The organism is Phytopseudomonas straminea (genome assembly GCF_900112645.1).
In the GTDB taxonomy this organism is placed as follows: Bacteria; Pseudomonadota; Gammaproteobacteria; order Pseudomonadales; family Pseudomonadaceae; genus Aquipseudomonas; species Aquipseudomonas straminea.
This window is the reverse complement of record NZ_FOMO01000015.1, coordinates 1-81,647: the sequence shown is the minus strand read 5'-3', so window position 1 is coordinate 81,647 and position 81,647 is coordinate 1. Positions and strand designations below refer to the sequence as shown.

At 63.3% G+C, this 81,647-nt stretch carries 68 protein-coding genes and 1 tRNA gene; 33 read left to right on the top strand and 36 right to left on the bottom strand.

The features are described 5' to 3' along the window. Window positions 1–389: 389 nt before the first annotated feature. Window positions 390–1,220, bottom strand: a complete 831-nt coding sequence (locus BM279_RS22690; protein ID WP_093507625.1) for a DUF1206 domain-containing protein — start codon at window positions 1,218–1,220, stop codon at window positions 390–392. A gap of 387 nt (window positions 1,221–1,607) precedes the next feature. After that, a tRNA-Arg gene (locus BM279_RS22685) sits at window positions 1,608–1,684 on the bottom strand. 346 nt (window positions 1,685–2,030) lie between these two features. Here BM279_RS22685 and gabD point away from each other — a divergent pair. The 7 genes from gabD to BM279_RS22650 all read left to right on the top strand — a co-directional run bounded on the left by gabD (window position 2,031) and on the right by BM279_RS22650 (window position 12,475). Then, on the top strand, window positions 2,031–3,479 hold the full coding sequence (gabD, locus tag BM279_RS22680) for an NADP-dependent succinate-semialdehyde dehydrogenase (RefSeq protein ID WP_027909036.1): 1,449 nt from the start codon (window positions 2,031–2,033) through the stop codon (window positions 3,477–3,479). A gap of 151 nt (window positions 3,480–3,630) precedes the next feature. Then, entirely contained in the window at window positions 3,631–4,911 is a 1,281-nt protein-coding gene (gene gabT / locus BM279_RS22675) for a 4-aminobutyrate--2-oxoglutarate transaminase (RefSeq protein WP_027909035.1), read from the top strand. A 168-nt stretch (window positions 4,912–5,079) separates the two neighbouring features. Then, entirely contained in the window at window positions 5,080–6,297 is a 1,218-nt protein-coding gene (locus BM279_RS22670; protein ID WP_093507623.1) for an HDOD domain-containing protein, read from the top strand. Window positions 6,298–6,499: 202 nt separating this feature from the next. Further along, window positions 6,500–7,576, top strand: coding sequence for an FAD-dependent oxidoreductase (locus BM279_RS22665; protein ID WP_093507621.1), 1,077 nt, complete (start codon window positions 6,500–6,502; stop codon window positions 7,574–7,576). A 173-nt stretch (window positions 7,577–7,749) separates the two neighbouring features. Beyond that, on the top strand, window positions 7,750–9,315 hold the full coding sequence (locus tag BM279_RS22660; RefSeq protein ID WP_167363191.1) for a methyl-accepting chemotaxis protein: 1,566 nt from the start codon (window positions 7,750–7,752) through the stop codon (window positions 9,313–9,315). A gap of 364 nt (window positions 9,316–9,679) precedes the next feature. Continuing rightward, entirely contained in the window at window positions 9,680–11,047 is a 1,368-nt protein-coding gene (locus BM279_RS22655; protein ID WP_093507619.1) for a glutamine synthetase family protein, read from the top strand. A 114-nt stretch (window positions 11,048–11,161) separates the two neighbouring features. Continuing rightward, window positions 11,162–12,475: an NAD(P)/FAD-dependent oxidoreductase gene (locus BM279_RS22650; RefSeq protein WP_093507617.1), complete on the top strand. Its 1,314-nt coding sequence runs from the start codon at window positions 11,162–11,164 to the stop codon at window positions 12,473–12,475. 42 nt (window positions 12,476–12,517) lie between these two features. Here BM279_RS22650 and BM279_RS22645 read toward each other — a convergent pair whose 3' ends face one another. Both BM279_RS22645 and BM279_RS22640 read right to left on the bottom strand, forming a co-directional pair. Continuing rightward, window positions 12,518–14,473, bottom strand: coding sequence for a metallophosphoesterase family protein (locus BM279_RS22645; RefSeq protein ID WP_244154206.1), 1,956 nt, complete (start codon window positions 14,471–14,473; stop codon window positions 12,518–12,520). 106 nt (window positions 14,474–14,579) lie between these two features. Then, window positions 14,580–15,257 (bottom strand): Crp/Fnr family transcriptional regulator, encoded by a 678-nt coding sequence (locus tag BM279_RS22640; protein ID WP_093507613.1) that lies wholly within the window; start codon window positions 15,255–15,257, stop codon window positions 14,580–14,582. A gap of 88 nt (window positions 15,258–15,345) precedes the next feature. Between BM279_RS22640 and BM279_RS22635 the strand changes: the two genes are divergently transcribed. Beyond that, window positions 15,346–15,867, top strand: a complete 522-nt coding sequence (locus BM279_RS22635) for an Mpo1 family 2-hydroxy fatty acid dioxygenase (protein ID WP_093507611.1) — start codon at window positions 15,346–15,348, stop codon at window positions 15,865–15,867. A 192-nt stretch (window positions 15,868–16,059) separates the two neighbouring features. On the opposite strand, the gene BM279_RS22630 is transcribed toward BM279_RS22635, so the two are convergent. The 5 genes from BM279_RS22630 to oscA form a co-directional block, all read right to left on the bottom strand. Continuing rightward, the gene (locus BM279_RS22630) at window positions 16,060–17,052 is read right to left on the bottom strand and encodes a sulfate/molybdate ABC transporter ATP-binding protein (RefSeq protein WP_093507609.1); all 993 of its coding nucleotides are present in this window, start codon (window positions 17,050–17,052) and stop codon (window positions 16,060–16,062) included. Window positions 17,053–17,113: 61 nt separating this feature from the next. Next, entirely contained in the window at window positions 17,114–17,974 is an 861-nt protein-coding gene (gene cysW / locus BM279_RS22625) for a sulfate ABC transporter permease subunit CysW (protein WP_093507606.1), read from the bottom strand. 10 nt (window positions 17,975–17,984) lie between these two features. After that, a complete protein-coding gene (gene cysT / locus BM279_RS22620; protein ID WP_093507604.1) occupies window positions 17,985–18,797 on the bottom strand; it encodes a sulfate ABC transporter permease subunit CysT in 813 nt (270 codons plus the stop codon). A gap of 78 nt (window positions 18,798–18,875) precedes the next feature. Continuing rightward, window positions 18,876–19,877, bottom strand: coding sequence for a sulfate ABC transporter substrate-binding protein (locus tag BM279_RS22615; protein WP_093507602.1), 1,002 nt, complete (start codon window positions 19,875–19,877; stop codon window positions 18,876–18,878). A gap of 142 nt (window positions 19,878–20,019) precedes the next feature. After that, window positions 20,020–20,202 carry a sulfur starvation response protein OscA gene (gene oscA, locus BM279_RS22610; RefSeq protein ID WP_093507600.1) on the bottom strand — a complete coding sequence of 61 codons (183 nt, stop codon included), beginning with the start codon at window positions 20,200–20,202 and terminating at the stop codon, window positions 20,020–20,022. Between the two features lie 253 nt (window positions 20,203–20,455). On the opposite strand from oscA, the gene BM279_RS22605 reads away from it, so the two are divergent. Together BM279_RS22605 and BM279_RS22600 are read left to right on the top strand one after the other, a co-directional pair. Then, window positions 20,456–21,037, top strand: a complete 582-nt coding sequence (locus tag BM279_RS22605) for an alpha/beta hydrolase (RefSeq protein ID WP_093507598.1) — start codon at window positions 20,456–20,458, stop codon at window positions 21,035–21,037. 52 nt (window positions 21,038–21,089) lie between these two features. Beyond that, a complete protein-coding gene (locus BM279_RS22600; RefSeq protein WP_093507596.1) occupies window positions 21,090–22,037 on the top strand; it encodes a sigma 54-interacting transcriptional regulator in 948 nt (315 codons plus the stop codon). 231 nt (window positions 22,038–22,268) lie between these two features. Here BM279_RS22600 and modC read toward each other — a convergent pair whose 3' ends face one another. From modC to BM279_RS22565, 7 genes are all read right to left on the bottom strand, one after another. Next, window positions 22,269–23,363 carry a molybdenum ABC transporter ATP-binding protein gene (gene modC / locus BM279_RS22595; RefSeq protein ID WP_093507594.1) on the bottom strand — a complete coding sequence of 365 codons (1,095 nt, stop codon included), beginning with the start codon at window positions 23,361–23,363 and terminating at the stop codon, window positions 22,269–22,271. Next, window positions 23,360–24,043: a molybdate ABC transporter permease subunit gene (gene modB, locus BM279_RS22590; RefSeq protein ID WP_093507592.1), complete on the bottom strand. Its 684-nt coding sequence runs from the start codon at window positions 24,041–24,043 to the stop codon at window positions 23,360–23,362. Before modB ends, modC begins: the two co-directional genes overlap by 4 nt. Before the next feature lie 336 nt (window positions 24,044–24,379). Continuing rightward, window positions 24,380–25,138 (bottom strand): molybdate ABC transporter substrate-binding protein, encoded by a 759-nt coding sequence (gene modA, locus BM279_RS22585; protein ID WP_093507590.1) that lies wholly within the window; start codon window positions 25,136–25,138, stop codon window positions 24,380–24,382. A gap of 182 nt (window positions 25,139–25,320) precedes the next feature. Continuing rightward, window positions 25,321–26,181, bottom strand: coding sequence for a glycine betaine ABC transporter substrate-binding protein (locus BM279_RS22580; protein ID WP_093507588.1), 861 nt, complete (start codon window positions 26,179–26,181; stop codon window positions 25,321–25,323). A 207-nt stretch (window positions 26,182–26,388) separates the two neighbouring features. Then, window positions 26,389–27,333, bottom strand: coding sequence for a choline ABC transporter substrate-binding protein (locus tag BM279_RS22575; RefSeq protein ID WP_093507586.1), 945 nt, complete (start codon window positions 27,331–27,333; stop codon window positions 26,389–26,391). Window positions 27,334–27,376: 43 nt separating this feature from the next. Continuing rightward, the gene (locus BM279_RS22570; protein ID WP_093507584.1) at window positions 27,377–28,258 is read right to left on the bottom strand and encodes an ABC transporter permease; all 882 of its coding nucleotides are present in this window, start codon (window positions 28,256–28,258) and stop codon (window positions 27,377–27,379) included. A gap of 1 nt (window position 28,259) precedes the next feature. After that, the gene (locus tag BM279_RS22565; protein ID WP_093507582.1) at window positions 28,260–29,456 is read right to left on the bottom strand and encodes a quaternary amine ABC transporter ATP-binding protein; all 1,197 of its coding nucleotides are present in this window, start codon (window positions 29,454–29,456) and stop codon (window positions 28,260–28,262) included. A gap of 1,250 nt (window positions 29,457–30,706) precedes the next feature. On the opposite strand from BM279_RS22565, the gene gbdR reads away from it, so the two are divergent. Then, a complete protein-coding gene (gene gbdR / locus BM279_RS22560; protein ID WP_093507580.1) occupies window positions 30,707–31,807 on the top strand; it encodes a choline metabolism transcriptional regulator GbdR in 1,101 nt (366 codons plus the stop codon). Window positions 31,808–32,158: 351 nt separating this feature from the next. On the opposite strand, the gene BM279_RS22555 is transcribed toward gbdR, so the two are convergent. The 8 genes from BM279_RS22555 to BM279_RS22520 form a co-directional block, all read right to left on the bottom strand. After that, window positions 32,159–32,407: a hypothetical protein gene (locus BM279_RS22555; protein ID WP_093507578.1), complete on the bottom strand. Its 249-nt coding sequence runs from the start codon at window positions 32,405–32,407 to the stop codon at window positions 32,159–32,161. Between the two features lie 39 nt (window positions 32,408–32,446). Beyond that, window positions 32,447–33,220, bottom strand: coding sequence for an electron transfer flavoprotein subunit beta (gene etfB / locus BM279_RS22550; RefSeq protein ID WP_075933541.1), 774 nt, complete (start codon window positions 33,218–33,220; stop codon window positions 32,447–32,449). 68 nt (window positions 33,221–33,288) lie between these two features. After that, window positions 33,289–34,518 (bottom strand): electron transfer flavoprotein subunit alpha, encoded by a 1,230-nt coding sequence (gene etfA / locus BM279_RS22545; RefSeq protein ID WP_093507576.1) that lies wholly within the window; start codon window positions 34,516–34,518, stop codon window positions 33,289–33,291. A gap of 108 nt (window positions 34,519–34,626) precedes the next feature. Further along, window positions 34,627–36,585, bottom strand: a complete 1,959-nt coding sequence (gene dgcB, locus BM279_RS22540) for a dimethylglycine demethylation protein DgcB (protein WP_093507574.1) — start codon at window positions 36,583–36,585, stop codon at window positions 34,627–34,629. Window positions 36,586–36,736: 151 nt separating this feature from the next. Continuing rightward, on the bottom strand, window positions 36,737–38,797 hold the full coding sequence (gene dgcA / locus BM279_RS22535; protein WP_027908570.1) for a dimethylglycine demethylation protein DgcA: 2,061 nt from the start codon (window positions 38,795–38,797) through the stop codon (window positions 36,737–36,739). An 84-nt stretch (window positions 38,798–38,881) separates the two neighbouring features. Beyond that, window positions 38,882–39,412, bottom strand: coding sequence for a DUF5943 domain-containing protein (locus BM279_RS22530; RefSeq protein WP_027904325.1), 531 nt, complete (start codon window positions 39,410–39,412; stop codon window positions 38,882–38,884). A 119-nt stretch (window positions 39,413–39,531) separates the two neighbouring features. Continuing rightward, a complete protein-coding gene (locus tag BM279_RS22525) occupies window positions 39,532–40,509 on the bottom strand; it encodes a dipeptidase (protein ID WP_093507572.1) in 978 nt (325 codons plus the stop codon). 390 nt (window positions 40,510–40,899) lie between these two features. Next, window positions 40,900–41,850, bottom strand: coding sequence for a GlxA family transcriptional regulator (locus tag BM279_RS22520; RefSeq protein WP_093507570.1), 951 nt, complete (start codon window positions 41,848–41,850; stop codon window positions 40,900–40,902). A gap of 190 nt (window positions 41,851–42,040) precedes the next feature. Between BM279_RS22520 and choX the strand changes: the two genes are divergently transcribed. The 4 genes from choX to BM279_RS22500 all read left to right on the top strand — a co-directional run bounded on the left by choX (window position 42,041) and on the right by BM279_RS22500 (window position 45,381). Next, window positions 42,041–42,976, top strand: a complete 936-nt coding sequence (gene choX / locus BM279_RS22515) for a choline ABC transporter substrate-binding protein (RefSeq protein WP_093507568.1) — start codon at window positions 42,041–42,043, stop codon at window positions 42,974–42,976. Between the two features lie 67 nt (window positions 42,977–43,043). Next, entirely contained in the window at window positions 43,044–43,928 is an 885-nt protein-coding gene (cdhC, locus tag BM279_RS22510) for a 3-dehydrocarnitine:acetyl-CoA trimethylamine transferase CdhC (protein ID WP_093507566.1), read from the top strand. 20 nt (window positions 43,929–43,948) lie between these two features. Continuing rightward, window positions 43,949–44,914 carry an L-carnitine dehydrogenase gene (locus BM279_RS22505; protein ID WP_093507564.1) on the top strand — a complete coding sequence of 322 codons (966 nt, stop codon included), beginning with the start codon at window positions 43,949–43,951 and terminating at the stop codon, window positions 44,912–44,914. A gap of 2 nt (window positions 44,915–44,916) precedes the next feature. Next, window positions 44,917–45,381, top strand: coding sequence for a thioesterase family protein (locus BM279_RS22500; RefSeq protein WP_093507562.1), 465 nt, complete (start codon window positions 44,917–44,919; stop codon window positions 45,379–45,381). A gap of 63 nt (window positions 45,382–45,444) precedes the next feature. Here BM279_RS22500 and gbcA read toward each other — a convergent pair whose 3' ends face one another. Continuing rightward, entirely contained in the window at window positions 45,445–46,737 is a 1,293-nt protein-coding gene (gene gbcA / locus BM279_RS22495) for a glycine-betaine demethylase subunit GbcA (protein WP_093507560.1), read from the bottom strand. A gap of 356 nt (window positions 46,738–47,093) precedes the next feature. On the opposite strand from gbcA, the gene gbcB reads away from it, so the two are divergent. Next, window positions 47,094–48,194: a glycine-betaine demethylase subunit GbcB gene (gene gbcB, locus BM279_RS22490; protein ID WP_093507558.1), complete on the top strand. Its 1,101-nt coding sequence runs from the start codon at window positions 47,094–47,096 to the stop codon at window positions 48,192–48,194. A gap of 1,179 nt (window positions 48,195–49,373) precedes the next feature. On the opposite strand, the gene BM279_RS22485 is transcribed toward gbcB, so the two are convergent. After that, a complete protein-coding gene (locus tag BM279_RS22485) occupies window positions 49,374–50,414 on the bottom strand; it encodes a threonine aldolase family protein (protein ID WP_027908578.1) in 1,041 nt (346 codons plus the stop codon). 201 nt (window positions 50,415–50,615) lie between these two features. Here BM279_RS22485 and BM279_RS22480 point away from each other — a divergent pair, with 201 nt between their 5' ends. The 10 genes from BM279_RS22480 to BM279_RS22435 all read left to right on the top strand — a co-directional run bounded on the left by BM279_RS22480 (window position 50,616) and on the right by BM279_RS22435 (window position 61,820). Continuing rightward, window positions 50,616–50,915 carry a hypothetical protein gene (locus BM279_RS22480; protein ID WP_013793305.1) on the top strand — a complete coding sequence of 100 codons (300 nt, stop codon included), beginning with the start codon at window positions 50,616–50,618 and terminating at the stop codon, window positions 50,913–50,915. A gap of 100 nt (window positions 50,916–51,015) precedes the next feature. Continuing rightward, window positions 51,016–51,750, top strand: coding sequence for a TraX family protein (locus tag BM279_RS22475; protein ID WP_093507556.1), 735 nt, complete (start codon window positions 51,016–51,018; stop codon window positions 51,748–51,750). Window positions 51,751–51,976: 226 nt separating this feature from the next. After that, window positions 51,977–53,230, top strand: a complete 1,254-nt coding sequence (gene glyA, locus BM279_RS22470) for a serine hydroxymethyltransferase (protein WP_027904335.1) — start codon at window positions 51,977–51,979, stop codon at window positions 53,228–53,230. Window positions 53,231–53,361: 131 nt separating this feature from the next. Beyond that, window positions 53,362–54,612 carry a sarcosine oxidase subunit beta family protein gene (locus tag BM279_RS22465; RefSeq protein ID WP_013793302.1) on the top strand — a complete coding sequence of 417 codons (1,251 nt, stop codon included), beginning with the start codon at window positions 53,362–53,364 and terminating at the stop codon, window positions 54,610–54,612. Between the two features lie 55 nt (window positions 54,613–54,667). Beyond that, window positions 54,668–54,994: a sarcosine oxidase subunit delta gene (locus BM279_RS22460; RefSeq protein WP_013793301.1), complete on the top strand. Its 327-nt coding sequence runs from the start codon at window positions 54,668–54,670 to the stop codon at window positions 54,992–54,994. Beyond that, entirely contained in the window at window positions 54,991–58,008 is a 3,018-nt protein-coding gene (locus BM279_RS22455) for a sarcosine oxidase subunit alpha (protein ID WP_093507554.1), read from the top strand. The genes BM279_RS22460 and BM279_RS22455 overlap by 4 nt, the downstream gene beginning before the upstream one ends. After that, window positions 58,001–58,630, top strand: coding sequence for a sarcosine oxidase subunit gamma (locus BM279_RS22450; RefSeq protein ID WP_027904338.1), 630 nt, complete (start codon window positions 58,001–58,003; stop codon window positions 58,628–58,630). The genes BM279_RS22455 and BM279_RS22450 overlap by 8 nt, the downstream gene beginning before the upstream one ends. A gap of 260 nt (window positions 58,631–58,890) precedes the next feature. Beyond that, on the top strand, window positions 58,891–59,748 hold the full coding sequence (gene purU / locus BM279_RS22445) for a formyltetrahydrofolate deformylase (RefSeq protein WP_093507552.1): 858 nt from the start codon (window positions 58,891–58,893) through the stop codon (window positions 59,746–59,748). Window positions 59,749–59,966: 218 nt separating this feature from the next. Next, entirely contained in the window at window positions 59,967–61,166 is a 1,200-nt protein-coding gene (gene fdhA / locus BM279_RS22440) for a formaldehyde dehydrogenase, glutathione-independent (RefSeq protein ID WP_093507550.1), read from the top strand. Between the two features lie 219 nt (window positions 61,167–61,385). Continuing rightward, window positions 61,386–61,820, top strand: a complete 435-nt coding sequence (locus BM279_RS22435; protein WP_093507548.1) for a VOC family protein — start codon at window positions 61,386–61,388, stop codon at window positions 61,818–61,820. 201 nt (window positions 61,821–62,021) lie between these two features. Here BM279_RS22435 and BM279_RS22430 read toward each other — a convergent pair whose 3' ends face one another. From BM279_RS22430 to ubiE, 10 genes are all read right to left on the bottom strand, one after another. Next, window positions 62,022–62,915 carry an acyltransferase gene (locus tag BM279_RS22430; RefSeq protein ID WP_093507546.1) on the bottom strand — a complete coding sequence of 298 codons (894 nt, stop codon included), beginning with the start codon at window positions 62,913–62,915 and terminating at the stop codon, window positions 62,022–62,024. A gap of 264 nt (window positions 62,916–63,179) precedes the next feature. After that, window positions 63,180–63,887, bottom strand: coding sequence for a 16S rRNA (uracil(1498)-N(3))-methyltransferase (locus tag BM279_RS22425; protein ID WP_093507544.1), 708 nt, complete (start codon window positions 63,885–63,887; stop codon window positions 63,180–63,182). After that, complete coding sequence (gene tatC / locus BM279_RS22420; protein WP_093507542.1) at window positions 63,884–64,678, bottom strand: twin-arginine translocase subunit TatC; 795 nt, start codon at window positions 64,676–64,678, stop codon at window positions 63,884–63,886. Before tatC ends, BM279_RS22425 begins: the two co-directional genes overlap by 4 nt. Further along, complete coding sequence (tatB, locus tag BM279_RS22415; RefSeq protein WP_093507540.1) at window positions 64,675–65,064, bottom strand: Sec-independent protein translocase protein TatB; 390 nt, start codon at window positions 65,062–65,064, stop codon at window positions 64,675–64,677. The genes tatC and tatB overlap by 4 nt, the downstream gene beginning before the upstream one ends. Before the next feature lie 8 nt (window positions 65,065–65,072). Next, entirely contained in the window at window positions 65,073–65,348 is a 276-nt protein-coding gene (locus BM279_RS22410) for a twin-arginine translocase TatA/TatE family subunit (RefSeq protein WP_093507538.1), read from the bottom strand. 24 nt (window positions 65,349–65,372) lie between these two features. Beyond that, window positions 65,373–65,714: a phosphoribosyl-ATP diphosphatase gene (locus tag BM279_RS22405; RefSeq protein ID WP_075929721.1), complete on the bottom strand. Its 342-nt coding sequence runs from the start codon at window positions 65,712–65,714 to the stop codon at window positions 65,373–65,375. Further along, complete coding sequence (gene hisI, locus BM279_RS22400) at window positions 65,707–66,108, bottom strand: phosphoribosyl-AMP cyclohydrolase (RefSeq protein ID WP_093507536.1); 402 nt, start codon at window positions 66,106–66,108, stop codon at window positions 65,707–65,709. The genes BM279_RS22405 and hisI overlap by 8 nt, the downstream gene beginning before the upstream one ends. Before the next feature lie 52 nt (window positions 66,109–66,160). Further along, window positions 66,161–67,768 (bottom strand): ubiquinone biosynthesis regulatory protein kinase UbiB, encoded by a 1,608-nt coding sequence (gene ubiB, locus BM279_RS22395; RefSeq protein ID WP_093507534.1) that lies wholly within the window; start codon window positions 67,766–67,768, stop codon window positions 66,161–66,163. Beyond that, entirely contained in the window at window positions 67,765–68,382 is a 618-nt protein-coding gene (locus tag BM279_RS22390) for a ubiquinone biosynthesis accessory factor UbiJ (RefSeq protein ID WP_093507532.1), read from the bottom strand. Before BM279_RS22390 ends, ubiB begins: the two co-directional genes overlap by 4 nt. Beyond that, window positions 68,382–69,152 (bottom strand): bifunctional demethylmenaquinone methyltransferase/2-methoxy-6-polyprenyl-1,4-benzoquinol methylase UbiE, encoded by a 771-nt coding sequence (gene ubiE / locus BM279_RS22385; RefSeq protein ID WP_093507530.1) that lies wholly within the window; start codon window positions 69,150–69,152, stop codon window positions 68,382–68,384. Before ubiE ends, BM279_RS22390 begins: the two co-directional genes overlap by 1 nt. Window positions 69,153–69,468: 316 nt before the next feature. Here ubiE and BM279_RS22380 point away from each other — a divergent pair, with 316 nt between their 5' ends. The 7 genes from BM279_RS22380 to BM279_RS22355 all read left to right on the top strand — a co-directional run bounded on the left by BM279_RS22380 (window position 69,469) and on the right by BM279_RS22355 (window position 81,647). After that, entirely contained in the window at window positions 69,469–69,747 is a 279-nt protein-coding gene (locus BM279_RS22380; protein ID WP_093507528.1) for a polyhydroxyalkanoic acid system family protein, read from the top strand. A gap of 184 nt (window positions 69,748–69,931) precedes the next feature. Continuing rightward, the gene (locus tag BM279_RS22375) at window positions 69,932–71,644 is read left to right on the top strand and encodes a ShlB/FhaC/HecB family hemolysin secretion/activation protein (RefSeq protein ID WP_093507526.1); all 1,713 of its coding nucleotides are present in this window, start codon (window positions 69,932–69,934) and stop codon (window positions 71,642–71,644) included. 41 nt (window positions 71,645–71,685) lie between these two features. Beyond that, window positions 71,686–78,618 carry a two-partner secretion domain-containing protein gene (locus BM279_RS22370; protein WP_093507524.1) on the top strand — a complete coding sequence of 2,311 codons (6,933 nt, stop codon included), beginning with the start codon at window positions 71,686–71,688 and terminating at the stop codon, window positions 78,616–78,618. 92 nt (window positions 78,619–78,710) lie between these two features. Further along, window positions 78,711–79,118 carry a hypothetical protein gene (locus BM279_RS22365; protein WP_244154205.1) on the top strand — a complete coding sequence of 136 codons (408 nt, stop codon included), beginning with the start codon at window positions 78,711–78,713 and terminating at the stop codon, window positions 79,116–79,118. A gap of 243 nt (window positions 79,119–79,361) precedes the next feature. Continuing rightward, the gene (locus BM279_RS22360; RefSeq protein ID WP_093507520.1) at window positions 79,362–80,063 is read left to right on the top strand and encodes a transposase; all 702 of its coding nucleotides are present in this window, start codon (window positions 79,362–79,364) and stop codon (window positions 80,061–80,063) included. Window positions 80,064–80,163: 100 nt separating this feature from the next. Next, window positions 80,164–80,763, top strand: coding sequence for a hypothetical protein (locus BM279_RS23295; protein WP_143103632.1), 600 nt, complete (start codon window positions 80,164–80,166; stop codon window positions 80,761–80,763). A 30-nt stretch (window positions 80,764–80,793) separates the two neighbouring features. Beyond that, window positions 80,794–81,647, top strand: a protein-coding gene (locus BM279_RS22355; RefSeq protein ID WP_093506787.1) for an IS5 family transposase whose coding sequence is annotated in 2 segments (ribosomal slippage) — window positions 80,794–81,136 and window positions 81,136–81,647 — 855 coding nt in all. Because the reading frame shifts where the segments join, the coding sequence is not laid out codon by codon here.

The window sequence follows — 81,647 nt, the reverse complement described above, 5'->3', positions numbered from 1 at the left end:
GACAGAGGTCTGGGGTTTCGTCTTTTCGGGCCGGGAAATTCGAAGGCTAATGCACAGTGCGCCAGCCAGGCGGCCAGAGCGCACGCTGACCTGGGTATCGCTTCGCTCTACCGCAGACTACGTAAGAGGCAGCCGTAAAAGCCGTACCGTAGCGATAAGTTGCTAGAGGTAAGTAGCCTGGGTTAGCCGAAGGCGTAACCCGGGGAGCTGGTGCGAGTTTGTCGCGATGCCCAAATGACCTACCTGGCATGGACCACGCCTGCCGAGCATATCAATGCCCAGGATGATCTTGGCTCAGAAACAACAAAGCCCGCATAGCGCGGGCTTTGTTGTTTCTAACTCTGCTGTTTCATCCGCATTTCCAATAGAGATGGTGTCGAGCGTACAGCTCAGTCAAAGACTGCCGCCGTATCGATACGCCGCCAGATCGCTTCGGCAAAGCTATAGAGCGCGAATGCGATCAGTCCTGCACCAATCAACCCCAGCCAGAAGGTGCCATAGGGCAATGACTGCAGGGCGTTCAGTGCGTCTTCCAAGCCTGGTGGCTTGGTCGGCTCATAGCGCGCACCGCCGCTGAAGAGCATGCCGGCCACCACGAGAAAAGAAACGCCTCGGGCAATGAGGCCTACCTTGGAGATGGGTGTTACCCAGCGCATGACGTCATCGGAGGCGCCGAAGTACTTTTCGAACTTGGCTTTCCAGCCCTTGATGATATGTGCGATGCCGACCCCTAGCGGCACCAGGGCCACAAGGTAAACCAGATAGTTCGAGTACTTCCAGCCCAGCATGCCAGAGAGAAAGTCTTCGCCGCCCCCACTGCCCCCCGAAGACTCGCCGAGCGAACTACCCAGCAGACCCAGCGTGAACAAGGTCAGCAGGCCATAGCTGATAGCGCCGCCCACCAGGCCTGCACGCGCGGCGAGCCCCTTGGCGTCGGTGCCGTGATCTTCCGGATCGGTAATGGCCTGAGTCATTCGCCAGACGGCATAGGCGAAAAGTCCCGCCACCATTATCCAGAGCAGGGCCTCGCCAAAAGGTTGCTCCAGCAATGTCGAGATAGCACCTTTGGTGCCGACAGTTTCACCGCTGCCCTTGGCGGCGAAGAGCGCGAAAGCGCCGATGATCAGATACACCACGCCGCGCGCCGCATAGCCTGTCCGAGCAAGCCAGACGATGCCTTGCGAGAGTTCGCCCTTGGCGTGTATGGCTGGGTTGTACATAGCGAGAGTCCTGAATGGCTGAGGTCGATAGCAATGCAGTGGACACTCACCGAAGGATCGCGGTTTAGGTTGATTGGTCAACGATTTGAGGGGCCGAGGCCAAAGCGCCGAGAGAATTTTCTGAGCTGCACTATCGGCTTGAATGAACCGTCTCGAGCATATGTCACCCGACGCATCTTTTTATAAAGAAGAGGCGCTGCTATATCAGAAAAAACGGCGAGGCTTATGAAGTGCAGGTGTTGAATGCGGGATGCCGGCGAGACAAGTCCGCATCTGATGGACCGTTCAGCACAGAATTGAGCGAGCGCTAGAAACGACAAAGCCCGCAGATGGCGGGCTTCGTGTTGCGTTTCCCCGTCACCTGAAGAGTGAAGGAAAGCTGCGAGATGGCGCACTCGGCGGGATTCGAACCCACGACCCCTGCCTTCGGAGGGCAGTACTCTATCCAGCTGAGCTACGAGTGCGTTGCGGGGCGCAATCATACGCATGTCGCTGGCGTGCGTCCATGCTGCGCGAGGTGCTCGTTTGGCCAGTGATCGCCACAAGCTTGGGCTATAAACAAAGACGTCCCTGCTCCCGCTCATCTGCAGCTGTTAATTTTCTCGAACGGCCTATTGCCCTTTGGTCGAGCTGATCTTACGATTTGTTTGATATTTCAAACGATGGTGTTGGCCAGCTGAACTCACGGCGGCGCACTCCGTTCGAATTTGCAGGCCGCAGCTAGCCTGTCGCTCCAACCCATGCCTGGGTTCGCTCCCAGCTTCTTTCGTCATCTCCTGGCGCCGTGGTGCCGGGATAGAGGAGATCGCCATGCAATTGAAAGACGCGCAACTGTTCCGCCAGCAGGCTTTCGTCAACGGCGCCTGGGCTGATGCCGACAGCGGCCAGACCATCAAGGTGACCAACCCGGCCACTGGCGAAGTGATCGGCAGCGTGCCGAAGATGGGCGCTGCCGAAACCCGCCGCGCCATTGAAGCCGCCGACAAGGCCCTGCCGGCCTGGCGTGCTCTGACCGCCAAGGAGCGCTCCGCCAAGCTGCGTCGCTGGTACGAGCTGATGCTGGAGAACCAGGAAGACCTGGCGCGCCTGATGACCATCGAACAGGGCAAGCCACTGGCCGAAGCCAAGGGCGAGATCGCCTACGCCGCCTCGTTCATCGAGTGGTTCGCTGAAGAAGCCAAGCGCGTGTATGGCGACACCATTCCGGGCCACCAGGCCGACAAGCGCCTGATCGTCATCAAGCAGCCGATCGGCGTCACCGCGGCCATCACTCCGTGGAACTTCCCGGCGGCGATGATCACCCGCAAGGCCGGCCCGGCCCTGGCCGCTGGCTGCACCATGGTGCTCAAGCCGGCTTCGCAGACGCCGTACTCCGCCCTGGCCCTGGCCGAGCTGGCGACCCGTGCCGGCATCCCGGCTGGCGTGTTCAGCGTAGTGACCGGCAGCGCCGGTGAAGTGGGCGGCGAGCTGACCGGCAACCCGATCGTGCGCAAACTGTCGTTCACCGGCTCGACCGAGATCGGTCGCCAGCTGATGGCCGAATGCGCTCAGGACATCAAGAAGGTATCCCTGGAGCTGGGCGGCAACGCGCCCTTCATCGTGTTCGACGACGCTGACCTGGACAAGGCCATCGAAGGCGCGATCATCTCCAAGTACCGCAACAACGGCCAGACCTGCGTGTGCGCCAACCGCATCTACGTGCAGGACGGCGTCTATGATGCCTTCGCCGAGAAGCTCAAGGTCGCGGTCGAGAAGCTGAAGATCGGCAATGGCCTGGAAGACGGCACCACCACCGGCCCGCTGATCGACGAGAAGGCCGTGGCCAAGGTCAAGGAGCACATTGAGGACGCCGTTTCCAAAGGCGCCAAGATCCTCTCCGGTGGCAAGACCCACGCCCTGGGCGGCACCTTCTTCGAGCCGACCATTCTGGCCGACGTGCCGAAGAACGCGCTGGTCTCCAAGGACGAAACCTTCGGCCCGCTGGCGCCGCTGTTCCGTTTCAAGGACGAAGCCGAAGTGATCGCCATGGCCAACGACACCGAGTTCGGCCTGGCCTCCTACTTCTATGCCCGTGACCTCTCCCGCGTGTTCCGCGTGGCCGAGGCGCTGGAATACGGTATGGTCGGTATCAACACCGGCCTGATCTCCAACGAGGTGGCGCCATTCGGCGGCATCAAGGCCTCGGGCCTGGGTCGTGAAGGCTCCAAATACGGCATCGAGGATTACCTGGAAATCAAGTACCTCTGCCTGAGCATTTAAGACTGATCGACCTGCGCCGCTGCGGCGGCGCAACACACGTTTCTCCCTGTATCCCGCAAGGCCCGGCAGTCGATCATCGCATGCTGTCGTGGCTGCAGCGGGATGCGTCATCCTTGAACCACACCGACGATGAGCGGTGAATGAGGAAGCCATGAGCAAGACCAACGAATCCCTGCTGCAACGCCGCCAGGCCGCCGTACCGCGCGGTGTCGGCCAGATCCACCCGATCGTCGCCGAGCGCGCCGAGAACGCCACCGTGTGGGACGTCGAAGGCCGCGAGTACATCGACTTCGCCGGCGGTATCGCCGTACTGAACACCGGTCACCTGCACCCGAAAGTGGTTGCCGCCGTTCAGGAACAGCTGACCAAGCTGACCCACACCTGCTTCCAGGTGCTGGCTTACGAGCCCTACATCGAGCTGTGCGAAGAAATCGCCAAGCGCGTACCGGGCGACTTCGCCAAGAAGACTCTGCTGGTCACCTCCGGCTCTGAAGCCGTCGAGAACGCCGTGAAGATTGCCCGTGCCGCTACCGGCCGTGCTGGCGTGATCGCCTTCACGGGTGCCTACCACGGCCGTACCATGATGACCCTGTCGCTGACCGGCAAGGTCGTGCCGTACTCCGCCGGCATGGGCCTGATGCCTGCTGGCGTGTACCGCGCCGTTGCGCCGTGCGAACTGCATGGCGTGAGCGAAGACGAATCCATCGCCAGCATCGAGCGCATCTTCAAGAACGATGCCCAGCCCCAGGACATCGCTGCGATCATCATCGAGCCGGTACAGGGTGAAGGCGGTTTCTACGTCAACTCGCCAGCTTTCATGCAGCGCCTGCGCGCCCTGTGCGACCAGCACGGCATCCTGCTGATCGCTGACGAAGTGCAGACCGGCGCTGGCCGTACCGGCACCTTCTTCGCCACCGAGCAACTGGGCGTGGTGCCGGACCTGACCACCTTCGCCAAGTCCGTCGGCGGCGGCTTCCCGATCTCCGGCGTCAGCGGCAAGGCCGAGATCATGGACAAGATCGCCCCCGGCGGCCTGGGCGGCACCTATGCCGGCAGCCCGATCGCCTGCGCCGCGGCCCTGGCCGTACTCAAGGTGTTCGACGAAGAGAAGCTGCTGGATCGCTCCAACGCCGTTGGCGAGAAGCTCAAGGCTGGCCTGCGTGACATCGCCGCCAAGCACAAGGTGATCGGTGACGTGCGCGGCCTGGGTTCGATGGTCGCCATCGAGCTGTTCGAAGGCGGCGACCACAGCAAGCCGGCTGCCGAACTGACCGGCAAGATCGTCGCCAAGGCGCGCGAGAAGGGCCTGATCCTGCTGTCGTGCGGCACCTACTACAACGTGGTGCGCTTCCTGATGCCGGTCACCATTCCGGACGCCCAGCTGGAAAAAGGCATCGCCATCGTGGCCGAGTGCTTCGACGAACTGGCGTAAGCCACGCCGTTGAAAAAGGACCCGCTTCGGCGGGTCTTTTTTTGTCTGCTGTTTCGTCGCGTTATATGGCGTGGCCGGTAGCTACATCATTGATCCCGGTGCGTTAGGGCTGCCGCGGTCTTGTCTATACTGCGGCGTTTTCCTGTGTTGATGTTCCGAGGTTTTCTGATGGCTGAAGCGGTACCCGCTCCAGAAGTATTGATCGCCGATACCGACCCCTGGACGGCGGATCTGCTTGAACAGCTGGTGCTCGACGTGCGGTGCGACGCCGTGGTGATTCGCGTCGCCGACGGCCAGGCGGCCATGGCGCGCTGCAAGCGCCGCCTGCCTGAACTGGTGATCGCCGACAGCGAACTGCCGGGCGTCGATGGCCTCGAGCTGCTACGCCAGCTACGTCGTCACCCGCGTACACCGGCGCTGCCATTCATCCTGATCAGCGGGCGTCTGGATGCCAGCAGCGTGCGCGCCGCCAAGCCGCTGGCACCTAGCGCCTACCTGGCCAAACCCTTCAATGCCGAGGCGCTGCGCAAGCGCTTGGCCAGCCTGCTGCTCGCCGACGGGGAAGAATTGCTGTGCCCGATTCGCCCGCTGCTGGTGAACCGGCTGGAGGATTACCTGGACGCCATGCGTGAAGAAGGCCAGGGCGCGCCGCTGCTGGCCTCGGTGCGCGACTCGGTCAGCCAGTACCTGAACAGCAGCGAGCCGAGCCTGCGCGAGCTGGAGCAGGTGTTCGCCCGCGACCCGCAGATCACCGCCTGCCTGATCGCCGCGGCCAACAGCGCTGCCCATCACAACGGCTCGCCCTGTCAGACCCTGGCCCAGGCATTGCCGCGCCTGGGCGTGGCACGCACCCTGAACTTGGTACTGGGGCTTTCCGTGCAGCGCAATGCGCGGCTCAGCGACCCGCGTCTGGCCGAGCGCGGCGTGCGTACCTGGGTGGCGGCTCAGCGCAGCGCCGAGGTTGCCCATTGGCTGGCCAGCGAGCTGTCGCTGGATGCCGAGCTCTGCTACACCGCCGGCCTGCTGCACAACATAGGTGAGCTGGCCTTGCTGCGCTGCATGCAGGACTGGCAGGACGCCGGCGGCAGCCTGAGCGACGCGCAGATCGACCAGGCCATCGGCCAGCGTGCTGCCGGTTTCGGTTCGGCCTTGCGCATCCGCTGGCGCCTGCCGTTCGGCCTGCGTGAGTTGGTGGCCGCCTATTACAGCCTGAACAGCGGCGTGTTTTCCCGTGAGGCGCTAGTGCTCAATCTGGCCGGGCAGGTGCTGACGCTGGAGCAGACGCAACGGCCTAGCGAGCAGCTTCGCGATGCCCGCTGCGTACGCTTGCTGCGCATCGATCCGGGTTTGCTCGATCGGTTGCCGGTGCAGGCCTCGGCGGCCTGACAGGCAGGTAATAACCGCAGCAAAAATGTGTCGAAAACCCGCCGCAAGCGTCTCTTCACTTGCTCGAAGCGGCCTGCTGCCGCCATGCTCCGCCAACCCCATCGGCGGCGGGATCATTGCGCGGCTATTTCGGTCAAAGCTCGCTGTGCATGTCCGCAAACGGCTGCAAAGCGCTCCCAGGTTCTCAAGGATATCGGTGTAGATGACTGACTACGATCTGTTGCTGGTAGGCGCAGGCCCGGCCCATCTCGGGGTTCTGCGACGCTGGGCGCTGATCGAGCGGCCGGCGGGCCGTATCGCCCTGCTGGCCAGTGCCGAGCACACCTGGCACGCCGGCATGTTGCCGGGGCTGGTTGGTGGCCGCTATTCGCCAGAGGATTGCCAGATCGGTTTGGGCGCGCTGTGCAAGGCCGCGCAGGTCGAGTTGATCGTCGCCCCCGTTGCCGCGCTGGACGCTGCGACACGTCAGCTGACGCTGGCCGATGACGGGGTGCTGCAGGGCAACTGGCTGTCGCTCAACGTCGGTGACCGGGTCGCCTGTCCACCACGCGAGGGCGAGGGAATGGACGTGCTGGCGGTGAAACCCGTGGATCACTTCATCACCGGCTGGCAGGCCTGGCAGCGCGACCCACAGCCGTTGGCAATCCTCGGCGGCGGCGTGGCGGGTGTGGAGATGGCCCTGGCGCTCGCCGACCAGGTACCGCAGCTGGCGCTGTTCTGCGGTGAGCCGCTGTTGGCCGGGCACTGCGCCGGCTTGCGCATGCGCGCCTGGGGCCATCTGCGCATGCGCCGCGTGCAGGTGCGCGAGCATTGCCCGATCAGTCGCATCGACGGCAATTGCCTGATCAGCGGTGAGGCATCCGTGTGGCATGGCAGCCGCCTGTTGCTGGCCAGCGGCGCCCAGGCGCTGCCGTGGATCGCCGCCAGCGGCCTGAGCTGCGATGGCGACGGTTTCGTGCACACCGCCCTGACGCTGCAAAGTCATTCCCACCCGCAGGTCTTCGCCGTGGGCGATTGCGCCAACCTGCCCGGCGTGCGCAAGAGCGGTTTGTATTCGATGCGCCAGGTACCGGTGCTCGCCGCCAACCTGGCGGCGGCCCTGCGCGGCGGCGCGCTGCGTGATTACAAGGCCCGTGGCCAACGCCCCCTGCTGTTGGCCAGCGGTGACGGCGGCGCGCTGCTCGGCTGGCAGCAGTGGAGCGCGGGCGGCCAGCTGTACGGGCGCTGCAAGGACTACTTCGACCGCTCCTTCGTCAAGCGCCACCGCCTCGAACGCTGAGCGCCCCAGTCGCTTTGCTACCAAAGTGCCATGGCGCGGCGCATCATGGGGTGGTCAACTGACCGGATTGGTTTTTCGGCCTACGGATTTGTCCCGTGCGGTCGATCTACTGAACACGGGCCGCTAGAGCCTATCGCTCGCATCACCCCACAATAAGAAAGACGAGGTTCGCCATGGACGCTGGAATTACTCGTGACCGGCTCGCGCTGGCCCTGCATGTGGTCGGCCTGCTAGCGCTGCTGCTGGTGTGGCAGCAGGTGCAGATGCCGGTCTATGTCGGCGTGATCGCCTTGCTGGCCTTGGCGCTTTGGCCGTGGTTCGGCCCCTGGCGGCGCCCGGCCCCGGCGACGGCTGCAGCCGCCCCGGCGGTTTCTCTCGATGCGTTGAGCCAGAGCCTGTCGCAGCACACTTGCCATAACGCGCTGTCCGCGGCCCAGGTGGCGTTCACCGTGCAGCAACTGGCCGGTCGGTTGCAGTCGCAACTGGTGGCGGTCGAGCAGATCAGCGAAGGTGCCCACGCCGTGACCCGCACCGAGCAGAGCAATGCCGAGCGCGCTGGGCAGACCCTCGGTGCCGCGCAGACGGTGCGCGCCAGCAGCGCCAGCGGCCAGACCGAGCTGCAGCAGGCCGTCGGTCGCATGCAGCAGCTCAGCGCCCAGGCTGCCGCCAGCCGCGAATTGATCGACGGCCTTGGCGCGCGGACCGAGCAGATAGAACAGGTCACCCAGGTCATCCAGTCTATCGCCAGCCAGACCAATCTGCTGGCGCTCAATGCCGCCATCGAAGCCGCGCGCGCCGGTGAGCAGGGGCGCGGCTTCGCGGTGGTCGCCGACGAAGTGCGCAGCCTGGCCGGGCGTACCGCCAGTGCTACCGGTGAAGTGGGGCAGATGGTCGCCGACATCCGCCAGCAGAGTGCGGCGGTGGTCAGCCATATCCAGCAGCAGGCCGAGGAGCTGGAAGCGGCCGCCCGGCAGATCGAGTTCACTGGCGAGCAATTGCGCGGCATCGCCGACCTGGCCGCCGATGTCGATGCTCAGGTCGAGCAGATCAGCGCCGGTACGGCGAGCAACCACGATCACCTGGCCGAGCTGCTGGTGGCGGTCGAGCAACTGCGCGGCGACGTGCGCAGCAGCGAAGACCAGACCCGTCAGTTGGGCAAGGCCGCCGAGCAACTGGTCGGCCAGGCGGAAAGCGTCAGCGAGCAGCTGGCCAGCGTCGGCCTCGACGACTACCACCAACGCATCTACGACCTGGCACTGGAGGGTGCCGCCGCGATAGGCCGGCAGTTCGAGGCCGACATTCAGGCGGGGCGTATCAGCCTCGCGGATCTGTTCGACCGCCAGTACCAGCCGATCCCGGACAGCTTCCCGGCCAAATTCCGCACGCGCTTCGACAGCTACGCCGATGGTGTGCTGCCGGCTATTCTGGAGCCGCTGCTCAAGCGCCATGAAGGCCTGGTATTCGCCATCGCCACCACGCCGGAAGGCTACGTGCCGACCCACAATCAGGCCTTCAACCATCCGCCCACTGGCGATCGCGCCGTGGACACCGTGAAAAGCCGCAGCAAGCGGCTGTTCAACGACCGCACCGGCATTCGCTGCGGCAGTCACCAACAGCGCGTGCTGCTGCAGACCTACATGCGCGACACCGGCGAACTGATGCACGACTTGTCGGTGCCGATTCATGTGCAGGGTAAGCATTGGGGCGGCTTGCGGCTGGGTTACAAACCGGAGCCGTGAGCGCGATTGTTTAGCCGCTGGCTACCTGAAAGTGTGCCAATAACGATTTAACCTGACTGTCGCGGCGTGCGAGCCTCGCGGGCATGTCTATTCCGGTCTGCAGCCTTGCCCACGCTCTTGCCCTGCCAGCCTTGCGCTCGCGGGGGCGGGCGCCCGAACCCACGGCGCTGCCGCAGATCCTCGCCTTCTGGGCGCTCTGGCATTGCCGCCACGCTCGCCCGCCGGACGCTCTCTCCGCCCGCTGAGTCCGATGGCTGCGCCATGTCCGCAGCCGCTGATACCCATTTGTCTGCCTGTGCGCCGGTTCGAACAGCGAGCCGGCCGTGCGGACATCGAGCGCCTGACTGGCGCAAGCGAGTGCGCGATGACGACTTTCGCAGTTGTGCAGGAAGCCCAGGGTTTCCTGGCCGCTAACCCCGATATCGAATTGATCGAACTGTTCATCCTTGATGCCAATGGCGTGCCGCGCGGCAAGCTGTTGCACCGTGAGGAACTGCTGGCGCTGTACCAGAGCGGGCGGCCGCTGCCGAGCACGATGCTCGGTTTGTCCATCCAGGGCGAGGACGTCGAGGACACCGGCCTGGTCTGGGAGGTCGGCGATATCGACTGCCGTGCCTACCCGTTGCCCGGCAGCCTGGTGCGCCTGCCCTGGCGGCAGATTCCCACCGCCGCCGTGCAGGTGTCGATGCACCCCAGCGAAGGCCTGCCGGCCACTCCCGCCGACCCGCGGCAGTTGCTGGTCCGCGTGATTGAGCAGCTCGAAGCCGAGGGTTATCATCCGGTGATGGCCTGCGAGCTGGAGTTCTACCTGCTCGACCAGAAACGCGACGCCCAGGGTCGCCCGCAGCCGGCCCTGGACGCCGACGGTAGTCGTCCGCGGCAGACCCAGGTCTATGGCCTACGCGAGCTGGAGCAGATCGAGCCGTTTCTCAAGGACCTCTACGCGGCCTGCAAGGCCCAGGGAATCCCGGCACGCACGGCGATTTCCGAGTACGCCCCCGGCCAGGTGGAGATCACCCTGGAGCACGGCCCGGCACTCGCGGCCATGGACCAGGCGGTGCGCTACAAGCGTCTGGTCAAGGGCGTGGCTCACGCCCATGGCATGCAGGCCTGCTTCATGGCCAAGCCGTTCGCCGATATCGCCGGCACCGGCATGCACATGCATGTGAGCCTGGCCGACGGGCAGGGCGAGAATCTGTTTGCCAGCGAGGATCCGGCCGGCACGCCGCTGTTGCGTCAGGCGGTCGGCGGCATGCTCGCCAGTCTGCTCGACTCGCTGCTGCTGTTCTGCCCCAACGCCAATTCCTACCGACGCTTCCAGGCCAACAGCTATGCGCCGCTGGCGCCCACCTGGGGTGTGGATAACCGCACCGTCAGCTTGCGCGTGCCCGGTGGCCCTGCGAATACCCGGCACATCGAGCACCGTATCTGCGGCGCCGATGCCAACCCCTATCTTGCCGCCGCGGCGATTCTGGCCGGGATTCACCGAGGCATCCGCGAGGCGCTGGACCCCGGAGCGCCGGTCGAGGGCAACGGCTACGCCCAGGCCACCGAGCACCTGCCTACCCAATGGTCGGCGGCGATCCAAGCGCTGGAGCACTCCGAGTGGGCTCGCGAGGCTTTTGGCGAGGCGTTTCTCAAGGTGTATCTGGCGATCAAGCGCGCCGAATACCGCCAGTTCATGGGCGAGGTCGGCGAGCAGGATTGGCGCTGGTACCTGAGTAACGCCTGATGGCTTTTGTTTAAAAGGCTCGGGGCTGAAGCCCCTCCTACGCAAGCGCTCTGTGGGAGTGGTCTAGCCGCGATGACCGATTTCATCGGTGCAAACGCACCCCAAGGACATGCAATGAACGCGATAAAACAACCCGTCAAACCCGCCGCCGAGCGCGCGCCGTCCTATTACTCGGCCTCGCTCAATTTCGAGAGCGACTACCCGACCCTGCAAGGCAGCGTGACCGTTGACGTGGCCATCATCGGCGGCGGTTTCACCGGCATCGCCACGGCAGTGGAGCTGGCCGAGCGCGGCCTCAAGGTGGCCGTGGTGGAAACCCACAAGGTCGGCTGGGGCGCCAGCGGGCGCAACGGCGGCCAGGTCACCGGCAGCCTCTCCGGCGACGAAGCCATGCGCAAGCAGATGCGCAATACCCTGGGCGAGGCCGTGGACGATTTCATCTGGCAGCTGCGCTGGCGCGGCCACGCGATCATCGAGCGTCGAGTGGCCAGGTACGGCATCGCCTGCGACCTCAAATACGGCCATCTGCATACCGCGATGAAAGCCAGCCATCTGGACGAGCTCAAGGCCACCCATGACGAAGCGCTACGCCGCGGTATGGCGGGCGATGTCAGCCTGCTCGACGCCGCTGGCGTGCGGGCGCAATTGGGCAGCGACCTGTACTGCGGCGCGCTGAAGAACACCCGCAACATGCACCTGCACCCGCTCAACCTGTGTCTCGGCGAGGCCAGGGCTGCCGAAAGCCTGGGCGCGCTGATCTTCGAGCATTCCGAGGTGCTGGAGATCGTTCACGGCCCACGCCCGGCGGTGGTCACCACGGGCGGGCGCATCGAGGCCAAGCAGGTGCTGCTGGCCGGCGACGTCTACCACAAGCTGGAGCGTCGCCAGCTCAAGGGCCTGATCTTTCCGGCCATGGGCGGCATCGTCACCACCGCGCCGCTGGGCGAGCTGGCCCGCGAGATCAACCCGCAGGATCTGGCGGTGTACGACTGCCGCTTCGTGCTCGACTACTACCGCCTGACCGGCGATGGCCGGTTGCTGTTCGGCGGCGGCGCCAATTACTCGGGACGTGATTCACGGGATATCGCCGGCGAGCTGCGGCCGTGCATCGAGCGCACCTTCCCGCAGCTCAAGGACGTGCCGATCGACTTCCAGTGGAGTTGCGCCATGGGCATCGTAATGAACCGCATCCCGCAGCTGGGCAAGCTGTCCGGCAACGTCTGGTACTGCCAGGGCTATTCCGGCCACGGCGTGGCGACCAGTCACATCATGGGCGAGATCATGGCCAGGGCGATCACCGGCGACCTGGAACAGTTCGACACCTTCGCCGCCTGCAAGCACATCAAGGTGCCCCTGGGCGACCAGCTCGGCAACCCGATGCTGGCGGCGGGCATGTGGTACTACCAGATGCTGGAGAGGCTACGCTGACGTGCGTCGCCGAGAGCGAAGCTGGTCGCTTAGCGACTGTCCTTAAATGCGCTTCGGCGCCTTGCTGGGCTCTGTCATTTTATCGCGGTCGTCGATGAATTCGGTTCGCGGCGAGCCATCGGCGTTGAGCTGAAACACCCGACTGGGCTGGCCCTTGGCATTGAAGAACACCTGACCGAGACCGGCGGAATTCCACAGTCGCTCGCCCGACCTGCTGTGTTTGGGAATGTGCGGGAAAACCTGCATGCGGCGGCGCTTGGTCAGCCAGTTGAGTGGCGACCAGGGCGCGTACAGCCAGCGATTGAGCCGGTCGAAGATGTTCAGCAGACGGCGTGGGAATTCGTTCTTCACGCCGCTGCTGGTGATCTGCCAGATGGTCGGGCCGCGCAACCGGTGCCGCACCTTGACCTCGTAGAAGAACGAGTAGTGCACGTCGCCGGACAGCACCACGTAGTCTCGGGGGGTGCGCGAGTGGCGGAAGATGTTCATCATCACGCTGGCGGCACCGCGGTGGGCCATCCAGTTTTCCGCATCGACCATCAGCGGGTGGCCGGCCCAGCTGAATACCCGCTGCACGGCTTCGATCAGCTTGACCCCGAATATCGGCGCCGGCGAGACGATGATGGCGCTCGGGTGATCGAGCAGGTTCTGCTGCAGTTCGCTGAGCGCTTCCCAGTCCAGCAGCCCGGATGGATGCTTGAGGTTGCGCTCGCTGCGCCAGCGGCGGGTGCGGGTATCGAGCACCAGCAGCGCCGGGCTGCTGGGCAGCACGTAATGCCAGTGCTGGAAACTCATCAATTCGTCGATCAGGCGGTCCTGGGCCGGGCTGTCCAGCCCGTTGTCTCGCGCTCGCTCGCACAGCTCACGGGCATTGGCCAGCGGTTCGGCGAAAGCGTCCGGGTCATTGCCCCAACCCTGGCACAGCAGGTAGCCGATCAGCGCGTTGCCGATGATGCGCTTGGAGAAAGGATGGCCGTAAGCGGTTTCCTCCCACTGGGCCGACAGGTTCCAGTCGTCGGTGATGTCGTGGTCATCGAAGATCATCAGGTTCGGCAAGTGCGCCAGCACCCGCGCCACGTCACCCAGGTTGTCGACGAAGGCCGCGATGCAGGCCCGCTCGCTGTCGTAGCGCTGTGCGTCTTCGGCGCTCAGCTCGGGCGCCGCGTTATCGAGCAGTTGCCAGGGCGTGGGTGACCACACCAGCAGATACATGGCCAGCACTTCGGCCAGGGTGACCAGGTGGTTGTCGGCATTGCTGCTGGTGAAGATGGGCTTTTCCGTGCCACCGAAGAAGCGCTCGCGTAGGGTTTCGTTGCTCTTCAGCGCCGGCAACAGGTCGGCGCGGTGGTAGTAGCTGGCCGGGTGGCGGTAGAGCTCTGTGCTGTCGTCGATGACGGCGCCTTCGAGCCATTCGTGGTACAGGCCCAGGCGCTCGATCAATTGATGAATGGCGTACAGCATCGGGCCGGCGACATCGTCGACGTACACCTGGTCGCCGCTGTGCATCAGCAGCGCAGGCCGTTCGTGGGGCGCATGGGGGGCGGCCAGCAGGCGGTCGGCACACAGCAGCCCGTCATTGGCGGCATGGTGCGGCTTGCGGCAGGAGCCATGCAGCAACTGATCGATGCGCGCGCGCAGCACGAAGTTGGGGCAGGTCGCGCCGTCGTACAGCAGGTGCGCGGCCCACTCGGCGATGCCCTGGGTGCCGTCTATCAGCAGGTCGTAGTCGATCCGGGTGTCCTGGGGCAGCGGCGTGTCGAGGTGCAGGTCGATCAGGTGGATGACTGCGTGCTCACCGACCATCAGGCGCTGGCAGGCATCGTCGCCCAGCGCCTGATCGCTGGCGGGCTGCTCGCCGTGTGCCAGGCGCAGCGTCAGTTGCAGCGGGCGGCTGGCGACCAGCCAGAGTACCAGGCGGCCCGGCTCCAGCCGGCGCAGTAGCGGGCCGGCGAGTACGTCGGGCAGGTCGGTAACGAGGGTAGAGTCTGGCAACGGCATCCTGGATCGTTCGCGGCCGCTGTTCATTCAGCGGGCCTGGGGTCTGGAGAATCAATAAGGACATGGCGCTTGGCCATTGGTTCTGCTGTCACAAAAGCTTCATGGTTCACTGCGCGGCCTTGCGCAGTTCATCCAGGTCGAGAATCTCGATTTCGCCGTAGGTCAGCCTGACGATACCGCGGGCCTGCAGGTCCTTCAGCACACCATTGGCGGTCTGCCGGGAAATGGCCAGCATCGCCGCCAGTTGCTCCTGTGACAGGTGGATGATGCGCCGCGGGCCCTGGGTTTCGCCGTAGTCCTCGGCGATCAGCAGCAGGCGCCGCGCCAGGCGCTGCGCGGCGGGCAGCAGGCTGATCTCCTCGAGTGCGATGAAGGCCAGGCGCACCTTGTGAGCCATCAGCAGGGCAAGGTCGCGCCAGTAGGCAGGATGCGTGTCGAGCAGGGCCAGCAGGCCTGCCTGGGATACGTGGAGCAGGGTGCTGGCGCCTTCGGCGACGGCGTCATGGGTGCGTGGCTGGCCGTCGAACAGAGCGATCTCACCGAACCAGTGTGGCGCTTCCACCAGCACCAGCAGCGCTTCCCGGCCGTCGGCTCCCACGCTGCCGACGCGCATGGCGCCCTTCAATACGGCATACAGCCCGCTGGGCGCATCGCCGCGGCTGAACAGGCGCTGCCCGGCCTCCAGGCTCAACAGCTTGCCTTGCGTCAGCAACGCCTGTTGCAAGGCAGGCGGCAATGCGGCGAACCATTGGCCTTGACGCAAGGTGTCGCGCAGATCGTTCATGGAAATTCCGCTTTGTCGGCTAGCTGACAGTGCTGGCGCACGAGCCGCGCCATGATGAGGCGGCACGCACCCCGAGAGGATAACAACAATGAAAGCCCTGGTGGATCACCTCGCCCAATACGCGGCCTATCACCGCGATCGGCGCAATATCGTCACCCACTTCGTCGGCATTCCGATGATCGTGCTGGCCGTTACCGTGCTGCTGTCGCGACCGGGCCTTTTGATGGGCGGTCTGTGGCTCTCGCCGGCCACCCTGGCCGCGCTGCTCAGCATCCTGTTCTATTTACGCCTGGACGTCCGCTTCGGTGTGGTGATGGGCGCATTGCTGGGCTTGTGCCTGTGGTTCAGCGCCGGGCTGGCGATGGCCAGTACGGCGCTGTGGCTGAGCATGGGGCTGGGTCTGTTCGTGGTCGGCTGGATCATCCAGTTCATCGGCCATTTCTACGAAGGCCGCAAGCCGGCATTCGTCGACGACCTGATGGGGCTGATCATCGGGCCGCTGTTCGTGGTCGCCGAGGCGGCCTTTCTGCTTGGCCTGCGCCAGGACGTCGAGCATCAGGTGGTCGAGCGGGCCGGGCCGACCTGCATACGTGAGCGCAAGGTGGCCTGAGGCAAGGTAGCGTTTGCGGGCTATCTGTGGGAGCGGGCCGTGCCCGCGAATCGCGCGCATGGCGCGCTCCCACAAGAACGGGGTTTATACACTGAGTTAGAGGCCGCCCGCGATCCCTGTGGGTACGGCCCATGGCCGTGATTTTGCGGGCATAAACTGGGCGTCCGCCCGCTCCCGCAGTCCTAGATGCCGTCAGGCCCCGGTGCTTACCGGCTTGCCACCCTTGGGCTTGAAGTACAGCACGGTGCCACGGCCCAGGTCGTTGAGGCTGACGTGATCCTTGGCCACTTCGGCTTCGATCAGCTCGTCCTGGCCTTCGACCTTCAGGGTGATGCGAGTGATGGCGCCGAGCAGGCGGATATCGCGTACCTCGCCGGCCTGATGGCCTTCCAGCGCTTCGGTGGAGAGACTCACTTCGTGGGGGCGGAACAGCACGTGATGATCGTCACCGACATACAGGCGGTTGGCGTCCCCGAGGAAGTGGTAGACGAAGTCGCTGGCCGGTTTCTCGTAGACCTCGGCCGGCGAACCGATCTGCTCGACCACGCCCTTGTTCATCACCACGATGCGGTCGGCCACTTCCATGGCTTCTTCCTGGTCGTGGGTCACGAACACGCTGGTCAGATGCACCTCTTCGTGCAGGCGCGCCAGCCAGCGGCGCAGCTCCTTGCGCACCTTGGCGTCGAGGGCGCCGAAGGGTTCGTCGAGCAGCAGCACCTTGGGCTCGACCGCCAGGGCGCGGGCCAGGGCGATACGCTGGCGCTGACCACCGGAGAGCTGCTCCGGGTAACGGTCGGCCAGCCAGTCGAGCTGCACCAGGCCGAGCAGGTCGTGGACCTTTTTCTTGATGGTGCTTTCGTTGGGGCGCTCGCCCTTGGGCTTCATGCGCAGGCCGAAGGCGACGTTGTCGAACACCGTCATGTGGCGGAACAGGGCGTAGTGCTGGAACACGAAGCCGACCTTGCGATCGCGCACGTCATGCTCGGAAACGTCTTCGCCGTGGAACACGATGTTGCCGCTATCCGGAGTTTCCAGGCCGGCGATGATGCGCAGCAGGGTGGTCTTGCCGCAGCCGGACGGGCCGAGCAGGGCGACCAGCTCGCCGCTCTGGATGTTGAGGTTGATGTCGTTGAGCGCCTTGAACTGGCCAAAGTGCTTGTTGATGCCGCTGACTTCGATACTCATGGGATACACCTGTGTCGGTCTGGCCGGTTCGCGCAGGGGCGCGGCGCCGGCGAAAAGGGTTTCAGTCGTCGTTGGCCTTGAGCTGGCGGCTCAGGCGCGCTTCGCTCCACTGGCGCAGCAGCAGCACGATCAGGGCCATCACCAGCAGCAGGATGGCGACGCTGAACGCAGCGACGATGTTGTATTCGTTGTAGAGAATCTCGATATGCAGCGGCAGGGTGTTGGTGTAGCCGCGGATGTGGCCGGAGACCACAGACACCGCCCCGAACTCGCCCATCGCCCGGGCGGTACACAGCACCACGCCGTAAATCAGCGCCCATTTTACGTTAGGCAGCGTGACATGCCAGAACATCTGCCAGCCATTGGCGCCGAGCAGGCGCGCGGCTTCCTCTTCGGTGGTGCCCTGTTCCTCCATCAGCGGGATCAGCTCGCGGGCCACGAAGGGAAAGGTCACGAAGATGGTCGCCAGCACGATGCCCGGCACGGCATAAACGATCTGCAGGTTGTGGTCCTGCAGGTAGGGCGCCAGCACGCTTTGCGAGCCGAACAGCAGCACATAGATAAGGCCGGCGACTACTGGCGACACCGAGAAGGGCATGTCGATCAGGGTGATCAGGATGCTCTTGCCGCGGAATTCGAACTTGGTCACCGCCCAGGCAGCGGCCACACCGAACACCAGGTTCAGCGGCACCGAGATAGCGGTGGCCAGCAGGGTCAGCTTGAGTGCGGAAATGGCGTCCGGCTCGCTGATCGCCTCCCAGAAGAATGCCAGGCCGCGGCTCAGGCCCTGGCTCAGTACGATGTATAGCGGCAGCAGCAGGATCACTGCGAACACCGCCCAAGCCACGGCGATCAGGGCGATGGCGCCGGGGGAGCGGCTCGCCGGGCGCGCCGCATTCTTGCCAAGGGTTGCAAGGCTCATGACGGGCTCCTCAGAGTTGCGGCTGGATGCGGCGCTGCAGGATGTTGATCAGCAGCAGCAGGATGAACGAGACCACCAGCATGATCACGCCGATGGCGGTGGCGCCCGGGTAGTCGTACTGGTCCAGCTTGGAGACGATCAGCAGCGGCAGGATCTCGGTTTTCAGCGGAATGTTGCCGGCGATGAAGACCACCGAGCCGTACTCGCCCACGCCGCGGGCGAAGGCCAGGGCGAAGCCCGTCAGCCAGGCGGGCAACAGGCTGGGTAGCAGCACATGGCGGAACACCTGGAACGGTTTGGCGCCCAGGCAGGTAGCGGCTTCCTCGACTTCCTTGGGGATGTCGGCCAGCACCGGCTGCAGGGTGCGCACCACGAAGGGCAGGGTGACGAACACCAGGGCCAGGGTGATGCCCAGCGGCGTATAGGCGATCTTGAACGGGAACAGCGAGCCGATCAGGCCGTTGGGCGCGTATAGCGCGGTCAGCGCGATGCCGGCCACGGCGGTGGGCAGGGCGAACGGCATGTCGACCATGGCGTCGATCAGGCGGCGGCCCGGAAAGGTGTAGCGCACCAACACCCAGGCGATGATGGTGCCGAGAATGCCGTTGAGCAGCGCAGCCGCCAGGGCGGTGCCGAACGACAGCTTCAGGGAGAACTGCAGCTGGCGGTTACCCAACAGGCTCCACCACTGTTCGGCGGACAGCTGCATGGAAAACACGAACATGGCGCCCAGCGGGATCAGCACGATCAGCGCCAGGTAGGTAAGCGTGTAGCCCAGAGTCAGCCCGAAGCCGGGTATGACCGAGGAGGTTCGACGAGACATGGAGAGTCCTTTTGATCAGGTCCACAGCAAGGCCCGCCATTGCGTTGGTCAATGGCGGGCCAGATCGATCAGCTGAACTTACTGGTTGATCTTCTTGAAAATTTCATCGAACACGCCGCCATCGTCGAAGTACTTGGGCTGCGCTGAGCTCCAGCCGCCAAAGTCCTTGTCGATGGTGACCAGCTCCAGGTCTTTGAACTGGCCCTTGAACTCGGCCGCCACCTTGGCATCACGTGGGCGGTAGAAGTTCTTCGCGGCGATGCGCTGGCCTTCTTCGCTGTACAGGTACTGCAGGTAGGCTTCGGCGGCCTTGCGGGTGCCCTTGCGGTCGACGTTTTTGTCGACCACCGCCACCGGTGGCTCGGCGAGGATCGACAGTGACGGGGTGACGATTTCCAGCTGGTCGCCGCCCTCTTCGGCGAGCGACAGGTAGGCCTCGTTTTCCCAGGCCAGCAGTACGTCGCCCAGGCCACGCTGCACGAAGCTGATGGTCGCGCCACGGGCGCCAGTGTCGAGTACCGGGGCGTGACGGTACAGCTCGGTCACGTATTCCAGGGCTTTTTCATCGCTCCCGTACTTCTTCTTGGCGTACGCCCAGGCGGCCAGGAAGTTCCAGCGTGCACCGCCGGAGGTTTTCGGGTTCGGGGTGATGACTTCCACGCCATCCTTGACCAGGTCGTCCCAGTCCTTGATGCCTTTCGGGTTGCCCTTGCGCACCAGGAACACGATGGTCGAGGTGTACGGCGTGCTGTTGTCGGCCAGGCGCTTCTGCCAGTCCTTGTCGATCAGCGGCTGGTTGAGGTTCAGCGCGTCGATGTCACCGGACAGCGCCAGGGTCACCACATCGGCCTGCAGGCCGTCGATCACCGCCCGTGCCTGTTTGCCGGAGCCGCCGTGGGACTGCTGGATGGTCAGCGGTTCGTTGCCCTGCTCCTGCCAGTGCTTGTTGAAGGCCTTGTTGTATTCCACGTACAGCTCACGAGTCGGATCATAGGACACGTTGAGCAGGGTCTGGGCGGCGACCGGGCCGGCAACCAGGGCGCTGGCGAGTGCAGCGAGTGCGAAACGGCGGATGGACATGGTGATGCTCCTAAATACTGAATTCGGTGTTGTGTGTCTGGCGGTGCGATGTCTGCTCTCTAGGCCGGCATTCGCGGGTTACATCGGCAGTACTGGTAGCGGTTCATGCGTGGCTGCCCGTGGTCGGGTTGGCGAAAGGCGCTCAGGCGTTCTTGCTGCCGGGCTGCTGGAGGCGGAATTTTTCCTTGCGCTCGATCTGTACTACTTGGCCGTTGTGCACGGTGATTTCCACCGAGCCGAACTTGAGGCCGGTCAGGGCGCTTTGGATTTCGCGCAGGATGGTGGCGTCATCCTGGCCTTCCAGATTGCGAAGCGTGGCGGTCATGGTTGTGGCTCCTTGCCCTCGAATCGTGGTGCGACGGCTGTCGGTGGCGGGGCGTGGAGCGGATACTAAGCAGCCTGAAATATTCTTAAAAATACTGTTTAAGAACATTTATATATCTTTAGGAAATATATGGTGTTCTGCTTTCTACTGCCGAGCCAAACAGGCTTAGGGAATAAGCAAATAAGTTCTTATTCTTTTTAGATCATATTTTGCCCTCGTACACTGCAGGCCATGTAGATACGGAGGGCGCCCTATGCGCAGTGAAGCGGTTCGCTACCTGATCGTCCCTGGCTGGCAGGGCTCGGGTGATGACCATTGGCAGAGCCACTGGCAACGCAGCCTGCCCAATAGTGCGCGGGTCGAGCAGCTGGACTGGCTGGCGCCACGCCGAGAGGAGTGGGTCGCTGCGCTGGAGCGGCAGATCGCCGCTGATCCGCGTCCGGCAATCCTGATTGCCCACAGCCTGGGCTGCGTCACCGTCGCCAGCTGGGCTGCTCAGGCGGCAACGGCCGCCATACGCCGCGTGCGCGGCGCGCTGCTGGTGGCGCCGGCCGACGTGGAACGCGCCAACTGCCCGGAGGCGTTGCGCAATTTCGCGCCGATCGCGCGCCAGACACTGCCCTTTCCAAGCCAGTTGGTGGGCTCCGACAACGATTCGGCCGCCAGCGCGGCCCGTGCCATCGAGCTGGCCCGGGATTGGGGAAGCGAAGTCGCCATTCTCAGTGGCGCCGGGCACATCAACGTGAAATCCGGTCACCAGCGTTGGGATCAGGGGTTCGCTTACCTGTTCCGCCTGCAGAGCCGCATCGAACAGCAACTGCGCCTGCGTGCCTGATCGGTAGCCGCTGCCTGGCCTTTCGCGGCCTGACCGTCATGGAGAGTCATCTATGAGCCTGTCTACGGCAGCCGACCCGTCGCTGCTGATTTTTCCCGACGCCGACAAGAGCCCGCTGAGCATTCGTGCCAAGGCGCTGGTATTCGTCGATCCACGTACCCGGCAATTGCGTGAGGAGGTCGAGCGCCTCGCCGGCTTGCCGGTACCCATTCTGATCGAGGGTGAAACCGGCACCGGCAAGGAGCTGTTGGCCCGCCACATTCATCGCTCCAGCGAGCGTCCGGGCCTGTTCGTGGCGCTGAGTTGCAGCAGCCTGAGCCCTAACCATGGCGAGGCCGAGTTATTCGGCTACACCGCTGGCGCCCATCAGGGTGCACCGAGCAGTCGCGCCGGCTGGCTGGGCTCGGCCAACGGCGGCACCCTGTATTTGGACGAGATCGCCGACCTGCCCCTGGCGTTGCAGGGGCAGCTGCTGGGCGTGCTGGAAACTGGCGAGGCCTGGCGTGCCGGCGCATCGGCGCCGACGCCTGTGGATGTGCGGCTGGTCGCGGCGACCAGCATCGACCTGTGGCGGGCGGTCGAGTCCGGCAAGTTCGACGAGCGCCTGGCCCATTACCTCAGTGACGGCCATCTGCAATTACCGCCACTGCGTGAGCGGGTCGGCGATGTGCTGCCCCTGGCCGAGTATTTCCTGGGCATTTACACCCAGCGCTTGCGCCTGCCGTTGCCGACTATCAGCCTGGCCGCCCAGAAGGTGCTGGAACGGCATGACTGGCCGGGTAACACGCGGGAGCTGGAGAACGTGGTGCATTTTGCCCTGCTGGTGTGCGGGGCCGAGCAGATCGAGGCGCGGCACCTCAACCTGCCGGTCGCGCCGCCGCTCACGCGGATCGAGCATGCCCTCCAGCAACTGGCCGATGAAGGCGATGCCCAGCAGTTGGCCTCGTTGCGTGAGTTGCTACGACGTGCCGAGCAGCGAATTGCAGTTTGTGGGGCGTAGGGTGGGTGAAGGCGCTTGTTGCGTTTAGCAGGCCATTTCCGGTTTTGGGTGCGCCGTAACCCACCATCGGTGCAACGCGTGCTTTCGCCTGGTGGGTTACGCGGCGCGCCGAGATCGCGGTTATCCCAGTACATGGTTTGGCGCCGCTCCACCCACCCTACGAATTAGTGGCGTGTGGTGATTCTGCGGGAGCGGCTAAGGCGCGTTCTGCAGCTTTTCACCTTTACGCGGCTACGACGCCAGCAACGACACCGATTTCACCTGTGCCCACAACGCCTGCCCGGCCTGAATGCTCAGCTGATCGAACGAGTAGCGGGTGATGCGCGCGATGATGCGCTGTTCGCCCAACTGCAGTTCCACCAGACGGTGCGCCGGGTTGGGCAGATCGAACCAGCGCTGCACCGTCACCGGGAGCAGATTCAGTACGCTGCTGTCGCGTGCCTGCTCGAGGCTCAGGCTGACGTCGCGGGCCTTGATCTTGATGCGCACCGATCGCCCCGCTGGCAGCGGCGCGTGCGCCAGCTGCAGGCTTGCCGTGGTGCCGGCCAGGTCGATGCCGAGCAGCCCATAGTGGCCATCATGGTGGGCGACCAGCCCGTCGATCACCGCTTCGGCCTCGTCCTCGAAGATGAATGGCAGGTCATTGCGGATCAGGGTTTCCTTGAGCGGCCCGCTGGCCGTGGCGCTGCCTTCGTCGAGCACTACCAGATGATCGGCGAGGCGTGCTACCTCATCCGGCGCGTGGCTGACGTAGAGAATCGGAATGTCGAGCTCGTCGTGCAGACGCTCCAGATAGGGCAGCACCTCGCCCTTGCGCTTGAGATCCAGCGCTGCCAGGGGCTCGTCCATCAGCAGCAGGCTCGGGCTGGTGAGCAGGGCGCGAGCCATGCCGACTCGCTGGCGCTCGCCGCCGGAGAGGCGAGCGGGCAGGCGTTCGAGCAAGTGGCTGATGCCGAGTAGTTCGACCGCTTGCTCGAAGGGCACGCGGCGCGCGGTCTTGGCGATGCGCCTGAAACCGAACTCCAGGTTGCGCCGCACCGACAGGTGGGGAAACAGGTTGGCGTCCTGGAACACGTAGCCAACCGGGCGCTGGTGGGCCGGCAGCCAGATGCCATTGGCGCTGTCCTGCCAGGTTTCGCCGTTGACCTTCAGGTAACCGCTGCCAGATCGCTCCAGCCCGGCAACGCAGCGCAGTACCGTGGTCTTGCCCGAGCCGGAGTGCCCGAACAGCGCGCTGACGCCGCGGCCGGGCAGTTGCAGGTCGACGTCCAGGGTGAAGCCAGGATGGCTGAGGGCGAAGCGGGCGTGGATCTGCAGGTCGCTCATGTCCAGGCCTTCTGCGCGCGGCGGTTGCTGGAGTAGAGCGCCAGCAGCACCAGGAACGAGAACGCTACCATCCCGCCGGCCAGCCAGTGGGCCTGGGCGTACTCCATGGTTTCCACATGGTTGTAGATCTGTACCGAAGCCACCTGGGTCTTGCCGGGGATGTTGCCGCCGATCATCAGTACCACGCCGAACTCGCCGACGGTGTGGGCGAAGCCGAGAATCGCCGCGGTGAGGAAGCCCGGTCTGGCCAGCGGCAGTACCACGCTGAAGAAGGTATCCCAGGGCCCGGCGCGCAGCGTGGCGGCAGCCTCGAGCGGGGCACGGCCCATGGCCTCGAAGGCGTTCTGCAGCGGCTGCACCACGAACGGCAGGGAATAGAACACCGAGCCGATCAAAAGCCCGGCGAAGGTGAAGGTCAGGGTGCCCAGGCCGAGCGCCTGGGTCAGTTGGCCGAAGAAACCGTTGGGGCCCATGCTGATCAGCAGGTAGAAGCCGATCACCGTCGGTGGTAGCACCAGCGGCAGGGCGACGATGGCGCCGATCGGCCGCTTCAGCCAGGAGTCGGTGCGCGCCAGCCACCAGGCGATGGGCGTGCCGACCAGCAGCAACAGCACCGTAGTCAGGGTGGCCAGTTCCAGGGTGAGGAGAATGGCGGCAAAGTCATTGGGGCCCAGAGGCATTCGGTGGCCTTTCAAGAGTTGGTGGTGAGACGGGTGCCACAGCCGGATGCCGATCTTCCGATGCAGGTTCCGGCATTGCAAACCGAGGGCTGTAAAAGGCAGGAGCGGACATCGGGCGCCGCCGCTCTTGTAGGAGGAGCTTTAGCTCCGAGCTTTATGAGGTGCAAAGAGCTCGGGGCTAAAGCCCCTCCTACGAGTTATGTGAACGAACGCTCTCGCCACATAGCAACCTCTAGCCGCATCTCCTGCGGGACGCTCTGCGTCCATACACCGTTCTTTATGCCAGCAATCGTGGCGCAGAGCGCCATAGGCTGGATATCCACGCAGGGCGTGGTATCAAAGCTTATAACCATAGGCCTTGATGATTTCGGCAGCCTTCGGCCCTCTCAGATACTCGACTAGCGCCTTGGCGGCCGGGTTAGCTTCGCCCTTCTTGAGGATCAGCGCATCCTGGCGGATCGGCTCGTACATCGTCTCCGGCACCATCCAGGCCGAGCCGCTGGTGATCTGGCCGTCCTTGTAAACCTGGGAAAGGGCCACGAAGCCCAGCTCGGCGTTGCCCGTGGAGACGAACTGCAGCGCCTGGGTGATGTTCTGGCCCTCGACGATCTTGCCCTTGAGCGCGTCGCTCAGGCCCAGCTTGGCGAGGGTCTGGGTGGCGGCTAGGCCATATGGCGCCGCTTTCGGGTTGGCGATGGACAGGTGCTTGAACTCGCCCTTTTTCAGTACCGCGCCCTGGTCATCGACGAAGCCTTGTTTCGGCGACCACAGCACCAGCGTGCCGATGGTGTAGGTGAAGCGCGAGCCTTTCACGCTCAGGCCTTCCTGCTCGAGTTTGGCGGGCGTGCTGTCATCGGCAGAGAGGAACACTTCGAAAGGTGCGCCGTTGCTGATCTGCGCATAGAACTGCCCAGTGGCACCGTAGGACGCCTGCACGCTGTGCCCGGTGTCCTTCTCGAAGGCGCTGGCGATGGCCTGCATTGGGGCGGTGAAGTTGGCGGCGACCGCGACCTGAACCTGGTCGGCGAAGGCGTTGCCGGCCATGGCGAAGCTGGCGCAAAGCAGGAGAAGCGGACGAACGAGGCGGCTGTGCATGACTGGCTCCTGGGTGAGGGGCCGCAGGTGGCGGCCACTTTCGCTACCGCTATATACAAAAATATATGGCGGTAGGGAAGCCAAACTTGATCGGGCAGGCAGTCGCGAGGGGCATTGAACGAAAAATGCCAGTCAGGTGGCTGACTGGCATTCATGGGGCATCGCGTTAGCGAACGCTCAGATCACTTCAGCCACTCGGCCACGCGATCCGGGTTCTTGGCGATCCACTGCTTGGCCGCTTCGTCCGGCTTCACGCCGTCGCGGATGGACAGCATTACCGAACCGACTTCCTCGGCACTCCAGGAAATCTTCTTCAGGAAGGCCGCCGCTTCCGGCGCCTTGGCTTCCAGGCCTGGGTTGGCCACGGTGTCGACGTGCTCGGCTTCGCCGAAGACGTTTTTCGGGTCTTCCAGGAAGCGCAGTTTCCATTGCGCGAACATCCAGTGCGGGATCCAGCCAGTCACTACGATCGGCTTCTGGGCTTTCTCGGCGCGGGTCAGGGCGGTGGTCATGGCCGGGCCGGAGCTCGGCATCAGCTTGATGCTCTTGAGGTCGTATTCCTTGATCGCGTCTTCGGTGCGGCGCATCACGCCGGCGCCGGCGTCGATACCGGTGATCTTGCCATCGAAGTCCTTGGCGTATTTCTCCAGGTCGGCGATGGTCTTGGCTTCAACGTATTCGGGAACGATCAGGCCGATCTTGGCACCATCGTAGTTGGTGCCCAGCACGGTCACCTTGTCCTTGAGTTTCTCGTAGTACTCGCCGTGGGTGGCGGGCAGCCAGGCAGAGAGGGTGGCGTCGAGGTCGCCACGGGCGATGCCCTGCCACATGATGGCCGGCTCGACCGGTTGCAGGGTCACGTCGTAACCGAGCTTGGTCTTGAGGATTTCGCCGGCGACATGGGTGACTGCGACGCTGTCGTCCCAGCCGTTCACGTAGCCGATCTTGAGGGCCGGCTTGTCGGCGGCCATGGCACCGGACATGCCCAGGGCCAGGGCAGCGACACCGAGGCTCTGCAGGCAGAGGCGTTTGAAGTTGTGCATAGGTCTTGCTCCGTCAGTGAGTGGCAGTTCAGGTGGTTTACTGGCTCGTTCTGATCGCGGGCCTTGCGGCACCAGCTGTGCAGAGCAGGGCATGGCCCTGTTGGCACCGGCGCAGGGGCCTGAGCCCCCGGCTGACAGGCGATGCGTGCAGCCTCGCCTGCTGTACCTGACCCGCCCAGGTGCAGACGGGTCGCGGTGAGTGCGGGCTCAGAGCCCGACGAATTTCTTCACAGCAGCGGCGCCATCCTGACCATCGAAGGTGGTCACGCCTTGCAGCCAGGCGTCGAGCACCTGCGGGTTGGCCTTGATCCATTCCTTGGCGACGGCGGCCGGGTCCTGCTTGTCGAGCACCTTCTCCATGAGCTGGCTTTCCATCTCGACGTTGAACTGCAGGTTGTTCAGCAACTTGCCGACGTTGCCGCAGCGCTGTTCGTAGTCGGTCGGCACCACGGTGTAGACCTTGGCCGCGCCATAGTCGGGGCCGAATACGTCGTCACCACCGGACAGGTAGGTCATGTCGTACTGGGTGTTCATCGGGTGCGGCGCCCAGCCCAGGAACACCACCGGCTCCTTCTTGCGGATTGCACGTTGCACCTGCACCAGCATGCCGGCTTCGCTGGACTCGACCATCTTGAAGTCGCCCAGGCCGAACTCGTTCTTCTTGATCATGCCGTCGATCAGCAGGTTGCCGTCGTTACCCGGCTCGATACCGTAGATCTTGCCGCCCAGCTGATCCTTGAACTTGGCGATGTCCTGAAAGCTCTTCAGGCCCGCTTCAGCTGCGTAGGTCGGCACTGCCAGGGTGTACTTGGCGCCTTCCAGGTTCGGCTTGGCCAACACCTTGACGCTGTTGTCCTTGGTGAAGGGCTCGATCACCGAGTCCATCGAGGGCGCCCAGTAGCCGAGGAACACGTCGATCTGCTTGTTCTTCACGCCGGTGAAGGCGATCGGCACCGAAGCCATGGTCTTGCGCGGCGTGTAACCCAGACCTTCGGTCAGGGTCATGGCCACGCCGGTGGTGGCGGCGATATCGGCCCAGCCGATTTCCGCGAAACGGACCTGCTTGCAGCTCGCCGGCTCTTGCGCCCAGGCGCCCTGCACGAGGGCGCAGGACAGCAGACCGACACCCGCTACTTTGTGAAATACGTTCATCCGCGAATCCTTGTGTGAGTGAAAGGAAGCTCAGTATGGCCTTTTACTGGCGCTGCAGTCGCGCACTCAGCCAGTTCAGCCAGCCCGCGCGGTTTGCGGCGGTCTGCGGTGTACCGAAGCTTTCGGTGATGCGGTCGAGAATGATCGCCAGCAGCACCACGGCCATGCCGCTTTCGAAGCCCAGGCCGATGTCCAGCCGCTGGATACTCGCCAGCACGTCGTTACCCAGGCCGCCGGCACCGACCATCGAGGCGATGATCACCATCGACAGAGCCATCATGATGGTCTGGTTGACGCCCGCCATGATCGACGGCATGGCGTTGGGCAGCTGCACCTTGAACAGCAACTGGCGACCGTTGCAGCCGAACGACTGGCCGGCTTCGACGATTTCCTTGTTGACCTGGCGGATGCCCAGGCTGGTCAGGCGCACGGCCGGCGGCATGGCGAAGATCACCGTGGCGATGATGCCGGGCACGCGGCCGAGGCCGAACAGCATGGCGGCCGGAATCAGGTAGACGAACGCCGGCATGGTCTGCATGAAGTCCAGAATCGGTCGGATGATGGTCGACACGCGCTCGCTCTTGGCCGCCCAGATTCCCAGCGGAATGCCGATCAGCAGGCTGATCAGGGTCGCCGAGAAGGTCAGGCCGAGGGTCACCACGGTCTGCTCCCAGAAGCCGGTCATCACGATCAGCACGAAGGCCACGGTGGTGAATACCGCGAAGCGAAAGCCGATGCGCCACAGGCCCAGGGCCACGAAGATGGCGATCAGCAGCCACGCCGGTGGCAGCATCAGCACGTTCTCGATCGCTTCGGAGAAGCCGCTGACCACGCTGCCCATGCTGTCGAACACGCCGCTGTAGTTGTCCAGCATGTGCTGGACCGCGTCGTTGACCCAGCTACCCAGATCCAGTTTCTCGCTCATGTCATTCTCCCTGCAGGCGGGTCAGGAGGCGGCCCTTGCTGATGGCGCCGCTGTAGTGGCCATCCTGGTCGACCACCGGGATCGGACCTTCGTTGTCCACCAGGCGGTTGATCACCTGATCCAGAGGCAGGTCTTCGGGAACCGGGCTGATGGATTTGAGCACGTCACCATCGAGTGCCGGCGAGTCGCCGCCTTCGACCAGCAATGCGATCTTCTCCAGGCTGATGGAACCGCGGAACTTGTTGTCTTCGTCGACGATGAAGGCGTAGTGCTTGTCCTGCGCCTGCAGCTCGCGGCACACGGTCTGCGCATCGGGCGCCTTGCCATTGTGCACATAGACCGGAACGCTGTTGGCCTTCAGCTGGCCAGCGGTGAGATAGCGGCTGGTGTCGACCGTATCGAAGAAGTTGCGCACATATTCGTTGGCAGGATTGTCGATAAGTTCCTGTGGCGTACCGACCTGGACGAGCTTGCCGCCCTCCATGATCCCGATACGGTTGCCGATGCGCATGGCCTCTTCGATATCGTGGGACACGAAGATGATGGTGCGACGATGGGTCTTCTGCAGCTCCAGCAGGATGTCTTGCATCTCGCGGCGCTTGAGCGGGTCGAGGGCGGAAAACGCCTCGTCCATGATGATCATCGACGGGTCGACGGCCAGGGCGCGGGCCAGGCCAACGCGTTGCTGCATGCCGCCGGACAGCTCGTGAGGGAATTTGTTGGCGAAAGTGTCCAGGCCAACCTGCTTGAGTACCTGCATGGCGCGCTCTTCGCGCTCCTTGCGGCCCTTGCCGGCCACTTCGAGACCGAAGGCGGCGTTCTCCAGAACGGTACGCGAGGGCATCAGGGCGAAGGACTGGAAGACCATGCTCATGTCGCGGCGGCGCAGATCGATGAGCTGGTCCTTGGGAAGTTTGGCGACGTTCTGGCCGTCGATGTAGACATTGCCGGCGGTGGGCTCGACCAACCGGTTGATGAGGCGGATCAGGGTGGATTTACCCGAGCCCGAGAGGCCCATCAGGACGAAGATCTCGCCCTCTTCGACGCTGAACGACACGTCACTGACACCGATCACGGCGCCTTTTTCAGCGAGGATCTTGTCCTTGCTCCAGCCTTGCTTGAGCAGATCGATGGCTTCTTGCGGCTTGTCGCCGAACACCTTGTAGAGGTTTTCGACGACGATTTTTCCAGACTGCATGGGATGTTTCCCCTTCAGTAGACATCAGAGCAGTCACACGCAGCTTGCCGAGCGCCCACCGGGCACCCGTCATGCGATGCAGACTGTTCTTGCTTGTGGGTATATACACGGTTCCTGGGTTTGGACAGCGTTCTGTCACAAGGCGTTCTGCAGGCACTCGAGCGCGTCCCAGAGCGGTCGCCGAGGCGAGCGCAACAGGTGAACATGACGAATGATGTAATGCGTGGCCGTGCTGCAAACTGCTTTCCAAACCCTCTGGCAGTGTTACGAAGCCCAATCCTTTGGGTATTCACATCTCATCCGAGATGCGCGTACATCCGAAATTTCTTGTTGGGCTGGCGCCCTGTTGCGGTAGCCAGCACTTATCTGTTCTTCGGTCCGGGGCGGTGGGCCCCAGTCTGCCTCCCTGGTCAAGGGCGGCAGCGACGAAATCGGCTGACTCAACGATATAGTCTTGCGGTCGTGGCAATTATCGAATTACGACCCTGACGTGTTGGGCGACGACACGAAGCCCTCGCCTAAAAAAACCATAACAGATTCTTTCTGTACTTGGCCAAGGCTGGAGGCCGCGCATGGCGCGGTTTTCAGCCTTCAGGACGAGTGAAGGCCAGGGGCCATGCGGGCTACAGCAAATTTCAAAAAAACGTATGTAAAGCTGTTGGTCGCGGGCAAAAAGCGTATCAGTTTCAGTCGTTTTCGAGCCGTTCGGTGGCGTCTTCCAGCGTCGGAGGGCGAATAGTTGGCCGTGTTTTTCATCTAGCCGGCGGTGTTTTTCCGGCATTCATCGAACTCGCTATCGACCGTACCCGAGGAGCGGCCGATGGAAATGCGTTATGCCCCACGGCAGTGAGCATTTTTTGCTCAGTGCGGCAGGTATTTGCCAGCTTTTGGTGCATGGGGTTTTTGGCCGATATGTCGCCTGAGTGACCGGTCAGTCATATTTTTTTGTGCTGCTCGGTTACCCCTGCAGACTGTGCGGAAACATCGTTACGCCAGCGACTGCTACCAAAATGCTCAAGCCCTTGTGGCATGGCACATTGCGTTCTTTTTCCGTTGCCGATTCAGGGCGCCTTCAATGCCCGCCAACCGGCCTTCCCAGCTGCCGCCAGTTCTTGTTTGAACGGGCGTTCAATGTCGGCATGGCCTTTGCGTTATATAGGCCATCTGCTTGACTGCCAGTCGGGCGTAATTACAAGAAAACAGAGCCTCGCCATGAAGGCTCATAACCTGGTTAGCGTGAGGGTTCATTGATGTCCCAGTTCAATCAGGGAGTGCAGCTCCAGAGTCGCGTTCCCCAGTCCATCGGTTTTCTGCTGCTGGACAACTTCACCCTGATCTCCCTGGCCTCGGCGGTGGAACCCCTGCGCATGGCCAACCAGCTTTCCGGCAAGGAGCTGTATCGCTGGCACACCCTGACCCTCGACGGTCAGCCGGTATGCGCCAGCGACGGTTTGAAAATCACCCCTGATGCCAGCGCGGCCAACGCCCCGGCACTGAGCGCTGTGATCGTCTGCGGCGGTGTGGATATTCAGCGCAGCGTCACCCGCGATCATGTGCAGTGGCTGCAGGCCCAGGCTCGCCAGGGCCGGCAAATGGGCGCGGTATGCACCGGTAGCTGGGCGCTGGCCAAGGCCGGCCTGCTCGACGGCTACGACTGCAGCGTGCACTGGGAATTTCTCGCCGCCATGCAGGAGGCCTTTCCCCGCGCCGCCATCACCACGCGCCTATTCTCTATTGACCGTAACCGCAACACCTCGTCCGGCGGCACTGCGCCGATGGACATGATGCTGCACCTGATCGGCCGCGAGCATGGCCGCGAGCTGGCGGCGGCGATCTCCGAAATGTTCATCTATGAGCGTATTCGCAACGAGCAGGATCATCAGCGTGTGCCGCTCAAGCACATGCTCGGCACCAACCAGCCGAAACTGCAGGAAATCGTCGCGCTGATGGAAGCCAACCTAGAGGAGCCGATCGACCTCGACCAGCTGGCCCTCTATGTGGACGTGTCGCGTCGTCAGCTGGAGCGGCTGTTCCAGAAATACCTGCACTGCTCGCCATCACGTTATTACCTGAAGCTACGCCTGATCCGTGCTCGCCAGTTGCTCAAGCAGACGTCCATGTCGATCATCGAGGTGGCCTCGGTCTGCGGCTTCGTATCCACGCCGCACTTCTCCAAGTGCTACCGCGAGTACTTCGGCATTCCCCCGCGTGACGAGCGTGCCGGCAGCAGCGCCAACGTCGTTGCACTGGTTCCGGTCAATGATGAACTGCTGCACGAGTCGTCATCGGCCATGGCGGCGCTGAGTCGTGCCCAGGGCGAGTCGACGTTCGCCAGCGTGCGGATCATCTGATTTCCCGCATCGCACAAAAAATGCTCAATTCACGCAGACGCCCGAGAGCCGTGGCGTCTGCGTCGTCTTTCACAGATTATCCACAGTTATGCACAGAGTATTTGTGCGCAAAACATCAGTGGGCAGGATGCCGTCAGGCCAATCATTGATTCAGGGCTGAAAGTGCGTTGTACCGGGCCTTTCGTGGCAGGCGTGATGCTGCCGTCGAGCGAAAAGTGGCCAGCCGGCCAAGCGCCCCATGAATGGGAGCGTTGCGCGGTTATCCAACAGTTTATCCACAGGTCTGCGCACAGTATTCGTGCGTCGAATGCCCACGCCCGAGCGATCAGGTGTGCGGCGCGGCGTTGTCGTTCAGCTGCGCGGCACCAGTGCCGGCAGCAATGTGCGGGAAATGGCTTCGCGCACGGTCGGCAGCACGGTCGCACTGCCGGCGAGGATGTCTTCGACCATGTGGCGCAGGGCGAGGGCGCGTTCCGGGCACAGGCCGGTAACCGCGTATTCGCAGGCCTGCTCGGCGGTGGCGCCGCTGGGAACGCTGAAACCCAGGGCGACCAGGCGTTCGCGGAGATCTTCCTGGTCGATCAGTTCGGTATGCATCATCGTGGGCGTCCTCGTGGCAAGTTCGAATTCGGCGTACCGTCAGCGCAGCACGCCCTCATCCAGCAGTAGCTTGAAGATAGCCTCTGCACCTTCCTGTGGCGAGACGCCAGTGATCACCTGACCGCCACCGCCCGCCGCTTTCGCCGTCGCCGCCTTCATGCGCTCGGCGCCGGTCTTGGCCTTGATCACTTTCAGGCGCTTGGGCCGCGGCCGGGCCGGTTGCCATTGCGCGTCGGCATACAGCGGGTCGTCGACCAGCTCCACCGCTTCACGCTCCAGAGTGCCGCGCCGTGCCGGGCCGAACGCGCTCTGCCGGGCTGCCGGTGCGGCGCCATCGACACTGGCGACGAAGGGCAGGCGCACCTTCAGCCGCCGACGTTGCCCGCGCGGCAGGGCCTGCAGCACCTGGGCGCTGCCGCCTTCGATGCTTTCCACTTCTGCCAGGCCGACGACCAACGGCCAGCCCAGTCGCTCGGCCAGCAGGTAGGGCAGCATGCCCGAGCCTTCGCCGGTTTCCGCCTGGCTGCCGGTCAGCACCAGCTGCGCCTTGGCCAGTTGCAGGTGTTCGGCCAGGGCTGGCAGGGCATCGGCCTCGCGGCTCTGCTCGAGTACGGTAAGACCCGGCAAGCCCATGCCCAGGTAGGCGCGCAGGGTATCTTCCTGCGGGTCGCCGGCATGTACCACGTTGAGTTTTTCGCCGGCCAGGCGCAGGCCCAGCTCGACGGCGCGGGCATCCTGTTCGGCGCGCCGCGGACGGCCCGAGGCGGGGTGCGAACCGATGGAGACCAGGGTGACGACGTTCAGATCAGCCATGCCGGATCTCCCGTTGTGTGTGCGATTTCGCGGGCATGGCCCGCTCCCACCAAGAGTGACCGAGCGATTCATGCGGCATCGCGTTTGGCTCCGTTGCGGTGAGCTTCCACGCGTTCGATCAGCGCCTGAAGGATCGCGGCGGAGTCGCCGATCACCGCCATGTCGGCCCGTTTGATCATGTCGCAACCCGGGTCCAGGTTGATCGCCACCACCTTGTCGCAGGCACCGATGCCCTGCAGGTGCTGGATCGCGCCGGAAATCCCCACCGCCACATAGACCCGCGCGGTAACCCAGGTGCCGGTAGCGCCGACCTGACGGGCTCGCGGCATGTAGCCGTCGTCGACCGCCACCCGCGAGGCGCCTTCTGTGGCGCCCAGGGCGACGGCGGCGCGGTGGAACAGCTCCCAGTCCTTCACGCCATTACCGCCGGACAGGATGAATTCGGACTCGGCCATGGGAATCTGCGCCGGGTCGACGGCGACCGAGCCCAGGTCTTCGATGCGTGGCAGATTGCGCGGGACCTGCGCGGACAGCTCGACCTGGCGTGCTTCATGGCGGGTTTCGCTGACCGGCTCGGCGCACTCGGCGGCGGCCAGGATCAGCCGCGGCGCTGCCCGCGCGATATCTTCGCGACCGGCACCGGCGCGGCCCGTGCTCTGCCCATCCTTGACCTGCCAGACGCGGGTGGCCGGGCGCTCGCCCAGGCCGGAAGCCAGGCGGCGGCCCAGCTCACCACCGCCGGTGCGGCTGTCCGGCAACAGCCAGTGGCGCGGGCCGAACTGGTTCTCCACGGCGCGCAGCGCCAACACGCGCTGCTCGGGCGAATAGCCGCTGTATTCGTCGCCCTCGAGTTGCAGCAGGCGATCGACGCCCGCGTTGTCGAAAGCGGATTCCTTGTGCTCGCCGAACACCACGGCGAGCACGGCGCCATCCTTGCCGGCCAGTTGATGGGCGAGGCCGAGCAGATCCTTGTCGTGGCTGCTCAGGCGGCCACCGACCATGTCCGGCACCACGGCGATGATGAATGCTGGTTGCTCGACCACATGCAGCGGCAGCTGTACCTGGGCGCTGCCGGTCTGGCGCTTGCCGCTGCCGCCCTGTTGGGCGCCACTGCGGTCGATGCGCTTGATGCCGGCCGGGCCGATGAAGCCGGCCGCTGCGGCGTGCGGGTTCTTGCGGACGATGCCGTTGGGGCCCATCCATTGGATCTGCTGGGGTTGCAGGGCAGCGTGCAGCGGATGCAGGCGGTTGCGGGCGATACGCTCGGCACGCGGGTCACGGCGGATGATGTCACTCATGGCGGGCTCTCGTCGGACGGCTCGGTTTTGATGGGTTGGCACCCATCCTACGGAACGTGCTTTGTAGGATGGGTGTTAACCCATCAACCATCAGTGGTACTTCGATATTCATGCGACCTCCACCGCGGCGGGCTGAGCGGCCGGGCGCTTCTGCGGGGCATCGGCTTCGATCAGTACGTCGGCGACCAGCTCGGCGATGTCCTTGATCTGCGGGCGCGGCTCGACCACGCCTTCGAGCATCACGGTGCACTGTGGGCAGCCGACGGCGACCAGTTCGGCGCCGGTTTCCTTGATGTCTTCCATGCGCATGTCGGGAATCCGCTGCTTGCCGGGGATGTCGGTGATCGGCGCGCCGCCGCCGCCACCGCAGCAGCGCGAGCGAAAGCCGGAGCGTTGCATTTCCTTGACCTCGATGCCGATGGCCTTGAGCACCGCCCGCGGCGCCTCGTACTCACCGTTGTAGCGGCCCAGATAGCACGGGTCGTGGTAGGTGACCGAGCCGCCCTTGTGTTGGCCAAGGTTGAGGGTGCCGCGCTGCAGCAGGGTTTCGATGAAGGTGCTGTGGTGCATGACCTGGTAATTGCCGCCCAGGGCGCCGTATTCATTCTTCAGCACATGGAAGCTGTGTGGGTCGCACGAGACGATGGTCTTGAAGCGGTACTGGTTCAGGGTGGCGATGTTGCGCTTGGCCAGTTGCTGGAAGGTCGCTTCGTCGCCGAGGCGGCGGGCGACGTCGCCACTGTCGCGCTCTTCCAGGCCGAGCACGGCGAAGTCGACGCCGGATGCCTTGAGGATTTTCACGAAGGCGCGCAGGGTGCGCTGGTTGCGCATGTCGAAGGCGCCGTCACCGACCCAGAACAGCACCTCGGCGCTGCCCTTGTCAGCCATCAATGGCAGGTTCAGGTCCGCCGCCCAGTTCAGTCGACCGCCGGGTGCGAAGCCGCCGGGGTTGTCGGTGGCGATGAGATTTTCCAGCACCTCGGCGCCCTTGTTCGGCGTTGAGCCCTTTTCCAGGGTGAGATGGCGGCGCATGTCGACGATGGCATCGACGTGCTCGATCATCATCGGGCACTCCTCGACGCAGGCGCGGCAGGTGGTGCACGACCACAGCGTGTCGGCATCGACCAGTGCCTTGCCTTGCAGCGAGACGATCGGCTGGTGCGGGCCGCCACTGTGTTCACCGAGCGGCTTGCCTGGGTAGGGCGAGCCGGCGAACTTGGCGTCGTTGCCGCCGGCCAGGCCGATGACCATGTCCTGAATCAGCTTCTTGGGGTTCAGCGGCTGGCCGGCGGCGAAGGCCGGGCACATGGCTTCGCACTTGCCGCACTGTACGCAGGCGTCGAAACCGAGCAGCTGGTTCCAGGTGAAGTCGGTGGGTTTTTCCACACCCAGCGGCGCTTTCGGGTCGCTCAGGTCCAGCGCCTTCAGGCCGGTGGAGCGCCCACCACCAAAGCGTTCGCTGCGGCGGTGCCAGGCCAGGTGCAGGGCGCCGGCGAAGGCGTGCTTCATCGGCCCGCCCCAGGTCATGCCGAAGAACAGCTCGGACACGCCCCAGGCCACGCCAACGACGAGGATCGCCGCCAGTACCCAGCCGCCAAAGTCGGTGGGCAGAATCCCAGCCACCGGCAGCGTGGCGATGAAGAAGCTCGCTGCGAACATCAACAGGCTTTTCGGCAGGCGCATCCACGGGCCTTTGGACAGGCGCGAGGGCGGGTTCAGGCGGCGCTTGGCGACGAACAGGGCACCAGTGAACATCAGCACCGTGGCCGCCAGCAGGGCGAAGCCGAGGATGCGGTTGTGCAGGCCGAAACCGTGCACGACGATGGCCAGCACCGCCGCCAGCACGAAGCCGCCAGCGGTGGCCACGTGGGTCTTGGACATGTACTTGTCGCGCTCGACCACATGGTGCAGGTCCACCAGGTAGCGCCGCGGCATCTTCAGCAGGCCGCCGATCCAGTCGACCTTGGCCGGCCGGCCACGGCGCCACATGAGGAAGCGCCTGGCCGCGCCGATGACCGCGAGGGCCAGGGCGGCGAAGAGCAGGATGGGGAGAATGGTTTGCAGCATTTGCTTACCCTCACAGGGTTAATCGTTCCCACGTCGAGTCGTCGAACCGTCCGCGTGGTAACGCATCGCCGGACGCTCTGCGTCCAGCGCTTGTGACGCAGAGCGTCACGGCGCTAGGTCTCCCACGCAGAGCGTGGGAGCCATCATCCAATCAGAAGTCCTTGCACAGGCGCAGGGCGTCGTAGATCGCCGCGTGCACGTTGCGCTGGGCTACGCAGTCGCCGATACGGAACAGCAGGTAGCCGTCGCCCGCCTCGGAAAGGCATGGCTGCGGCTTGATCGCGAACAGCGCCTCGACGTCGATCTGGCCCTTGTTGCGCGAGCCGTCCTTGAGCGCGTAATACAGGCGCTCGTCCGGGCGCACGCCGTTCTCGATGACGATCTGGTCGACCACTCGCTCTTCCCGGGCGCCGGTGTATTCGTTCTCCAGCACCGCGACCTTCTTGTCGCCCTCGGCGTAGACCTTTTCCAGCATCAGGTCGCCGGTCATGACCACTTCCTTGGGGTACATGCTGCGGTAGTAGGTCGGGAAGGTGGTGCCACCCATGGCCACACCGGGCTTGATGTCGTCGGTGACGATCTCGACCTGGCAGCCTTTCTCGGCCAGGTAGTCGGCCGCCGACATGCCGGTGAACTCGCAGATGGTGTCGTACACCAGCACGTTCTTGCCGGGCTCGACCTTGCCGCTAAGGATGTCCCAGGCGCTGACCACCAGGCCTTCGGCAGCGCCCCAGTGTTCGTTCTGTTCGAGGAAGGCGTGGCCACCGTTGGCCAGCACCACGATGTCCGGGCGCAGGTCGAGGATGGTCGCTTCATCGGCCGCCGTGCCCAGGCGCAGGTCCACGCCCAGGCGGGCGATTTCCAGCTGATACCAGCGAGTGATGCCGGCGATCTGGTCGCGTTGTGGGGCGCGGGCGGCGATGCTGATCTGCCCGCCGAGGCTGTCCTGCTTCTCGAACAGGGTCACATCATGGCCACGTTCGGCGGCCACGCGGGCGGCTTCCATCCCGGCTGGCCCGCCGCCGACGATCACCACCTTGCGCTTGGCGCCGGTGGTTTTTTCAATGATGTGCGGCACGCCCATGTATTCACGGCTGGTGGCGGCGTTCTGGATGCACAGCACGTCCAGGCCCTGGTACTGGCGGTCGATGCAGTAGTTGGCGCCGACGCACTGCTTGATCTGGTCGATCTGGCCCATCTTGATCTTGGCGATCAGGTGCGGGTCGGCCATGTGCGCGCGAGTCATGCCGACCATGTCGACGTAGCCGCCTTCGAGGATGCGCGTGGCCTGGTTCGGGTCCTTGATGTTCTGCGCGTGCAGCACCGGGACCTTGACCACTTCCTTGATGCCGGCCGCCAGGTGCAGGAACGGCTCCGGCGGGAAGCTCATGTTGGGAATGACGTTGGCCAGGGTGTTGTGGGTGTCGCAGCCTGAGCCGACGACGCCGATGAAGTCGAGCATGCCGGTGGCATCGTAATAGGCGGCGATCTGTTTCATGTCCTCGTGGGACAGGCCGTCCGGGTGGAACTCGTCACCGGTGATGCGCATGCCGACGCAGAAGTCGTCGCCGACTTCGGCGCGTACGGCCTTGAGCACTTCCAGGCCGAATTTCATGCGGCCTTCGAAGGTGCCGCCCCATTCGTCGGTACGCTTGTTCACCCGCGGCGACCAGAACTGGTCGATCAGGTGCTGGTGCACGGCGGACAGCTCGACGCCGTCCAGGCCGCCTTCCTTCGCGCGGCGCGCCGCCTGGGCGTAGTTGCCGATGATGCGCCAGATTTCCTCGACCTCGATGGTCTTGCAGGTGGCGCGGTGTACCGGTTCACGGATGCCGGACGGCGACATCAGGGTCGGCCAGTGGTAGCCATCCCAGCGCGAGCGGCGGCCCATGTGGGTAATCTGGATCATGATCTTGGCGCCGTGCTTGTGCATGGCGTCAGCGAGATTCTGGAAGTGCGGGATGATGCGGTCGGTGGACAGGTTCACCGAACTCCACCACTGCTGCGGGCTGTCGATGGCCACGACCGAGGAGCCGCCACAGATCGCCAGGCCGATGCCGCCCTTGGCCTTCTCTTCGTAGTATTTGACGTAACGCTCGGTGGTCATGCCGCCGTCGGTGGCGTACACCTCGGCGTGAGCCGTGCTGAGTACGCGGTTACGGATGGTCAGTTTGCCGATCTGGATCGGCTGGAACATTGCTTCGAAGGCCATGACCTTCTCCTCGATTCGACGGCTGCACTGCGTTCACGGTCAATGCGGGGTGGAGCGCCTAGCGAGTGGCGCTCCTGTTGTTATTCAGAGCGGGCGGGTGACGAACAGGCCATCGTCGTGGCCTTCTTCCGAACCGCCGTATTCCTGCACGGTGACGGTGCGCAGGCTGCTGCCCTTGGCGGCCAGGATCTGGTCGATGGCGCCGGAGAACCAGCCGGTGAACATGTAGTCCACCTTGCGGCCGACCTTGCCGTACACGTACACGAAGGCCGAGTGCTTGAGCTTCACTTCCGCGTAACCGGCGTCGATGTCCAGCTTCTGGATCTCGAACAGGCCCCAGCCGCGCTGCGACAGGCGTTTCATGTAGTGCTCGAATACCGCCGCGCCTTCAATGCCGTGGCATTCGGCTTCCTTCTCGCACCAGTGCCAGGCGGATTTGTAGCCGGCCTTGTAGAGAATCTCGGCGTACTTGTCGGCGCCGAGCACTTCCTCGATGCCGCGGTGGTTGTTGACGAAGAAATGCCGCGGCACGTACAGCATCGGCAGGGCGTCGGTGGTCCATACGCCGGTTTCGTCGTCGACCTGAATGGGCATTTCGGGGGCGTGGGTGGCCATGTGTGTAACTCCTGAGTTCGAATCGTAGGAGCGGCTTTAGCCGTGAGCTTCAAGGCACGTCGCCCTTTGGGGGCTGATCGCGGCTGAAGCCGCTCCTACGGAAATTGAGAGGGAAGGGCTTATTCGCCCCAGACGTCGGCGAGTACCCGTACCCAGTTCTCACCCATGATCTTGCGCACCACGCGCTCGGAATGGCCGCGCTTGAGCAGGGTTTCGGTGAGGTTGGGGAATTCGCCGACGGTACGGATACCCAGCGGATTGATGATCTTGCCGAAGTTGGTCAGGCGACGGGCATAGCCCTTGTCGTGGGTCAGGTACTCGAAGAAGTCCTGGCCGTGACCCTGGGTGAAGTCGGTACCGATGCCGATGGCGTCTTCACCGACGATGTTCATCACGTACTCGATGGCTTCGGCGTAGTCGTCGATGGTCGAGTCGATGCCCTTGGCCAGGAACGGCGCGAACATGGTCACGCCAACGAAGCCGCCGTGGTCGGCGATGAACTTCAGTTCCTCATCGGACTTGTTGCGCGGGTGCTCTTTCAGGCCCGAAGGCAGGCAGTGCGAATAGGTGACCGGCTTTTTCGATTCGAGGATGACTTCCTCGCTGGTCTTGCTGCCGACGTGGGACAGGTCGCACATGATGCCCACCCGGTTCATCTCGGCGACGATCTCGCGACCGAAGCCGGACAGCCCGCCGTCACGCTCGTAACAGCCGGTGCCCACCAGGTTCTGGGTGTTGTAGCACATCTGCACGATGCCCACGCCGAGCTGCTTGAACACCTCGACGTAGCCGAGCTGGTCTTCGAATGCATGGGCATTCTGGAAGCCATAGATGATGCCGGTCTTGCCCAGCTCCTTGGCCTTGCGGATATCGGCGGTGGTGCGCACCGGCATCACCAGGTCGCTGTTCTCGCGGATCAGCTTGCTGCTGGCGGCGATGCTGTTGACGGTGGCCTGAAAACCCTCCCATACCGACACGGTGCAGTTGGCCGCGGTCAGGCCGCCCTTGCGCATGTCTTCGAAGAGTTCACGGTTCCACTTGGCGATGATCAGACCGTCGATGACGATGCTGTCGGCGTGCAATTCGGCTGGGCTCATCAGGCGGCTCCCCTTGAATGAATGCACCAGATTCGCTGCTGGCGCTTTGTGGGCAGCATATGCCTCGACGCTTGGGCGACCCGATGCAAAAACGACGGGGGGATTGCCGAAAGCGTCAAGCCGAGGTCGCCGGTGGATAAGCCGCTTGGGCGTACGCTGGTGCGGGGGGAGAGCGATGGAGCAGGCGGAAGGCTATGGCGGCCGCTGCGCATTCCACTGTGGGAGCGGGCCATGCCCGCGAAATCGCGCGCATGGCGCGCTCCCACAAAAGCGCAGCCTTACGGGCATGGCCTGGGCGGCCACCCTCCCACAAAAAAGGCCGCAGTCCGTAGGATGGGTAAAACCCATCAATTTCCATGGGTTTCACCCATCCTACGACCTGTGACCGAGTTAAGATCCAGCCGCCTCGTGCCTATCCTGCCGCGGGCTGACGGCAAACCGCGCCCGATAACGCCGGGCAAAATAGGACGCCGAGTCGAAGCCGCAGGCCAGAGCCACCTCCAGCACGCTGAGGTCGCTCTGGCGCAGCAGTTGGCGGCCCTTGTCGAGGCGCAGGGCGAGGTAGAAGGTGACCGGTGTGGTGTTCAGGTGCTGGCGAAACAGCCGCTCCAACTGGCGGGTGGTGATGCCTACCGTGTCGGCCAATTGCTGCGGGGTGCGCGGCTCCTCGGTACAGCGCTCCATTTCGCCGATCACCAGGGCCAGCTTCTTGTCGTGGATGCCGTAGCGGCTGCTGATCTGCATGCGCTGGTGATCCAGCCGGGTGCGAATACGGCCGAGTACGAATTGCTCGGACACCTGGATCGACAATGCCTCGCCATGGTCGCGGCCGATAAGGCCGAGCATCAGGTCCAGGCTGCTGGTGCCGCCGGCACTGGTGATGCGCCGGCCGTCGATTTCGAACAATTCCTGGGTTGGTTGCAGCTGTGGATAACGTTCGCGAAAGGCCTCCAGCGCTTCCCAGTGCAGGGTGAAGCGCTGCCGGGCGTCCAACAGCCCGGCCTCGGCCAGCACAAAGCTGCCGGTATCGATGGCGCCTAGCACCTGGCACTCGCGTTCGGCACGTCGCAAGCGGGCGGCCAGCTGCGGCCCGAAACCCGCCAGTGGCTCGAAACCGGCTACCACGAACAGGCTGGTGTCGGTCAGGTCATCATCCAGAGCGCCATCGACATTGAGCGACATGCCATTGCTGGCCGGCACGGCCTGGCCGTCGGCGCTGAGCAGGCGCCAGTGGTAGTGGGGCGCATGAAAACGGTTGGCGACCCGCAGCGGTTCGATGGCCGACATCAGGCCCATCATCGAAAAGCCGGGCAACAGTAGAAAGCAGAAGTGATCAGGCATTGGAGTGCTCGCTGCGTAGAGCCTCATCTAACGGCAGCGTGGCTTGATCTTCAAGTCGTTATGTTCTGGTTTTATGTCGATATGGTGCGAATTTCCAACCGACTAACTGCGTAAGGTGGCTCCATCGGAATCCCGCTGTTCCGGTCACACGGTACTAAAAACCAGACTAAACCGTTGAGGAGCACCGCTCATGAAAACGCTCACCGCGTTCGCAGCCTGCTGCGCCGTCACCTTGTTCAGTGTGCCCCTGCTGGCCGCCGAAGAGGCCAGTTGCAAGACCGTCCGCCTCGGCGCCGTCGGCTGGACCGATGTGGTCGCCACCACCGCCGTGGCCAACCAGTTGCTGCAAGGCCTGGGCTATGAAACCACCCAGACCCAGGCCTCGCAGCAGATCATCTTCGCCGGCATCCAGAAGGGCCAGGTCGATGCCTTTCTCGGCTACTGGAAGCCGATCATGGACGACAACATCAAGCCCTTCCTCGATGCTGGCGCCGTGAAGGTGGCCGAGAGGCCGTCATTGGACGATGCCGTGGCGGTACTGGCCGTGCCGACCTACGCGGCCGAGCAGGGCATCAAGACCCTTGCCGACATCGCCCGCTTCAAGGATCAGCTCGACGGCAAGATCTACGGCATCGAGGCTGGGTCGGGCGCCAATACGGCGATCCAGAAGATGATCGATGCTAACCAGTTCGGCCTTGGCGGTTTCAAGCTGGTGGAATCCAGCGAGGCCGGCATGCTCGCCGCCGTCGGCCGCGCGGTACGCAACCAGAAGCCGGTGGTGTTCTTTGGCTGGAAGCCGCACCCGATGAACCTGCAGATGCCGATCACCTACCTGACCGGCACCGAGGATGTTTTCGGCCCCAATGACGGCGCGGCGACTGTTTCCACCGTGACTTCGCCGGACTACGCCCAGAGCTGCCCCAACGCCAACCGCCTGCTCACCAGCCTGCGCTTCACCAGCGAGCAGGAGGCCGAACTGATGCAGCCGATCATGGATCGCCAGGCGCCCGACAAGGTGGCGCGCGAGTGGATCGCGGCCAACCCCGAGGTGGTTGCCGGGTGGCTCGAAGGCGTTACCAGCCGCGACGGCAAGCCGGCCGCCCAGGCCCTGAAACTCAGCCAATAACTCAATCCCTCGCTGTCACCGCGCACTGCGCGGGGGCGGCGTTCGTCCTCGATAAAGGAGCACGACCGTGAACCACGAAGTCATCATCACCTGCGCGGTCACCGGCGCCGGCGACACCGTTGGCCGTCACCCGGCCATTCCCGTCACGCCGAAGCAGATCGCCGAGGCCGCCATCGAGGCGGCCAAAGCCGGCGCTACCGTCGCCCACTGCCACGTGCGCGACCCGCAAACCGGCAAGCCGAGCCGCGACGTGGCGCTGTACCGCGAGTTGGTCGAGCGCATTCGCGAGAGCGACACCGACGTGATCATCAACCTCACCGCCGGCATGGGCGGCGACCTGGAGATCGGCAAGGGCGAGCAGCCGCTGGAGTTCGGTGCCAGTACCGATCTGGTCGGCCCGCTGACCCGCCTGGCCCATATCGAGGAGCTGCGACCGGAAATCTGCACCCTGGATTGCGGCACGCTGAATTTCGGCGACGGCGACTTCATCTATGTCTCCACCCCGGCGCAACTGCGCGCCGGTGCCAAACGCATCACCGAGCTGGGCGTGAAGGCCGAGCTTGAGATCTTCGACACCGGTCACCTGTGGTTCGCCAAACAGATGCTCAAGGAAGGCCTGCTGGAGGATCCGCTGATCCAGCTGTGCCTGGGCATCCCCTGGGGCGCGCCGGCCGATACCGCGACCATGAAGGCGATGGTCGACAACCTGCCGCCAGGCCTGACCTGGGCCGGCTTCGGCATCGGCCGTATGCAGATGCCGATGCTCGCCCAGGCCATGCTCCTGGGCGGCAACGTGCGCGTGGGGCTGGAAGACAACATCTGGCTGGACAAGGGCGTGCCGGCCAGCAACGGCTCGCTGGTCGGGCGCGCGGTGGAAATCATCGAACGCCTTGGCGGCCGCGTGCTGAGCCCGGCCGAGGGCCGGGAAAAAATGAATCTGAAAAAACGCTGAGCCTTCGCCTGGAGCCTGCCATGTCCTTCGTAACCGACATCAAGATTTTCGCTGCACTGGGCACCGGTGTGATCGGCGCCGGCTGGATCGCCCGCGCCCTGGCCCATGGCCTGGACGTACACGCCTGGGACCCGGCACCCGGCGCCGAGGCAGCCCTACGCACGCGCATCGCCAATGCCTGGCCGGCGCTGGAAAAGCAGGGGCTGGCGCCCGGCTCGTCGATGCAGCGCCTGCGCTTTTTCGCTGACCTCGACGCCTGCGTGCGCGATGCCGATTTCATTCAGGAGAGCGCGCCCGAGCGGCTCGACCTCAAGCTCGACCTGCACGCGCGGATCAGCGCCGCGGCGCGCTCGAACGTGATCATCGGCTCCAGCACCTCGGGTCTGTTGCCCAGCGAGTTCTACGCCGAGGCACAGCACCCGCAGCGTTGTGTGGTCGGCCATCCGTTCAATCCGGTGTATCTGTTGCCGCTGGTCGAGGTGGTCGGCGGCGAGCGCACCGCGCCCGAAGCGGTACAGGCGGCCATCAGCATCTACAGCGCACTGGGAATGCGCCCGCTGCATGTGCGCAAGGAGGTGCCGGGCTTTATCGCCGACCGCCTGCTCGAAGCGCTGTGGCGCGAGGCTCTGCACCTGGTCAACGATGGCGTGGCGACCACCGGCGAGATCGACGACGCGATCCGCTTTGGCGCCGGCCTGCGCTGGTCGTTCATGGGCACCTTCCTGACCTACACCCTGGCTGGCGGCGACGCTGGCATGCGCCACTTCATGGCCCAGTTCGGGCCAGCGTTGAAACTGCCCTGGACCTACCTGCAGGCCCCCGAGCTGACCGAGGCGTTGATCGACGATGTGGTCGCCGGCACTGGCGTACAGCAGGGCCAGCGCAGCCTCGCCGAGCTGGAGCGCTATCGCGATGACTGCCTGCTGGCGGTGCTCAATGCCGTGCGCCAGACCAAGGCCCGTCACGGCTTCGCCTTCGAGGACTGAGTATGCTGTCCGTTACCTACAAAACCGCGGTGCAGCCCACCTGGGTCGACTATAACGGCCACCTGCGCGACGCCTATTACCTGCTGATCTGCAGCTTCGCCACCGACGGGCTGATGGATCTAATTGGCCTCGACGAGGCGGGCAGGGCGCGCACCGGTCACACGCTCTACACGATGGAGTGCCACCTCAACTTTCTCGCCGAGGTGAAACTCGGCGTCGAGCTGCAGGTGCGCACCCAACTGCTCGGCCACGACCGCAAGCGCCTGCATATCCACCACCTGCTGGAGCGCTGCGACGACCGCCAGGTGGTGGCCGAGAGCGAGCAGATGCTGATGAATATCGACACGGCCAATGGTCGTTCGGCGCCGTTCGATGGTGAGGTGGCTGAGCGAATTGCTGAGCTGGTCGAGGCGCAGCATGGAGCGCCGCGTTCTGTTTATGTCGGGCGGGTGATTGGCTTGCCCTGAGTCTTCCTTGTGACGCAAAAAGCCCCGCCAGGTTAGCTGGCGGGGCTTTTTATTCTCAGCCGCTTACTGCGTCTTCACATCCCGCAGATACGGCGCCGGGGCGGCGCCCAGGTTGCTGAGCATGCGTTCGCTGTACCAGTCGATGAAGTTGACCACGCCGAACTCGTAGGTTCTCGAGTACGGGCCAGGCTGGTAGGCGGTGGAGTTGATGCCGCGCTGGTTTTCCTCGGCCAGGCGACGGTCCTGGTCGTTGGTGGCGTCCCAGACTTCGCGCAGGCGGGCCACGTCGTAGTCTTCGCCTTCGACGGCGTCCTTGCGCACCAGCCACTTGGTGGTGACCATGGTTTCCTGGGCGCTGATCGGCCATACGGTGAACACGATCAGGTGATCGCCCATGGCGTGGTTCCAGGAGTGCGGCAGGTGCAGGATGCGCATCGAGCCCAGGTCTGGGTTCTGGATGCGGCCCATCAGTTTCTTGCAGCCCTGCTTGCCGTCCATGGTCATGGACACGGTGCCCTTGAGCAGCGGCATGCGCACGATGCGGTTGCGCAGGCCGAAGCCGGCGTGCAGGTACGGGATCTTCTCGGCTTCCCACTTGGCGGCGGATTCGGCCACGTGGTCCTTGAACGACTGAGTCGCGCGGGGATCGTTGGTGTCGTCCCATTCCAGCAGGGTGTTGAGCAGTTCCGGGTGCGAACCGTTGCAGTGGTAGCACTCGCGGTTGTTTTCCAGCACCAGCTTCCAGTTGGCCTTTTCCATCAGGGTGGTCTGCACGGCCACCTTGGCGTTCTCCATGTCGTAAGGTTCCATGTAGTGCGCCAGGGTGGCGAGGAACTCATCGATGGCCGGCGGGTTTTCGGCCAGGGAGATGAAGATGTAGCCGCCGGCGGTCTTGCAGTTCACCGGCTTGAGATTGTAGTCGGCCAGGTTGAAGTCGGCGCCCATTTCGCTGCCGGCGAATAGCAGGCGGCCGTCCACTTCGTAGGTCCACTGGTGGTACGGGCAAACCAGCTTGGCGACCTTGCCCTTGTCGCTGGTGCACAGCCGCGAGCCGCGGTGGCGGCAGACGTTGTGGAAGGCGTGTACGACGCCCTCGGCGCCGCGGATGACGATGATCGGGTTGTTGCCGATCTGCAGGGTAAGGTAGTTGCCCTTGGCTGGGATCTCGCAGGTCATGCCGGCGATCAGCCATTCCTTGTGGAAGATCTCCTGCATGTCGAGCTGGAACACCCGCTCGTCGTTGTAGAACGGCTGCGGCAGGGAAAAGGTGCGCTCGCGGTTCTGCAGCATTTCAGCGGCTGCGGCGCGTGCCGGTTCCAGCGGGTCGCCAAGGCTCAGGGTAGAGGTGACGGTCATCGGAGAACTCCTCGTGGCGGCCGCGGGTGCGGCCGCTATGAAATAGGCTGGTGCGGTTGACGCAAGGTGGCGTCGCCTGGCCCGGATCGCCTGCCGAATGGCGCATTGCTCAGGGGGCTGCGGCGGACGCTCTTATCCTGTTCGGCTTGGGGGCGAGTGTGGAGCCGGGCGCGGCGCGAACCTTATCCATGGGCGACATGGCCGAATCAGTTCCCGACTGGGTACGCCAGTGTCTACGGGGCAGGTCGCGGTGAGCATGCCGATGTCGCTGGCAGGTAAATGAGCGCCAGAGGCGTTGCGCACAATCGCGGCAAAGAATGGGCCGGTGAGCGGCCTGCGTGCGCGAGAGAACCGACATGTCGAACGACTTCCTCTATCCCGTCACTACCCAGACCTGGAGCAATGGCCGCCACGTTGTGCGTTGCGTCAAGGTCATCCAGGAAACGTGGGATGTCCGCACCTTCTGTTTCATGGCCGACCAGCCCGTGCTGTTCTTCTTCAAACCGGGGCAGTTCGTCACCCTGGAGCTGGAGATCGACGGCCAGCCGGTGATGCGTTCGTACACCATCTCCAGTTCGCCGTCGGTGCCGTACAGCTTTTCCATCACCATCAAGCGGGTGCCGGGCGGCAAGGTCTCCAACTGGCTGCACGACAACCTGTCCGAGGGCCAGGAGCTGGCGGTGCACGGCCCGGTCGGGCTGTTCAATGCCATCGACTTTCCTGCCGACAAGGTGCTGTTTCTCAGCGGGGGGGTGGGCATCACCCCGGTGATGTCGATGGCGCGCTGGTTCTACGACACCAACGCCAACGTCGATATGGTGTTCGTGCACAGTGCCCGCTCGCCGAAAGACATCATCTATCAGCGCGAGCTGGAGCACATGGCCGCGCGGATCAACAACTTTAACCTGCATGTGATCTGCGAAAAGCACGGCCTGGGCGAGTCCTGGTCGGGCTACCGCGGCTACCTCAACCAGCCGATGCTGGAACTGATGGCGCCGGATTACCTGGAGCGGGAAATCTTCTGCTGCGGCCCGACGCCTTATATGGCGGCGGTCAAGCGGTTGCTCGAAGCCAAGGGTTTCGACATGAGCCGCTATCACGAGGAGGCCTTCGGACCGGTGCCTGCCGAAGTGCGTCAGGAGGTCAAGGAGCTGGCTGAGCTGGCTGCCGACGCGCCGGAGGTGCCGGCTGCCGAGCGCAACCAGGTGTCTTTCATCAGCACCGGCAAAAGCATCCAAGTCGGCCCGGGCGAAACCGTGCATGCCGCGGCGGCCAAACTTGGCCTGCATATCCCCAAGGCCTGCGGTATGGGCATCTGCGGTACCTGCAAGGTGCTCAAGACAGCGGGCGACGTGGACATGGAACATAACGGCGGGATCACCGACGAGGACGTGGCCGAGGGTTACATCCTGTCCTGCTGCAGCGTGCCGCGTAACGATGTGAGCATCGAGTACTGATCTGCTGATCAAAGGTTGATCAGTTCGCCATAGCGCCCGGCTTGCGGGCGCTATGGCGGCTATCCAACAGTTTATCCACAGCCCGGCGCACAGTAATTGTGTGCAAGGTTGGCGGGTGTTTGGCCAATGCTCACCAAACATAGGTGATTGGTAGGGCTTTGGGGAAATCCCGCAGGCTGCCGCAGTGGGGGCTGGAAAGCGCTCGCGGCTGCAACCCCTCCTGCGCGTTCGATGCCACTCTGCTTGAACAGCTTATCCACAGTGCTGTGCACAGTTGCATGCAGTGTCTCGGCTGAGAAAACGGCGATTCTTCTGGTCGTTTTTTGAACGTGTCTCTGAAGGCCCCGTCATTCATGGCCTGTAGCCTGATTAAGACAGTTTTTGCACAGCTTGATCCACGGAGTTTGGGGAAAGTGCATTGTGGTTTATTCACCGTACCTCAGGCGTTATGGCGCTGTGGTCCCATAAACGCTGCTCTCCGTAGCCTGGTCAATAAATGATCACTTCTGTCAGCGCCGCGTAGTTAAAGGCCTGCAGCTCTTTCGATACAACTTATTCACAGAAGCGCACACAGTTTCTGTGTGTAGATAAGTTGCCAAGCCATTGATGCTGCTCATTTTTTGTCCGACAAGCCGAAGGCCAGTAAAAACAAGGGCTACAGCGTTTTGCCGACAGCTTATCCCCATTATCGTCCCCGCTTGTTGGGGAAGAATTTCCACAAGCGGTACAAACTTCTAAGCTAGGGTGTGGATGACGACGCGCGGAATACCGTTGATCAAAATATAATCATGGTGCTGTAAGCCTCTAATAACGGGGGATACAGGCATCTATGCACAGGTTGTGAAAGTCTTCCTGCACAGCGATTGTGCGTAACCCAATGCCCAATCTATTGAAATAGAACGTTTTTTGTACGATTTCCTGGAGCCCTTGGGATGCCTGGCCTGCAGCAGGATGCCGACAGTTTATGCACAGTGCCTTCCACGGGATCTGGGGATCTCGGGGATGACTGCGCACAGGCAGTCGAAGCCTGAGCCCGTTTAATGGGGTGGCTCGTGAGGATCAGGTTCGTCTTTTTGGTGGGGATAAGGATGTTATCCACAGAAGTGGAGCTGGAGCGGCGGGCAGGGCGTTGCGGGGATAAAGATGATGGGCCGGAACGCGGCCGGCCCATCACGTCGATCAGGCGGCCATGACTTCGCGGATATCCGCAGCCAGCTGGCGAACCCGTGCTTCCTCGGTATCCCAGGAGCACATGAAGCGCGCGCCGCCGGCGCCGATAAAGGTGTAGAAGCGCCAGCCGCGGGCGGTGAGGGCGGCGATGGCCGGTTCGGACATCTGCAGGAACACGCCATTGGCCTCGACCGGGAACATCAGGCTGACGCCCGGCACGTCTTCCACCAGTTTGGCGAGCAGTTGGGCACAGTGATTGGCGTGGTTGGCGTAGCGCAGCCAGGCATCGTCCTGCAGGATGCCGACCCAGGGCGCCGACAGGTAGCGCATCTTCGAGGCCAGCTGACCGGCCTGCTTGCAGCGGTAGTCGAAGTCTTCGGCCAGGTCGCGGTTGAAGAACAGAATCGCTTCGCCAACCGCCATGCCGTTCTTGGTGCCGCCAAAGCACAGCACGTCGACGCCGGCCTTCCAGGTCAGCTCGGCCGGCGTGCAGCCGAGAAAGGCGCAGGCGTTGGAGAAGCGCGCGCCGTCCATGTGCAGGTTCAGGCCCAGCTCGTCACAGGTCTGGCTGATCGCCTGGATTTCCTCGGGACGGTAGACGGTGCCGACTTCGGTGGCCTGGGTCAGGGTGACCACCCGCGGCTTGGGGAAGTGGATGTCCTTGCGCTTGAGGGCGATCTCGCGGATCGAGGCCGGTGTCAGCTTGCCCTGTTCGGTGCGGGTGGTCAGCAGCTTGGAGCCGTTGGAGAAGAACTCCGGCGCGCCGCATTCGTCGGTCTCGACGTGGGCGGTCTCCGAACAGATCACGCTGTGGTAGCTCTGGCACAGCGAGGCGAGGGCCAGGGAGTTGGCGGCGGTGCCGTTGAAGGCGAAGAACACGTCGCAGTCGGTCTCGAACAGGCGACGGAAATGGTCGGCGGCGCGGGCCGTCCATTCGTCATCGCCGTAGGCGCGCTGGTGGCCCTGATTGGCCTCGGCCATGGCCTGCCAGGCCTCGGGGCAGATTCCGGAGTAATTGTCGCTGGCGAATTGCTGAGCGTTGTCGGGCATTGAAGGGTCCTTTTCTGCATCGCCCCGTGCGGGCGTATGCCGTTACTTTATCTCGCCGCACCGCTGCGTCGCACTCGCCGGGGCGACATATTGTTCCATGCCAAGGTGCGCCATTAATTGTGAACTCACGGGCGCCGATGGGCTCACAAGGCAGAGAGTTCATTACCAGGACTCACCGATCCCAAGCTACAGGAGCCCACCATGAGCTACCGTCATCTGATCGCCCTTTTCGCACCGCTCGCTTTCGCCCTGCCGGCTGCCGCCGCTCAGCAGTGGTCGCCGGAAGCCAAGTCGACCTTCGTGCAGGAATGCGTGAAGGGCGCTCAGTCCGGCCACTCCCAGGAGAAGCTCACTGCCTTCTGTGACTGTGCCGCGACCAAGGTCAGCGAGGAGTTCAGTGAGGCGGAAATGGCCGAGATGAGCAAGCAGGTTCCACCAGATGCGGCACTGCAGAAGCGTCTGGTCACCGCATCGAGCAGCTGCAACGCGAAGCTGCAGTGAGCCTTGAGGGCGGCGTAGGTTCTACGCCGCCCTTTCTGTTTGCGCCTCGGCGCTGGCTGCCGCTACCTTGGTGCTTTATCCGTCAGCGTGATGGGCGTGCATGCCTTCCTCTTTCCCACACCATCCCTCCCCTGGCCGCGACGCGGCCCTCGATCTGATCAAGTGGCTGGCGCTGCTGACCATGCTGATCGATCACCTGCGCCATGCCTGGCCCGAGCTGTATTTCCTCTATGTGCCTGGCCGTCTGGCCTTTCCACTGTTCTGCCTGGCGATTGCCGCCAATGTCGCACGGTCCAGGGCTGACGATGCCAGCGGCGTGACCGCCCGTTACCTGGGGTGGCTGCTGCTGTTCTCGCTGGTCTCCGAGTGGCCGTACCGGCTGCTGGTGCCGACCGCCGAATCGCTCAACGTGATGCCGACCCTGGTGCTCGGCCTGCTGATCGCCAATGCCGTGCAGCGCGTCGATATCCAGGCGCGCTGGTTGGGTGCCGGCGCGCTGGCGACAGCCGTGCTGGCCCATGAGTGGCTGATGTTCGGCATGTTCGGCGCGCTGTTGCCGGCGGCCTTTCTGTTGGCATTGCGCGGCTCCCGAGCGCGCTGGTTGCTGCCGATGCTTGGCTGCCTGGCAGCCAACTACTGGGCGCCTTTCTATGCCGATGCCGCCCGTGGCGACCCATTCGCCTGGAGCGTGCTGGCCATGTGTCTGTTCGCGCCATTGCTGGGCCTTCTGCTGTTGCGCTGCCGGCCGCCATTCCCCGTGCCGCCGGTCAGGCGCTGGGCGTACCTCTTCTATCCGGCGCATTTCCTGGTGCTGGTGGCGCTGCGCAACCTCTGAGCTGGCGTAACAGGCCGTTTTTAACGCAGCAATGGCAACGTAGGTAGTTTTTCATCGGCCTGCTCAGGCATGCACAAATGCGACGCTCAGGCATGTCGCAAACGCAATCTCCCGTGGCGTACATAGGCATCTGGCTCGCCAGGGCCAGTCATACCATCGCTGCAACAAGACTCATACCGAGCAACCGCCAGATGCGGCGCCGCGAGGCGCCCCGGGGAGATACGTGATGTTCAGCAAGCAAGATCAGATTCAAGGCTACGATGACGCCCTGCTCAGTGCCATGCAGGCCGAGGAGCGTCGTCAGGAACATCACATCGAGCTGATTGCCTCGGAAAACTACACCAGCAAGCGCGTGATGGAAGCCCAGGGCAGCGGCCTGACCAACAAGTACGCCGAAGGCTATCCGGGCAAGCGCTACTACGGTGGCTGCGAGCATGTGGATAAGGTCGAGGCGCTGGCCATCGAGCGCGCCAAGCAGCTGTTCGGCGCCGACTACGCCAACGTGCAGCCGCACTCCGGCTCTTCCGCCAACTCGGCTGTCTACCTGGCACTGCTGCAGCCCGGCGACACCATTCTGGGCATGAGTCTGGCCCACGGCGGCCATCTGACCCACGGCGCCAAGGTGTCGTCCTCGGGCAAGCTGTACAACGCCGTGCAGTACGGCATCGATACCGATACTGGGTTGATCGACTACGACGAAGTCGAGCGTCTGGCCGTCGAGCACAAGCCGAAGATGATCGTCGCCGGCTTCTCGGCTTACTCCAAGACACTGGATTTCCCGCGTTTCCGCGCCATTGCCGACAAGGTCGGCGCGTATCTCTTTGTCGACATGGCTCACGTAGCGGGTCTGGTCGCCGCCGGCCTGTACCCGAACCCGGTGCCGCTGGCTGACGTGGTCACCACCACCACCCACAAGACCCTGCGTGGCCCGCGTGGCGGGCTGATCCTCGCCAAGGCCAACGAAGAGATCGAGAAGAAGCTCAACGCTGCCGTATTCCCGGGCGCCCAGGGCGGCCCGCTGATGCACGTGATCGCCGCTAAGGCGGTGTGCTTCAAGGAAGCGCTGGAGCCCGGCTTCAAGGAGTACCAGGCCCAGGTGATCAAGAACGCCCAGGCCATGGCCCAGGTGTTTATCGACCGCGGTTTCGATGTGGTCTCCGGCGGCACCGACAACCACCTGTTCCTGCTCTCGCTGATCAAGCAGGGCATCACCGGGAAGGACGCCGACGCCGCTCTGGGCCGCGCCGGCATCACCGTCAACAAGAACGCCGTACCCAACGACCCGCAGTCGCCGTTCGTGACCTCGGGCCTGCGCATCGGCACGCCAGCGGTCACCACCCGCGGCTTCAAGGAAGCCCAGTGCCGTGAACTGGCAGGCTGGATCGCCGACATCCTCGAGCACCTCGGCGACGCCGATGTCGAGGCCCAGGTGGCTGGTCTGGCCGCGGGTCTGTGCGCCGATTACCCGGTTTACCGCTGAGACACAGTCGTTACGTAGAGGCGCAGGTTCGGCACCGTAGGATGGGTGCAACCCATCAGCAATCGATGGGTTGCACCCATCCTACGGTTTAAGCACTCCCTCTACAGGCAAGCAGAATTCAGGAGTTACCCATGCAGCGCTATTCCGGCTTTGGCCTGTTCAAGCATTCTTTCAGCCACCATGAAAACTGGCAGCGTATGTGGCGCAACCCGACGCCCAAGCCGGTTTACGACGTGGTCATCGTCGGCGGTGGCGGCCACGGCCTGGCCACGGCCTATTACCTGGCCAAGGAGTTCGGCGTGAAGAACGTCGCCGTGGTCGAGAAGGGCTGGCTGGGCGGCGGCAACACCGCGCGCAACACCACCATCGTGCGTTCCAACTACCTGTGGGACGAGTCCGCGCACCTCTACGAGCACGCGATGAAGCTGTGGGAAGGCCTGTCCCAGGATCTGAACTACAACGTCATGTTCTCCCAGCGCGGCGTGTTCAACCTTGGCCATACCCTGCAGGACATGCGCGACATCGAGCGCCGGGTCAGCGCCAACCGCCTCAACGGTATCGATGGCGAAGTGGTCGATGCCAAGCAGGTGGCGGAGATGATTCCGTACCTGGACTGCTCGAAGAACACCCGCTACCCGGTGCTCGGCGCTTCGCTGCAGCGCCGTGGCGGCGTTGCCCGTCACGACGCCGTGGCTTGGGGCTTCGCCCGCGCGGCCGACGCCCTGGGCGTCGACCTGATCCAGCAGACCGAAGTGATCGGCTTCCGCAAGCAGGACGGCGCGGTGATCGGCGTGGAAACCAGCAAGGGCTTCATCGGCGCCAAGCGTGTCGGCGTGGTCGCCGCCGGTAACTCCGGGCACCTGGCCAAGCTCGCCGGCTTCCGCCTGCCGCTGGAATCGCACCCGCTGCAGGCGCTGGTCTCCGAGCCGATCAAACCCATCATCGACACGGTGATCATGTCCAACGCCGTGCACGGCTACATCAGCCAGTCGGACAAAGGCGACCTGGTCATCGGCGCCGGCATCGACGGCTACAACGGCTACGGCCAGCGCGGCTCCTACCCGACCATCGAACACACCCTGCAGGCCATCGTCGAGATGTTCCCGGTGCTCTCGCGGGTACGCATGAACCGCCAGTGGGGCGGCATCGTCGACACCACGCCGGACGCCTGCCCGATCATCGCCAAGACGCCGGTCAAGAACCTTTATTTCAACTGCGGCTGGGGCACCGGTGGCTTCAAGGCCACGCCGGGCTCGGGCAACGTGTTCGCGGCCAGCCTCGCCAAAGGCGAGATGCATCCGCTGGCCAAGGCCTTCTCCATCGAGCGCTTCCACAACGGCGCGCTGATCGACGAGCACGGCGCAGCCGGTGTGGCGCACTGATTAAGGCGCCCTCTCTTGCTGAGAGAGGGACGATGGTTTTCTGGAGGTCCCGAACATGCTGCACATCTTCTGCCCACACTGTGGCGAACTGCGTTCCGAAGAAGAATTCCACGCCGGTGGCCAGGCACACATCGCCCGCCCGCTGGACCCCAACGCCTGCACCGACGAGGAGTGGGGCGAGTACCTGTTCTTCCGCGACAACCCGCGCGGCATCCACCACGAGCTGTGGATTCACGCCGCCGGCTGCCGTCAGTACTTCAACGTCACCCGTCACACGGTGAGCTACGAGATTCTCGAAACCTACAAGATCGGCGAGCGCCCCAGCGTGACTGAGGCCACCGTCGCCGCGAAAAAGGCCGCTGACCAAGGAGTAACGGCATGAGCCAGGTCAATCGTCTTTCCCAGGGTGGCCGCATCGACCGCAGCCAGCCGCTGACCTTCAACTTCAACGGCCAGAGCTACCAGGGCTACGCCGGTGACACCCTGGCCGCCGCGTTGCTGGCCAACGGCGTCGACGTGATCGGCCGCAGCTTCAAGTACTCGCGCCCGCGCGGCATCGTCGCCGCCGGTGCCGAAGAGCCCAATGCCGTGCTGCAGATCGGCTCCACCGAGGCCGCGCAGATCCCCAACGTGCGTGCCACCCAGCAGGCGCTGTACCAGAACCTGACCGCCACCAGCACCAACGGCTGGCCGAGCGTGAACACCGACCTGATGGGCATTCTCGGCAAGGTCGGCGGCGGCATGATGCCGCCCGGGTTCTACTACAAGACCTTCATGTACCCGCAGAACCTGTGGCTGACCTACGAGAAGTACATCCGCAAGGCCGCCGGCCTCGGTCGTTCGCCGAAGGAAAACGACCCGGACATCTACGACTACATGAACCAGCACTGCGACGTGCTGGTGGTCGGCGCAGGTCCCGCCGGCCTGGCCGCAGCCTTGGCTGCCGGTCGTAGCGGCGCGCGGGTGATCCTCGCCGACGAGCAGGAAGAGTTCGGTGGCAGCCTGCTGTCCACCCGCGAGATGCTCGACGACATGCCGGCCGCCGACTGGGCCGCCAAGGCCATCGCCGAGCTGGAAGGCATGCCGGAAGTGACCCTGCTGCCGCGCGCCACGGTCAACGGCTACCACGACCACAACTTCCTGACCATTCACCAGCGCCTCACCGACCACCTCGGCGAAGTCGCACCCATGGGCCAGCCGCGTCAGCGCCTGCACCGTGTGCGTGCCGGCCGCGTGGTATTGGCCACCGGCGCCCACGAGCGCCCGCTGGTGTACGGCAACAATGACGTGCCCGGCAACATGCTGGCCGACGCCGTGTCGACCTACGTGCGCCGCTACGGCGTGGCGCCTGGCCAGAAGCTGGTGCTGTCGACCAACAACGATTACGCCTACCGCGTGGTACTCGACTGGCTCGATGCCGGCCGCCAGGTGGTGGCCGTTGCCGACGCGCGCAACAACCCGCGCGGCAGCTGGGTCGAGGAAGCGCGCCGGCGTGGCGTGCGGGTGCTCACCGGCAGCGCCGTGGTCGAAGCGCGCGGCAGCAAGCGCGTCACCGGTGCGCGCATCTGCGCCATCGACGCCGCCAAGCACAAGGTCACCAGCCCAGGCGAGACCGTTGATTGCGACCTGATCGTCAGCTCCGGCGGCTACAGCCCGGTGGTGCACCTGGCCTCGCACCTGGGCGGCCGCCCGGTGTGGCGCGAGGACATCCTCGCTTTCGTACCCGGTGAAGGCTTCCAGAAGCGTTACTGCGCCGGTGCCGTCAACGGTGTGTTCGGCATGGGCGACAGCCTCGCCGATGGTTTCGAGGCCGGCGCCAAGGCGGCTGCCGATGCGGGCTTCCAACCGGTCACCGGCACCCTGCCGAAAGCCGAGAAGCGCATCGAGGAAGCCTCGGTCGCGCTGTTCCAGGTGCCGCACGATAAAGGCACCTCGCGGGCGCCGAAGCAGTTCGTCGATCAGCAGAACGACGTCACTGCCGCCGGCATCGAGCTGGCCACCCGCGAGGGCTTCGAGTCGGTCGAGCACGTCAAGCGCTACACCGCGCTGGGCTTCGGTACCGATCAGGGCAAACTGGGCAACATCAACGGTCTGGCCATCGCCGCCCGCTCGCTGGGCATCAGCATCAGCGAAATGGGCACCACCATGTTCCGCCCGAACTACACCCCGGTGACCTTCGGCGCCATCGCCGGCCGTCACTGTGGTGAGCTGTTCGAGCCCAAACGCTACACCGCTCTGCAGAAGTGGCACCTGCAGCAGGGCGCTGAGTTCGAGGACGTCGGCCAGTGGAAACGCCCCTGGTACTTCCCGAAGAACGGTGAGGACATGCACGCCGCCGTGGCCCGCGAGTGCAAGGCCGTGCGTAATGCGGTGGGCATTCTCGACGCCTCGACCCTCGGCAAGATCGACATCCAGGGCCCGGATGCCCGCCAGTTCCTCAACCGCGTGTACACCAACGCCTGGACCAAGCTGGACGTAGGCAAGGCCCGCTACGGCCTGATGTGCAAGGAAGACGGCATGGTCTTCGACGACGGCGTCACCGCCTGTCTGGCCGACAACCATTTCGTCATGACCACCACCACAGGCGGCGCCGGCCGCGTGCTGGAGTGGCTGGAAATCTACCACCAGACCGAATGGCCGGAGCTGAAGGTGTACTTCACCTCGGTCACCGACCACTGGGCGACCATGACCCTGTCCGGCCCCAACAGCCGCAAGCTGTTGGCCGAAGTCACCGACATCGACCTGGACAAGGACGCCTTCCCGTTCATGACCTGGAAGGAAGGCAAGGTCGGCGGCGTGCCGGCTCGCGTGTTCCGCATCTCCTTCACCGGTGAGCTCTCCTACGAAGTCAACGTGCAGGCCGACTACGCCCTGGGCGTGCTCGAGCAGATCGCCGAGGCCGGCAAGAAACACGGCCTGACGCCTTACGGCACCGAGACCATGCACGTGCTGCGCGCCGAGAAGGGCTTCATCATCGTCGGCCAGGACACCGACGGCTCGGTCACCCCGGACGACCTGGGCATGGGCTGGTGCGTGGGTCGTACCAAGCCGTTCTCCTGGATCGGCTGGCGCGGCATGAACCGTGAGGACTGCCTCAAGGAAAACCGCAAGCAGCTGATCGGCCTCAAGCCGGTGGATCCGAACAAGGTGCTGCCCGAAGGTGCGCAGCTGGTGTTCGATCCCAAGCAGTCGATTCCAATGACCATGGTCGGCCACGTCACCTCCAGCTACATGAGCGCCGCGATGGGCCATTCCTTCGCCATGGCCCTGGTTCGTGGCGGCCTCAAGCGCATCGGCGAGCGGGTGTTCGCGCCGCTGGTCGATGGCAGCGTGATCGAAGCCGAAATCGTCAGTCCCGTGTTCTATGACCCGAAAGGGGACCGCCAGAATGTCTAACGTCAACGTCTACAAGCAACGCCCCGACGACATCGCCGGGCAATCGCCGCTGCACCACGCCGGCCTGCACGAACTGGCCGGCAAGGGCCGCGCCGGCGCCGGGGTGACGCTGCGCGAGAAGAAACTGCTGGGCCATCTGGTACTGCGCGGTGACGCCGCCGATGCCAACTTCGCCGGCGGCGTGCACAAGGCCCTGGGCCTGGAACTGCCGAGTGCACTGACCCTGGTGGCCAACGGCGACACTTCGCTGCAATGGCTGGGCCCGGATGAATGGCTGCTGATCGTGCCTGGCGGCAGCGAGTTCGAAGTAGAGGGCAAGCTGCGCGCCGCTCTGGATGGCCAGCACATCTCGGTGGTCAACGTCAGCGGCGGGCAGACCCTGCTGGAGCTGTCCGGGCCGAAGGTGCGCGAGCTGCTGATGAAATCCAGCAGCTACGACGTGCACCCCAAGAACTTCCCGGTGGGCAAAGCCGTCGGCACCGTGTTCGCCAAATCCCAGCTGGTTATCCGCCGTACCGGCGAGGAGACCTGGGAACTGCTGATCCGCCGCAGCTTCTCCGACTATTTCTGGCTGTGGCTGCAGGATGCCAGCGCCGAGTACGGGTTGGCTGTGGAGGCTTGAGGACGTTGGAACCGTAGGGTGGACGACGCTTTTTTCGTCCACCTTGGGATCGCAAGGGTGGATGGGTCGGGCCGCGTAGGTGAAGCGTCATCCACCCTAAGTGACTGGGGGGCATGCCCGCTCTCACATTATCGAGTACAGACCCCGCTCCTGCTTTGCTTCACCACTCCCAAAGGCTGCGCACAAGCGCAGCCAACGACGCTCCCCGTCGTGCACTGCCGGTCGGCGCATGGGAGCGATCTGCATAAGGAATCGCTTTCATGAGCCGCACCCCCGACACCTGGATTCTCACCGCACACTGCCCGAGCCTCCTGGGCACCGTGGATGTGGTGACCCGCTACCTGTTCGAGCAGGGCTGCTACGTCACCGAGCACCACAGCTTCGATGACCGCCTGGCCAGCCGCTTCTTCATTCGGGTGGAATTTCGCACCCAGGCCGATTTCGACGAAGCGACCTTCCTCGCCGGCCTGAACGAGCGCACTGCGCCGTTCGACATGCGCACCGAGCTGACGCCACCGGGCTACCGCGCCAAGGTGGTGATCATGGTGTCCAAGGCCGACCACTGCCTCAACGACCTGCTCTATCGCCAGCGCACCGGCCAGTTGCCGATGGACATCACCGCCATCGTCTCCAACCACCCCGACCTCAAGCCGCTCGCTGACTGGCACGGCATTCCGTACCACCACTTTCCTCTCGACCCCAACGACAAACCCGCCCAGGAGCGCCGGGTGATGCAGGTGGTCGAGGACACCGGCGCCGAACTGGTGGTGCTTGCCCGCTACATGCAGGTGCTGTCCGCCGATCTGTGCCGCAAGCTGGACGGTCGGGCGATAAACATCCACCACTCGCTGCTGCCCGGCTTCAAAGGCGCCAAGCCGTACCACCAGGCGTACCAGAAGGGCGTCAAGCTGGTCGGCGCCACGGCGCACTTCATCAACAACGATCTGGACGAAGGCCCGATCATCACCCAGGGGGTGGAAAGCGTCGATCATGCGCACTACCCCGAGGATCTGGTGGCAAAAGGCCGCGATATCGAATGCCTGACCCTGGCCCGCGCAGTCGGTTACTTCCTCGAACGGCGGGTATTCCTCAACGCCAATCGCACCGTAGTCCTTTAACCGGAGGCGGTGCCGCACAGAGAACGGCGGCTGTCGGTTTTGCATCCGCGGCCGCGCCACACGCTAGCTAGTCTGGCTAGACCATTCGCGCTGCCCTCACCGTCAGCGCGACAGCTCGGTAGCCGTCCTGCCCTTACCGGCGGGTGCCGAGACAGACGCTTCAATACTCCATTGCAAGACCTACGCGCCTTGCATCCACAAGAAGAAAGGAGATTCATATGTCTGGTAATCGCGGTGTCGTCTATCTCGGCACAGGCAAGGTCGAAGTCCAGAAGATCGACTATCCGAAGATGCAGGATCCGCGCGGTCGCAAGATCGAGCACGGCGTCATCCTCAAGGTCGTTTCCACCAATATCTGCGGCTCCGACCAGCACATGGTGCGTGGCCGTACCACCGCTCAGGTCGGCCTGGTGCTCGGCCACGAGATCACCGGCGAGGTGGTCGAGAAGGGTAGCGACGTCGAAAGCCTGAAGATCGGTGATCTGGTTTCCGTTCCGTTCAACGTCGCCTGCGGCCGTTGCCGCTCCTGTAAAGAGCAGCACACCGGTGTGTGCCTGACCGTCAACCCGGCCCGTGCCGGCGGCGCCTACGGCTACGTCGACATGGGCGACTGGACCGGCGGCCAGGCCGAGTACGTGCTGGTGCCTTACGCCGACTTCAACCTGCTCAAGCTGCCGGACCGCGACAAGGCCATGGAGAAGATCCGCGATCTGACCTGCCTATCCGACATTCTGCCCACCGGCTATCACGGCGCGGTGACCGCCGGTGTTGGCCCGGGCTCCACCGTATACGTGGCCGGTGCCGGCCCGGTCGGTCTGGCCGCCGCCGCCTCGGCGCGCCTGCTCGGCGCCGCGGTGGTAATCGTCGGTGACGTCAACCCGGTGCGCCTGGCCCATGCCAAGGCCCAGGGTTTCGAAATCGCCGACCTGTCCAAGGACACCCCGCTGCACGAACAGATCGCCGACCTGCTCGGTGAGCCGGAAGTCGATTGCGCCGTCGACGCGGTGGGCTTCGAGGCCCGCGGTCATGGCCATGCGGGTGCCCAGCACGAAGCACCGGCCACCGTACTCAACTCGCTGATGCAGGTCACTCGCGTGGCCGGCAAGATCGGTATCCCCGGCCTGTATGTCACCGAAGATCCGGGCGCGGTGGACGCGGCAGCCAAGATCGGCAGCCTGAGCATCCGTTTCGGCCTCGGCTGGGCCAAGTCGCACAGCTTCCACACCGGCCAGACCCCGGTGATGAAATACAACCGTGCATTGATGCAGGCCATCATGTGGGACCGCATCAACATCGCCGAAGTGGTTGGCGTACAGGTGATCAGCCTGGACGACGCTCCGCGCGGTTACGGCGAGTTCGATGCCGGCGTGCCGAAGAAATTCGTCATCGACCCGCACAAGACCTTCAGCGCCGCCTGAAGCTGAAAAGCGGAGCCCAAGGGCTCCGCTTTTTCTTGCTGATCGTGCCCGCGCTCTGCGTGGGCATTCCGCCCGTGACGCTATGCGTCACGATTTACGGTACGGACGCAGAGCGTCCTGCCAACGCGTTCCCACGCAGAGCGCGGGAACGATCACCTTTTTCTTTCGACGGCCGGTTCGGCTGCTACCCTGTCAGGCTCGACCTGCAAGGAGCACCTCATGAGCTTTGACCGACGGATTTCCCTGATCACCCTGGGCGTGGCCGATGTACAGGCCAGCGCCGCCTTCTACGAGCGCCTGGGCTGGACGCGCTCGTCCGCGTCCCAGGAACAGATCGTGTTCATCAAGCTCAAGGGCCTTGCCCTGGGGTTGTTCTCGCGCGACGAGCTGGCGAAGGACGCCAATCTGCCTGAAGCAGCGCCAGTGGGCTTTTCCGGCATTACCCTGGCGCACAATCTGGAAAGCCCCGAGGCCGTCGACGCCGCCATGGCGCTCGCTGTCGCCTCGGGAGCGCGGCAGGTCAAGGCGCCGGAGAAGGTGTTCTGGGGTGGTTACTCGGGTTACTTCGCCGACCCGGACGGCCATCTCTGGGAACTGGCGCACAATCCCTTCGCGCCGCTCGACGAAGCCGGCCATATGATCCTGCCGGACTGATGCAGTCGTTTCCTGTTTACGATTAGTGCCTGAAGCGGCAGGTACAAGGCAAAAGCGGCCGTCACCGATCTATTGTGGGAGCGGGCCATGCGCGCGAAAAATCGCGGGCATGGCCCGCTCCCACAGGTACTGCACCGATGGCCGCTCTCGCAAATTTTTTGCCAATATGACCAAGTCTGGGCCGAGAGGTCATAGACAGGATCAGCCCTTGGCTTCCTGCTTCAATCGGGTGATCAGCGCATCCTTCTCCTCCCACAAGCCGCTGACCCAGTCCTGCACGTACAGGCGGAAGTCCGGGTCGTTCTGGTAGTCACCCTGCCACAGCGCCGGCTCCAGCGGCCGCGTGCGGATATCCATGATGACCTTTGGCACCTGGCCGCTGATCAGCTTCCAGAAACCGGGCGGCGTGTCCTCGGCATAAACGATGGTGACATCCAGAATCGCGTCGAGCTGCTCGCCCAGGGCCGCGAGTACGAAGGCCACCCCGCCGGCCTTGGGCTTAAGCAGGTGCTGATAGGGCGAGCCCTGCTGGGCCTGCTTGGCGGGGGTGAAGCGCGTGCCTTCCAGGTAGTTGACCACGGTAACCGGCAGATCCCGGAATTTCTCGCAGGCGCGGCGGGTGATTTCCAGGTCCTGACCCTTGAGGTGCGGGTGCTTCTCCAGCTTGGCCTTGCTGTAGCGCTTCATGAAGGGGTAATCCAGCGCCCAGAACGCCAGGCCGAGAAACGGCACCCAGATCAGCTGCTGCTTGAGGAAGAACTTGAAGTAAGGCGTCTTGCGGTTGAAGGCTTGCACCAGTGCGGGAATGTCGACCCACGACTGGTGGTTGCTGATGACCAGGTAGGAGGTGTCCTGACGCAGCTCGGCGTTGCCGCGGATATCCCACTGGGTCGGCGTGAGCGCCGCAAAGATGCGCTTGCAGTTCTCCGCCCAGGCTTCGGCGATATGCATAACCTGACGCGAGCAGGCCGCCTTCAGCGCCTGGCCGGGCAGCACGAACTTGCCGAGGGCGATGAGCATCATCGGCCCGATGAGGATCAGCGTGTTGAGCAGCAACAGCAGGATGACGGTGATGCCGGTGAGCAGACGGCGCATGACAGCTCCTTGAGGGCGCGAGGTATTCATCATAGGCAGAGCGCATGCTGGCGCCAAATGGCTGCTTGGGGCAAGGCGTTACCGGATGTCCCGTTGATAAGCGATGGCTTTGGTAAGGCAGGAGCGGACATCAGGTGCTGCTGCTTTTGTAGGAGGGGCTTTAGCCCCGAGCAGTATTAGGGTGCAAAGAGCTCGGGGCTAAAGCCCCTCCTACGGATTACGCGAAAGGCCGCTCTCGCCCTTGAGGCGCCCTCGAGCTACCGCTCAGAACAACCGAGCCAATAGCGCCGTCACCGCCGTCTCCACCCGCAAGATCCGCTCCCCCAGCTGCACCGGCTTGAGACCGGCCTCGGCCAGCTTGTCCACTTCGTAGGGAATCCAGCCGCCTTCCGGGCCGATGGCCAGGGTTACCGATTGCTGAACGGCGCGTGGGCAGGCCGGGTAGTCGCCGGGGTGCCCGGTCAGGCCGAGCGTGCCGGCGGCCAGCTGCGGCAGGCGATCTTCGACGAAAGGCTTGAAGCGCTTCTCGATGATCACCTCGGGCAGCACGGTATCGCGGGCCTGCTCCAGGCCGAGGATCAGCTGCTCGCGAATCGCTTCCGGTTCCAGAAAGGGTGTCTGCCAGAAGCTTTTCTCCACCCGGTAGCTGTTGAGCAGCACCAGCCGCGGCACGCCCATGGCGCTGACGCTCTGCAGCACGCGCTTGAGCATCTTCGGGCGCGGCAGGGCGAGCAGCAGGGTGATCGGCAGTTTGGCCGGTGGCGGCTGGTCGAAGGCGACCTGCAGTTCCGCGCTCGTGGCATCGAGCTGCAGCAACTGGCCGCGGCCCATCTGCCCGCCGAGGCGGCCGACACGCAAGGTATCGCCGTTCTCGGCGCGGTGCACATCGTTGAGATGGGTCAGTCGCCGGCCGCTCAGGCGCACCCGGTCGGCGGCGATGAAGTCACCGTCCTCGAGCAGCAGCAGGTTCATGGTTGGACGCTGGGCGGCTGGTCGGTCGGTGCGTTGTCGTCTTCTTCATCCGGCTCACCACGGCGCGTGCGCACCATGCTGCCAGCCAAGATGCCCAACTCGAACAGCAGCCACATCGGCACGGCGAGCAGGGTCTGGGAGAAGATGTCCGGCGGGGTGAGGATCATGCCGACCACGAAACAGCCGATGATCACGTAGGGACGGATCTTGCGCAGGTAGTCGACGTCGACCACGCCGATCCAGATCAGCAGCACCACGGCCACGGGAATTTCGAAGGCCACGCCGAAGGCGAAGAACAGCGTCATCACGAAGTCGAGGTAGCTGGCGATGTCGGTCATCATCGACACGCCTTCGGGCGTCACGCTGGCGAAGAAGTGGAAGATGATCGGGAACACCAGGAAGTAGGCGAAGGCCATGCCGGCGTAGAACAGGATGATGCTGGAGACCAGCAGCGGAATGGCGATGCGCTTCTCGTGCTTGTACAGCCCTGGTGCGATGAAACCCCAGACCTGATGCAGGATCACCGGCATGGCCAGGAACAGCGCGACGATCATGGTCAGCTTGAAGGGTGTGAGGAACGGCGAGGCCACGTCGGTGGCGATCATCGTCGCGCCTTCGGGCAAGTACTGGCGCAGCGGCGCCGAGACCAGGGTGTAGATCTTCTGGGCGAAGTAGAACAGGCAGGCGAAGATCAGGAAGATCGCTGCCACGCAGCGCAGCAGGCGAGTGCGCAACTCGGCAAGGTGGGAAACCAGCGGCATTTCCTGGTCGTTGTCGGGCATTCGACTCATGGTTGCGGCGTCTTGTCCTGGCTGGCGGCGGGTGTCGGGGCGGCCTGAGTGGCGGGCACCGGTGCGGGCTCGGCCGGCGCTTGTGCAGTGGGCTCGACGCCCGGTGGTGGCGGCAGGCTGGCCTGGGGCGCGGGCGGCAGGATGTCGTTCTTGACCGCCTGCATCTCGCGCTCCAGTTCGAGGATGCGTTCGTTATGCAGTTGCCGACGGATCTCGTCGGCGCCAATCTCGCGCTCGACTTCTTCCTTGATCGAATTGAAGCTGCGTTTGATACGCCCGATCCACAGCCCCGCCGTGCGTGCGGCACCAGGCAGGCGCTCGGGGCCGAGCACCAGTAGGGCGACCAGAGCGACCAGCAGCAGCTCGCTGAAACTGATACCGAACATGGTTTGCCTCAGTCTTTACGCAGCGGTTCTTCGACCTTGCTGGCCTGGCCTTCAACGGTGTGCGGCTGGTTCAGCGGCGCCTGCTGCTGGTACGGCTGTTGCGGTTGCTGCGGCTGTTGTGCGTGCGGGTCGCTCGGCTTGCCGTCTTCCTCGTTCATCGCCTTGCGGAAACCCTTGATGGTTTCACCGAGGTCCGAACCCAGGTTCTTGAGTTTCTTGGTACCGAACACCAGCACCACGACGATCAGAATGACGACCCAGTGTTTCCAGTCGAAAATGCCCATGTCTCGTTATCCTCGTCAGCGTCTTTATTGAGTGTCACTGTCGCTGCGCGCGGCTTTTTCCGCGTGCCCCGACAGGCCAAAACGGCGATCCAGTTCATCGAGCACCGCCTGCGGGTGCTGATCCAGCGCGGCCAGCATGACCAGGCTGTGGAACCACAGATCGGCGGTTTCGTAGATCAGGTCGCTGCAGTCGCCGCTGCTGGCGGCGTCCTTGGCGGCCAGGATGGTTTCCACCGATTCCTCGCCGACCTTCTCCAGAATCTTGTTCAGGCCCTTGTGGTACAGGCTGGCCACGTACGAGCTGTCCGGCGCCGCGCCCTTGCGCGACTCCAGCACCTCGGCCAGGCGCTTGAGGGTATCAGTCATGGCGATGCTCCGGCGAATAGATGGTGTGCGGATCTTTCAGCACCGCATCGACGGTTTTCCAGGCACCGTTCTCGAACACCCGGTAGAAGCAGCTCTCGCGGCCGGTATGGCAGGCGATGCCGCCCAGTTGCTCGACCATCAGCACGATCACGTCGGCGTCGCAGTCCAAGCGCAGCTCATGCAGCTTCTGCACGTGGCCGGACTCCTCGCCCTTGCGCCACAGCTTGCCGCGCGAACGTGACCAGTAGATGGCACGCTGCTCGCTGGCGGTCAGTTCCAGGGCTTCGCGGTTCATCCAGGCCATCATCAGGATGCGCCCGGTCTGATGGTCCTGGGCGATGGCCGGGATCAGGCCGTTGTCGTCCCACTTGATTGCATCTAGCCAGTCGTTCATTGCATTTCCATCTTCAATCGAAGCCAAGTGTGCCAGCCGGGGCCCGGGCTGGCTATCGGCGCAGGATCAGGTACAGACCGCTGGCGCCCATCAGCCAGGCCGGCCAGGCGGTCGCGGGATCGCTCAGGTTGCCCAGGCCCAGGGCGGTCATCACGCTGCCACCGACCAGCAGGGCGCCGATCAGCCGCACCGCCCAGCCATCGCGTTCGCGCCATGGCGGTGGTGGATCATTGGCGTGGGGCTGGGCCATGCGCTCGAGCAGGCTGCGGGTCATGTTGGCCAGGTGCGGCAGTTGCTCGACCTGGCTCTGCAGGTTGTGCATGACGTTGCGCGGGCTGACGCGCTCACGCATCCAGCGCTCCAGGAAAGGCTGGGCGGTGGTCCACAGGTCCAGGTCGGGATGCAGCTGGCGGCCCAGGCCCTCGATATTGAGCAGCGTCTTCTGCAGCAGCACGAGCTGCGGCTGGATTTCCATGTTGAAGCGCCGCGCGGTCTGGAACAGGCGCATCAGCAGCAGGCCGAAGGAAATGTCCTTGAGCGGGCGCTCGAAGATCGGCTCGCAGACGGTGCGGATCGCCGCCTCGAAGTCGTTGACCTGGGTTTCCTGAGGCACCCAACCCGAGTCGATGTGCAACTGCGCCACCTTGCGGTAGTCACGCTTGAAGAAGGCCACCAGATTTCGCGCCAGGTAGTCCTGATCCTCGGGGGTGAGGCTGCCAATGATGCCGCAGTCGATGGCGATGTACTGCGGGTTCCACGGCGTGCGGGTGCTGACGAAGATGTTGCCCGGGTGCATGTCGGCGTGGAAGAAGCTGTGGGTGAATACCTGGGTGAAGAAGATCTCCACGCCGCGTTCGGCCAGCAGTTTCATGTCCGTGCGCTGGTCGGCCAGGGTTTCCATGTCGTTGACCGGAATGCCGTAGATGCGCTCCATCACCAGCACCTTGGGGCGGCACCAGTCCCAGTACACCTGGGGCACGTAGAGCAGGCCGGAATCCTCGAAGTTGCGTCGCAGCTGGCTGGCGTTGGCCGCCTCGCGCAGCAGGTCTAGCTCGTCGTAGATGGTTTTCTCGTAGTCGCTGACCACGTCCACCGGGTGCAGGCGGCGGGCTTCGGCCGAGGCGCGCTCGGCCATCTTGGCGAGCAGGAACAGCCAGGCCATGTCGGCCTTGATCACCGGCTTGAGACCGGGGCGCACCACCTTGACCACCACTTCCTCACCGCTTTTCAGCTGCGCGGCGTGCACTTGGGCCACCGAGGCCGAGGCCAGTGGTGCTGTATCGAAACGGGCGAACGCCACGCTCACCGGCACACCGAGCTGCTCTTCGATCAGCGCCAGGGACTTGGCCGGGTCGAACGGCGGTACGCGGTCCTGCAGGTGCGCCAGTTCGTCGGCGATATCCGGCGGCAGTAGATCGCGGCGGGTGGACAGTAGCTGGCCGAACTTGATGAAGATCGGCCCTAGTTCCTCCAGCGCCAGGCGCAGGCTTTCGCCGCGGCTGCGCGACGACTTGCCGCGCGGCACCCAGCGCCATGGCAACAGGAAGCGCGGTGCGCGCAGCCAGAACGGCAACGGCAGGGCGAACAGCAGGTCATCGAGGCGGTAGCGGATGACCACGTAGAGGATGCGCAACAGACGACGAACGGCAAGCAGCTTCATGCGATGGGCTTATGGCGTTGGGCGAGGCGCTCAATGCGCGCATCGAGACGGTCGAGGGAAAGTTTCAGGTCATCGAGTTCGGCAAAGCGGGCGTCGGCCTCGCGGCGGCCGACCAGGGTGCGCGATTCTTCGCTGAGGTAGTCGGCCAGGCTCAGTTGCAGGCTGTGCAGGTTTTCCCGCGTCCAGCCCGCGCGGCTGCGCAGATGCCCGGCCAGCAGCGCCGTGGGCACCGGGCCGAGCCAACGCGACAGCTCGTATTCCCAGTCCAGGTCCAGGTCCTGCAGCACGCCGGCCAGCTCCATCAGCGCGCCACTGTCGCCATCGAGTTCGACCTCGGGCTCGTGCAGCACCGCCTGCTTGTCCCGGGCCAGGGCCAGGCGCAGCAGGGCGCTGGCGGGGGCACGCAGGGTGCAGTCGACCGCGCCGGCCCATTGCCCGGCCAGGCGCAGCCCCTGGCCGTCGGCGAGAATGAACATCTGCAGCGACGGCGACTGGGACTGCACCGCGATCACCCGGCCATTGAGCCTGGCCAGGCGCGGCAGGGCGGTGCTGTCCAGCTCGAGAACGCGGTTGAGGCCGCGCTCGACGGCCGCCAGCAGAGCCTGGGTGAGCATCAGGGCTTGATACCGCGGTGCAGGGCGACGATGCCGCCGGTCATGTTGTGGTAGGTCACGCGGTCGAAACCGGCGTCCAGCATCATCGCCTTGAGGGTGTCCTGGTCCGGGTGCATGCGGATCGACTCGGCCAGGTAGCGGTAGCTGTCGGCGTCGTTGGTGACCAGCTTGCCCACCAGCGGCATGAAGTTGAACGAATAGGTATCGTAGACCTTGGACAGCAGGCTGCTCTTGGGCTTGGAGAATTCCAGCACCAGCAGGCGGCCGCCCGGCTTGAGCACGCGCAGCATGGAAGCGATGGCCGCCTCCTTGTGGGTGACGTTGCGCAGGCCGAAGGCGATGGTCACGCAGTCGAAATGGTTGTCCGGGAAGGGCAGCTTCTCGGCATCGGCCTGCACGAAGGAAATGTTGCCGGACACGCCGCGGTCGAGCAGGCGGTCGCGGCCCACCTTGAGCATCGAGGCGTTGATGTCCGCCAGCACCACTTCGCCGGTCTCACCGACGATGCGCGAGAACTGGCGGGCCAGGTCGCCGGTGCCGCCGGCGATGTCGAGTACCCGATTGCCGCTGCGTACACCGGACAGCTCGAGGGTGAAGCGCTTCCACAGGCGGTGCATGCCGCCGGAGAGCAGGTCGTTCATCAGGTCGTACTTGGCGGCCACCGAATGGAACACCTCGGCGACCTTTTCCGCCTTGCGGCTTTCCGGAACGTCCTGGAAACCGAAGTGGGTGGTGGGTTCGCTGCTGTCGTTCTTGCGCGGATCGTTCATGTGGCCCTTTTCCTGAAGTCCGGTAGGCGTTGGCATCTGCTCAGTGTGCGGGCGTGGAGCCCGGCATGGCGTGATCGTGATCATGAGACAGCGCCGGGCGCGTCTCATCAGTGAGTCAGACAAGCGAAAAGGCGAGTTTACCGAGGTAAATAAGCGTTTCCATCGAGTTGCTGATCCACGGCCCGTTCAACCCCTGTACAGCGCCGAGTGGCGGCATTCTAAACCCAAAAGCCGGGCGCCGGCTGCACGCGTGGTAGTGGGCCGGCGGGCGCTTCTTGTATATTGCCCCGCCCGCGTTTTCAGTCAGGAGAGCCAGATGGCCAAAATCACCGTCGACCGCCCCCACAATCTGGGCATCGAGGCCGCCCGTGGCAAGGCTGAAAAGCTCGCCGAACGCCTGGCCCGCGAGTACGACGTGCGCTACCAGTGGAAGGGCGACACCCTGGAATTCAAACGCAGCGGCGCCGACGGCTGGCTCGCCGTCAGCGAAGACCGCGTGCAGCTGCAACTCAACCTCGGCCTGCTGCTGTCGGTGATGAGCGGCAAGATCAAGAGCGAGATCGAGGAAGTGCTGGATAAGGAGTTGAGTGCCTGACCGAAGTCTGAGGCATCCGGCTGGAAGCTGGCTCGGCGAAATTGAGCGGTTTGTCACGTACTTTGGCCGCACTTACAGCGCTATGTAGCGAAATGAGAATTTCGTCTCTCGGCGGGATAAATCTGGATGGCAAGGTGTCTCATCGCCGCTAAGGGATGATTCACTTTTCCAGGTACGGATTTTCATGCGCTCGTATTTTCCGCTGTTGCTTATTGCAGTGCCGTTCACTGCACTTGCTCAAACGCCCCCCATCGATCTGCCCGCGAACCGCCAGACGCCACTGACCCAGGACCTGATCCGCGACCGTCAGGAGCGCCTGCTCGACGAGCAGCAACAGCGTCTGCAGGAGCTGCAGCAGTTGCCCGGCAAGCGCGCCGAACCGACAGCGCCGCCGGCTGCCGAGGACGAGCGCTGCTTCGCCATCGACCAGATCGAGATCAGCGGCGCAAGCCTGCTGTCCGATGCAGACCGCACGACCATTCTCGCCCCGTTCGCCGACAACTGCCTGGGCGTCAGCCAGCTCAACGAGCTGCTCAAGGCGATCACCAATCACTACGTCGATCGCGGCTACGTGACTACGCGTGCCTACCTGCCGCAGCAGGACCTGTCGGCCCGTACCCTGAAGATCACCGTGGTCGAAGGGCGCCTCGAAGGCCTCGACAGCTCCGCCCTGGCCAGTGACCGCGAGCTGGCCATGAGCTTTCCCGGCGAAACGGGAGATATCCTTAACCTGCGTGAGCTGGAGCAACTGGTCGACAACCTCAACCGCCTGCCGTCGCGCCCGGCCCAGCTGGAACTGGTGCCGGGTCAGCAGGTAGGCGGTAGCCGCGTCGGCCTCAAGGGCGAGCGCAGCAAACCCTGGTACGCCAACATCAACCGCCACAACGATGGCCAACGCAGCACCGGCGAGCAGCAGTGGGGCCTGGGCCTGACCTGGGACAGCCCGCTGGGCCTTGCTGACCAACTGAGCCTGCGTGCCAGCCGCGATGCGGTCAGTGACAGCTTCCGCCACTCCCATGCCCAGAGTCTGTCCTACAGCATCCCCTATGGCTGGTGGCGTGTGGACTACAGCTACAGTCAGAGCTACTACCGCACCCTTGGTCAAAACGCCAACGGCTTTACCTTCGAGACCGACGGCGACAGCCAGCAGCACGCCCTGCGTGCCGAGCGCGTGCTGCACCGTGATAGCGTCAGCAAGACCGCCTTCAACACCGGCGTGAGCCATATACGCACCAACAACTTCATCCTCGGCAACCGCATGGATCTGTCCAGCAACCGCCTCAGTGAATGGCAGCTGGGTTTCAACCATGGTCGGCGCATTGGCACGGCGTTCGTCAACGCCGATATCGGTTGGCAGCGTGGCATCGGCGCCTTCGATGCCCAGGGCAACGGCGATCCCCGCGGCGACCAGCCCGTGGCGCGTTACAACAAATACACCCTGACCCTCAGCTACCTGCAGCCCTTCAGCCTGTGGGGCGAGCGCTTCAGTTTCGACAGCCTGGCCACCGGCCAGAAGAGCGAAGACGAGCTGTTCAGTTCCCAGCGCATCAGCATCGGTGGGCTCAACTCGGTACGTGGTTTCAAGGATCAGAGCCTGTCTGGAAACAGCGGTGGCTACTGGCGTAACCAGCTGCGCTGGACGCGGCCCGTTACCTGGGCGCCGCTGCAACCCTTCGTGCAGCAGTACGGCGCGGCTTTGGCCTATGACGTCGGTGTTATCAGTCACGACGAGCACAACTCGGGGGACAGTGGCCGCATCAGCGGGCATGCCTTGGAGTTCAGCGCCCGTGGCGAGCACCTGGCTGCCAGCGTGACCTTCGCCCATTCCCTGGAGCGCCCCGACGCGATCACCGAGGGCGAGCGCCCGGTGTATTTCCGCGTCGACCTTTTCTTCTGATTTCTGATTTCTGATTCGTTTACGCCCTGGAGCACCCTGACATGGACGTTCGCAGCCCCTTCTTCCAGAACATCGCCCTGATCGTCGCCGGCGTGATGTTCCTCAACCCCATCGTCGCCTCGGCGGCGCAGCTGACCGTGGATGCCCAGGCGGGCGGCAACACCACCATCGGCCAGGCCCAGAACGGCGTGCCAGTGGTGAATATCGCCACGCCTAATGGCAGCGGCCTGTCACACAACAAATTCACTGACTACAACGTCGGCCAGCAGGGGTTGATCCTCAACAACGGTGCCCAGGCGTTCGTCAAAAGCCAGCAGGGTGGCTATATCAACGGCAACCCGAACCTGAAGGGCGGTGCGGCGGGGGTGATCCTCAACGAGGTGACCGGCAGCAATCGCAGCCAGCTCAAGGGCTACACCGAAGTGGCTGGCAGCCGTGCGCACGTCATCGTCGCCAACCCCCATGGCATCACCTGCGACGGTTGCGGTTTCATCAATACCCCGCGCGCGACCCTGACCACCGGCGCTCCGGTGGTCGACAACGGTCGCCTGCAACGCTTCGACGTCAATGGTGGCGACATCGCCATCGAAGGCGCCGGCCTCAATGCCAGCAACGTCGACCAGTTCGACCTGATCACTCGCAGCGCGCAGATCAACGCCGAAATCCACGCCAAGCGCCTGAACGTCATCGCCGGCCGTAACGAAGTCGATGTGGCCACTCTGCAGGCCACTGCCAAGGCCGATGACGGCTCATCGCAGCCCCAGCTGGCCATCGACAGTTCCGCCCTCGGCGGTATGTACGCTGGCGCGATCCGCCTAGTCGGTACCGAAGCCGGTGTAGGCGTGAAGCTGGCTGGCGACATGGCCGCCAGCGCCGGGGACATTCAGATCGATGCCAACGGGCAACTGACCACCAATCGCATGGCGGCCAGCAATGACGTCACGCTGGTGGCCAAGGGCGTCGAGCTCAATGCCGATACCTATGCGGGGCGTAATGCGACGGTGACCTCGCCTGGAACGGTCCAGGTAAAAGAAAGCTTGGCTGCGGGTCAGCGCGTGGCCGTACAAGCGGCGCAACTGGACAACACCGGCATCATCGAAGCGGGTGTACGTGCCGATGGCTCCGTCAGCAGCGCAGGCCATCTGCAACTTGACGGCGGCTCTGTGCGCAACGCCGGCAAGTTGACCAGCCATGGTTCTCTGAGTACCGACCTGCAGAAGCTGGACAATCAAGGCGCTGCGATCACTGCCGCGGGCAATACGACCCTCAAGGCCGAACAACTCGACAACCGCAATGGGGAGATCGTCGCCCAGGGCAGCCTGACGCTCGATAACCAGAAAGTCGACAACAAACAGGGGCGCGCAGTGGCCGGCCAGGCGCTGGCCATCAAGGCCGAGTCGGCTGACAACAGCGCCGGCACCGTGGCAGCGGGAGGTGCGATCGAGGTCGAAGTGGCGGAGCGTCTCGACAATGCCAGCGGCCTGATCGAAGCCGGTAGCCAAGTCACCGTAAAGGCCCAGGAAGTGGACAACCGCAGCGGCCAGATTCGCGCGCTGGGTAACGCAGGCGCTAGCCAGTTCGAGGTGGCCGACAAGCTCAATAACGATGGTGGCAAGATCGAAGTCGGCAATGCCGGCCTGGCCATCGAGTCGGGCAGCCTCATCAATCAGGGCGGCTTGATCCGTCACCTTGGCTCGCAAAACCTGGGCATGACCATGGAGCAGCTTGGTCAGGCCGGTGGCCGCATCGAGACCAATGCCCAGCTTGACCTGCAAGCCGATGAGTGGGTGAACACCACCGAATTGCAAGCGGGGCGTATCAGCCTCGATATCGGCGAACTCACCCAGAAAACCGGCGCTGCATTGCTGTCGCGCGACAGCATCGTCGCCAAGGGCGATACCTGGCAGAACGATGGGCGCATCGAAACCAACGGTAACCTGAGCCTCGAGCTTGCCGGCGACTACAAGGGCAACGGCACGCTCATCGCTCAAGGCAACCTGGGCTTCAGCGCCGCCAGCGCGGACATGGGGACAAATGCCAAGGTGCTGGCCGGTGGCACATCTAACCTCAGCACCCTTGGCGCGTGGGTAGCCCGTGGCCAGATGACCGCAGGTAGCTGGCTGACCCTCGCGGCACAGAGCCTGAAAAACTACGGCACCATCGGCGCTGGCAATCAGCTCTCGCTGAAGGCGGCAGACATCCGCAGCGAAGATGGCTTCCTGTTCAGTGGCGCGTCCATGTTGCTGGTGGCCGATCGCTTCACCAACCAGCGAGGCGATGTTTACAGCGTCGGCGATCTGCAATTCGTCGCCAACGAGCAAGGCGATGCGCCGACCTCGTTCAGCAACCTCTCCGGTGTCGTGGAGAGCGAAGGCAATATCGCGATTCTTGCCAAGCAGATTACCAATGCCCACGAAGTGGAGAATCTGGTCGTCAGCCGCAAGGTGGCGGCGCTGTTCTATGCACCGGACTGCACTGACTGCAGCGGTAACAAGGAAAACGTTCGCTACCGCCTGAAGCAGATCGACCGTACCCAGGCCGTCAGCGATGTTAGAACCGCCTCACTGCTGGCCGGCGGTAACCTGACTCTCGACGGGCAGGATATCCACAACCGTTTCAGCATGCTGGCCGCCAATGGTGCCGTGCGTATCAAGGGCGACACCTTCACCAGCGTCGGCGCCGAAACCGGCGAGTACGTGTCCGAAGGCCGCGCCACCAGTGAGCGTGAGAAGTCCCAGAGCTGGATTCACCGTGCCGTAAGTGGTTTCAACGCCCGCAACTGGCCCACCGGTAGCGCCAATGTTGAAGCCGACCTCAATAGCATCCTCACTCAAGTCCTGAAGGGCAGCTTCGAGCATTTCAGCACCACGTACACGCCTGATGCCGTGCAGGCTTATGGAGCCATCGTTCAGGCAGGTAGTGACGTGAGCATCGAAGCCCGGCAGATCGGCAATGCCAGCATTCGCCCGTCCTTCAACTTCGTGAATGGCGGTACGCGGGTAGACACCAGTACACCAGGCACCGATATCGCTACCTCCATCACCCTGAACCCGCAACTGCCGCCAGACCTGCAACAGAAAGCGGTCGACCCGCTGGCGTTGCCAGGCTTCTCACTCCCGGCAGGGCAAAACGGCCTGTTCAGCCTGAGCAACAATCCTGGCCACCCCTACCTGATCGAGACCAACCCGGCCTTCGCCAACCTGGGTAGATTCCTCAACTCCGATTACATGCTCGGCCTGCTGGGCTATGACCCGGACGAGATGCAGCGCCGGCTGGGTGACGGCTTCTACGAGCAGCGCCTGGTGCGCGATGCCGTGCGCGCCCGTACCGGCCAGCGCTTCCTGGCTGGGCTGGACAGCGACGAAGCCCAGTTCAAATACCTGATGGACAACGCCATCGCCAGCAAGGAGGCGCTGCAGCTGTCCGTGGGCATTGGCTTGTCGGCCGAGCAGGTCGCGGCCCTGACCCACGACATCGTGTGGATGGAAGAGCGCGAGGTAAGCGGCCAGAAGGTGCTGGTGCCGGTCGTTTACCTGGCGCAGGCCGAAGGTCGCCTGGCACCTGGCGGTGCCTTGATCCAGGGCCGCGACGTTGCGCTTATCTCCGGCAGTAACCTGGTCAACAGCGGCACCCTGCGTGCCACCCAGAACCTGACCCTGACCGCGCAGCAGAACATCGCCAACAGTGGCCTGATGCACGCCGACGGGCGCTTGTCGCTGCTGGCCGGTGAGAGCATCCGCAACAGCCAGGGCGGCATTCTCAAAGGCCAGGATGTCAGCCTGGTCGCCGTGGCCGGTGATGTGGTCAACGAGCGGACCGTCAGCACCCACCACAGCACTACCCGCAATACCGATCGTCAACAGAGCTTCGTCGATAGTGCGGCGCGCATCGAGGCAGGCAATGACCTGCAGATGAGTGCTGGCAACGATATCCGCAATATCGGCGGCGCCATCAGCGCGGGCCGCGACGCCAGCCTGGAAGCCGGTAATGACCTGATTCTCGGTTCGGCCGAGGCCGAGAACCGCCAGAACAAGTGGGACCGCAAAGGCCACTCCTACCAGAACAGCATCACCCAGTACGGCAGCGACGTGCAGGTTGGCCGTGACCTGGAGGCCAGCGCCGGTCGTGATCTGCTGGTTGTCGGCAGCACTGTCAAGGCAGGTGGAAACATCGACCTCGATGCTGGCGGTGATATGACCATCACCTCTGCAGCGGACGAGAGTCACTCCGATTACTACCGCAAGAGCGGCGGCAAGAAGGTTGTCTCCCAGGAGGACCATGTCAAACAGGTGGCCTCGGTCATCGAAGCCGGCGGCAACCTGAACGCACAGGCAGGCGGCAACCTCGTCCTCGCCTCCAGCCACCTCAAGGCCGGTAACGAGGCCTACCTCTACGCAGGCGAGCAACTGGCGCTGATCGCCAACCAGAACACCGACTATTCGCTGTACGACAAGAAGAAAAAGGGCGGCTGGGGCAGCAAGGAAACCCAGCGCGACGAAACGACCACCGTGCGCAATATCGGCAGCACCATCACCACCGGCGGCAACCTCAGCCTGATCAGCGAGGGTGACCAGCTGTACCAGAAGGCTCGCCTGGAAAGCGGTAACAACCTGACCCTGGATAGCGGCGGCGCGATTACCTTCGAGGCAGTGAAGGATCTGGATCAGGAGAGTCATGAGAAGAGCAGCAATAGCGTGGTTTGGACATCCACCAAAGGCAAAGGCAGTACAGACGAAACCTTGTATCAGAGCCAGTTGGTTGCTAAGGGCGATTTGGTGATCAAGGCTGTAGATGGCCTGAACATCGACGTGAAAGAGGTAAACCAGCAGTCGGTTAGCCAGACCATCGATGCAATGGTCAAAGCCGATCCTGATCTTGCTTGGCTCCAAGAAATGGAGCAGCGCGGAGATGTTGATTGGCGGCAGGTGAAGGAGATACATGACTCCTTCAAGTACAGCCACTCGGGGTTGGGTGGTGCTGCGATGATGGTAATTGCCATCGTGGTGGCCTACTTCACCGCAGGGGCGGCCAGTGGGCTGGTCGCTAGCGCCGCCGGGGCGGGTGGTGCTGGTGCCGGAGCGGCGGCTGGCGCCGCTGCGGCAGGAACAGCCGCCGGGACTGCGGCTGCTGGGACTGCCGCAGCTTCGACCTCAATATGGGCTGCAGCTACTGCAACGACGGCGGCGGGTTGGGCCAATGTCGCAGCGACCGCCGTTATATCTTCGGCAGCGGGTAATGCTGCCGTCAGCACCATTAACAACCGTGGCAACCTCGGTGCTGTCTTCAAGGACGTTACCTCTAGCGACAGTCTTAAAGGCTATGCGACCTCGGCCATTACCGCTGGCTTTACCTCTGGAGTGTTGGACAGCGCCTATGGCGTTACAGGCGATAACGTTAATAAAGTTACCAAGGGCTTTGATCTCAGCAAGGCCAATGATTTAGCCAAGTTTGGTTCCTATCTCGGCGCTCAGGGCGCGGTACAGGCTGTAGCGCAAACTGCGATTCAGGGCGGTAGTCTGGGTGGCAATCTGCAAACAGCCTTAACCGCGCAGATGCAGCATTTGTTGCAAGCTGGCGTTTTCCACAGCGTGGGAGACTTTGCCGAGAATAGGAACTGGGCGGAAGGCAGCCCTGAGAAGATAGCCCTGCACGCAGTAATGGGGGGACTGCTTAGTGAGGCAACCGGAGGCGACTTCAAGACCGGCGCGTTGGCAGGCGGCGCCAACGAGCTGCTGGTCGAACAGCTTGCCGGTGCGATCAAAGGCGACAAAGGCTTAGAGCTGATGGTGTCGCAATTGATTGGCGTGGCAGCGGCGACGGCTACTGGTGGAGATCCGGCCAAGGCAGCGGAGTTGGCGAAGAACGCGACTGCGTATAACAGGCAGTTGCACAGTGCCGAAGCCAAACTCTTGGATGAATTGGCGCAGCGTGATCCAGAAAGGGCCAGAGCGTGGGACGCAGCTGCTTGTGCGCTGGTTTCCTGTGCTGCTGGTATACCGCCCAGCGATCCCAACTATGAGTTTCTAACGGCACTGCAGACGGAGGGAGCACAGTATCCAGAGCTTCAAGTCAGCCTTCAGGAAAGTGGCTTGTTTAGTTATTCCATTGCCGAACGCTTTACAGACACGGTGTCCAGTCGCGGGGAGGAGCTCTACTACACTGGCGCTGCTGGTAGTGTCATCGGAGGCGCTGGCGGAGCTATCGTTTCAGGTGTCGGAGGAGCGACAAGTTGTGGTGTTACACTCGGGCTGGGGTGTGCAATTGGAGTCGCTGGTTTTGCGGGCAGCGTATCCCAGTATAGCGACGGCTGGGACCGCATCGGTAGTGGATACACCTCTACGGAAGGCCAGAAGGTTATAGACTCATTTAGGCCGGGAACGCACCCGGGTGATGTGAGCTTGGCCGAAAATGTTGGTGATTTTGTAGCGTCTTCTGCTGCCGACTTGGTGTTGCAGCGTGTTGGGGGAAAATTTGTTGATCGTATTGCCAAGTCTATTGATGGGAAGCTGAGTGCTCCCAAAACTGACTCTGGTGTTGCCGGGGATGGTGCAAAAGGCGCAGGCGGGGTGGTGGATGATGTTGCTGTTGTCCGGCCAACGCCCAAACAGTCCGAGATAGATGTTGGAACTGACCTTGGTCAAGGGGCTCGACCGCAAGTCAGTTACAAGAACGGGCAAGAAGTACCTTACGGCACATCGGGCAGTGTTCGTCCTGACTGGTGTATTGGTAGCGTGTGCAGTGTTGAGGTAAAAAACTACAATATTGCGACGAATCAGCAGGGTTTAATTAGTAATGTTTCAAAGCAGGCGCTGCAGCGTGCGGAGAATTTACCGCAAGGTATGCAGCAGCAAGTGGTTATTGATATTCGTGGTCAAGCTGTAACGGATGCACAAAAAAACGCAGTGATTAAAGGTATTGTGCAGAAATCAAACGGCGCGCTCGGGCCTACTGACATAAGGTTTAAAGCTGAATGAGGAAGGTAGGGTTTGATGGGGGGCATACGGTATACGAATTGGGGCCCGTATCGGATGTCGTATTGTTTTTCGAGTGTCTCAATGTTTTCGTGGTGAATAAGTGCTTAGATCAGGATTGGAGTTTATTATCGGATCGACTTTATAAGCGTTATTTGCGGCAAGACGAACTAGAAGAGTCTTTCATTTTGATGGAAAAAGCAAAGAGCATATTTTTCACGCTGCCTAGCTCCTCCGTTGAGTGGGATGAGGATATGCAGGCTGATCGTGATAGAACATGGCTGGACTCTAGGGCCGATACCTTGGGGACTGTTTTTTCTAGGTATTTTGATTTGTTCTCAAAGGCGAAAAATTCTGCTGTGTCATTTTTGGACGAGTTTGGAATTTATCAGCCCCTCAGGATTTTAGCTTCTGACATGCCTGCTTTAATGGTCGAGAAGAAAAGGCCACTAAATGAATACGATGCGCTTGGGTTAGATGATTTACCATTTTGGCTTCGTTGAGCAGACCGTTTATTTAAGGCAATATCTTCTCCACACCGGCCTCGCGCCGGTGTTGTTTTATCTGCTTTAGCCTTTCTTCTTAGCTGCTCGCTTGGTTATTACTGCTTGTTCCCATAATCCGCGATGCCTGGTACTTGAGAATCATGCCATCGAGCAGGACAAAAAGGGGACAGGACAAAAAGGGGACAGATTTATTTTTCTCCTGATTGGCTAAGCTGAAGGTCTCAATGGAAGGAGATCGTTATGCCAAGGATGGGACGGATTGTGTTGCCTAACTACCCACATCATGTGGTGCAGCGAGGGCATAACCGGCAGGTGGTGTTTGCCGCTGAGCAGGACTATCAGCGTTACATTTCCGATCTGCGTGAGCTTAAAGATGTATTCGGAGTCAAGGTCTACGCTTATTGCCTGATGACGAATCATGTTCATCTGCTGCTGGCGCCCGGCGAGGCCATCGCCGGGTTGGGGCAGTTGATGAAGGCGCTGGCAGCACGTGCTACGCGCTATCGAAATCGTCTAGAAGGCCGCACCGGCACTCTCTGGGAGAGTCGCTACAAGTCCAGCGTGGTTGAGTCAGACGCCTATTTGCTTGCCTGCTGTCGCTATATCGAGCTGAACCCGGTTCGAGCCCGTATGGTTGCCGAAGCGGTTGATTATCCCTGGTCGAGCCATCGGATGCGGGTAACGGAGCAGGCGAACAGCGATTGGCTGGATATAGATCCCTGCTTCACTGCACTTGGCCACACGGCTGAAAGGCGTCGTACCCGATACATCGAATTCATGCGTCAAGCCGTTCCATCGAGCGAGATTGAGCTGATCCGTGCAGCACTACAGAGGGGGCAGCTAACCGGGAGTGCTCGTTTCGTAGATGAAATAGAAAGAATCCAAGGGAAGCGGGTAGAACTACGAGGTCAGGGCAGGCCCAAGCGACAGCCCCAAAAATAAATCTGTCCCCTTTTCGAAGGAGGCATACCAGAAAGAGCAAGAAGCTACCGTTGCTGCTGAAACCGAAAGAGCTCGGCTGGAGTTAGCTGAACGGCTACGAATGGAGCAATTGGTACCTGGTCGTGCCGCGTATATTAATGAGATCTTGCAGGTTACAGGTGCAGTCAAAACAGGTGGTGTGATTGTCAGCAGTATCCTTGAGCCAGATGCTTTCTCTGCCCTAGGGCCAACAGCGAAGTTGGCGGAAATAACTAGAGTCCTTAACGCTTTGAGTAAGGTGGCAGATAGAGCACCAACAGAGCTCGCGAAGGCCGTAAGTAAACTTAATGAGCTTATAGCGGGAAAAGCGCCAACTGCTGTGGAGCTTGAGCCGTTCAAAAAAGCTGCAGAGTCCAAGCTGGCTGATGATATCCGGATCGCTAACCACACTTTGGCAAGCAAGAAAACACCTGACGCACCGCCTAAGATTGAACCACCCATCCCTAGAGTTAATGTGGCAAATGATTTTATTGTAAAAGCGTCAGAGAATGGCACTAACCTGAGGTACGGTGATCCTGACGGTGTAGCAGGGCTGATCGTGAATGTCGACAAAACTGGAATGTTGGGGTTTGAGATTCGTGCAGCACAAAATCATCCTCTCTTTGAAGCATCCGGAACTGACATGTTTGCTAGGTTCTGTACGAAAAGTCGGTGCGGGTAGAATTGCCGCCATGATTGGCTGGAGGCCCGCATGGCAAAGCGCTACGAACTCCCCGATGCAGCCTGGGAGTTGATCAAGGATCTCGTTTCCCCGGAACAGAAGATGGGCCGGCCGCGCAGTGATGATCGTCTGTTGCTCAACGGAATCTTCTGGATTCTCTGCTCCGGTGCCGCCTGGCGCGACCTGCCGGAGCGTTTCGGCCCGTGGTCAACGGTATATCAACGGTTCCGTGATTGGCGAGACGATGGCACGTTTGACCGAGTACTTGAGCGGTTGCACGTCCGGTTGAATCAGGAAGGCCTGATCGATCTGGACACCTGGATGATCGACTCCACTGCAGTACGTGCAAGCCGAGCCTCGTCAGGTGCCGGGAAAAAGGGGGGCCAGAAGAACCGGTAGACCATGCGTTGGGACGTAGCCGAGGCGGCCTGACCACCAAGATTCACTTAATCTGCGATGCCAATGGGATACCTCTTCGCTTTGTGCTGTCGCCAGGACAGGCCAGCGATATTGCACATGCTCAGCCGCTCTTGGACCAGGTGCGTATCCCCGGAAAGCCGGGACGGCCTCGTAAGCGCTGCCGTTGGTTACTGGCTGACAAAGGTTACGATGCCGAACATCTGCGCCAGTACTGCGACCGTTACCGCATGCAACCGGTAATTCCGCAGCGCACCATGAAACGCAAACCCAAGCCAGGGCTACCCAGGCTTTTTGATCGCCCGAAATACCGGCAACGGAACATCATCGAGCGTATGTTTGGCTGGCTGAAAGAGAGCCGGAGGATCGGCACCCGCTACGACAAGCTCGCCAGAAGTTTTGGCGCGATGGTCACGCTGGCTTGCGCGCTGCGATGCTTAAGGCAGTACTTTTCGTACAGAACCTAG

Coding starts and splice junctions, on each gene's coding strand:
- BM279_RS22505 (WP_093507564.1), top strand. CDS start 43,949: ATGTCCTTCGTAACCGACATCAAGATTTTCGCTGCACTGGGCACCGGT.
- BM279_RS22380 (WP_093507528.1), top strand. CDS start 69,469: ATGGCCAAAATCACCGTCGACCGCCCCCACAATCTGGGCATCGAGGCC.
- ubiE (WP_093507530.1), bottom strand. CDS start 69,152: ATGAACGATCCGCGCAAGAACGACAGCAGCGAACCCACCACCCACTTC.
- gbcA (WP_093507560.1), bottom strand. CDS start 46,737: ATGACCGTCACCTCTACCCTGAGCCTTGGCGACCCGCTGGAACCGGCA.
- choX (WP_093507568.1), top strand. CDS start 42,041: ATGAAAACGCTCACCGCGTTCGCAGCCTGCTGCGCCGTCACCTTGTTC.
- etfA (WP_093507576.1), bottom strand. CDS start 34,518: ATGAGTGACATCATCCGCCGTGACCCGCGTGCCGAGCGTATCGCCCGC.
- BM279_RS22435 (WP_093507548.1), top strand. CDS start 61,386: ATGAGCTTTGACCGACGGATTTCCCTGATCACCCTGGGCGTGGCCGAT.
- BM279_RS22665 (WP_093507621.1), top strand. CDS start 6,500: ATGACTGACTACGATCTGTTGCTGGTAGGCGCAGGCCCGGCCCATCTC.
- BM279_RS22450 (WP_027904338.1), top strand. CDS start 58,001: ATGTCTAACGTCAACGTCTACAAGCAACGCCCCGACGACATCGCCGGG.
- gabD (WP_027909036.1), top strand. CDS start 2,031: ATGCAATTGAAAGACGCGCAACTGTTCCGCCAGCAGGCTTTCGTCAAC.
- BM279_RS22600 (WP_093507596.1), top strand. CDS start 21,090: ATGAGCCTGTCTACGGCAGCCGACCCGTCGCTGCTGATTTTTCCCGAC.
- BM279_RS22555 (WP_093507578.1), bottom strand. CDS start 32,407: ATGATGCATACCGAACTGATCGACCAGGAAGATCTCCGCGAACGCCTG.
- dgcB (WP_093507574.1), bottom strand. CDS start 36,585: ATGCTGCAAACCATTCTCCCCATCCTGCTCTTCGCCGCCCTGGCCCTC.
- BM279_RS22370 (WP_093507524.1), top strand. CDS start 71,686: ATGGACGTTCGCAGCCCCTTCTTCCAGAACATCGCCCTGATCGTCGCC.
- BM279_RS22630 (WP_093507609.1), bottom strand. CDS start 17,052: ATGAGTATCGAAGTCAGCGGCATCAACAAGCACTTTGGCCAGTTCAAG.
- BM279_RS22375 (WP_093507526.1), top strand. CDS start 69,932: ATGCGCTCGTATTTTCCGCTGTTGCTTATTGCAGTGCCGTTCACTGCA.
- purU (WP_093507552.1), top strand. CDS start 58,891: ATGAGCCGCACCCCCGACACCTGGATTCTCACCGCACACTGCCCGAGC.
- BM279_RS23295 (WP_143103632.1), top strand. CDS start 80,164: ATGGAGCAATTGGTACCTGGTCGTGCCGCGTATATTAATGAGATCTTG.
- BM279_RS22390 (WP_093507532.1), bottom strand. CDS start 68,382: ATGCTCACCCAGGCTCTGCTGGCGGCCGTCGAGCGCGGCCTCAACCGC.
- BM279_RS22460 (WP_013793301.1), top strand. CDS start 54,668: ATGCTGCACATCTTCTGCCCACACTGTGGCGAACTGCGTTCCGAAGAA.
- BM279_RS22465 (WP_013793302.1), top strand. CDS start 53,362: ATGCAGCGCTATTCCGGCTTTGGCCTGTTCAAGCATTCTTTCAGCCAC.
- oscA (WP_093507600.1), bottom strand. CDS start 20,202: ATGACCGCCACGCTTCGCAATCTGGAAGGCCAGGATGACGCCACCATC.
- BM279_RS22660 (WP_167363191.1), top strand. CDS start 7,750: ATGGACGCTGGAATTACTCGTGACCGGCTCGCGCTGGCCCTGCATGTG.
- BM279_RS22485 (WP_027908578.1), bottom strand. CDS start 50,414: ATGCCCGACAACGCTCAGCAATTCGCCAGCGACAATTACTCCGGAATC.
- BM279_RS22655 (WP_093507619.1), top strand. CDS start 9,680: ATGACGACTTTCGCAGTTGTGCAGGAAGCCCAGGGTTTCCTGGCCGCT.
- glyA (WP_027904335.1), top strand. CDS start 51,977: ATGTTCAGCAAGCAAGATCAGATTCAAGGCTACGATGACGCCCTGCTC.
- BM279_RS22615 (WP_093507602.1), bottom strand. CDS start 19,877: ATGTCCATCCGCCGTTTCGCACTCGCTGCACTCGCCAGCGCCCTGGTT.
- BM279_RS22570 (WP_093507584.1), bottom strand. CDS start 28,258: ATGAGCGAGAAACTGGATCTGGGTAGCTGGGTCAACGACGCGGTCCAG.
- hisI (WP_093507536.1), bottom strand. CDS start 66,108: ATGAACGACTGGCTAGATGCAATCAAGTGGGACGACAACGGCCTGATC.
- BM279_RS22430 (WP_093507546.1), bottom strand. CDS start 62,915: ATGCGCCGTCTGCTCACCGGCATCACCGTCATCCTGCTGTTGCTGCTC.
- BM279_RS22640 (WP_093507613.1), bottom strand. CDS start 15,257: ATGAACGATCTGCGCGACACCTTGCGTCAAGGCCAATGGTTCGCCGCA.
- BM279_RS22575 (WP_093507586.1), bottom strand. CDS start 27,333: ATGAACGTATTTCACAAAGTAGCGGGTGTCGGTCTGCTGTCCTGCGCC.
- dgcA (WP_027908570.1), bottom strand. CDS start 38,797: ATGGCCTTCGAAGCAATGTTCCAGCCGATCCAGATCGGCAAACTGACC.
- BM279_RS22530 (WP_027904325.1), bottom strand. CDS start 39,412: ATGGCCACCCACGCCCCCGAAATGCCCATTCAGGTCGACGACGAAACC.
- BM279_RS22650 (WP_093507617.1), top strand. CDS start 11,162: ATGAACGCGATAAAACAACCCGTCAAACCCGCCGCCGAGCGCGCGCCG.
- BM279_RS22670 (WP_093507623.1), top strand. CDS start 5,080: ATGGCTGAAGCGGTACCCGCTCCAGAAGTATTGATCGCCGATACCGAC.
- cysT (WP_093507604.1), bottom strand. CDS start 18,797: ATGTCTCGTCGAACCTCCTCGGTCATACCCGGCTTCGGGCTGACTCTG.
- tatB (WP_093507540.1), bottom strand. CDS start 65,064: ATGTTCGGTATCAGTTTCAGCGAGCTGCTGCTGGTCGCTCTGGTCGCC.
- BM279_RS22525 (WP_093507572.1), bottom strand. CDS start 40,509: ATGAGCCCAGCCGAATTGCACGCCGACAGCATCGTCATCGACGGTCTG.
- gabT (WP_027909035.1), top strand. CDS start 3,631: ATGAGCAAGACCAACGAATCCCTGCTGCAACGCCGCCAGGCCGCCGTA.
- BM279_RS22425 (WP_093507544.1), bottom strand. CDS start 63,887: ATGAACCTGCTGCTGCTCGAGGACGGTGACTTCATCGCCGCCGACCGG.
- tatC (WP_093507542.1), bottom strand. CDS start 64,678: ATGAGTCGAATGCCCGACAACGACCAGGAAATGCCGCTGGTTTCCCAC.
- BM279_RS22500 (WP_093507562.1), top strand. CDS start 44,917: ATGCTGTCCGTTACCTACAAAACCGCGGTGCAGCCCACCTGGGTCGAC.
- BM279_RS22410 (WP_093507538.1), bottom strand. CDS start 65,348: ATGGGCATTTTCGACTGGAAACACTGGGTCGTCATTCTGATCGTCGTG.
- gbcB (WP_093507558.1), top strand. CDS start 47,094: ATGTCGAACGACTTCCTCTATCCCGTCACTACCCAGACCTGGAGCAAT.
- cysW (WP_093507606.1), bottom strand. CDS start 17,974: ATGAGCCTTGCAACCCTTGGCAAGAATGCGGCGCGCCCGGCGAGCCGC.
- BM279_RS22635 (WP_093507611.1), top strand. CDS start 15,346: ATGAAAGCCCTGGTGGATCACCTCGCCCAATACGCGGCCTATCACCGC.
- BM279_RS22580 (WP_093507588.1), bottom strand. CDS start 26,181: ATGCACAACTTCAAACGCCTCTGCCTGCAGAGCCTCGGTGTCGCTGCC.
- BM279_RS22645 (WP_244154206.1), bottom strand. CDS start 14,473: ATGCCGTTGCCAGACTCTACCCTCGTTACCGACCTGCCCGACGTACTC.
- BM279_RS22690 (WP_093507625.1), bottom strand. CDS start 1,220: ATGTACAACCCAGCCATACACGCCAAGGGCGAACTCTCGCAAGGCATC.
- fdhA (WP_093507550.1), top strand. CDS start 59,967: ATGTCTGGTAATCGCGGTGTCGTCTATCTCGGCACAGGCAAGGTCGAA.
- modB (WP_093507592.1), bottom strand. CDS start 24,043: ATGCCTCTGGGCCCCAATGACTTTGCCGCCATTCTCCTCACCCTGGAA.
- gbdR (WP_093507580.1), top strand. CDS start 30,707: ATGTCCCAGTTCAATCAGGGAGTGCAGCTCCAGAGTCGCGTTCCCCAG.
- BM279_RS22475 (WP_093507556.1), top strand. CDS start 51,016: ATGCCTTCCTCTTTCCCACACCATCCCTCCCCTGGCCGCGACGCGGCC.
- BM279_RS22360 (WP_093507520.1), top strand. CDS start 79,362: ATGCCAAGGATGGGACGGATTGTGTTGCCTAACTACCCACATCATGTG.
- BM279_RS22480 (WP_013793305.1), top strand. CDS start 50,616: ATGAGCTACCGTCATCTGATCGCCCTTTTCGCACCGCTCGCTTTCGCC.
- BM279_RS22405 (WP_075929721.1), bottom strand. CDS start 65,714: ATGACTGATACCCTCAAGCGCCTGGCCGAGGTGCTGGAGTCGCGCAAG.
- modC (WP_093507594.1), bottom strand. CDS start 23,363: ATGAGCGACCTGCAGATCCACGCCCGCTTCGCCCTCAGCCATCCTGGC.
- BM279_RS22605 (WP_093507598.1), top strand. CDS start 20,456: ATGCGCAGTGAAGCGGTTCGCTACCTGATCGTCCCTGGCTGGCAGGGC.
- ubiB (WP_093507534.1), bottom strand. CDS start 67,768: ATGAAGCTGCTTGCCGTTCGTCGTCTGTTGCGCATCCTCTACGTGGTC.
- BM279_RS22520 (WP_093507570.1), bottom strand. CDS start 41,850: ATGCCTGATCACTTCTGCTTTCTACTGTTGCCCGGCTTTTCGATGATG.
- modA (WP_093507590.1), bottom strand. CDS start 25,138: ATGCACAGCCGCCTCGTTCGTCCGCTTCTCCTGCTTTGCGCCAGCTTC.
- BM279_RS22565 (WP_093507582.1), bottom strand. CDS start 29,456: ATGCAGTCTGGAAAAATCGTCGTCGAAAACCTCTACAAGGTGTTCGGC.
- etfB (WP_075933541.1), bottom strand. CDS start 33,220: ATGGCTGATCTGAACGTCGTCACCCTGGTCTCCATCGGTTCGCACCCC.
- BM279_RS22455 (WP_093507554.1), top strand. CDS start 54,991: ATGAGCCAGGTCAATCGTCTTTCCCAGGGTGGCCGCATCGACCGCAGC.